This is a genomic window from Flavobacterium fructosi (assembly GCF_042787335.1).
Lineage (GTDB): Bacteria > Bacteroidota > Bacteroidia > Flavobacteriales > Flavobacteriaceae > Flavobacterium > Flavobacterium fructosi.
Genome location: NZ_JBHZQA010000006.1, coordinates 57,672 through 173,014, shown reverse-complemented (window position 1 = coordinate 173,014; position 115,343 = coordinate 57,672). Strand labels below are relative to the sequence as shown.

General features: G+C 33.2%; 106 protein-coding genes and 1 tRNA gene (1 of these 107 only partly in view). 67 read left to right on the top strand and 40 right to left on the bottom strand.

Annotated elements, in window-relative coordinates:
* The first annotated feature begins 218 nt into the window (after positions 1 to 218).
* The 4 genes from ACFX5D_RS11255 to ACFX5D_RS11240 all read left to right on the top strand — a co-directional run bounded on the left by ACFX5D_RS11255 (position 219) and on the right by ACFX5D_RS11240 (position 5,138).
* The gene (locus ACFX5D_RS11255; protein WP_379858286.1) at positions 219 to 1,373 is read left to right on the top strand and encodes a M14 family metallopeptidase; all 1,155 of its coding nucleotides are present in this window, start codon (positions 219 to 221) and stop codon (positions 1,371 to 1,373) included.
* A 77-nt stretch (positions 1,374 to 1,450) separates the two neighbouring features.
* A complete protein-coding gene (locus ACFX5D_RS11250) occupies positions 1,451 to 1,930 on the top strand; it encodes an Lrp/AsnC family transcriptional regulator (protein WP_066082003.1) in 480 nt (159 codons plus the stop codon).
* Between the two features lie 97 nt (positions 1,931 to 2,027).
* The gene (locus ACFX5D_RS11245) at positions 2,028 to 4,613 is read left to right on the top strand and encodes a phosphoenolpyruvate carboxylase (protein WP_379858285.1); all 2,586 of its coding nucleotides are present in this window, start codon (positions 2,028 to 2,030) and stop codon (positions 4,611 to 4,613) included.
* Positions 4,614 to 4,622: 9 nt separating this feature from the next.
* On the top strand, positions 4,623 to 5,138 hold the full coding sequence (locus ACFX5D_RS11240; protein ID WP_379858284.1) for a DinB family protein: 516 nt from the start codon (positions 4,623 to 4,625) through the stop codon (positions 5,136 to 5,138).
* Between the two features lies 1 nt (position 5,139).
* Here ACFX5D_RS11240 and ACFX5D_RS11235 read toward each other — a convergent pair whose 3' ends face one another.
* The 6 genes from ACFX5D_RS11235 to aroB all read right to left on the bottom strand — a co-directional run bounded on the left by ACFX5D_RS11235 (position 5,140) and on the right by aroB (position 12,059).
* Positions 5,140 to 5,616 carry a DNA-deoxyinosine glycosylase gene (locus tag ACFX5D_RS11235; RefSeq protein ID WP_379858283.1) on the bottom strand — a complete coding sequence of 159 codons (477 nt, stop codon included), beginning with the start codon at positions 5,614 to 5,616 and terminating at the stop codon, positions 5,140 to 5,142.
* Positions 5,617 to 5,625: 9 nt separating this feature from the next.
* On the bottom strand, positions 5,626 to 7,737 hold the full coding sequence (gene recQ, locus ACFX5D_RS11230) for a DNA helicase RecQ (RefSeq protein ID WP_379858282.1): 2,112 nt from the start codon (positions 7,735 to 7,737) through the stop codon (positions 5,626 to 5,628).
* A gap of 79 nt (positions 7,738 to 7,816) precedes the next feature.
* On the bottom strand, positions 7,817 to 8,218 hold the full coding sequence (locus tag ACFX5D_RS11225; RefSeq protein ID WP_379858281.1) for a DNA primase: 402 nt from the start codon (positions 8,216 to 8,218) through the stop codon (positions 7,817 to 7,819).
* A 9-nt stretch (positions 8,219 to 8,227) separates the two neighbouring features.
* Positions 8,228 to 9,199, bottom strand: a complete 972-nt coding sequence (locus tag ACFX5D_RS11220) for a deoxyhypusine synthase family protein (RefSeq protein WP_073208830.1) — start codon at positions 9,197 to 9,199, stop codon at positions 8,228 to 8,230.
* A 99-nt stretch (positions 9,200 to 9,298) separates the two neighbouring features.
* Positions 9,299 to 10,699 (bottom strand): type III PLP-dependent enzyme domain-containing protein, encoded by a 1,401-nt coding sequence (locus ACFX5D_RS11215; protein ID WP_379858280.1) that lies wholly within the window; start codon positions 10,697 to 10,699, stop codon positions 9,299 to 9,301.
* 292 nt (positions 10,700 to 10,991) lie between these two features.
* Positions 10,992 to 12,059, bottom strand: a complete 1,068-nt coding sequence (gene aroB, locus ACFX5D_RS11210; protein ID WP_379858308.1) for a 3-dehydroquinate synthase — start codon at positions 12,057 to 12,059, stop codon at positions 10,992 to 10,994.
* Positions 12,060 to 12,413: 354 nt separating this feature from the next.
* On the opposite strand from aroB, the gene ACFX5D_RS11205 reads away from it, so the two are divergent.
* Positions 12,414 to 13,583, top strand: coding sequence for a proline dehydrogenase family protein (locus tag ACFX5D_RS11205; RefSeq protein WP_379858279.1), 1,170 nt, complete (start codon positions 12,414 to 12,416; stop codon positions 13,581 to 13,583).
* 106 nt (positions 13,584 to 13,689) lie between these two features.
* Here ACFX5D_RS11205 and ACFX5D_RS11200 read toward each other — a convergent pair whose 3' ends face one another.
* Positions 13,690 to 15,477 (bottom strand): ABC transporter ATP-binding protein, encoded by a 1,788-nt coding sequence (locus tag ACFX5D_RS11200; RefSeq protein ID WP_379858278.1) that lies wholly within the window; start codon positions 15,475 to 15,477, stop codon positions 13,690 to 13,692.
* A 212-nt stretch (positions 15,478 to 15,689) separates the two neighbouring features.
* On the opposite strand from ACFX5D_RS11200, the gene ACFX5D_RS11195 reads away from it, so the two are divergent.
* Together ACFX5D_RS11195 and ACFX5D_RS11190 are read left to right on the top strand one after the other, a co-directional pair.
* Positions 15,690 to 15,764, top strand: a tRNA-Val gene (locus ACFX5D_RS11195).
* A gap of 196 nt (positions 15,765 to 15,960) precedes the next feature.
* A complete protein-coding gene (locus tag ACFX5D_RS11190) occupies positions 15,961 to 16,965 on the top strand; it encodes an LLM class flavin-dependent oxidoreductase (RefSeq protein WP_379858277.1) in 1,005 nt (334 codons plus the stop codon).
* On the opposite strand, the gene ACFX5D_RS11185 is transcribed toward ACFX5D_RS11190, so the two are convergent.
* The 7 genes from ACFX5D_RS11185 to ACFX5D_RS11155 all read right to left on the bottom strand — a co-directional run bounded on the left by ACFX5D_RS11185 (position 16,962) and on the right by ACFX5D_RS11155 (position 23,078).
* On the bottom strand, positions 16,962 to 17,894 hold the full coding sequence (locus tag ACFX5D_RS11185) for a transglutaminase (RefSeq protein ID WP_379858276.1): 933 nt from the start codon (positions 17,892 to 17,894) through the stop codon (positions 16,962 to 16,964). The genes ACFX5D_RS11190 and ACFX5D_RS11185 overlap by 4 nt on opposite strands.
* A 21-nt stretch (positions 17,895 to 17,915) precedes the next feature.
* Entirely contained in the window at positions 17,916 to 18,782 is an 867-nt protein-coding gene (locus ACFX5D_RS11180; protein WP_379858275.1) for a substrate-binding domain-containing protein, read from the bottom strand.
* Entirely contained in the window at positions 18,782 to 19,309 is a 528-nt protein-coding gene (locus ACFX5D_RS11175; RefSeq protein WP_379858274.1) for a GNAT family N-acetyltransferase, read from the bottom strand. The genes ACFX5D_RS11180 and ACFX5D_RS11175 overlap by 1 nt, the downstream gene beginning before the upstream one ends.
* Before the next feature lie 184 nt (positions 19,310 to 19,493).
* Complete coding sequence (locus ACFX5D_RS11170) at positions 19,494 to 20,618, bottom strand: SDR family oxidoreductase (RefSeq protein ID WP_379858273.1); 1,125 nt, start codon at positions 20,616 to 20,618, stop codon at positions 19,494 to 19,496.
* Between the two features lie 94 nt (positions 20,619 to 20,712).
* Positions 20,713 to 21,582 (bottom strand): nucleoside phosphorylase, encoded by an 870-nt coding sequence (locus ACFX5D_RS11165; protein WP_379858272.1) that lies wholly within the window; start codon positions 21,580 to 21,582, stop codon positions 20,713 to 20,715.
* 73 nt (positions 21,583 to 21,655) lie between these two features.
* Positions 21,656 to 21,985 (bottom strand): translation initiation factor, encoded by a 330-nt coding sequence (locus tag ACFX5D_RS11160; protein ID WP_379858271.1) that lies wholly within the window; start codon positions 21,983 to 21,985, stop codon positions 21,656 to 21,658.
* A gap of 142 nt (positions 21,986 to 22,127) precedes the next feature.
* Positions 22,128 to 23,078, bottom strand: a complete 951-nt coding sequence (locus ACFX5D_RS11155; protein WP_379858270.1) for an isopenicillin N synthase family dioxygenase — start codon at positions 23,076 to 23,078, stop codon at positions 22,128 to 22,130.
* 171 nt (positions 23,079 to 23,249) lie between these two features.
* On the opposite strand from ACFX5D_RS11155, the gene ACFX5D_RS11150 reads away from it, so the two are divergent.
* Positions 23,250 to 25,226 (top strand): alpha-ketoacid dehydrogenase subunit alpha/beta, encoded by a 1,977-nt coding sequence (locus tag ACFX5D_RS11150; RefSeq protein ID WP_379858269.1) that lies wholly within the window; start codon positions 23,250 to 23,252, stop codon positions 25,224 to 25,226.
* 361 nt (positions 25,227 to 25,587) lie between these two features.
* Here the strand turns inward: ACFX5D_RS11150 and ACFX5D_RS11145 are convergent, their stop codons facing one another.
* On the bottom strand, positions 25,588 to 27,132 hold the full coding sequence (locus ACFX5D_RS11145) for a hypothetical protein (RefSeq protein WP_379858268.1): 1,545 nt from the start codon (positions 27,130 to 27,132) through the stop codon (positions 25,588 to 25,590).
* A 154-nt stretch (positions 27,133 to 27,286) separates the two neighbouring features.
* Here ACFX5D_RS11145 and ACFX5D_RS11140 point away from each other — a divergent pair, with 154 nt between their 5' ends.
* From ACFX5D_RS11140 to ACFX5D_RS11075, 14 genes are all read left to right on the top strand, one after another.
* Positions 27,287 to 28,462: a 2-isopropylmalate synthase gene (locus tag ACFX5D_RS11140; RefSeq protein WP_379858267.1), complete on the top strand. Its 1,176-nt coding sequence runs from the start codon at positions 27,287 to 27,289 to the stop codon at positions 28,460 to 28,462.
* A 50-nt stretch (positions 28,463 to 28,512) separates the two neighbouring features.
* The gene (gene leuB / locus ACFX5D_RS11135; protein ID WP_379858266.1) at positions 28,513 to 29,628 is read left to right on the top strand and encodes a 3-isopropylmalate dehydrogenase; all 1,116 of its coding nucleotides are present in this window, start codon (positions 28,513 to 28,515) and stop codon (positions 29,626 to 29,628) included.
* A 56-nt stretch (positions 29,629 to 29,684) separates the two neighbouring features.
* Positions 29,685 to 31,358 (top strand): dihydroxy-acid dehydratase, encoded by a 1,674-nt coding sequence (ilvD, locus tag ACFX5D_RS11130; protein WP_379858265.1) that lies wholly within the window; start codon positions 29,685 to 29,687, stop codon positions 31,356 to 31,358.
* A gap of 139 nt (positions 31,359 to 31,497) precedes the next feature.
* The gene (gene ilvB / locus ACFX5D_RS11125) at positions 31,498 to 33,192 is read left to right on the top strand and encodes a biosynthetic-type acetolactate synthase large subunit (RefSeq protein WP_379858264.1); all 1,695 of its coding nucleotides are present in this window, start codon (positions 31,498 to 31,500) and stop codon (positions 33,190 to 33,192) included.
* 4 nt (positions 33,193 to 33,196) lie between these two features.
* Positions 33,197 to 33,718, top strand: a complete 522-nt coding sequence (gene ilvN, locus ACFX5D_RS11120; RefSeq protein WP_379858263.1) for an acetolactate synthase small subunit — start codon at positions 33,197 to 33,199, stop codon at positions 33,716 to 33,718.
* Positions 33,719 to 33,803: 85 nt separating this feature from the next.
* Entirely contained in the window at positions 33,804 to 35,273 is a 1,470-nt protein-coding gene (gene ilvC / locus ACFX5D_RS11115; RefSeq protein ID WP_379858262.1) for a ketol-acid reductoisomerase, read from the top strand.
* A gap of 527 nt (positions 35,274 to 35,800) precedes the next feature.
* Positions 35,801 to 37,708, top strand: coding sequence for an acetate--CoA ligase (gene acs, locus ACFX5D_RS11110; protein WP_379858261.1), 1,908 nt, complete (start codon positions 35,801 to 35,803; stop codon positions 37,706 to 37,708).
* 146 nt (positions 37,709 to 37,854) lie between these two features.
* Entirely contained in the window at positions 37,855 to 38,985 is a 1,131-nt protein-coding gene (locus ACFX5D_RS11105; protein WP_379858260.1) for an NAD(P)/FAD-dependent oxidoreductase, read from the top strand.
* Entirely contained in the window at positions 38,986 to 39,699 is a 714-nt protein-coding gene (locus ACFX5D_RS11100; RefSeq protein WP_379858259.1) for a methyltransferase domain-containing protein, read from the top strand. It abuts the gene before it with no gap.
* Complete coding sequence (locus ACFX5D_RS11095; protein ID WP_379858307.1) at positions 39,696 to 40,748, top strand: type III polyketide synthase; 1,053 nt, start codon at positions 39,696 to 39,698, stop codon at positions 40,746 to 40,748. The genes ACFX5D_RS11100 and ACFX5D_RS11095 overlap by 4 nt, the downstream gene beginning before the upstream one ends.
* An 8-nt stretch (positions 40,749 to 40,756) precedes the next feature.
* Positions 40,757 to 41,191 carry a 3-hydroxyacyl-ACP dehydratase FabZ family protein gene (locus ACFX5D_RS11090; protein ID WP_379858258.1) on the top strand — a complete coding sequence of 145 codons (435 nt, stop codon included), beginning with the start codon at positions 40,757 to 40,759 and terminating at the stop codon, positions 41,189 to 41,191.
* Positions 41,192 to 42,466 carry a beta-ketoacyl-[acyl-carrier-protein] synthase family protein gene (locus ACFX5D_RS11085; RefSeq protein WP_379858257.1) on the top strand — a complete coding sequence of 425 codons (1,275 nt, stop codon included), beginning with the start codon at positions 41,192 to 41,194 and terminating at the stop codon, positions 42,464 to 42,466.
* A 108-nt stretch (positions 42,467 to 42,574) separates the two neighbouring features.
* Complete coding sequence (locus ACFX5D_RS11080) at positions 42,575 to 42,832, top strand: acyl carrier protein (protein WP_379858256.1); 258 nt, start codon at positions 42,575 to 42,577, stop codon at positions 42,830 to 42,832.
* Positions 42,833 to 42,858: 26 nt separating this feature from the next.
* Positions 42,859 to 43,344 (top strand): 4'-phosphopantetheinyl transferase family protein, encoded by a 486-nt coding sequence (locus ACFX5D_RS11075; RefSeq protein ID WP_379858255.1) that lies wholly within the window; start codon positions 42,859 to 42,861, stop codon positions 43,342 to 43,344.
* Positions 43,345 to 43,361: 17 nt separating this feature from the next.
* Here the strand turns inward: ACFX5D_RS11075 and ACFX5D_RS11070 are convergent, their stop codons facing one another.
* Both ACFX5D_RS11070 and ACFX5D_RS11065 read right to left on the bottom strand, forming a co-directional pair.
* Positions 43,362 to 43,958, bottom strand: a complete 597-nt coding sequence (locus ACFX5D_RS11070) for a 3'-5' exonuclease (protein WP_379858254.1) — start codon at positions 43,956 to 43,958, stop codon at positions 43,362 to 43,364.
* 3 nt (positions 43,959 to 43,961) lie between these two features.
* Positions 43,962 to 45,878: a DUF294 nucleotidyltransferase-like domain-containing protein gene (locus ACFX5D_RS11065; RefSeq protein WP_379858253.1), complete on the bottom strand. Its 1,917-nt coding sequence runs from the start codon at positions 45,876 to 45,878 to the stop codon at positions 43,962 to 43,964.
* 184 nt (positions 45,879 to 46,062) lie between these two features.
* Between ACFX5D_RS11065 and ACFX5D_RS11060 the strand changes: the two genes are divergently transcribed.
* Positions 46,063 to 46,566 (top strand): DUF2911 domain-containing protein, encoded by a 504-nt coding sequence (locus ACFX5D_RS11060; RefSeq protein ID WP_379858252.1) that lies wholly within the window; start codon positions 46,063 to 46,065, stop codon positions 46,564 to 46,566.
* A gap of 510 nt (positions 46,567 to 47,076) precedes the next feature.
* Here the strand turns inward: ACFX5D_RS11060 and ACFX5D_RS11055 are convergent.
* Together ACFX5D_RS11055 and ACFX5D_RS11050 are read right to left on the bottom strand one after the other, a co-directional pair.
* Complete coding sequence (locus tag ACFX5D_RS11055; protein ID WP_379858251.1) at positions 47,077 to 48,579, bottom strand: aldehyde dehydrogenase family protein; 1,503 nt, start codon at positions 48,577 to 48,579, stop codon at positions 47,077 to 47,079.
* Between the two features lie 212 nt (positions 48,580 to 48,791).
* Positions 48,792 to 49,628 carry a helix-turn-helix domain-containing protein gene (locus tag ACFX5D_RS11050; RefSeq protein WP_379858250.1) on the bottom strand — a complete coding sequence of 279 codons (837 nt, stop codon included), beginning with the start codon at positions 49,626 to 49,628 and terminating at the stop codon, positions 48,792 to 48,794.
* 198 nt (positions 49,629 to 49,826) lie between these two features.
* Between ACFX5D_RS11050 and ACFX5D_RS11045 the strand changes: the two genes are divergently transcribed.
* Positions 49,827 to 51,056 (top strand): multidrug effflux MFS transporter, encoded by a 1,230-nt coding sequence (locus ACFX5D_RS11045; protein WP_379858306.1) that lies wholly within the window; start codon positions 49,827 to 49,829, stop codon positions 51,054 to 51,056.
* Positions 51,057 to 51,086: 30 nt separating this feature from the next.
* Here ACFX5D_RS11045 and ACFX5D_RS11040 read toward each other — a convergent pair whose 3' ends face one another.
* From ACFX5D_RS11040 to ACFX5D_RS11025, 4 genes are all read right to left on the bottom strand, one after another.
* Positions 51,087 to 52,349: an NAD(P)/FAD-dependent oxidoreductase gene (locus tag ACFX5D_RS11040; protein WP_379858249.1), complete on the bottom strand. Its 1,263-nt coding sequence runs from the start codon at positions 52,347 to 52,349 to the stop codon at positions 51,087 to 51,089.
* Positions 52,350 to 52,444: 95 nt separating this feature from the next.
* Positions 52,445 to 53,782, bottom strand: coding sequence for a DEAD/DEAH box helicase (locus ACFX5D_RS11035; RefSeq protein WP_379858248.1), 1,338 nt, complete (start codon positions 53,780 to 53,782; stop codon positions 52,445 to 52,447).
* Between the two features lie 144 nt (positions 53,783 to 53,926).
* Positions 53,927 to 55,471 carry a DEAD/DEAH box helicase gene (locus ACFX5D_RS11030; RefSeq protein WP_379858247.1) on the bottom strand — a complete coding sequence of 515 codons (1,545 nt, stop codon included), beginning with the start codon at positions 55,469 to 55,471 and terminating at the stop codon, positions 53,927 to 53,929.
* 107 nt (positions 55,472 to 55,578) lie between these two features.
* The gene (locus ACFX5D_RS11025; RefSeq protein WP_379858246.1) at positions 55,579 to 56,106 is read right to left on the bottom strand and encodes a DUF6155 family protein; all 528 of its coding nucleotides are present in this window, start codon (positions 56,104 to 56,106) and stop codon (positions 55,579 to 55,581) included.
* A 103-nt stretch (positions 56,107 to 56,209) separates the two neighbouring features.
* Between ACFX5D_RS11025 and ACFX5D_RS11020 the strand changes: the two genes are divergently transcribed.
* Positions 56,210 to 56,494, top strand: coding sequence for a DUF3817 domain-containing protein (locus ACFX5D_RS11020; protein ID WP_379858245.1), 285 nt, complete (start codon positions 56,210 to 56,212; stop codon positions 56,492 to 56,494).
* Positions 56,487 to 57,746 carry a mechanosensitive ion channel family protein gene (locus ACFX5D_RS11015; protein ID WP_379858244.1) on the top strand — a complete coding sequence of 420 codons (1,260 nt, stop codon included), beginning with the start codon at positions 56,487 to 56,489 and terminating at the stop codon, positions 57,744 to 57,746. Before ACFX5D_RS11020 ends, ACFX5D_RS11015 begins: the two co-directional genes overlap by 8 nt.
* A 116-nt stretch (positions 57,747 to 57,862) precedes the next feature.
* Here the strand turns inward: ACFX5D_RS11015 and ACFX5D_RS11010 are convergent, their stop codons facing one another.
* Complete coding sequence (locus tag ACFX5D_RS11010; protein ID WP_379858243.1) at positions 57,863 to 58,246, bottom strand: acyl-CoA thioesterase; 384 nt, start codon at positions 58,244 to 58,246, stop codon at positions 57,863 to 57,865.
* 69 nt (positions 58,247 to 58,315) lie between these two features.
* Between ACFX5D_RS11010 and ACFX5D_RS11005 the strand changes: the two genes are divergently transcribed.
* From ACFX5D_RS11005 to ACFX5D_RS10930, 16 genes are all read left to right on the top strand, one after another.
* On the top strand, positions 58,316 to 58,720 hold the full coding sequence (locus ACFX5D_RS11005; RefSeq protein ID WP_379858242.1) for a glyoxalase: 405 nt from the start codon (positions 58,316 to 58,318) through the stop codon (positions 58,718 to 58,720).
* 296 nt (positions 58,721 to 59,016) lie between these two features.
* Positions 59,017 to 59,730 (top strand): esterase family protein, encoded by a 714-nt coding sequence (locus ACFX5D_RS11000; protein WP_379858241.1) that lies wholly within the window; start codon positions 59,017 to 59,019, stop codon positions 59,728 to 59,730.
* A gap of 49 nt (positions 59,731 to 59,779) precedes the next feature.
* The gene (locus tag ACFX5D_RS10995; protein ID WP_379858240.1) at positions 59,780 to 60,727 is read left to right on the top strand and encodes an ATP-grasp domain-containing protein; all 948 of its coding nucleotides are present in this window, start codon (positions 59,780 to 59,782) and stop codon (positions 60,725 to 60,727) included.
* 122 nt (positions 60,728 to 60,849) lie between these two features.
* Complete coding sequence (locus tag ACFX5D_RS10990) at positions 60,850 to 61,956, top strand: carboxylate-amine ligase (RefSeq protein WP_379858239.1); 1,107 nt, start codon at positions 60,850 to 60,852, stop codon at positions 61,954 to 61,956.
* Positions 61,957 to 61,998: 42 nt separating this feature from the next.
* A complete protein-coding gene (locus tag ACFX5D_RS10985; RefSeq protein WP_379858238.1) occupies positions 61,999 to 62,829 on the top strand; it encodes a type 1 glutamine amidotransferase in 831 nt (276 codons plus the stop codon).
* A gap of 15 nt (positions 62,830 to 62,844) precedes the next feature.
* The gene (locus ACFX5D_RS10980) at positions 62,845 to 64,035 is read left to right on the top strand and encodes an ATP-grasp domain-containing protein (RefSeq protein ID WP_379858237.1); all 1,191 of its coding nucleotides are present in this window, start codon (positions 62,845 to 62,847) and stop codon (positions 64,033 to 64,035) included.
* 502 nt (positions 64,036 to 64,537) lie between these two features.
* Complete coding sequence (locus tag ACFX5D_RS10975; RefSeq protein WP_379858236.1) at positions 64,538 to 65,101, top strand: gluconate 2-dehydrogenase subunit 3 family protein; 564 nt, start codon at positions 64,538 to 64,540, stop codon at positions 65,099 to 65,101.
* Positions 65,102 to 65,158: 57 nt separating this feature from the next.
* Positions 65,159 to 66,862 carry a GMC oxidoreductase gene (locus ACFX5D_RS10970; RefSeq protein WP_379858235.1) on the top strand — a complete coding sequence of 568 codons (1,704 nt, stop codon included), beginning with the start codon at positions 65,159 to 65,161 and terminating at the stop codon, positions 66,860 to 66,862.
* A 10-nt stretch (positions 66,863 to 66,872) separates the two neighbouring features.
* A complete protein-coding gene (locus ACFX5D_RS10965) occupies positions 66,873 to 68,036 on the top strand; it encodes a Gfo/Idh/MocA family protein (protein ID WP_379858234.1) in 1,164 nt (387 codons plus the stop codon).
* Positions 68,037 to 68,074: 38 nt separating this feature from the next.
* Positions 68,075 to 69,127 (top strand): sugar phosphate isomerase/epimerase family protein, encoded by a 1,053-nt coding sequence (locus ACFX5D_RS10960; RefSeq protein WP_379858233.1) that lies wholly within the window; start codon positions 68,075 to 68,077, stop codon positions 69,125 to 69,127.
* An 18-nt stretch (positions 69,128 to 69,145) separates the two neighbouring features.
* Positions 69,146 to 69,520 carry a c-type cytochrome gene (locus ACFX5D_RS10955; protein WP_379858232.1) on the top strand — a complete coding sequence of 125 codons (375 nt, stop codon included), beginning with the start codon at positions 69,146 to 69,148 and terminating at the stop codon, positions 69,518 to 69,520.
* A 79-nt stretch (positions 69,521 to 69,599) separates the two neighbouring features.
* Entirely contained in the window at positions 69,600 to 71,057 is a 1,458-nt protein-coding gene (locus tag ACFX5D_RS10950; protein WP_379858231.1) for a Gfo/Idh/MocA family protein, read from the top strand.
* A 37-nt stretch (positions 71,058 to 71,094) separates the two neighbouring features.
* Positions 71,095 to 71,826: a 3-keto-disaccharide hydrolase gene (locus tag ACFX5D_RS10945; RefSeq protein WP_379852012.1), complete on the top strand. Its 732-nt coding sequence runs from the start codon at positions 71,095 to 71,097 to the stop codon at positions 71,824 to 71,826.
* 47 nt (positions 71,827 to 71,873) lie between these two features.
* Positions 71,874 to 73,112 (top strand): nucleoside permease, encoded by a 1,239-nt coding sequence (locus tag ACFX5D_RS10940; protein ID WP_379858230.1) that lies wholly within the window; start codon positions 71,874 to 71,876, stop codon positions 73,110 to 73,112.
* An 8-nt stretch (positions 73,113 to 73,120) separates the two neighbouring features.
* Positions 73,121 to 74,014 carry a hydroxypyruvate isomerase family protein gene (locus ACFX5D_RS10935; protein ID WP_379858229.1) on the top strand — a complete coding sequence of 298 codons (894 nt, stop codon included), beginning with the start codon at positions 73,121 to 73,123 and terminating at the stop codon, positions 74,012 to 74,014.
* A 20-nt stretch (positions 74,015 to 74,034) separates the two neighbouring features.
* A complete protein-coding gene (locus tag ACFX5D_RS10930; RefSeq protein ID WP_379858228.1) occupies positions 74,035 to 74,910 on the top strand; it encodes a sugar phosphate isomerase/epimerase family protein in 876 nt (291 codons plus the stop codon).
* A gap of 781 nt (positions 74,911 to 75,691) precedes the next feature.
* Here the strand turns inward: ACFX5D_RS10930 and ACFX5D_RS10925 are convergent.
* Positions 75,692 to 76,735 carry an NAD(P)-dependent alcohol dehydrogenase gene (locus ACFX5D_RS10925; protein WP_379858227.1) on the bottom strand — a complete coding sequence of 348 codons (1,044 nt, stop codon included), beginning with the start codon at positions 76,733 to 76,735 and terminating at the stop codon, positions 75,692 to 75,694.
* 232 nt (positions 76,736 to 76,967) lie between these two features.
* Here ACFX5D_RS10925 and ACFX5D_RS10920 point away from each other — a divergent pair, with 232 nt between their 5' ends.
* The gene (locus ACFX5D_RS10920; RefSeq protein ID WP_379858226.1) at positions 76,968 to 77,402 is read left to right on the top strand and encodes a DUF6526 family protein; all 435 of its coding nucleotides are present in this window, start codon (positions 76,968 to 76,970) and stop codon (positions 77,400 to 77,402) included.
* Positions 77,403 to 77,504: 102 nt separating this feature from the next.
* Positions 77,505 to 78,074 (top strand): pentapeptide repeat-containing protein, encoded by a 570-nt coding sequence (locus ACFX5D_RS10915; protein ID WP_379858225.1) that lies wholly within the window; start codon positions 77,505 to 77,507, stop codon positions 78,072 to 78,074.
* Between the two features lie 2 nt (positions 78,075 to 78,076).
* Here the strand turns inward: ACFX5D_RS10915 and ACFX5D_RS10910 are convergent, their stop codons facing one another.
* The 9 genes from ACFX5D_RS10910 to glyA all read right to left on the bottom strand — a co-directional run bounded on the left by ACFX5D_RS10910 (position 78,077) and on the right by glyA (position 86,829).
* On the bottom strand, positions 78,077 to 78,757 hold the full coding sequence (locus tag ACFX5D_RS10910; protein WP_379858224.1) for an ABC transporter ATP-binding protein: 681 nt from the start codon (positions 78,755 to 78,757) through the stop codon (positions 78,077 to 78,079).
* A 2-nt stretch (positions 78,758 to 78,759) separates the two neighbouring features.
* Entirely contained in the window at positions 78,760 to 80,016 is a 1,257-nt protein-coding gene (locus tag ACFX5D_RS10905) for an ABC transporter permease (RefSeq protein WP_379858223.1), read from the bottom strand.
* A gap of 2 nt (positions 80,017 to 80,018) precedes the next feature.
* Entirely contained in the window at positions 80,019 to 81,110 is a 1,092-nt protein-coding gene (locus ACFX5D_RS10900; RefSeq protein ID WP_379858222.1) for an efflux RND transporter periplasmic adaptor subunit, read from the bottom strand.
* A 137-nt stretch (positions 81,111 to 81,247) separates the two neighbouring features.
* Positions 81,248 to 81,745: a GNAT family N-acetyltransferase gene (locus tag ACFX5D_RS10895; protein WP_379858221.1), complete on the bottom strand. Its 498-nt coding sequence runs from the start codon at positions 81,743 to 81,745 to the stop codon at positions 81,248 to 81,250.
* Between the two features lie 19 nt (positions 81,746 to 81,764).
* Positions 81,765 to 83,561 carry an ATP-binding protein gene (locus tag ACFX5D_RS10890; RefSeq protein ID WP_379858220.1) on the bottom strand — a complete coding sequence of 599 codons (1,797 nt, stop codon included), beginning with the start codon at positions 83,559 to 83,561 and terminating at the stop codon, positions 81,765 to 81,767.
* An 11-nt stretch (positions 83,562 to 83,572) separates the two neighbouring features.
* Positions 83,573 to 84,025 (bottom strand): response regulator, encoded by a 453-nt coding sequence (locus ACFX5D_RS10885; protein ID WP_379858219.1) that lies wholly within the window; start codon positions 84,023 to 84,025, stop codon positions 83,573 to 83,575.
* 43 nt (positions 84,026 to 84,068) lie between these two features.
* A complete protein-coding gene (locus ACFX5D_RS10880; protein ID WP_379858218.1) occupies positions 84,069 to 84,629 on the bottom strand; it encodes a helix-turn-helix domain-containing protein in 561 nt (186 codons plus the stop codon).
* A 199-nt stretch (positions 84,630 to 84,828) separates the two neighbouring features.
* Positions 84,829 to 85,422: a MiaE family protein gene (locus ACFX5D_RS10875; protein WP_379858217.1), complete on the bottom strand. Its 594-nt coding sequence runs from the start codon at positions 85,420 to 85,422 to the stop codon at positions 84,829 to 84,831.
* 132 nt (positions 85,423 to 85,554) lie between these two features.
* On the bottom strand, positions 85,555 to 86,829 hold the full coding sequence (gene glyA / locus ACFX5D_RS10870) for a serine hydroxymethyltransferase (protein WP_379858216.1): 1,275 nt from the start codon (positions 86,827 to 86,829) through the stop codon (positions 85,555 to 85,557).
* A 108-nt stretch (positions 86,830 to 86,937) separates the two neighbouring features.
* Here glyA and fahA point away from each other — a divergent pair, with 108 nt between their 5' ends.
* From fahA to argH, 12 genes are all read left to right on the top strand, one after another.
* A complete protein-coding gene (gene fahA / locus ACFX5D_RS10865; RefSeq protein ID WP_379858215.1) occupies positions 86,938 to 88,221 on the top strand; it encodes a fumarylacetoacetase in 1,284 nt (427 codons plus the stop codon).
* Positions 88,222 to 88,354: 133 nt separating this feature from the next.
* Positions 88,355 to 89,539, top strand: coding sequence for a hypothetical protein (locus ACFX5D_RS10860; protein ID WP_379858214.1), 1,185 nt, complete (start codon positions 88,355 to 88,357; stop codon positions 89,537 to 89,539).
* Between the two features lie 470 nt (positions 89,540 to 90,009).
* Positions 90,010 to 90,627: a GNAT family N-acetyltransferase gene (locus ACFX5D_RS10855; protein WP_379858213.1), complete on the top strand. Its 618-nt coding sequence runs from the start codon at positions 90,010 to 90,012 to the stop codon at positions 90,625 to 90,627.
* A gap of 4 nt (positions 90,628 to 90,631) precedes the next feature.
* Positions 90,632 to 91,825, top strand: a complete 1,194-nt coding sequence (locus tag ACFX5D_RS10850) for an argininosuccinate synthase (protein WP_379858212.1) — start codon at positions 90,632 to 90,634, stop codon at positions 91,823 to 91,825.
* On the top strand, positions 91,818 to 92,795 hold the full coding sequence (gene argC / locus ACFX5D_RS10845) for an N-acetyl-gamma-glutamyl-phosphate reductase (RefSeq protein ID WP_379858211.1): 978 nt from the start codon (positions 91,818 to 91,820) through the stop codon (positions 92,793 to 92,795). The genes ACFX5D_RS10850 and argC overlap by 8 nt, the downstream gene beginning before the upstream one ends.
* A 113-nt stretch (positions 92,796 to 92,908) precedes the next feature.
* On the top strand, positions 92,909 to 94,045 hold the full coding sequence (locus ACFX5D_RS10840) for an aspartate aminotransferase family protein (protein WP_379858210.1): 1,137 nt from the start codon (positions 92,909 to 92,911) through the stop codon (positions 94,043 to 94,045).
* A gap of 87 nt (positions 94,046 to 94,132) precedes the next feature.
* Complete coding sequence (locus tag ACFX5D_RS10835; RefSeq protein ID WP_379858209.1) at positions 94,133 to 95,329, top strand: glutamate-5-semialdehyde dehydrogenase; 1,197 nt, start codon at positions 94,133 to 94,135, stop codon at positions 95,327 to 95,329.
* Complete coding sequence (gene proB / locus ACFX5D_RS10830; RefSeq protein WP_379858208.1) at positions 95,313 to 96,083, top strand: glutamate 5-kinase; 771 nt, start codon at positions 95,313 to 95,315, stop codon at positions 96,081 to 96,083. Before ACFX5D_RS10835 ends, proB begins: the two co-directional genes overlap by 17 nt.
* A gap of 73 nt (positions 96,084 to 96,156) precedes the next feature.
* A complete protein-coding gene (locus ACFX5D_RS10825) occupies positions 96,157 to 97,104 on the top strand; it encodes an N-acetylornithine carbamoyltransferase (protein WP_379858207.1) in 948 nt (315 codons plus the stop codon).
* The gene (gene argB / locus ACFX5D_RS10820; RefSeq protein ID WP_379858206.1) at positions 97,094 to 97,879 is read left to right on the top strand and encodes an acetylglutamate kinase; all 786 of its coding nucleotides are present in this window, start codon (positions 97,094 to 97,096) and stop codon (positions 97,877 to 97,879) included. The genes ACFX5D_RS10825 and argB overlap by 11 nt, the downstream gene beginning before the upstream one ends.
* Positions 97,876 to 98,946, top strand: coding sequence for a M20 family metallo-hydrolase (locus ACFX5D_RS10815; protein WP_379858205.1), 1,071 nt, complete (start codon positions 97,876 to 97,878; stop codon positions 98,944 to 98,946). Before argB ends, ACFX5D_RS10815 begins: the two co-directional genes overlap by 4 nt.
* A 139-nt stretch (positions 98,947 to 99,085) precedes the next feature.
* Entirely contained in the window at positions 99,086 to 100,366 is a 1,281-nt protein-coding gene (argH, locus tag ACFX5D_RS10810; RefSeq protein WP_379858204.1) for an argininosuccinate lyase, read from the top strand.
* Between the two features lie 187 nt (positions 100,367 to 100,553).
* On the opposite strand, the gene ACFX5D_RS10805 is transcribed toward argH, so the two are convergent.
* The gene (locus ACFX5D_RS10805; protein ID WP_379858203.1) at positions 100,554 to 100,814 is read right to left on the bottom strand and encodes a hypothetical protein; all 261 of its coding nucleotides are present in this window, start codon (positions 100,812 to 100,814) and stop codon (positions 100,554 to 100,556) included.
* A 480-nt stretch (positions 100,815 to 101,294) separates the two neighbouring features.
* On the opposite strand from ACFX5D_RS10805, the gene porX reads away from it, so the two are divergent.
* The 5 genes from porX to ACFX5D_RS10780 all read left to right on the top strand — a co-directional run bounded on the left by porX (position 101,295) and on the right by ACFX5D_RS10780 (position 105,521).
* Complete coding sequence (gene porX / locus ACFX5D_RS10800; protein WP_379858305.1) at positions 101,295 to 102,848, top strand: T9SS response regulator signal transducer PorX; 1,554 nt, start codon at positions 101,295 to 101,297, stop codon at positions 102,846 to 102,848.
* Positions 102,849 to 102,929: 81 nt separating this feature from the next.
* Positions 102,930 to 103,337, top strand: coding sequence for a tRNA (adenosine(37)-N6)-threonylcarbamoyltransferase complex ATPase subunit type 1 TsaE (tsaE, locus tag ACFX5D_RS10795; protein ID WP_379852049.1), 408 nt, complete (start codon positions 102,930 to 102,932; stop codon positions 103,335 to 103,337).
* 8 nt (positions 103,338 to 103,345) lie between these two features.
* Positions 103,346 to 103,819, top strand: a complete 474-nt coding sequence (locus ACFX5D_RS10790) for a GNAT family N-acetyltransferase (RefSeq protein WP_379858202.1) — start codon at positions 103,346 to 103,348, stop codon at positions 103,817 to 103,819.
* Positions 103,820 to 103,910: 91 nt separating this feature from the next.
* Entirely contained in the window at positions 103,911 to 105,110 is a 1,200-nt protein-coding gene (locus ACFX5D_RS10785; protein WP_379851963.1) for an alanine dehydrogenase, read from the top strand.
* A gap of 36 nt (positions 105,111 to 105,146) precedes the next feature.
* Positions 105,147 to 105,521, top strand: a complete 375-nt coding sequence (locus ACFX5D_RS10780; protein WP_379858201.1) for a DUF4258 domain-containing protein — start codon at positions 105,147 to 105,149, stop codon at positions 105,519 to 105,521.
* Between the two features lie 178 nt (positions 105,522 to 105,699).
* Here the strand turns inward: ACFX5D_RS10780 and ung are convergent, their stop codons facing one another.
* Positions 105,700 to 106,386, bottom strand: a complete 687-nt coding sequence (gene ung / locus ACFX5D_RS10775) for a uracil-DNA glycosylase (RefSeq protein ID WP_379858200.1) — start codon at positions 106,384 to 106,386, stop codon at positions 105,700 to 105,702.
* Between the two features lie 145 nt (positions 106,387 to 106,531).
* Here ung and ACFX5D_RS10770 point away from each other — a divergent pair, with 145 nt between their 5' ends.
* From ACFX5D_RS10770 to ACFX5D_RS10760, 3 genes are all read left to right on the top strand, one after another.
* On the top strand, positions 106,532 to 108,697 hold the full coding sequence (locus ACFX5D_RS10770) for an endonuclease MutS2 (protein ID WP_379858199.1): 2,166 nt from the start codon (positions 106,532 to 106,534) through the stop codon (positions 108,695 to 108,697).
* A 135-nt stretch (positions 108,698 to 108,832) separates the two neighbouring features.
* Positions 108,833 to 109,249, top strand: coding sequence for a thiol-disulfide oxidoreductase DCC family protein (locus ACFX5D_RS10765; protein WP_379858198.1), 417 nt, complete (start codon positions 108,833 to 108,835; stop codon positions 109,247 to 109,249).
* 76 nt (positions 109,250 to 109,325) lie between these two features.
* Entirely contained in the window at positions 109,326 to 109,454 is a 129-nt protein-coding gene (locus ACFX5D_RS10760) for a hypothetical protein (RefSeq protein ID WP_379851958.1), read from the top strand.
* A 67-nt stretch (positions 109,455 to 109,521) separates the two neighbouring features.
* Here ACFX5D_RS10760 and ettA read toward each other — a convergent pair whose 3' ends face one another.
* The 3 genes from ettA to holA form a co-directional block, all read right to left on the bottom strand.
* The gene (gene ettA / locus ACFX5D_RS10755; RefSeq protein WP_379851957.1) at positions 109,522 to 111,216 is read right to left on the bottom strand and encodes an energy-dependent translational throttle protein EttA; all 1,695 of its coding nucleotides are present in this window, start codon (positions 111,214 to 111,216) and stop codon (positions 109,522 to 109,524) included.
* A gap of 75 nt (positions 111,217 to 111,291) precedes the next feature.
* Positions 111,292 to 111,474 (bottom strand): CAL67264 family membrane protein, encoded by a 183-nt coding sequence (locus ACFX5D_RS10750; protein ID WP_039108177.1) that lies wholly within the window; start codon positions 111,472 to 111,474, stop codon positions 111,292 to 111,294.
* Positions 111,475 to 111,551: 77 nt separating this feature from the next.
* Positions 111,552 to 112,556, bottom strand: a complete 1,005-nt coding sequence (gene holA, locus ACFX5D_RS10745; protein ID WP_379858197.1) for a DNA polymerase III subunit delta — start codon at positions 112,554 to 112,556, stop codon at positions 111,552 to 111,554.
* A gap of 91 nt (positions 112,557 to 112,647) precedes the next feature.
* Between holA and ACFX5D_RS10740 the strand changes: the two genes are divergently transcribed.
* The 3 genes from ACFX5D_RS10740 to ACFX5D_RS10730 all read left to right on the top strand — a co-directional run bounded on the left by ACFX5D_RS10740 (position 112,648) and on the right by ACFX5D_RS10730 (position 115,044).
* Positions 112,648 to 113,094, top strand: coding sequence for a type I restriction enzyme HsdR N-terminal domain-containing protein (locus ACFX5D_RS10740; protein WP_379858196.1), 447 nt, complete (start codon positions 112,648 to 112,650; stop codon positions 113,092 to 113,094).
* Between the two features lie 65 nt (positions 113,095 to 113,159).
* Positions 113,160 to 114,158: a glycosyltransferase family 2 protein gene (locus tag ACFX5D_RS10735; RefSeq protein ID WP_379858195.1), complete on the top strand. Its 999-nt coding sequence runs from the start codon at positions 113,160 to 113,162 to the stop codon at positions 114,156 to 114,158.
* A gap of 52 nt (positions 114,159 to 114,210) precedes the next feature.
* Positions 114,211 to 115,044 carry an OmpA/MotB family protein gene (locus ACFX5D_RS10730; protein ID WP_379858194.1) on the top strand — a complete coding sequence of 278 codons (834 nt, stop codon included), beginning with the start codon at positions 114,211 to 114,213 and terminating at the stop codon, positions 115,042 to 115,044.
* A gap of 152 nt (positions 115,045 to 115,196) precedes the next feature.
* Here the strand turns inward: ACFX5D_RS10730 and ACFX5D_RS10725 are convergent, their stop codons facing one another.
* Positions 115,197 to 115,343 carry the final stretch of an L-threonylcarbamoyladenylate synthase gene (locus ACFX5D_RS10725; protein WP_379858193.1) on the bottom strand. 474 nt of this gene lie beyond the right edge of the window, so the window shows 147 of its 621 coding nt (coding positions 475-621); its start codon lies beyond the right edge, outside the window — the gene reads right to left on this strand; its stop codon occupies positions 115,197 to 115,199.

Sequence of the window (115,343 nt, the reverse complement as noted above, 5' to 3'; positions counted from 1 at the left end):
CTAAACATAAAGTTATAACGCAAATAGCGTTACTTAACCGGCTGATAAATAACTATTAACGGTATAAAAATAAAAAAGATAACAATTGTCATTTGTAAAGGACTTGAATACGCTTTGCAAGCCATCAAAAGTGTTTACATATTTAAAATAAAACAAAAAATAATTGTTTACAAATGTAAATACAAAGATGTTTACTTTTGTAAATCAAATAATACGGTATGAATTTAGAAGAATTATTTATAGAATTTAAAGAAGAATCTATACAAGGTCGTTACATTACTTTAGATTCAATTGAGCCTTTATTGCAGAAATTAAACACCAACAATCAGCTTAAAATTGTTGGTGAATCAGTGCTTGAAAAACCAATTTACACTTATCAAATTGGAGATGGAAAAATCAAAATTTTCCTTTGGTCACAAATGCATGGAAACGAAGGCACAACAACTAAAGCACTTTTTGATTTTTTAAATATACTAAACAGCGATTCTGAATTATCGAAAAAATTACTGCAAGCATTCACTTTTTGCTGTATTCCAATCTTGAATCCTGATGGGGCGTCTTTATATACGCGTGAAAATGCGAACAAAGTCGATTTGAATAGAGATTCTCAAAATCTATCTCAACCCGAAAGCAAGGTTTTAAGAGCTGTTTTCGAAGATTTCGCTCCTCATTATTGTTTTAACCTTCATGATCAGCGTACTATCTTTGGAGTAAGTCATACGGGTAAACCGGCGACCTTATCTTTTTTAGCGCCTTCTTACAATGAAGAACGTGAAATAAATGAATCCAGATTAAAAGCAATTAACTTGATTGCAGGAATAAATGAGGTTTTGCAACAATATTTGCCGGGTCAGATCGGGCGTTTTGATGATTCTTTTAATATTAATTGTATTGGCGATACGTTTCAATTTTTAGGCGTCCCTACTTTATTGTTTGAAGCGGGTCATTTTCAAGGTGATTATCAAAGGGAAGAGACACGAAAATATCTTTTTATGGCATTAGTTACTAGTTTTGCGATACTTAGCGAAAACGATATAGTTAGCAATGGAATTGATAAATATTTGAATATTCCTCAAAATAAAGTCGTTTTTTATGATTTTATATATAAAAATATCAAGATAAATTATGATGGTATCGAAATAATCACCAATTTTGCATCACAATACAAAGAGGAATTAATTGAAAATCAGATTTATTTTAATGCCTATATAATACAAGTAGGTGAATTAGAAAATTATTTTGGTCATTGTGAATTTGATGCTAAAGATGCAGTATACAAAGATGACGATCGTGGATTTCCGAAATTAAATCAAAAAGCTGATTTTTATTTAGATAATGACATTAAATTTGTTAACGGAATGATAGAAATATAATTTTAATGTCGTTTTGTTGTTTTTTATGTATATTTTTATACTTTGTAAGGGTTATTAGTAATAAAAATTAAAGAATTATGAGTAAGTTTCGTTTAGATGAAGTAGATCACCAGATTTTAGATATGTTAATAGATAACACGAGAGTTCCATTCACGGATATCGCAAAAAAATTGCTTATTTCAGCTGGAACTGTGCATGTCAGAGTTAAAAAAATGGAAGATGCAGGAATTATAATGGGATCTTCTTTAGTTCTTGATTATGATAAGTTAGGGTATTCTTTTATTGCTTACGTTGGTGTTTTCCTTAATAATACATCGCAAACGAAGTTTGTTTTAGAAAGAATTAATGAGATTCCTTACGTGACTGTTGCTTCTGTAACAACAGGTAAATTTAATATTTTCTGTAAAATTAGAGCTAAAGATACAAAACATGCTAAAGATGTAATCTTTATGATTGATGATATTGATGGTGTTTACAGAACTGAAACTATGATTTCTCTTGAAGAGAGTATTAATGATAAGAAGCGGTTAATGCATACTATTTTTAAAAATATGTAATTAATCTTGAATGCTATATTTAAAAATATAACCTCAAGTTAATTCTTGAGGTTTTTTTTATAACAAATTTTCCTATTAAACCAACCACAACTAAATTATGTACACACTACCAAAAATCGAACGTTTCAATCAAGACGTTCTTTCAAAATACCACATTTATAATAGTGTTTTTATAACATTGCCTTTTGACTCCATTGATAATACAGGTGTATTACTTCCGTTATTTACAGATGTTTGCGATACTGGTTTTAAAAAACAAGAGACCCCTAAAGAAATTGTAAATTTTTTTGCTAAAAGATACTTGCATAACGCTTCCGAAACGGACAAAATTGATTTAATGTTTCGTTTTATTCAATACATTGAACGTCAAATAGTTTTGTTTGATGCTATTGAAGATGCAGCATTTCCGGCCGTTAATAATATGGAAGGAAGAGGGTCTTTGAGGGATATTAAAGAGAAATCAGAGGCTAAAGATAAGGAAGAGGAACTGATTGAGTTTTTAGAAAACTTTAATGTAAGAACCGTTTTGACTGCACATCCTACGCAGTTTTATCCCGGAGCTGTTCTAGGGATTATTAATGATTTGACGGATGCAATCCGAAAAAACAACTTACTGGAAATTAAACAGTTACTGGCTCAATTAGGAAAAACTCCTTTTATTCAAAATGAAAAGCCAAATCCTTTTGATGAAGCGGTCAGCTTGATTTGGTATCTAGAAAATGTATTTTATGAAACTTCCGGCGAAATGGTGCAATACCTTCAGAAGAATATTTTTCATGGAAAGTCAATTAATAACCCATTAATTCAACTGGGTTTTTGGCCAGGTGGAGATCGCGATGGTAACCCATTTGTAACTACAGAAATTACTTTGAAAGTTGCAGAACGTTTGAGAACGTCAATATTAAAATGCTATTACATTGAAATTAGAAATTTAAAAAGAAAGCTAACCTTTTCAGGCGTAGATATTTTAGTATCTGAACTTGAATATAAACTTTACAGATCTGTTTTCTATTCTAAAGGTGAAATTTTTATCACTTTGAATGAGTTCAAATCTCAATTAAATAAAATAAAGCAAATTATTATAGATCAACATCAATCTTTATATTTAGACGAAGTTGATGCTCTTCTTGTTAAAGTGAATTTATTTGGTTTCCATTTTGCTTCTTTAGACATACGTCAAAATAGTAAAATACACGATGCTGTGTTTAATGATGTCGTAAAATATTATTTGAATTATGATTCTTCCGTTTTTCCTGAAAACTATTTTCAATTAACAGAAGAGGAAAAGTTTGCAGTGGTTTCTGGTATTAGCGGTAATCTTGATGCGAAGGTGTTCGACAATGAAATGACACGCTCTACTATCGAGTCCATCCAGGCCATAAAAACGATACAGGAAAAGAATGGGGAATTTGGTGCAAACCGTTATATTATCAGCAACAATGAAAGTGCGCTTAATGTTATGGAAACCTTTGCTCTTTTTAAATTAAGCAACTGGGAAAACCCATCGGTTGATATCGTTCCTCTTTTTGAATCTGTTGATGATTTACAGAATGCGCATGCAATAATGGAAAAATTATATACCAATCCTGCTTATGCTGTTCACCTTAAAAACAGAAATAACAAGCAAACCATAATGCTTGGTTTTTCTGATGGTACGAAAGACGGTGGTTATTTAATGGCAAACTGGAGTATTTACAGAGCTAAAGAAGAGCTTACACAGATTTCAAGAAAATATGGCATAAAAGCTATTTTCTTTGATGGTCGTGGTGGCCCGCCCGCTCGTGGTGGTGGAAAAACACATAAATTTTATGCTTCATTAGGCCCAAATATTGAAAATAATGAAATTCAAGTTACGGTACAAGGACAGACGATAAGTTCAAATTTTGGTACTTTAGATTCTTGTCGTTATAATCTGGAAAACTTATTAAGTGCAGGTGTTACTAATCAGGTTTTCAATAAAGGTCAAAATGTGTTAACTACAGATGAGAAAGATATTTTAGATCAACTAGCAGAAACGGGTTATGAGAAATATTTGAGTTTCAAGAATCATCCTAAATTTATTCCTTATTTGGAACAAATGAGTACTTTGAAATATTATGCTAAAACAAATATTGGAAGTCGACCTTCAAAAAGAAGTAAATCAGAGCAGTTAGATTTTGCGGATTTACGTGCTATTCCTTTTGTGGGATCTTGGAGTCAATTAAAGCAAAATGTCCCTGGATTTTTTGGAGTAGGTACAGCCTTGAAACATTTTGAAGATAATAATCAGTGGGATAAGGTGCAAAGTGTTTATGATAATTCCTTATTCTTTAAAACGCTTTTGGAAAACAGTATGATGTCATTGGCTAAATCATTTTTTCCATTAACAGCCTACATGAAAAAAGATCCCGAATTTGGAGAATTTTGGCAAATTATTTATGATGAATTTTTAGAAACGAAAAGATTATTGCTAAAAATAGCAGGTCATAAAACACTTATGGAAAATTATCCTGATGGTAAAGCTTCTATTGACATTAGGGAGCATATTGTATTGCCATTGTTGACGATACAACAATATGCTTTATTGAGAATTAATGAAATTAATAAAGAGGAAAAACCAGATGTAGAATTGATTAAAGTGTATGAAAAAATTGTAACACGTTCTCTTTTTGGAAATACAAATGCGAGTAGAAATTCAGCTTAATTAAAAAAAATGAAAACAGATCAATTGCCTGTAAATGAATATTCTGATTTTAACGCAACTTATATCGAAGCTGCGGGGAATGTTGAAATGATTGAAGAATTGGAAATTTGTCTCCACGATTTTATTCGTTTTGTACAAAACATTCCTATGGATAAATTTGATTATAGATATGCCGAAGGCAAGTGGACAATCAAAGATATTATTCAGCACATTATTGATACGGAACGTATTTTTGCCTATCGCGCTTTAAGAATTTCTAGAAATGACAAAACGCTTTTACCAGGTTTTGAACAAAATTACTATGTCGATAACACTAATGCTAATGATCGAAATATTCAGGACTTGCTAACAGAGTTTTCTGCTGTTAGGCAATCTACTTTGTTGCTTTTCAAGAGCTTCTCAGAAAAGCAGTTAAAAAGAATGGGGACTGCTTCTAATGCGGCTATTTCAGTTCGTGCCATTGGTTTTATTATCATTGGTCATCAAAAACACCATCAAAAGGTTTTTCAAGAAAGGTATTTGTAACTTAATCTAAAAATGCTGACCAAATTTTTAATTTATTTTCAAAAGACATTGTATTAGCAGGACTGGTTGAAGGCATCACATAATACATGATGCCTTTTATTTGTCCGAATTTTTTCAGAAAGTACTTATGACTTTCTTTTCCGTTAAAGACAATTTTAGTTATTGCTGGAAATTCTTTAAATAACGATTCAAAATCATTTTCTTTATGATTTTTGATGTGAATGTCCAAACTCCCTTTCCTTTCGCAATTTTCCAATACATCCCACAATCCAATTTTGTTGGTTTGCAGTAGTTGTATTTTTTCTTCAAAAATTTCTGAAATTGGTAAACTTTCCAACAGCGTATACATTATTTTCCAAAAATGATTCCTTTTGTGGGCGTAATATTCCTGCTTTTCCAGAGAAGCGATACCAGGCATAGTTCCCAAAATCAGAATTTCAGTTTGAGAATTTACAAAAGGAGAAAATGAATTTATCATGCTTATTTTTTAAAGTACTGCGTTTTCTTTTTCTAGTATAGCCAATGCCAATCGGATTTTTCCGTAATCTATTTTTTCTTCAAAATAATCAAAATATGGTTTTAATGCATTGGGCGATTCTAGTTTTATTTGTGCTTCGGCAATTTGAGATACTTCCTTTTTAGAAATAAACGGATTTAAATCAATAGCAGCTCCGTCAACATATAATTTGGCTAAATGTGACATAATCGTACTCAAACCTAATTTTCGCTTTTGAGAAATTTCTTCTACTGATAATCCGTTTTGGTATAATTCTAATGTTTCTTTATAAGTGGTTGCCTCTTTCTTTTTTTTGACAACTTTGGATTTTTGAAAATCAATGATGGCTTTTATAAAAGCATCGCCATATTTTTCGAGTTTTGCTTTTCCAACTCCATCAATTGCTATTAGTTCGTCGTCGCTCATTGGTCTTTCGGTTTCCATTTGGCGTAAAGCGGCGTCGCTAAAAATGACATAGGCAGGAACGTTTTCTTCTTTTGAAATTTCGTAGCGTAATTTTCTAAGAGTTTCAAAAAGAGAATTGGAAACAGCTTTGCTTTTAACTTCCTGGATTTCGGATTTATCAATATTGATTTTCTGAACAGTTGTCAATTGTACTTTTTCTCCCTCAAATAGGACTTCAGCGGCTAAGGCGGTAAGTCGGATTTTATTTTGTTGGTGGAACGCGATTTCGCAAATCCCTTGATTTATTAACTGGATGATGTATTGATTCCAGTCGTGCCAAGAGATATCGCTACCCACAGCATAAGTTTTCAGATTATGATATTCTTTTTCGAAAATATAAGCGTTTTTGGAGCCTCTTAGAAAATCGACAATTACAGGCAGAGATTCATTTTCCTTTAAACGAATTATTGCTGATAATGCCTTTTGGGCAATAATGGTTCCGTCAAAAAAGGCAGGCGGATTTTTGCAAATATCACAATTACCGCAATTTTCGGTAACCAATTCCCCGAAATAAGAAAGCAATATTTTCCTTCTGCAACTTAAAGCGTCAGCATATTGTCTCATTCTTTCCAGTTTTGCCAATTGTACCTCGGCATTTAGTCCCTGTGAGGCAAATTTTTGAAGTTGAATTACATCGCCATAACTTTCGAACAAAACCGTTTCTGAAGGTAGTCCATCCCGACCGGCTCGTCCAATTTCCTGATAATATCCTTCTATGTTTTTTGGTAAATTATAATGAATAACCCAACGCACGTTTGATTTGTCAATTCCCATTCCAAAAGCAATGGTTGCACAAACTACTTGGCAGTCGTCATTAATGAATTCATCTTGGGTTTTTGAACGGATTTTATTATCCAAACCAGCATGATATGCTTTTGCATTAATACCAATTTTCTCTAGTTTCTCGGCGAGTTCTTCTGTCGTTTTACGGCTGAGACAATAAATGATACCGGACTCATTTGGTTTTTCTTTTATAAAATCTATAATTTGTTTGACTCTGTCTAAAGCCGGACGCACTTCTAAACTTAAATTTTTTCTATCAAAAGAAGCTAAAAAAGTTTTAGGATTTACTAAGTTTAATTGATCGCTAATATCCTTACGTGTAGCTTTGTCTGCAGTTGCAGTTAAAGCTAAAATTGGAGTAGAAGGGAAGCGTTTTTTTAAGTAACCTAAATTAGTATAGGCAGGCCTAAAATCATGTCCCCAAGACGAGATGCAATGTGCTTCGTCAATAGCAATAAGGCTTATGGTTAGACTATTAAAAATATTGTCCAGATAAGACAAACTTTCTGGTGCAATGTAGACTAATTTTATTATGTTTGATTTTAAGTTTTCAATATAAAACTGGCGTTCATCTTCCGTTTGGCTACTATTGATAAAACAGGCGGCAACACCATTGGCTTTAAGACTATCAACCTGGTCTTTCATTAAAGCAATTAAGGGAGAAATTACTATTGTAATTCCGGGTAATATCAACGCAGGCAGTTGAAAACAGATTGATTTTCCTCCACCAGTTGGCATAATTGCTAACGTATCATAACCAGCGAGAATACAATTTATAATGTCTTCCTGATTGGGTCTGAACTTTTCAAAACCAAAATTTTCTTTAAGGGTGGCATGTAAAATTGAAGTTGTCATTTTGGCTTGTAATTTAATTCTCAATTAAAAAAAAAGGAACTCATTGAGAGTTCCTTTTATGTGTTTTTCGAAAGGTTTTTTAATCCTCGTCTTCGTCGTCAAATTCATCTGATAATACTTTTTCATCATCATCGTCATCACCGTCTTCAGAGTCTGTATCTGGTTTGTCTAGATTTTCATCCTCATCCTCATCCTCTTCAATTGCATCATCGTCATCAAGTTCAATTCCACTAATTGGCTCTACAACATTATCAATTTCATCATCTTCATCATAATTTTCAATTCTGTCAGCAAGTTTTGTACTTACTTTTACTAAGTAAATAGTATCTTCAGTTCGTACTTCTACTGCTTCAATTAATTCGTTTTTAGCATTTCTAAAACGTACAATGTTCGAATCATCATAACCATCAGGAAACTTTTCAACCAAAAGGTTTAAAATTTCATTGGTAAGTTTTGCGTAATCTACAATTACTCTTTTCATAAAGTTATTCTATAAATCTAATAAATAAGCGAAAATTAAAGGTGCTACAATTGTAGCATCGGACTCAATAATAAACTTTGGAGTTTTTATATCTAATTTACCCCAAGTAATTTTTTCATTCGGTACCGCTCCAGAATACGAACCGTAACTGGTTGTTGAATCTGAAATCTGACAAAAGTAACTCCAAAACGGAATGTCATGCATTTCCATATCTTGGTACAACATTGGAACAACGCATATTGGAAAATCTCCAGCAATTCCTCCGCCAATTTGGAAGAAACCAACACCATTTGTACTGTTTTTTGGATACCAATCTGATAAGAAAACCATGTATTCAATACCTGACTTCATTGTAGATGCTTTCAAATCACCTTTGATTACATATGATGCAAAAATATTTCCCATTGTACTGTCTTCCCATCCTGGTACAATAATAGGCAAGTTTTTCTCAGCGGCTGCATACATCCAACTGTCTTTCAAGTCAATTTCGTAATATTCCTCAAGAACTCCAGAAAGTAACATTTTGTACATAAATTCATGTGGAAAATATCTTTCCCCTTTATCATCGGCATCTTTCCATATTTTGTAAATATGTTTTTGCAAACGACGGAAAGCCTCATGTTCTGGAATACAAGTATCTGTAACTCTGTTTAATCCTCTTTCTAATAAATCCCACTCATCTTGAGGCGTCAGATCTCTGTAATTCGGTACTCTTTCGTAATGTGAATGAGCTACTAGATTCATGATGTCTTCTTCAAGATTTGCACCTGTACAAGAAATAATATGAACTTTATCCTGACGAATTATTTCAGAAAATATCTTTCCAATTTCGGCTGTACTCATTGCACCAGCCATACTCACCATCATTTTGGCACCATTTGCTAATTGTTGTTCGTATGCTTTTGCAGCATCAACTAAAGATGCAGAATTGAAATGCAAATAATGCTTTTCAATAAACTGACTGATAGGACCTTTACTCATTTTATTGGATTTAAATATTTAAAAGTTCATTATATTTGAATCTATGCGTATATTCAAATATAATGAATTTTTAAATTGACTAATTGTGTATTTAATTATTTATTTTTTATCGTAACCTAAAATTTTTAGGACATCTTCGGATGTTTGTTGTTCTGAAAACACTTCAGTTGCCAAAATCCCATTTTCATCGCGATCAATTAAAATATGTTTGGGCTGAGGAATAAGACAGTGGTGTAAACCTCCATATCCACCTATAGTTTCCTGATAGGCTCCTGTGTTGAAAAAACCGATATATAATGGTTTTTCCTTGTTGTATTTTGGTAAATAAATGGCATTCATATTTTGTTCTGAATTGTAATAATCATCACTATCACAAGTCATTCCGCCCAACAGTACTCTTTCGTATGTTTCATTCCAGCGGTTGACAGCCAACATAATGAAACGCTTGTTAATTGCCCAAGTATCTGGTAAAGTTGTAATAAAAGAGGAATCAATCATGTTCCATTTCTCTCTGTCATTTTGTTGTTTTTGATACAATATCTGATAAATAGCACCGCCACTTTCTCCTACTGTAAAAGAACCAAACTCTGTAAAAATATTTGGAACATCAACTTCGGCTTCATCACAGGCAATTTTTATCTGATTGATAATTTCGTCAATCATATATTGATAATCATACTCAAATGCCAATGAATTTTTGATAGGAAAACCACCACCAATATTCAATCCATCAAGGGTAGGGCATTCTTTTTTTAATGCAATGTAAACTTTGATACATTTTACTAATTCGTTCCAATAGTAAGCATTATCATTGATGCCGGTATTGATAAAAAAATGTAACATTTTAAGTTCCAATTTTTTATTTTCCTGAATCTGTTTTTTGTAAAAATTCACGATGTTTTTATATCCAATTCCTAATCGTGAAGTGTAAAACTCAAATTTAGGTTCTTCCTCGGCAGCAATACGAATTCCAATTTTGAATTTTCCTTTTATTTGTTCTTGTAAGAGATCTAACTCTTCATAGTTGTCAATAATTGGAATTGCATTTTTATGACCATTATTGATTATTCGCGCTATATTTTCAATGTACTGGTCTCTTTTGAAACCATTACAAATTACATAAGTGCTTTTGTTGATTTTGCCATTTGCCAATAAATTTTCGACAATGTTAATATCAAAAGCAGAGGAAGTTTCAATGTGAATGTTATTTTTGAAAGCTTCATTCATTATAAATTCAAAATGCGAGCTTTTCGTGCAATAACAGTAATAATATTTTGCCTCATATTTATTTTTTTCCATCGATTTACGAAACCAGCTTTTGGCTTTGTTGATGTTATTGGAAATTTGAGGCAGATAGGTAAACTTTAATGGGGTACCGTATTTCTCAACAAGTTTCATCAAATCGATATTGTGAAACTGAAGATTATCTTTGTTTAGTGTAAACTCTTCTTGAGGGAAATAATAAGTTTGATTTATTAAATCAGAATATTTTGTATTCATTTAATATTTAATATTTTAGATTGATTGTAATGTAAAAATAAACTAATCTAAAATTCAAACCCTAATATTTGCATAAATAATTTGAAGCTTTTCGTTATCTGCTTTCAAATACTGAAAAATATCAAAACTAAAGTTTCCTTTGATGGAATAAAAACGTTTCAACATTCTTAAAAAAGACCTATTGTTTCTGTTTTTATTGGAACTATAATTTATTTTGTTTTGACTTTTTTTCATCGTGGCAAATGTAAAAAATATTATATACGTAATGCAATCCTTTTTATTAAAAATATAATTATGATTTATAATCCTGGAAGGCGTCAAGAATTAATTCATTTTCAACAGATTGATTAATTTTGATTTTTCCTATTCCTTCTATTAACGCAAACTGAATGTTGCCATACTCATTTTTTTTGTCATGAATCAGTAATTCTAGTATAGGTTTTATATCATTTTCATCAAAAAGGATGTCGTCATATATACTCTTAATGGCTGATTTTATTTGAATATATTCCTCTTGATTGATTAGTTTTTTATGCATTGAGATATAACTTTCCAATATCATTCCAACAGCTATCGCTTCTCCATGTAATAAAGTAGTCTTGTTATCATTCTCTAAAAAATAACTTTCGATAGCATGCCCCAGGGTGTGACCAAAATTCAACGACTTACGAATATTTTTTTCCGTTGGATCTTGTGATACAATTTCATTTTTTATTTCAACGGATCTATATATTAATTCGTCAAAATCAGCAAAATCGATTGCTTTTAAATCTAAAAATTTCTCCCAATAGCTTTTGTCATATATCAATCCGTGTTTTAGCATTTCGGCAAGTCCGGAGCGCATTTCATTTTGTGGTAAAGTATCTAAATATTGTGTGTCAATAAGAACCATTTTAGGAACATTAATAACTCCGATTTGGTTTTTTAAACTCCCTAAATCAACCCCGTTTTTTCCACCAACGGAAGCGTCAACCATTGATAGTAGGGTGGTAGGAATATGAATAAAATCAACTCCTCTCTTGAATGTTGAAGCGACAAAACCACCTAGATCAGTAACAACACCGCCACCTAAATTAATGACGAGGCTTTTTCTATCGGCACCAAGTTCAGTTAATACATTCCAAATTTGGACACAAGTTTCGATATTTTTATTTTGTTCTCCTGCTTCAAATTCAATAATTTCAATAGTTAGATCCGTTTCCAGATAAGGAAGAAAATTAGGTAAACACAATTCATTGGTATTACTATCTACAATAATAAATAGATTTGAATATTTGGTTTCTTTTAAATGAAGGTTTAATGCTTCATATCCTTTTTCGTTGAAATAGATTGGGTAATTATTGGCTTGGATTGTTTGCATCATTTTTGATTAATTGAAAGCGCAAAATAAGGGAATTTTTGCTAATTATCAGTAAAAACAAACTCAATAATTAGATAAAAATATCACAAATAGAGACGAAAATATTTTATAAATCGTGAAACTGCCTTATTGTAAATAAGCTTTTATATGTTTTTACTAATTCTACAATGAAAATTAATACTCAAAAAACTAATTATAAAAAGTAAAATTAGTAACTTAAATCTGTTGATTATTTCGACTTAAAATATAAGAGGTTCTGAAAAATAATTTGAAATACATCTTTCATTATTTAACTATGATTTTTTAAAATATTTTTTAAAGTCTGGCTATATTTGTACCAAAAAACCATAGAAAATGGAAAAAATATTTGATAATACACAAATTGCCTTTGCATTAAAAAGTGATACTGAACTTGATAGAGCTTATTTTCTTTTTAAAATGATTGATAATCAGCCTTTAGTTCGAATAGGAACCGCTGTAACAAATTTTGCTTTAAAAGCGAATCTTCCGGTTGAAGGTTTGATTCGTGCTACTGTTTTTGATCATTTTTGCGGAGGAGTAAACGAAGTGGACTGTCTTTCTGTAGTGGATAAAATGTATACTAAAGGTGTTTCTTCAGTATTAGATTATTCTGTGGAAGGAAAAGAAGAAGAAGAACAGTTTGATGCTGCGCTTGAAATGACTTTGAAAACGATAGAATTTGCCAAAGAGCGTCAAGCGATTCCTTTTGCGGTGTTTAAACCAACAGGTTTTGGTCGTTTTGAGCTATATGAGAAATTGGGAGAAAAGCAAACCTTAACAATTGAAGAAGACGCAGAATGGAATAGAGTAGTAGCCCGTTTTGATTTGGTTTGTAAAGAAGCTCATTCGAAAGATGTAGCACTTCTTATTGATGGTGAAGAAAGTTGGATGCAAGATGCAGCCGATGATTTAGTTACTGATATGATGCGTAAGTACAACAAAGAAAAAGTCGTTGTTTTTAACACGTTGCAAATGTACCGTTGGGATCGTTTAGAGTATTTGAAAAAATTACATGAAGTTGCTAAAAAAGAGGGATTCTTCATAGGAATGAAATTGGTTCGTGGAGCTTACATGGAAAAAGAAATTGTAAGAGCTAATGAGAAAGGATATACATCTCCAATTTGTCCTTCGAAAGAAGATACTGATGAAAATTACGATGCAACAGTTAGTTATATGATTGTACATATAGAAACTATGGCTGTTTTTGCAGGAACTCATAATGAATTAAGCACTTACAAACTGATGGAATTGATGCAAGAAAAAGGCATAAAAACCAACGATGACAGAATTTGGTTTGGTCAGCTATATGGTATGAGTGACAATATCAGTTATAATTTAGCAGCTCACGGCTATAATGTTGCTAAATATTTGCCATTTGGTCCAGTAAAAGATGTTATGCCTTATTTGATTCGTCGAGCCGAGGAAAATACCTCCGTAGCGGGACAAACAAGTCGCGAATTATCGATGATTAAGACAGAACGCAACAGAAGAAAAGGGAAATAAAATAAAGGTCTCAATGATTGCTTTTTAGTATTCAGTAGTATTTATTGTCATAAAAAAAAACTCCATTACAGAATGGAGTTTTTTTAGGTCAAAATATTATTAAAATTTAAGAATTACTAAATTGCAAATTGCTTAAGTTTTTATATCTACCGTTCTCTAAGGCGATTAATTCTTGGTGCGTACCCTGCTCCGTTATTTTTCCATTATCAAGAACTAAAATTTGATCGGCGCTACGAATAGTTGAAAGACGGTGTGCAATAATAATACTAGTTCTTCCTTCCATTAAAATTTCTAAAGCTTCTTGAACCAGTTTTTCACTTTCACTGTCTAATGATGATGTGGCTTCGTCAAGAATTAAAATACTTGGGTTTTTCAGTAATGCTCTCGCAATTGCAATACGCTGTCTTTGCCCACCTGAAAGTTTTATCCCTCTTTCGCCTACAACAGTTTCAAATTTTTCCGGGAAACTTTCAATAAAATTATATGCATTAGCCTGCTTTGCGGCTATAAGAATTTCTTCTTCGGTTGCATTTGGTTTTCCGTAAGCTATATTTTCTTTGATTGTTCCACCAAATAAAATTACATCTTGCGGAACAATACTCATGTTTCCGCGAAGATTCTCTAGATCATAATCGTAAATATTTTTCCCATCGACCAATATTTCTCCTTCGTCAATATTATAAAAACGCAATAATAGCGAAGCGATCGTGGATTTTCCTGTTCCACTAGGCCCGACGATGGCAATTTTTTGACCATAATTAGCGGTGAAACTTACATCCTTCAATACTTTAATCTCCTTTCTCGAATGGTAACTAAAAGCTACATTCTTAAAAGTAACATTACCTTTTATTTTAGATGTTTGCGGTGCATTTTGCATTGAATTAATTTTCTCGGGAGTTTCATCCAATAATTCAAAAACACGTTCTGTTGCACCAATTGCTTTTTGGATTTGGGCATAAAGTTCCGCGATTCCACCAAAGGAAGCACCCACAAACGTGGAGTACAATACAAACGAAATTAGTTGCCCTACGCTCATTTCTCCGCTAATACTCAAACGGACGCCAAACCAAACTACGGCAACAATGGCTCCAAAAAGACAGAAAATAATAAATGAAGCAAAGTATCCTCTGTATTTTCCTCCTTTAATGGCTATTTTAACCACTTCTTTTATTTTACCATTGTAACGAGCGATTTCGTACCATTCATTGGCAAAAGCCTTAACAATAGTAATTCCCTGCATGGTTTCTTCAACAATAACCTGACTTTCTGCAACTTTATCTTGAACGTTTTTGGAATATTTTCTGATAAATCGGCCAAAAATAACAGCAGCTATCGCCACAAGAGGAACAACAGACAACATCAATAGTGTTAATTTAATACTTTCATTAGCCAACAAAAGAACCCCACCTATAATTAAAATAAATTGTCTTAAAAACTCTGCAATCGTGGAAGTTAAAGTGTCTTGTATTTGGGTTATATCAGAACTTATACGGCTATTTAATTCACCTACGCGTTTTTGTGAAAAGAAAGACATAGGTAACTTAACCAAATTACTGTACAACGCTAACCTAAGATTAGCTAAAGTATGTTCTGTAAAATTAACAAATAACGACAATCTGAAAAACGAAAAAATAGATTGAAAAAACAAAATAACAATTAATCCCAAAGCAATAAAATTAGCCTGCGAATTATCTTTGTTTTTTACACAATCGATAAGCATTCCCATTAATTTAGGAAAAGCCAGCGCGGTTGCACCTGTTAACAATAAAAATATTAAACCAACATAAAATTTCCAACGATGATTTCCTGCATATTGAAATATTAGAGTTGCTTTAGTAAGTGAACTTGCAGTAATTTTTGATTTTGGTAAATCATTTTCTTTAAACCTTGCCATTATGTATAATTTATGTCACAAATGTAAGACTATAACAACTCAATACAAAAAAATAGTATGGTTTCATCCTGTATATAAAGTGCTATTAGAGAGAGTAAAAGAAAATTATTGTTGTTTTTTATTTTATTTTTTTAATATTTCATTTGCAAATACGATTTCTAGACGTATATTTGCACTCGCAATGAGGAAATGAAAATTACCAAATTGTATTAGGGCGATTAGCTCAGCTGGTTCAGAGCACCTCGTTTACACCGAGGGGGTCGGGGGTTCGAACCCCTCATCGCCCACAAGATAAACTCCATTAGAAATAATGGAGTTTTTTTGTAGCTACTTTTAAAATAAACTTATTAAATTTTGAATCTTTTAAGGCTAACTAACTAAACATCAAAGGTGATTGCTATTTTAACTTCTTATTAATAGTTGGTTGTACCAAAACCAAAATTACTATCCTTATTTTTGCTATTAAATTACAACTGATTCCTAATGAATAAAAATAGTCTTTTACAAACAAAAATATCCGTTCTTGATCTTGCAATAGTTAGAGATGGAGGTACTGCATCACATACTTTTAAAAATAGTTTAGATCTCGCTCAACATGTGGAGAAATGGGGTTATAATCGATTTTGGTTGGCTGAACATCATAATATGGAGGGAATAGCTAGCAGCGCAACTTCTATTTTGATTGGACATATTGCTTCAGGAACGACCACTTTAAGAGTTGGTTCCGGTGGGATTATGTTACCCAATCATGCACCATTAATAATCGCCGAACAATTTGGGACACTGGCTACGCTTTTTCCAAATCGTATTGATTTAGGATTAGGTCGCGCTCCGGGAACGGACCAATTTACCGCAGCGGCCTTGCGCCGAGATGACCACGCTGCCATGGAATTTCCAAAAAATGTTCAGGAATTACAAATGTATTTGTCTGAATCCAATAAAAATGGTCGTGTTCGTTCTATTCCGGGAGAAGGATTAAATATTCCTATTTGGATTTTGGGTTCCAGTACTGATAGTGCTTATTTAGCTGCAGCATCAGGATTGCCTTATGCTTTTGCCAGTCATTTTGCACCGGCACAATTAAATACTGCCATCGCTATTTATCGTAATAATTTTCAACCTTCTGAATATCTTAAAGAACCTTATGTAATCGCTTGCGTTAACGTGATTGCAGCTGATTCTGATGAAGAAGCAGTACGTTTAGCAACTTCCTTCAAAAAATTATTCCTTGGAATCATCACAGGAAATAGACAACAATTAAAACCTCCCGTTACCCCTGATGAAGATTTTATGGATCCTATGGAGGAAGCTGCATTGCAACAAATGATTGCCTATACCTTTATTGGCGGACCAGAAAAAGTAAAAATAGAACTACAACAATTCCTTGAAAAAACAAAAGTAGATGAATTGATGATTGCATCGGCTGTGTATGAACATGCGGCAAGACTTCGGTCTTATGAAATCGTTGGAAATTTAAAAAATAATTAATCTAAGGTCAAAGCACCTAAAATTTCTTCGGACATAAAAGGTCCGCCGGGATATTTAGCTGTATAATCCAGATTCATCCAGATTTGGCCACGCTCATCAACGTGATAATGAAGTTTTTGTTCATTACTTTCATTGACGAATAACACATTCTTAATTAGAAAATTGACTTTTTCTAAATCAGTTAGAGAGCCTATCAGTATTTCGGGATAAATATGTCCGGTCGTATGGATTAACCGGGGAGTCCCACCTATAGCTTTTACACTTGCTGCCATTAATATCGAATGATCATCACAATCACCTGAAAAATAGAGCAGAGATTCCGTAGCTGTAGCGATATAATCACGTGCTTTTGGATCGCTTACATAGTTCCATCTGCTATTTATTTCCTTAAAAACTGCAAAGCATTGTATAATAGTTCTGTAATCAGAATAGCCTTTTATGTCTTTAAAATGTTTTGAAGTGGCCATAATCGCAAAATTCCGAATCTTAGGATTTTGATATTCGATGGCATTGATGATTTTTGATTTATTGGGAAAGGGAAGCAATTTTGCAATGATAATATCTTGTGGATATGGATTGTCAGACATCGTGTACATAATTGAATTATAATCTTCAAAAACGCTGTTAAATCCATAGTTTCCAATAGTTGAACCGTAAATTAAAATCAATAAATATAGAATGATACAAAAAAGAATAATCGTTCTTAAGTATCTAAGAATGATTTGAATAATGACAATCATCATCAGAAATAAAACTACTCTATCAATATTAAGGGGCCAATTTGGATTGATTAAGTTCTGATGCAAAATGATAAAAACCGGAATAGCAATTAATATGTTCAGGATAAAAATGATAACGTCATCCCAAGGTTTTTTGACCTGAAATCGCTGTTTTATTCCCTTAAAATTAATTTCTTTTATTTTTATCATAGTCAAAATAAAAACAGTAATCTAGACTGTTTTTACAATATCCTCAAAAGTACCTTTTTTATCGATAATTTTGAGTTGAAAAAGTTGATTTTGAACTTTGTTTAACATTTTTGCTGATAATGGTTTTTGTGACCATTTTGTTAACGATAACCATTCTTGAATATCTTCAATTTTTTGATGGTAATTTGAAGCCAACGTTTTGTCAATACTCGGAATTTCTTTGAAATCTTCTGTAGTTTGATTAATGATTGCCATAATTTTTGAAATAAGGACTGGATTGTTTTCTAAAACTTCTTCACGAACCGCAATTACAAAACAAGGCCAAGGCGTAGGGCAATCCGCAATTCTACGAAAAATACCTTTGTCAACTAATGGTTTGGTCATGAAACGTTCCCACATAAAATAATCTGCAGTTCCGTTTGTCAAGGCTTCGACAGCTCCATCGATAGTATTTACAATTTCAAACTGAAGAGTATCCGTTTTCCATCCCGAGTGAAGTCGGGATTGATGATCCGCATTGACATACGCCATTAATTGTGAGCCGGAACCCAATCTGGATATGGCAACTTTGGTGTTTTCTAAGTCTGCTACTGTCTTATAATTGGAGTTTGCAGCTACGTGAATTCCCCAAATTAATGGACTTTCCACATACAGCTGCACTATTTTACTTGGGTTTCCGGCAACAATATCTTTTACAATTCCTTCGGTTAGGATAACAGCGATATCCGTTTCGCCATCACGAAGCATTTGACACATTTTTCCGGTTCCTTCGGGAACGTCTGTCCATTGCAAATCGATGTTTTCTTTTTCGAAATCTCCGTTTTCTATTGCCAAATGCCAAGGAAGATTGAAATGTTCCGGAACTCCGGCTATTTTTATTGTTTTCATTATAGGTTAGGATTTTTTAATTCGTACCAATTCCAAGAAACGCCGTCTTCCAGATATTGTTCGGTCATTTTCAGCCCAATTTTTTGTAATATTTTGTTTGAGGCAATATTATCCGTCTGTGCTGCTGCTTCCAAAATTTCTATTTTTATTTCATTAAAACCATAATCCAGCCAAGCAAAACTGGCTTCACTGGAGTATCCTTTGCCCCAGAATTTTTCGTTTAACCGATAGCCAATATCGTAGAAATGAATTTTGTTATTTATCATTTCTGTGTTGTATTTTAATCCGGCCCACCCCATTAATTTATTGGTTTCTTTCAAAACAACCACAAATCGTCCAATGTTATTTTGGATATATTGTTCTCTAATAAGCTGTATATACGAATGTACTTCGCTTATATCCGTCGAAGGCTTCTTCCAAAGATATTGATGAACCTTAGGATTGCTGTCCATTTCAAATAATGCTTCGGCATCTGAAACTAGCATTTCTCTTAAAATTAATCGGTCGGTTTCTAAAATAAGGTTCATGTTTTACTAAAAATTTGATGGTTCCCGATTTAGCCATGATGGCAATGTAAATCCTATTGTGCCGGGGTTCGGCGTAATAGATTATTTCACTATACTTTTATTTTAATTGGAGTCAATGAACTTCGTTTGTAGTGTACAGCAGGACACGAGCACAGCGAATTGAAGAGGTAATTAGCTCCTAAAATTACACATTAATATCTTTAAAATTATTTAATCTCGCATACCGAATCATATTAGTGAACGCCTCCTGATCCAGTTTTGGTATTTCAAGAATAGAATTTAATAAAGTGGTATCGTATTCGTTGGCAGCTGTTGTAAAATAAGGGTTTAAATGTTTGCCAATACTTTCATAATACAATTTTTCGATTGTATTTTTGTATTCGAAGTCAAACGAATTTTGTATCAAAGTGAAATTGGTATAACCAACTTCCTTCATAATTAACTGCAATCCATTTACCATATTGAAACTTTTATGATGTACAATATTAAGTTGCTCAATATCGTCTCTTTCAAATGTATTTACAATCACTTTAGCTACATAATCAACAGGGATAATGTTCAAAACGGTGTCTTCATTGACAATAAAACGCACATTTTCTTGCTCTCCTTTTCGTTGGGAAGTGAAATGAAAGAATTTTGCCAAAAGATAAAAAACCATATATTTTGAAATAAAATACTGGTTTTCAATTCCTAACATTTTACCACCAATCACACTTGGACGCAGAATTTGAAAAGGCAAACCAATTTTTTTACATTCTTGTGCTATAAAATTTTCCGAGTGAAATTTAGCATTTTCATACGCATTGCGATGCTCTGGTTTGAATCCTAAACTATGAAAATCATTATCAATTAATCCTTTTCGGTTTCCGGAAGAAAAAGCAGTTCCGATGTAGATAAACTTTTTTATAAAAGGATGAAATAGATTGAAAAGGGATTTTGTGATTTTGGTATTCTCTTCAAAAATTCTTTCCCGTTGTTCTTCATCGGTAGATAAATTCACGAATCCAGCCGAATGGATAAAATAAGCATCTTTTATTTGACTTGAAAAAGTATCTTGAATTACTGCCAAATCAGTATCGATGATTTCAATGTATTCGTGTAGTTTTGTGATGCCTTTGTCTTTTATGACTTTAGGCGTATAACTGCTGGATAAAAGTTCGTTTATTCGATCTACAGCGGAGTTTTTACCTTTATTTCGTGCAATAATAAAGAGTTTTCCATCAATTTTAGTGTTGATGAAAAGCTCCAGAATTTCATACATAATATGAGATCCCAGAACTCCTGTTGCGCCTGTAAGTATTATTTTCATTATCGTTTTGTTCTAAAAACAAATGTAGTTTTAAAAAAATTAAACAGCACTTTTTTAAAACTACAATTGGAGAAGATTTTGAAAATTAATTTCTCTATCCTAAAGCAATTTTTTCTAATGTATATGCAATTAATTCATCAACGGCTTTGTATGGATCTTTGCTAAATGTTCCTGAAGCACGATTGGCAATGATGGCGTTTAATGATAATGCATTATGTCCTAAAAGCACCGAAAGTCCATAAATAGCTGCAGTTTCCATTTCTAAATTTGTGATTTGGTTGTCACCAAATGTAAAATTATCCATCTTAGAATTTAATGCTTCATCTTGAATATTTAAACGCAATACACGTCCTTGTGGACCGTAAAAACCACCTGCAGTTGCGGTAATTCCTTTGTGCATTGTGTAGCTCTCTATCATTTTTTCTAATTTTTCAGAACAAGCGATTACGTATGGTTTTCCTTTTTTTAAATCCCAATTGGTGTGTTTCACAAAGGCGTCTTCCATTTCAAGATTCGAAACTTCGTCAATCAAATAGGAGCGGAGCATATTGTCTAAGCCTAATCCAAATTTTGACATCACAAAACTATCCACAGGAATATCAGCTTGCAAAGAGCCTGAAGTTCCAATACGGATGATGTTCAATGAAGTCAGCTTTTCTTTTGGTTGACGGGTTTTGAAATCAATATTAACTAAAGCATCCAGTTCGTTAATGACGATATCAATGTTGTCAGGACCAATTCCTGTGGACATTACCGTAATTCGTTTGTCTTTGAAAATCCCGGTTTGGGTTTTAAATTCTCTTTTTTGCGTCGAAAATTCGATGCTGTCAAAAAACTGTGTGATTTTTTCCACGCGATTTTGATCTCCTACAAAAATAATATCGTGTGCAATATGTTCTGGTTTTAAATTCAAATGGTACACGCTACCGTCTGGATTTAATATTAATTCGGATGATTGTATCATTATTTTTTTGTTTGATGTTTAAGGTTTCAATTTGCTCAACTAAATACTAATAACTAAACACTGACCACTTTTTCTATCCTCCAACACGTTTTACTTTAAATCCTTTTTCTTTTAAAATAGTCATTATTTTATCGCGATAATCACCTTGAATAATAATAGAATCATCTTTAAAAGTTCCTCCAACACTCAATTTGGTTTTAATTTCCTTGGCAAGAATTTTAAAATCGGCGTCAGTACCTTCATAGCCTTCAATTATGGTAGTCGCTTTTCCTTTTCGTTTTTCGAATTTGCAGATCATGGGTTCTTTTTGAACGTATAATTCGTGTGCCACTTCTTCAATTGAATCTTCAGGAGATGGTTCGTGATCTGGAAAAAGATTTTTTAATTGGTCTTGTAAGTCCATTTTTTAAAATTAATTGATTATTAAACCTTTGAGAAGTTAAGAAAATTAAGTTTCACAGCTCTTAATGAACCTTAATTTCTTAATGGTAAAAAAAAAAGACATCAAGCGAACTCGATGTCTTCCTTGAACTATAAATTAAGAATTATTTTTTGATTAACCCCAAATCTACTAAACGCTCGTATAAATAGGCTCCTGCGGTAATATCTTCGAATTTTTTTGGATGTTCGGCATCAATACAGTTTTCCAAACAATCCAATTTCATGTCGCTCACCGGATGCATAAAAAACGGAATAGAATAACGGGATGTTCCCCACAACTCTCTTGGTGGGTTTACCACTTGATGAATGGTCGATTTCAATTTGTTATTAGTATGACGCGATAACATATCACCCACATTTATAACTAATTCATCCGATTCAGCAATAGCATCAATCCATTCTCCATCGTGATTTTGTACTTGTAACCCTTTTCCTTGCGCACCCATCAACAAAGTAATCAAGTTGATATCACCGTGAGCAGCAGCACGAATAGCGTTTGCTGGCTCAGATGTAATAGGTGGATAGTGAATAGGTCTTAAAATTGAATTTCCATCTTTGGCATATTGGTCAAAATAAAATTCATCCAAACCAAGGTGAATTGCCAAAGCTCTTAAAACGTAAACACCCGTTTTCTCCAGCATTTGATAGGCCTCCTTACCGGCTACATTAAAACGAGGCAATTCTTTTACTTCTACATTTTCAGGATACTCAGAGGCATATTTTGAATCTTCAGACACATATTGTCCAAAGTGCCAAAACTCTTTCAAATCACCTTCTTTTCTGCCTTTTGCATGTTCTGTTCCAAAAGAAACATAACCTCTTTGTCCACCAATTCCGGGGATTTCATAACTGTGTTTTGTTTCTAAAGGCAAAGCGAAAAAATTTCTGATTTCACCATACAATTCATCAACCAACTGGTCGTTTAAAAAATGCCCTTTGAGTGCTACGAAGCCAATATCTTCAAATGCACTTCCGATTTCATTTACAAATTTTTGTTTACGTTTCGGGTCGTCCGAAAGGAAATCACGCAAGTCAACACTAGGAATGTTTTGCATACTTTTAAATATTTTTTAATAACTTGAAGATTAAAAACCTTGCAAATACAAATGTAAAGAATAATTTTATATCTGAATTTTAAAACTTATAAACAATGTAAAAAAATATAACAAAATAATATCAAGCTGTTATATTTTTTTATCTTTGAACCATACAATAAAACCGAGAAAATGACTTTTGACAGAAAAAATATTACTGACGATCAATTATTAGATTTATACAAAAGAATACTGAAACCAAGACTAATTGAGGAGAAAATGTTAATTCTTATTCGTCAGGGAAAGGTATCAAAATGGTTCTCTGGAATTGGTCAAGAGGCAATTTCTGTGGGTGTTACAGCAGTTTTAGATTCAGATGAGTATATTTTGCCAATGCATAGAAATTTGGGGGTTTTCACTGGAAGAGACATTCCATTGTATCGCCTTTTTTCACAATGGCAAGGCAAGGCCAATGGTTTTACCAAAGGTCGTGATCGTAGTTTTCACTTTGGAACCCAACAATATAAGATTATAGGAATGATTTCCCATTTAGGACCTCAATTAGGCGTTGCTGACGGAATCGCTTTAGCTAATAAACTAAAGAAAAACGGAAAAGTCACCGCAGTTTTTACTGGAGAAGGCGCAACGAGTGAAGGCGATTTTCATGAAGCGTTAAACATTGCTGCTGTATGGGAATTACCGGTGCTGTTTGTGATTGAGAATAATGGGTATGGGCTTTCGACACCTACAAATGAACAATACCGTTGCGAAAACTTGGCTGATAAAGGAAAAGGATACGGAATGGAAAGCCATATTGTTGATGGAAATAATATCCTTGAAGTGTTTAATTTGTTATCCGAATTGAAAGCTTCGATGAAAGAAAATCCACGTCCTGTTTTATTAGAATTTAAAACCTTCCGGATGCGCGGGCATGAAGAGGCGAGTGGAACCAAATACGTTCCGCAAGAGTTAATGGACCTGTGGGCGATTAAAGATCCGGTAGAAAATTATAGAAAATACTTAACTGAAAACGGGGTTCTTTCCGTAGATTTTGATGCGGCTTTACATGCTGAAATAAAGAAGGATATTGATGAAAGTCTGGCTATTGCCAATGCGGAACCGGAAATTGAGGCTACTTTAAGCGAAGAACTAAATGATATTTATAAACCGTATGTATTTGAACAAGTTAACCGTTCAGAAGAAAAAGAAAATATTCGTTTTATAGATGCTATTTCTACCAGTTTGAGACAATCAATGGAACGCCATGAAAACTCAGTAATCATGGGTCAGGATATCGCTGAATATGGTGGTGCTTTCAAAATTACAGATGGTTTTGTAGCGCAGTTTGGTAAAGAGCGGGTCATCAATACGCCAATTTGTGAAAGTGCTGTGGTTTCTGCAGGAATGGGTTTGTCTATAAATGGATACAAAACGATTGTGGAAATGCAGTTTGCCGATTTTGTTTCGACAGGATTTAATCCAATTGTGAATTTATTAGCCAAATCACATTACCGTTGGTTAGAAAAAGCTGATGTTGTAGTGCGAATGCCTTGTGGCGGTGGAACACAAGCAGGACCTTTTCACTCCCAAACTAATGAAGCTTGGTTTACCAAAACACCAGGATTAAAAGTAGTTTATCCGGCATTTCCGTATGATGCCAAAGGACTTTTGAATACTTCCATAAACGACCCGAATCCGGTTTTGTTCTTTGAGCACAAACAATTGTATCGAAGCGTTTACCAAGAGGTTCCTACTGATTATTATACCATTCCATTAGGAAAAGCAGCTTTACTGAAAGAAGGAAATCAGGTTACCATTATTTCGTTTGGTGCAGCAGTGCATTGGGCTTTGGATGCTTTAACTAAAAATCCAGAAATTTCGGCTGATTTGTTGGATTTAAGAACCTTACAACCTTTGGATACTGAAGCTATTTTCGCATCGGTAAAGAAAACAGGACGAGTAATCATTTATCAGGAAGATTCCATGTTTGGTGGAATAGCAAGCGATATTTCGGCAATGATAATGGAAAATTGTTTCAAATATCTAGATGCGCCTGTTAAACGTGTTGCGAGTTTAGACACACCAATTCCGTTTACAAAAGCATTGGAAGATCAATATTTGCCGAAGGGCAGATTCGTAATTGATTTGAAACAACTTTTGGAATATTAATAGTGGATTTTTAATTAGGTTATTTTTAGAATTTTCATTTTAAAAATAACCTAATATCCAATAGATAATTATAAATAGTATAATTGTTCCAAAACAGCCACAGCCCATTTTTTTAGCGCCGTAACCTGCTAGTATTGTTTTAAATAAACCATTCATAAGATTGAATTTAAGTGTCTCATAAATTTATAACTTTTATTTTTTGAATAACAAGTTTTAATTTAATTCCACGAATATTTTTTTTCATCAAGGCTATTTCTTCCAGATACATTGTTTTTTTCTGGTGGCGAAATGAAGCTTTTTATAGTGCTTCTTTGAAGTTTTTTTAGGCTTTTCAAGTTTAGTTAATGCTTCAATGATGAAATTACCTATTACTCAATTTTGCTTTTTCTTTGATAATATCACTGATTTTTCGGTTTTCAATTTTGCTTTCTAACCAGGAGATAATATCGAGATAAAGAAATGCTCTTTTTTCATAGGTATTTTTTTCTAATTCGATGAATCGCTCTCTCATTTTAATAAACTCCTTCTTAATATCGCCAGGGAAAATGGAGTTTAAGTTTTTCAAAAACTTAATGATTTCTTTTTGCACCTCATGCAAATCATTCATTTTTAATAAAAATTTATAGGTGTTTTTCAACTGATTTTCTAAATAATAATCATTACCCAATTCATAATGAGCGATTAAACTCAGTAGTCGGGCAAAACACATTAAATCTTCGCGCATGGAAAGATTCTTATTATTTATAATTTTCTCTAGATAGAATATCGATTCAACATATTTTTCATTTCCAAAATAGATACTGGCAATTTTATAGAAAAACATCATTTCGTGATGTTCATCAAGATGCTCGCTATGCAACTTTAATTTATTTAAAATTTCTGGAATCAGATATTCGCTTTCCGCAAAAGTGCCTTCCAGAATATGATAATTTAATTTGTTGTTATACAAATACAAGAACGATAACGACGCAATATTATCATTTACTGGAAAACGAGGATCATTGATCGTTTCTTCCAGAAGAACCAAATATTTTTTAAATTTCGATTTGTATTTTAACATAAATAGCGACTCCAGTAAATAATGATTCCCTTTTAAGAAAAAGACGGGATTCAGATATATCATAGTGGGATTATCATAAAAAAGAGTGACCCATTTATATGAATATTTATAACTGGATAAAAAGTCTTGCACTAAAAAACTACGCCAAAGATTAGCATTATAAAACCAATATTTTTCCCTAAATCCAAATTTTTTCTCATCTAATTTGGCAATATGTTTGTTGAAGTAATCATCAATATATTTATATTCTTCATCACTTTTTACATATCCGGTTTTAAGCATTATTCCATACAACTGCAGTGATAAATTGGATAATTTACTGGAAATAGTGTTCCTGTAATTTAATTCTTTTGCTTGTACAACTAGTTCATCTGCTCGCCCTTGAATACTTCGAGTTATGTATTGGGATTCAATAAGTTTTTCAAATTCGACAATTTCATAGGCCATGAGTTTTTCGTCATTTTCTAGAGCTGCAATTTTTGTTTTATCCAAGATTTTCAAACTTTGCTTATACAAACCTTTGTTGTATAATATTGCTGCAAAATCAATTTGTTCTCTTAATTGATAACGAATGTTTTGGCTAGGAATATTCAACCGGATACTGACTAATATTTGTTTATATAAATAGGACTTTAGGTTTGATAATTGTACTTTTTTTATAACACCACTTTTCAAGATAAGCTTCTCATCGTACACGTCGGACTTGTCCAGAATGTTGAATAATTCGATAAATTTTGTATTAGAACTTGTTTCCAATCTACTTGCAAAAATCTTAAATTGTCTCTTTTCGGACTTTGAAAGGGATTTTATTAAAACAAATAAAAAATCTTTTTGATGGTTAGCCATTGTAAAATATAGAAGTGTAATATACTGTAAATAAAGAAGTTAAGCCTTTATTGGGTGCTTTATAAGCAGTATATTTGGTTAAAATGAATTTTATATTTAAGTATTGAAATCTATTTTTGTTATGAAGATGTGAAATTACATTAAATAAATGAAAATGAATAGAGAGAAAGTTCAAATTTTTGATACCACTTTAAGAGATGGAGAACAGGTCCCAGGATGCAAACTAGATACCAAACAAAAACTTGTTATAGCAAATCGCTTAGATGAGATGGGAGTTGACATTATTGAAGCTGGCTTTCCTGTTTCTAGTCCAGGTGATTTTTTATCTGTCACAGAAATAAGCAAGATTGTTAAAAATGCCACAGTTTGTGGTTTAACCAGAGCAGTAAAAAATGATATCGATGTTGCTGCAGCCGCTTTAAAATATGCAAAAAAACCTCGTATTCATACTGGTATTGGAACCTCAAATTCTCATATAATACACAAACTTAATACTACAAGAGAAGATGTTATAGCTAGAGCAAAATTTGCTGTTTCGCACGCTAAATCGTATGTAGAAGATGTAGAGTTTTATGCTGAAGATGCTGGTAGAACTGATAATGATTTCTTAGCAAAAGTATGTGAAGAAGCAATAAAATCAGGCGCTACTGTACTTAATATACCGGATACCACAGGCTATTGTTTGCCGGAGGAATATGGAGCGAAAATTAAATATCTTAGAGAAAATGTAAAAGGAATTGAAAATGTAATTCTTTCTTGTCATTGTCATAATGATCTTGGTATGGCTACTGCCAATTCTATTGCGGGTGCTGTAAATGGAGCTCGACAAATTGAATGTACTATTAATGGGATTGGTGAAAGAGCAGGAAATACGGCACTTGAAGAAGTAGTTATGATTTTTAAACAACATCCTTATTTGAACTTATATACTGATATAGACTCTAAACAATTGAATGAAATGAGTCGATTGGTTTCAGAAAGCATGGGAATGATTGTGCAACCTAATAAAGCTATTGTGGGTGCTAATGCATTTGCACACAGCTCAGGAATTCATCAGGATGGAGTTATAAAAAATAGATCAACTTATGAAATCATGGATCCATTGGATGTTGGTGTAAATGAATCTTCGATAGTTCTTACCGCCAGAAGCGGTAGAGCTGCATTAGCTTACAGAGCCAAAAAAGTAGGTTACGAACTTACCAAAGTTCAACTTGATATTGTCTATATTGAGTTTTTGAGATTTGCAGATATCAAAAAAGAAGTGTTAGATGAGGACATTCATCAAATTATTGAAGTATGCAAAATACAAAGTGAATTAATTAGAAGCTAATACAAATAGTTAGATAAAAGGTTTAGAACACAATTTTAAAAAACAACATCATGAACTTAAAAATAGCAGCATTAGCAGGAGACGGAATAGGACCAGAGGTAATCTTACAAGCTAAGAAAGCGTTAAATGCTGTTGGATTAATTTTTGACCATGAATTTGTTTTTGAAGATGCCTTTGTTGGAGCCATTGCCATTGATAAAACGGGAAATCCTCTTCCAGAGCAAACATTGAATCTTTGTTTAAATACAGATGCCGTTTTATTTGGAGCTATTGGAGATCCAAAATACGATAATAACCCGGATGCCAAAGTGCGTCCAGAACAAGGTTTATTAAAACTACGAAAATCATTGGGTTTATTTGCTAATATTAGACCTATAAAACCATATGCTTCTTTATTAAATGCGTCTCCTTTAAAAAAAGAAATAATCCAAGGTGCTGATTTTATCATTTTCAGGGAGTTGACTGGCGGTGTTTATTTTGGTGAAAAGAAATTAAATGAGACTGGAACAATAGCTTCGGATTTATGTGAATATTCAGAAGAAGAAATTACCAGAATTTCCCATTTAGCATTTAAAAGTGCGCAAAATAGAAGAAAAAAAGTGACTATGGTTGATAAGGCCAACGTCCTTGAAACATCCAGATTATGGAGAAGAGTAGTAAAAAAAGTAAGTGAAGATTACCCTGATATAGCTTTGGATTTCCTTTTTGTCGATAATGCCGCAATGCAAATTATTCTTAATCCAAGACAATTTGATGTGATATTGACTGAAAATTTATTTGGTGATATCTTATCTGATGAAGCTAGTGTAATCACAGGTTCTATCGGATTATTAGCATCGGCATCATTAGGGAAAACAAATGCTCTTTTTGAACCTATTCATGGTTCTTATCCCCAGGCTACCGGAAAAAATATAGCGAATCCAATTGCTTCGATTTTATCTGCAGCTATGTTGTTAGAACATTTTGGACTCCATAAAGAAGCTACAAAAGTATATGAGGCGGTAGAAAAAGCCATCGAGTATAATGTAGTTACAGTAGACTTAAATAAAGATTCAAAATTTGGAACCAATGAAGTAGGTGATTTTATTTCAAACGTCATTTTAAGCAAAGATGACTTATATTTTAAAATTGATAATATCAAAATAGGACAATCAACAATCGTTTAATGGTAAGGTAATTTCTTAGTCCTAAAACATAAAACACATACACAAATTAACAAATAATGGAATTAAATAAATACAGCAAAATAATCACCCAAGATGAAACACAACCAGCTTCTCAAGCCATGTTGTACGGAATTGGATTAACTGAAGAAGATCTTAAAAAAGCGCAGGTAGGAATAGTGAGCATGGGTTATGATGGAAACCCTTGTAATATGCACTTAAACGATTTGGCTAAAGATATTAAGACTGGCGTCTGGAAAGAAGATTTAGTTGGTTTGATTTTTAATACTATTGGTGTTAGTGATGGTATTTCAAATGGTAATGATGGAATGCGTTTTTCTTTAGTTTCTCGTGATGTAATTGCAGATTCTATTGAAACTGTTATGGGAGCACAATGGTATGATGGTATGATCGCTGTTCCAGGTTGTGATAAAAATATGCCAGGAGCTTTGATGGCTATGGGTAGAGTAAATCGACCTTCTATTATGGTATATGGAGGTTCTATTCATCCTGGAAAATGGAAAGGGGAGGATTTGAATATTGTTTCTGCTTTTGAAGCATTAGGAAAAAAATTCAATAACACTATTACACCTGAAGATTTCAAAGGTGTGATTCAAAATGCTTGTCCAGGAGCAGGTGCTTGTGGTGGTATGTATACTGCTAACACAATGTCATCAGCGATTGAAGCTTTAGGGATGAGTTTACCTTACAGTTCTTCTAATCCTGCTTTGAGTCCAGAAAAAAAACAAGAATGTGCAGATGCTGGTAAAGCAATCAGAATATTACTGGAAAAAGATATTAAGCCTAGAGATATTATGACTCGTAAAGCATTTGAAAATGCGATTACAATAGTGGCTGTCTTAGGAGGTTCAACAAATGCGGTTATGCACTTAATTGCAATGGCACATGCAGTAGGAGTTGATCTTACATTAAAAGATTTCCAAGATATTAGTGATAAAACACCATTGCTTGCTGACTTGAAACCAAGTGGTAAATACTTAATGGAAGACTTACATAATGTAGGTGGCGTTCCGGGAGTAATGAAATATTTATTGAAAGAAGGACTTTTACACGGTGAATGTTTAACGGTAACGGGAAAAACAATTGCCGAAAACTTAGCTTCAGTTCCTGATTTGAATGATGGACAAGACGTGATTCATCAAATCCAAAAAGCGTTAAAAGCTACTGGAAATATTCAGATTTTATACGGAAACATAGCTTCAGAAGGTTGTGTGGCTAAAATTAGTGGTAAAGAAGGAGAATTTTTTGAAGGTACAGCAGTCGTTTATGAAAACGAACACGATGTAATTAAAGGAATTAGAGGAGGCGAAGTAAAACCAGGAAATGTGGTTATTATTCGGTACTGTGGTCCAAAAGGAGGTCCAGGTATGCCGGAAATGCTTAAACCAACATCTGCAATTATGGGAGCTGGCTTAGGAAGTACTGTCGCTTTAATTACTGACGGACGATTTTCTGGAGGGTCTCACGGATTCGTAGTAGGACATGTTACTCCGGAAGCCTATGAAGGTGGAGGAATTGCTTTAATACAAAACGGTGATGTGATTTCAATTGATGCTGTGAAAAATACGATAAATATGAAAATATCTGACGAAGAATTTGCAAAACGTAAAGCCAGCTGGATTCAACCTGTATCACCAATTAAACAAGGAGTTTTACTTAAATATATGCGTTCGGTCTCCAGTGCTTCTGAAGGATGTGTTACCGATAAATAAAAACCAATAGCAATTTCAAAAGTTAATATCAATATCAAAAAAAATAATTTGATTGTTATTACCAGTGAATTTTGAAATTGCCATTGAAATTGCTATTGCCAGTTAATTTTAAAAAAGGTAGTTGCTAAAAAAATAAAAAATGGAAAATACTAAAATTTCCGGCGCAGAAGCCGTTATTAGATGCTTATTAGAAGAAGGAGTAGACTTGGTTTATGGCTATCCTGGAGGTGCCATAATGCCTGTTTACGACGAATTATATAAATTTCAAGATCAATTGCAGCATGTTTTAGTACGCCACGAACAAGGCGCTACTCACGCCGCTCAGGGATATGCAAGAGCAACAGGAAAAGTTGGAGTTGCCATTGCGACTTCAGGCCCTGGAGCAACAAATCTTGTAACCGGAATTGCTGATGCTCAAATTGATTCAACTCCAATGGTTTGTATTACTGGTCAAGTAGGAAAGCATTTATTAGGTTCAGATGCATTTCAGGAAACAGATATTATCGGAATTTCGACTCCGGTTACCAAATGGAATTATCAAATTACCGAAGCACATGAAATACCAGAAATCATTGCGAAAGCCTTTTTTATTGCAAAATCAGGTCGTCCGGGTCCAGTATTGATTGATATTACAAAAAATGCGCAATTTGACGAAATTGAATTTAGTTATAAAAAATGTACCAGCATTAGAAGTTACAACCCAAAACCCACTTTAGATATTGAAAAAGTTAAAGAGGCTGCGGAACTAATCAACAATGCAAAAAAACCATATATCGTTTTTGGTCAGGGAATTATCCTTGGCGAAGCCGAAGAACAATTAAAAGCATTAGTTGAAAAATCAGGAATTCCTGCTGCTTGGACTATTTTAGGACTTTCGGCATTGCCAACAGATCACCCTTTGAATGTAGGAATGTTAGGGATGCACGGAAATTATGGTCCTAATTTGTTGACTAATGAATGTGATGTTTTGATAGCACTTGGAATGCGTTTTGATGATCGTGTTACAGGAAATTTAGCTACTTATGCGAAACAAGCCAAAGTAATTCACTTTGAAATTGATCCATCAGAGATAGATAAAAATGTAAAAACGACTGTCGCTGTTTTAGCTGATGTTAAAGAATCGCTTACGACTTTACTTCCTTTTATCAAAAGTAATACACATGAATCTTGGCACAACGAATTCAAGGAGATGTATAAAATTGAATTGGAAGCCGTTATCAATGAGGAGTTAAAACCTAAGAAAGAAGGAATTTCTATGGGTGAAACTATCGAAATGATCAATAAGCACTCAAAAGGGGATGCGATTATGGTTTCGGATGTGGGACAACACCAAATGTTTGCTTGTCGTTATGCCAAATTCAATTCTACAAAAAGTAATGTTACTTCTGGAGGATTAGGAACTATGGGATTTGCGTTACCGGCTGCGATTGGTGCCAAAATGGGAATGCCAGAACGTGAAGTAGTAGCTATTATTGGTGATGGTGGTTTTCAAATGACCATTCAGGAATTAGGAACTATTTTTCAAACCAAGGTTCCTGTAAAAATTGTAGTATTGAACAACGAATTTTTAGGAATGGTGCGTCAGTGGCAACAATTGTTTTTTGACAAAAGATATGCTTCTACAGAAATGACCAACCCTAACTTTATAGCGATTGCTGAAGGCTATTATATTAAAGCCAAAAAAGTAACCAAAAGAGAAGATTTAGATGCTGCTGTTGCCGAAATGATGGCTTCAAAAGAATCGTACTTTCTGGAAGTTATGGTAGAAAAAGAAAATAATGTATTCCCAATGATTCCAACAGGAGCATCAGTTTCGGAGATGAGATTAAGTTAATATTATGGAAAATAAAACATTCACCATTTCTGTTTATTCAGAAAACAACGTTGGCTTATTAAACAGAATATCAGGAATATTCTTGAAACGCCATATCAATATTTTAAGTTTAAATGTATCCGAATCAGAAATTGAAAACGTTTCCAGATTCATCATTGTAGTGGACACAACTGAAAAGTGGGTGCAAAATATTGTAGGCCAAATCGAAAAACAAATCGAAGTAATTAAAGCCTTTTATCATGTTGATGAAGAAACTATTTTCTTGGAAAGCGCTTTGTTCAAAATAAATTCGAGTTTGTTATTTGACGAAAGACAAATACAAAATATCATTAAAGAGAGTCATTCAGAAATTGTTACCGTATCAAGAGACTTTTTTGTGATTTCAAAATCAGGGAGACGCTCTGAGATTGAAGAACTATACGAGAAATTAAAACCTTTCGGAATCATGCAATTTGTGCGTTCAGGAAGAATATCTGTTTCCAAAGAAAAAATGGAAATATCAACGTTATTAGAAGAGCTTAAATAGAATTCATTGCAGTAACACTAGATTAATGTTAGTGCAGCAATCAAAATTTCAATTATTAAATTTTAAAATCATTAAATAAAAAAAGATGGCAAATTATTTCAATTCATTACCACTTAGATTACAATTAGAACAATTAGGCGTTTGCGAATTCATGGATCAATCAGAATTTGCCAATGGTATAACAGCATTAGCAGGAAAAAAAGTAGTTATTGTAGGTTGTGGAGCTCAAGGTTTAAACCAAGGTTTGAACATGAGAGATTCAGGTTTAGATATATCTTACGCATTGCGTGCAGAAGCAATTGCACAAAAAAGAGCTTCTTATATGAATGCTGCTGATAATGGTTTCAAAGTGGGAACTTATGAAGAATTAATTCCAACTGCTGATTTGGTTTGTAACCTAACACCAGATAAGCAACATACCGCTGTAGTAACAGCAATCATGCCTTTGATGAAAAATGGTTCAACATTAGCTTATTCTCATGGTTTTAATATCGTAGAGGAAGGAATGCAAATCCGTAAAGACATCACCGTTATTATGTGTGCTCCAAAATGTCCAGGATCTGAGGTTCGTGAAGAATACAAAAGAGGTTTTGGTGTACCAACTTTAATCGCAGTTCACCCTGAAAACGATCCAAATAATGAAGGTTTCGAACAAGCAAAAGCGTATGCAGTTGCCACTGGAGGTAACAAAGCAGGAGTTTTGAACTCTTCCTTTGTAGCGGAAGTAAAATCAGATTTAATGGGAGAGCAAACAATTCTTTGTGGAATGTTACAAACAGGTTCTATCTTATGTTTCGACAAAATGGTTGAAAAGGGAATCGAGCCAGCTTATGCTTCAAAATTAATTCAATACGGTTGGGAAACTGTAACTGAAGCTTTGAAACATGGTGGAATTACAAACATGATGGATCGTCTTTCTAATCCTGCAAAAATCGAAGCTTACGAATTAGCAGACGAATTAAAGGATATCATGCGTCCTTTATTTCAAAAACATATGGATGATATTATCTCTGGTGAATTTTCAAAAAATATGATGATTGATTGGGCTAATGATGATATCAATTTGTTGACTTGGAGAGCTGCTACTGCAGAAACAAATTTCGAAAAAACCGCGCCAACAGCAGCACATATTTCAGAACAAGAATATTTTGACAATGGTGTTTTGATGATTGCCATGGTAAAAGCCGGAGTAGAATTAGCTTTTGAAACCATGACACAATCAGGTATCATTGAAGAATCTGCTTACTATGAATCTTTGCATGAGCTGCCTTTAATTGCTAATACTGTGGCAAGAAAAAAATTATATGAAATGAACAGAATCATTTCTGATACAGCTGAATACGGTTGTTATCTTTTTGACCATGCTTGTAAGCCTTTATTGACAGAGTTTATGAAAACTGTAGACACAAACATTATTGGAAAACCATTCTCAACTTCAAACGGAGTAGATAATGCGGTACTTATTGCAGTAAATAAAAGTATTCGTCAACATCCTATTGAAGAAGTCGGAGAGTGGTTGAGAGAATCTATGACTGCGATGAAAAAAATAGGATAATAAAAATTAGGAATTACCACACATGAGGGTGTGTTGGGATTTGCATTATATCATTTGAATTCATAGTATTTTGAATTAGTCACTTATTAAGAGAAAAAGGATATCGATGCAAAATACATTCACTTAACTCCAAACGAGCTGAGAGTTAAGTGAAGTAATTCCTTTATTTTAAAATAGAATTGTAAAAACTATTTTGATTTAAAATAAATAAATGATTTTATTATGCAAGGTTTTAGTAATATCTATTTTGTTATAAGTCTAAATTATTTTGGTTAGTATATTTAGAAATTAGGGTTTATGATTACTAAATTATTTGTTGTTAATTTTTGTTGAGACAAAGAGCGGGGTAGAGAAAATCTATCTCGCTTTTTTTTGTATCAAATATTTTTATCTAAACAGCAAAAAACCAACAAATCTTCAGTCGATAGCTTTTTTTTTTACGTGATAATGATTTTTTTATAGAAATTAATATTTTAAATAATTTTAAGAATAGCGAGAGATTTGATACTTTTATAAAAAATTAAAACATGAGCTATTATAAAATTGAAAATTTAGAACAATATTTTAAACATTATAACAAATCAGTTCGTGAACCAAGAAAATTTTGGGGAAAAATAGCAGAAGAAAACTTTACATGGTACCAACAGTGGGATAAAGTGGTTGACTTTAATATGGCCGAAGCAGAAGTAAAATGGTTTACCGAAGCTAAAGTAAACATTACAAAAAATTGTATTGACAGACATCTAAATAAAAGAGGAGATAAAACGGCAATAATTTTTGAGCCCAATGATCCCAGTGAAAAAGCATTACACATTTCCTATAATGAATTGCATCAGCAAGTTTGTAAAATGGCAAATGTATTGCGTGAACAAGGAATAAAAAAAGGAGATCGCGTTTGTATCTATTTACCAATGATTCCTGAATTAGCCATTACTACTTTGGCTTGTGCAAGAATCGGAGCGATACATTCGGTTGTTTTTGCGGGATTCTCATCCTCTGCAGTAGCAACAAGAATAAATGATAGTGATTGCAAGCTCGTTATCACTTCAGATGGTGGATATAGAGGGAATAAAACTATTGATTTAAAGGGAATAATTGACGAGGCATTGACACACTGTCCTGGAGTAGAAAAAGTACTTGTTGTTAAGAGAACAAATACAACAGTTAATATGAAAATGGGACGCGACCAATGGCTCCAACCTCTTTTACACGAAGCATCAGACAACAATATAGCTGAAATAATGGACGCCGAAGATCCATTATTTATTCTTTATACTTCCGGTTCCACTGGAAAACCAAAAGGGATGGTGCATACTACTGCAGGATATATGGTCTATACAGCCTATACCTTTAAAAACGTTTTTAATCATGAAGAAAATGACATTTTTTGGTGTACTGCTGATATCGGTTGGATTACCGGACACTCTTATACTTTATATGGTCCGTTACTGAATGGAGGTACAACTGTTATTTTTGAAGGAGTCCCTTCTTATCCTGATTTTAGTCGTTTTTGGGAAATTATCGAAAAACATAAAGTCACCCAATTTTACACGGCTCCAACAGCTATTCGTGCTTTAGCTAAAGAAAGCCTCGATTATGTTCAAAAATATCCTTTAAAATCTTTAAAGGTTATTGGATCCGTAGGAGAACCCATAAATGAAGAAGCATGGCACTGGTACAATGATCATGTAGGAGATAAAAGGTGTCCCGTGGTAGATACATGGTGGCAAACGGAAACTGGAGGAATTATGATTTCGCCAATTGCATTTGTTACTCCAACTAAACCAACTTACGCTACTTTGCCATTACCGGGAATTCAACCCGTTTTGATGGATGAAAAACGAAATGAAATAGAAGGTAATCAAGTGGTAGGAAGTTTATGTATCAAGTTTCCATGGCCAGGAATTGCCCGAACCATTTGGGGTGACCATCAGCGCTATAAAGATACCTATTTCTCTACCTTTCCTGGAAAATATTTCACTGGTGACGGAGCTTTACGTGATGAAGTGGGTTATTATAGAATTACTGGTAGAGTAGATGATGTAGTTATTGTCTCAGGACATAATCTAGGAACTGCTCCTATTGAGGATGCTATTAATGAGCATCCGGCCGTTGCTGAATCAGCTATTGTAGGTTTTGAACATGATATTAAAGGAAACGCGTTATACGGTTTTGTAACGCTAAAAGAAACCGGTGAAACTAGAAATAAAGAAAATCTGATCAAAGAAATTAATCAACACATAGCGGATCATATTGGGCCAATTGCTAAGTTAGATAAAATTCAATTTGTTTCAGGTTTACCAAAAACTCGTTCCGGAAAAATCATGCGTCGAATTCTGCGAAAAATCGCGGAGGGTGACTATTCAAACTTTGGAGATACATCGACCTTATTAAATCCAGAAGTTATCGATGAAATAAAGGAAGGAAAATTGTAAATAAAATTAAAAGCTGTTTGTAAATCAAGCGGCTTTTTTTAGACTTAATTACTTTTCAGATGTTAAAAATAATTATGTTAATTATTTAAGTTTTATATTCAATTATATAGCGACATTCGCTTACAAATCCATAAATTTACTTCTATATGAAAAACAAGGAAGTTTTAATTATTGGTGGTGGTTTAGCAGGTTTGACTGCAGCTATTCATTTATCCAAAATTGGATTTCAAGTTACCGTTGTTGAAAAAAATAAATTTCCAAAACACAAAGTTTGCGGAGAATACATATCGAATGAAGTTTTGCCGTACCTCAAATGGCTTAATTTAGATATTGAAGATTTGCATCCAACACAGATTACTCATATTGAATTTTCAACGGTTTCCGGAAAAACAATTAAAGACAGTTTGCCTCTTGGAGGATTCGGAATTAGTCGCTACACTCTTGATGAATATTTATATAAAAAAGCAATTGTAAATGGCTGTAAAATAATTAAAGACACGGTAGAATCGATTGTTTTTAATAATGATGAATTTACAGTAACCACTTTGGATAGCACCATTTTTAAATCAAAGATTGTAATTGGTGCTTTTGGAAAACGGTCAAATATTGATCAAAAATTAAATCGTAATTTCATTCAGAAAAAGTCTCCATGGTTGGCGGTAAAGGCGCATTATTCTGGAGATTTCCCAAATCAATTGGTGGGTTTATACAACTTTAATGGAGGTTATTGCGGGGTTTCAAAAGTAGAAAATAACATTGTAAATATTTGCTATTTAGCGGATTATGAAACCTTTAAAAAATTTAAAAATACGGATGACTACCAAGAAAAAGTGGTTTCTGCTAATCCACTTTTAAAAACAATTTTTGAAAAGTGTAATCTCATTTTTGAAAAACCTTTAACGATTAGCCAAATTTGTTTTGAGAAAAAGCTAGTTGTTGAAAACCATATTTTAATGATTGGCGATACTGCTGGTATGATTCATCCGCTTTGCGGAAACGGAATGGCTATGGCCATACATAGTGCTAAAATTGTTGCAGAACTAATTGATAGCTATATCAGTGACAAAATAAAATCCAGGACTGAATTAGAAGAAAAATACATTAAGGAATGGAATTTTTATTTTAAACGCAGGTTAGCGATGGGAAGAATTTTATCGAATCTTTTGCAAAAGCAAAAACTATCTGTTGTATTGATGCGTATATTAATTACATTTCCGTTTTTATTGGCAATAATTATAAAAAAGACACACGGGAAACCGATAATTTTAAACTTATAAATGCTTATAAACACCAAATATAGGACGGATGAACCTGAAACGATGGACGATTTTGCCATGAAAGGAGAAATCTTACGGGACGCATTAGATAAAATAGCCAAAATTAACCAGCTTTTAGGAGGAAACCAACTAACTTTACTAGGGGTTCAGGAATTGATAAAAAACATTCCAAAAACAACAACAATTAAAATAGTTGATGTAGGTTGTGGTAATGGAGATATGTTGCGAACCTTGGCTGATTATGGGTTGAAAGCTAAATTAGATTTTCAATTGATTGGAATTGATGCAAATAATTTTACAGTTAATCATGCAAAACAGTTATCTGAAAATTATCCGAATATAAGCTACCAATGTGAGGATATTTTTGATAAACATTTTGAAGAATTAAAATACGATATTGTTCTGTGTACATTGACGTTACATCATTTTAAAGACAACGAAATTGTTAATTTACTGAACGTATTTAATGCTAATTCAACAATGGGGATCGTTGTTAATGACCTGCAAAGGAGTGCAATAGCGTACCGTCTTTTTCAGGTGATATGTTTTGTTTTTAGATTAAATAAAATGTCACGTGATGATGGATTAATTTCAATATTAAGAGGATTTAAAAAAGTAGAATTAGTCAATTTTTCAAAAGAAATAAACTTTAACAACTATAAAATCCAATGGAAATGGGCTTTTCGCTACCAATGGATAATTTCAAAAATATGAGTGTAAAAATAAAAACGATAAGCAAACAATTACCAAAATATTCAAGAAATACGGACGAAATTATTCCTTTTTTGGATGCTTGGCTAGAGGGTCAGGAGGAACGTTTTATTAGAAAGGTAAAAAAAATTTTTGAAGGTGCTGCAGTCGATAAGCGCTATTCTATTATGGATCCCATTGAAGTTTTTACGAAAACATCCTTTGAAGAAAGAAATGATATTTATGTACGTGAAGTAATTGAATTAGGTGAAAAAGTACTCGAAAAAGCATTGAAAAAAGCCAATTGGAATCCTAAAGATTTGGACTATATCATTACCGTAAGTTGCACTGGAATTATGATTCCTTCTTTAGATGCCTATTTAATTAATAAATTAAAATTGCGTCAGGATATTGTTCGGCTTCCAGTCACTGAAATGGGCTGTGCAGCAGGCATTTCTGGAATTATTTATGCTAAAAATTTCTTGCAGGCCAATCCTGGAAAACGTGCTGCCGTAATTGCTGTCGAAAGTCCTACAGCAACGTTTCAATTAGATGATTTTTCGATGGCAAACATTGTAAGCGCGGCAATTTTTGGTGATGGAGCCGCTTGTGTTTTGCTTTCTTCCCATGAAGATGATGAAGGGCCAGAAATTCTAGCTGAAGAAATGTATCATTTTTATGATAACATTCATATGATGGGCTTTAAGCTCACCAATTCCGGTTTGCAAATGGTTTTGGATATTGAAGTTCCGGAAACGATAGCTTCTCATTTTCCGGATATCATTCATCCTTTTTTAGAAAGAAATACTCTAAAAATGAAAGATATCGACCATTTAATTTTTCATCCAGGAGGAAAGAAAATTGTACAAACGGTTGAAGCTTTATTTTCTGATTTAGGAAAAAATATAAACGATACCAAAGAAGTATTACGATTGTATGGGAATATGTCGAGCGCTACTGTTTTATATGTTCTGGAAAGAATTATGGATGCTAATCCGGAAAAAGGGTCAAAAGGATTGATGCTGAGTTTTGGACCAGGATTTTCAGCACAACGAGTATTACTGCAGTTTTAAACAATAAAATGAATAGCCAAGATATCATAGCACAATTGCCCTATTCAAAGCCTTTTCTATTTGTGGACGAAATAACCCATATTGATGAGAACGGAGTGGAGGGCAGTTACACTTTTGATGAAAATCTAGATTTTTACAAAGGCCATTTTAAGGATTTTCCAGTTACTCCAGGTGTTATTTTAATGGAAGTTATGGCTCAAATTGGGTTGGTTTGTCTGGGTATATTTTTACTAAGTAATACATTTAGTAAAAGTACTTCAATTGCTTTAACATCAACGGATATTGAATTTTTAAAACCAGTTTTTCCTGCTGAAAAAGTAATTGTGATTTCTGAAAAAATATATTTTAGATTTGGAAAATTAAAATGTAAAGTAATCTTGAAAAATGAAAATGAAGAAGTTGTTTGCACAGGAATAATTGCAGGAATGGTAATGCGTAAATAAATGAAAAAAAGAGTTGTAATAACGGGACTAGGTGTAGTTGCTCCAAATGGAGTAGGGCTTGATGCGTTTACTCATGCAATCAAAAAGGGTGTTTCAGGCATTAAAAAAGACCCGGAATTAGAACGATTACAATTTTCCTGTCAGATTTCCGGAAAGCCTGAAATTTCTACTGAATTGTCATTGCAATATTTTTCTGAACTAGAATTGCGAAATTTTAACTCAACGGGTATTTTATATGGCGTAATTGCAGGAATAGATGCGTGGAAAGACGCAGGATTAACAATGGAAATCAATGAGGAGCCAGATTGGGATAGCGGGACCATTTTTGGCACTGGAACTTCTGGAATAGATAAATTTCGGGAAAGTATTTATAAAATTGATGATTTTCAAACTAGAAGGTTAGGAAGTACTGCCGTGGCACAAACTATGAATAGCGGTGTGAGCGCTTATTTAGGAGGGAAATTAGGTTTAGGAAATCAGGTTACTACAAATTCTTCTGCTTGTACTACTGGAACCGAAAGTATTCTCATGGCTTACGAACGTATAAAACTGGGTCAGGCAAAACGTATTTTAGCAGGAAGCACGAGTGATTCCGGTCCTTATATTTGGGGAGGTTTCGATGCAATGCGCGTTTGTACTTTTAAACATAATGATTCCCCAGAACAAGGTTCAAAGCCAATGAGTATAAGTGCTTCTGGGTTTGTCCCTGCGAGCGGAGCAGGAGCTTTGGTTTTAGAAGATCTAGAAACTGCGGTAGCTCGCGGGGCAAAAATTTATGCCGAAGTCTTGGGAGGAAATGTAAATTCCGGTGGACAACGCGGATTAGGAACTATGACGGCTCCAAATCCTGTTGCAGTTCAGAAATGCATTAAAAATGCTATTGAAAATGCGGGAATTCATCAAAAGGATATAGATGCGATTAATGGACACTTGACAGCCACATCAAAAGATAGTTTAGAAATCCAGAATTGGAGTGAAGCTTTAGGAAGAAAAGGAATTGATTTTCCGTATATAAATTCGTTGAAATCAATGGTGGGTCATTGTTTGTCAGGAGCGGGAAGTATTGAAAGCGTGGCTTCGGTATTGCAATTGCATCAGGCATTTGTTTTTCCAAATATTAATTGTGAAGATATAAATCCTGAGATTACTGCGCTTATTGCAGAGTCCCGAATTCCTAAAAAATTAATTGAAACAGAATTAAATATCATAGCAAAAGCGAGTTTTGGTTTTGGAGATGTCAATGGTTGTGTAATTTTTAAGAAATTTAAATCCTAGTATAATTCAGTGTTAATTGGGAAAAAGCAGAATCAAAAAATAGGCATCTAATTAGAACTAATAAATAAACGTCACATCTTATCGCCTTTATTGGCTAAAAAATTAAATATGAATAAAGAACAAACAATTGAAGAATTAAAAAGTATTGTTAAACCGTACATTGCTAATCAAGAAGCATTTGATAGATTGACTGAAGAAACTGATTTCATCAATGACTTGAAAATTAACTCTGCTAATTTAGTTGATGTTATTTTAGATATTGAGGAAAAATACAATATTGTAATTGATAATGAATCGATGGAACGAATGATCAACGTAAAATCAGCAATGGAAATTATTGAAGCTAAATTATCAGAAAAATTGTAAGTGATGTTCAAAATAGATAAATAAAAGTGATTGGAAACGATATAGTAGATTTGGCTTTAGCTAAAAAAGAAAGCAACTGGCAGCGGAAAGGTTTTTTGGATAAAATTTTTACGCAACAGGAACAGCTACTTATTACTAGTGCGATCAGTTCGGAAGTAATGGTTTGGAACTTATGGACCAGAAAAGAAGCTGCTTATAAAATCTATAATCGGCAGACGAATATTCGAAGGTATTTCCCTTTGCAACTAGTATGTTTTTACGAAAGTGAAACTTCAGGAATGGTACTATGTAATGGTGAACTTTATTTTACAAAAACCAACATTTCAGATGATAATATTTATACAATTGCGGTTACGGAAGAAGATTATTTTATTCAAATAAAAGACATAAAAGCGGACGATAAAATCTGTAAAACAAACGGAATTCCATATATAATTGACGATTTGAGTGAAATAAAAAAGCCCGTTTCGATTTCTCATCACGGGCATTTTTGGAAAGGTATTACCCTTTGATTTCATAAATGAAATTGTTATTTAATTCCCAATCTGGACTTTAATTTTAAGAATAATAATGCAATTTTGTAGGCGTCCTCGGAGGAAGAATTACGATCACTTTTGGGTAAGTTGTATATGGTACTTAGTTCGTCTAATGAAAATTGCCTGTTGTTGATATCTTGAAGTTTACGATACATTACATCAATATCCAAAGCTTCATTTTTTAGGCGCCCGCAATCTAGTCTTTCTAGTGCGGCATTAATCATTTCTACATCAAAATCAATATGATGTCCTACCAATACAGCATTTCCAAGGAATTCAATCAGTGATTTAATAGCCTCAAGTTCACCTAATTTTTTCATTTTACTCTCTACGATAAATTCGTTTGAAAGTCCATTATCGTGAAGAAATTTATATTGTAACAAAACCGCTTCAAAACTATCCCCAATAACAACACTATTATCGATTACCGCAAATGAGCCAATAGATAGAATTACGTCTTTTATCGGATTTAAACCAGAAGTTTCAGTCGATAAAATTACGAATCGTTTTGATTTTTTATCAAATTTAGAAAGATACTCCTTCCAAAATTCGGGATGCTCTTTATTTATATTTTTAAGCCAATCGATCATACTTTATGAAAATTGCGTAAGTTGAAATTTACTTTTTATTAATTCCTCTAATTCTTTCATTGGAGCTAGCGCACTTTTTAATTTTTCTTTATCAATTTTTGATAATTCATTCAAATTTATAAATTGACCGGAATCATCATTCTTCAAGCCTTCTATTGTTCTAAATTTTGACAAAACCAAAAAGGCTTCGGCACAATTAAGATAAATTTCTGAATTTTTGACATCGGTAATTGCTAATTGTTTGAATCTTTGGTAAGTATTATTGATTCCTCTGATGTTGTAATTTAAAGCAAACAAACGGGCGCCATCTATTAATGGCATTAAAGCACGTGTTTTTATATCAAATTTATTTTTGTTTGGTCCTTCTTCTTCCACATTGAAATTTTTGAAAAAAGTCAAAGGGGCATTTTTTCTTAGGGCATCATTTCCTAAAAAGTCAAAAAACAAAGTATTGTTTTTCGCATTTTTGAAAACGGTATTAGTTATGGCTTCTTCAATTTTTTGTTCTCCAAACGCAATTTCATAATCAAAGAATATACTGCTCAAATCATTACTATTTTCACCCGGAGTATTCATCCAACTGTTGTACTGTTTTGTCCAGTCTGTCAGTGATTTACACCAAAGCATATTACTTCCCATGTGCCCATTTGGACATAGTTCATAACCTATTTTCTCTAAGGTTGCAGTTGTTCTCTTTCCTAATTTTAGAAAATAGTCTTTTACGTCTCTATATTTATCAGGTGATACATCTTCAAAAATTAAAATACTATCTTGATCCGTTTGTAGTAATTGTTCTTTTCGTCCTTGACTACCGATACTTAACCACGCAAAACGAGCAGGAGGAGAGCCTAATTCTAAAATTGATAATTCGACTGAACGTTTAATAAGTGCCATATTAATTTCACTGGCAATATTATTTATATGAGAAAGAGGAATATTTTTATGAATCGAATTTTGAATAAGATCAGCTAGTCGCTCTCGTATTTGTTTTAGATCTTTTGGAGTTTGGGAACGTTTAATTTCTTTTATTAATACACCCGGATTACTGGCTTGAGCAATGATTAAATCTCTTTCTGAAATTATTCCTTTTACAGCAGATTTATTTGTACCGTCCTGAGTCACACACAAATGAGTCATATTGTGTTTTATCATAAGCAATTGCGCTTCTGCCAAGGAAACATTCTCTTGCACCGTTATCACCGGAGATGACATTATTTTATCAATAGATGCAATAAGAGGAAACCTACCGGTTGCAATTTTTGAACGCATATCACTATCGGTAACAATACCAATAGGCATATCATTATCACAAACAACAACATTATTCATTATCGTTTCGGTCATAAGTTGTGCAACTTCTATAACTGTTCTTGTGATTGTTGTCTTTAAAGGAGAATTATTATAATTTAGAGATTGAAAATACTGCATTTCAGACTGTTTATCTGAATAATAGACATTATCTGAAATTAATTTACCTCTTAAATTTTCTTTATCTTTTGGATTAGGGGTATTTGTTGCAAAGCTCTCCAGTAAAAAATTTAAAACTTCTGAATTATTAGCCACAAAAGGACGAAAAGTGGCAATTGGAATGGCGTAAACAATGCTTTCTTCTCTAGCCTTGGCAGTCATCATGTAATTGTTTTTAGCAAAAAACGGACGTAAACCAAAAATATCGCCATCATGACATTTGTTTAATAATGTCTCTTCAGCATCAGCTATAACTGATAAATTGATAACGCCAGAAGCCACAACATAAAAACTATCGTGCAAAGCATCATTAATTTGAAATAATATTTTGTGCTTTTCTAAATTTACAACGCGAATGCTAATAGCAATTTCAGATAATTCTTGAAAAGTCAAATGATTAAACGGTGGGTATTCCTTTAAGAAATCAGCAATGTGTTCAGCAATTGAATTCATAGTTCGACAAATAAATAAAGTATTGATTGTAAAAATAACAAATTAAATAATTACTATAAGATCAATTTTATAGTAAAAATAATAATTTATATAATCCTTATTTTTTTCTTAAAATTAGTAAGAATTTTTTATAAATTTAATAAAGTTATTTAAGTTTGCATTTATAACTAAAACATTTTAAATCATGGGATTACTTAGAAAAATATCATTTTTAGCATTGGCTTTATTGTTTGTGAATTTCATAAATGCTCAAGAGAAAGCTAGTCCTGCAACCGTTGCGACAGGAAAAATTAATGGAGCGATTATCAGTATAAATTACAGTAGTCCATCTGTTAAGGGAAGACAAATCTGGGGTACTTTAGTCCCATACAATGAAGTTTGGCGTGCTGGGGCTAATGAAGCTACCACATTTGAAACAGATAAAGAGCTAATAATCGAAGGATCAAAATTACCTGCAGGAAAATATTCTTTTTTTGTTATTCCAAACGAAAAGGAATGTGTTATCATTTTTAATAAAGAACCTAAACAATGGGGCGCTTATAAATATAATCCTAAACAAGATCAGTTGAGAGTTACAGTAAAACAAAAAGGTACTGCTACTATGACTGAAAAATTAGTTTACATAATAAATAATGATAACATTGTTTTAAGTTGGGAAAAATGGAACATCCCATTTTCAGTTAAATAATTTATGGTAAAGTATTATAATTTTGAAAGCATTACTGTGAAGTAGTGCTTTTTTATTTTAGTTAGCTTTAATGATTTATATAATCTGTATTGTTCTATTTTACATAATATAAATTATAGTTCAATAAACTACATTGAAATATAGGACTGTTTATCTTTATTCAAAGAAACAAACATTTTCATAACTCCAATTTTAAAAAAATTTGTTTTAATTATTGGTCTATTTGCTCTAATTGTAGTTTTAGGAAAAAATAATGATTTATAAAAAAGCCTTGTTTGTTATTTTGTTCGTTATAAAGTATAAAACGCAATCTACGTTATACCTTTTTTACATAGTGCATTTATAATTAAATGCTGTTCTTTAAAAAATATTATATTGGTCCGCTTTAAATATCTGCAATCATGTTATTACTAAATAAAATAGCAATTATGTAAAATTAGCATCTAGTTTTAAAGCAACAAACCCCGGACAAGTCCGGGGTCTATCTACAAATTATAATCTAAATATTGATTAAAAGAAACCAACTGGTTCTTTATCGTAAGAAATCAACATGTTTTTTACCTGACGGTAATGGTCTAATGCCAATTTGTGATTTTCACGACCAAAACCTGATTTTTTAACTCCACCAAACGGTGCGTGAGCAGGATAAGTATTGTATTGGTTTACCCAAACTCTACCCGCTTGAATTGCTTTTGGTACTTGAAATAATTCATGAGCATCTCTACTCCAAACTCCGGCACCTAAACCATAAATGGTATCATTTGCAATTTCAATCGCTTCTTCAGTAGAACTAAAAGTAGTCAAAGCTACCACTGGTCCGAAGATTTCTTCTTGAAAAACACGCATTTTGTTATTTCCCTTCAAGATCGTCGGTTGAATGTAATATCCATTAGCGATATCGCCTTCATGATTTCCGGCAGCACCACCTGATAACACTTCTGCTCCTTCTTCTTTCCCTATATTGATGTATCCAAGGATTTTATCCATTTGACCTTTAGAAACTTGAGAGCCAATCATCGTTTCAGGATCCAATGGATTTCCTACTTTGATTTTTTTGATTCGTTCCAACATTCTTTCGATAAATTTATCAGCAATACTTTCATGCACTAAAATTCGTGATGGAGTAGTACAAATTTCACCTTGATTCAAGGCAAACATAAGGGCACCTTCGATTGCTTTACTGAAGAAAGCATCATCATGATCCGCCACTGATGGGAAGAAAATATTTGGAGATTTACCACCTAATTCCATTGTTACGGGAATTATATTTTCGGCAGCATTGTGGTATACTTTACGTCCGGTTTCCGTAGATCCTGTAAAGGATAATTTAGCAATACGATCTGAAGTTGCTAATGCGGTTCCTGCTTCATTACCAAATCCGGTAACAATGTTTAATACACCTTCTGGCAAAATATCACCTATCAGTTCCATTAAACACATAACACTCGTTGGTGTTTGTTCTGCTGGTTTAACCACCACTGTATTTCCTGCTGCTAAAGCCGGAGCAATTTTCCATGCTAACATTAATAATGGAAAATTCCAAGGAATTATTTCACCTACAACGCCTACTGGTTCATGTAAAACAATACTTACTGTGTTTTTATCATGTTCAGAAATACTACCTTCATCAGCACGAATTACACCTGCAAAATAGCGGAAATGATCGACACAATAAGGAATATCAGCTGCGCGGGCTTCACGAATTGGTTTTCCATTGTCGATGGTTTCCAATGTTGCCAAATATTCTAAATTGTCTTCCATTACTTGTGCAATTTTCAACAACATATTACTTCTTTGTGTTGCAGAAGTTTTGCTCCAAGAAGGAAAAGCTTCGTGTGCAGCATCTAACGCAAGATTAATATCTTCTTGAGTAGAACGTGCTGCTTGAGTAAATACTTTTCCATCAACTGGTGACACGTTGTCAAAATATTGACCTTTAACAGGTGCTACAAATTTACCTCCAATAAAATTACCATATTTTTCTTTAAAAACTGGTTTTGTTACATTAGCCATAATTATTTTTTTAAATTAAACAATTGTAATTTAAGACCTAAAACAGGTATTAAACTATGTTGCAAATTTAAGGAGAGAGTAGTTGCATAGAGTTACCGATACAGTTCAAATACTTATTAAAAAAGTTCAAATATATTTTATCACCTTACTAAAATTATTAATATTAAGCATTAAACTATTGAAATATAGTTAGTTAATCTAAATAAAATCTGTTATTTAATTTCTTTTGGACTTATTCCAAATTTATTTTTAAAAGCAATGCTGAAATTGGAAAGATTGTTGTACCCACAATCTAAATAAATATCTGATGGTTTTAAAGTTCCTTCCTGCAATGTCTTTTTTGCGTTTTGTAAGCGCTTATCCTGTAGCCATTTACCGGGAGACATGCTATACTCATTTATAAAATGGCGTTTAAAAGTAGAAAGACTCATATTACATAAAAAGGCAATTTCCTCAATCTTTAAATTTGAATTTATATTGCTCTCCACTATATTTTTAAATGAATAAGATTCTTTTGAAATTAAGGAATGCAGATATAATTCAAATTTAGATCCGTATTTATGAATAAGATAAAGCATTATTTCTTCAAATTTCACAGCCAGTAAATTTTCCATATAAATAGTATCTGAACCGCTTATTTCAGATAACGAATTCAAATAAGACAAAATATAAGTGTCATTTTCAATAACAAAATAAGGGATTTCTTCCTTGTTTGAGGCTGTGTTACTCGTGTGTTTAATTAAAAATTCAATGAGTTTATTTTCAGAAAAAAACAAAAGCTTACAATAATAAATATCATTCTTATCCAATAATTCGGTCCAAAGGCTGTTTCCCTTTTTAAGTAACAACGATTGTTCTTTGTTTACGGCTATTGATGTGTCGGCAAAATGAACTTGTTTTTTACCAACTTGTAGAAAACTAAACATATTCATACTTAAATTGACCTTGCTTTTAACAACATTATTAGTCATCTTAAAATCATATACAAATAAATCTTTTTTTGATTTATTTGTATTCAAATATATTTCAGGTATGTTTTCTATGGCCATTTTAAAATTTTAAAGGCCATAAATGTACTTCATATTTATGGTTACAATTACAATTGTACCTGCTATTTATTTTATTTTATTTCAAATCGATTCATTGCAATACTTAATATTAGTAACGATTGTTGTTTGATTCGATTCATTAATATTTACCTTTGCAAAAAAAATTAAAAAAGTTCAATTTTCATGACTGATATTGCAATCACAAAGACAAAATATATAAAATTAATATTAATTTTAGGTTCATTAACAGCACTTGGTCCATTTTCAATTGATATGTATTTACCCGGTTTTGCAGGAATTGCTGCCGATTTAAATACTTCGGTTGCAAATGTCTCTATGACTTTGTCTAGCTATTTTATTGGAATTTCCGCTGGACAATTACTTTATGGTCCATTGTTAGACCGTTTTGGTAGAAAAAAACCGTTATTTCTGGGATTGTTAGTTTATATTTTAGCCTCTTTAGGTTGTGTCTTTGTCAAGGATATTGATACTTTTATTGGTTTACGATTTATTCAGGCTGTTGGCAGTTGTGCTGCGACTGTAGCTTCTGTATCTATGGTTCGGGATTTATTTCCTCTTAAAGATATTCCAAAAGTATTCTCCTTATTGATGCTTGTTGTTGGGCTTTCGCCAATGTTAGCGCCTACAATTGGCGGTTACATAACAGCTGATTATGGTTGGCATACGGTCTTTTTTATATTAATGTGCTTGGGAATTTTGATTCTTTTGGCTGCCCAAATTGGTTTGCCAAATACTTATAAACCGGACATTTCGATTTCCTTAAAACCGAAACCGATTATTACAAATTTTATCAGCATTGTAAAAGAACCTCAGTTTTATACCTATGCTTTTACAGGAGCAGTAGCTTTTTCCGGATTGTTTACTTATGTAGCGGCTTCTCCTATTATATTTATGGATATTTTTAAAGTGGACGCAAAAGTTTATGGTTGGATATTTGCTTTTATGTCGTTGAGTTTTATCAGTGCCAGCCAGCTGAATTCTGTTTTGTTAAATAGATTCAAAAGTGAACAAATGATTTTTGGTGCTTTAATTATGCAATCTGTCATTGTAATTTTATTTCTTTTACTGTCCATAAATAGTGTGTTAAATTTGTACGGAACAATTACTATGTTGTTTCTATTTCTGGCCTGTTTAGGAATATCAAATCCTAATACAGCAGGACTTACCCTTGCCCCTTTTTCAAGAAATGCAGGAAGTGCCTCTGCTTTGATGGGTGCTATTCAGTTAGGGCTGGGCGCTTTGGCATCTTTTGCAGTTGGTGTTTTTGTAAAAGATACTATTTTGCCTATGGTTGTGATTATGACCTTTACAACACTTTTGGCATTATTGATTTTAATTCTTGGAAAACGAAACATAAAAAAAACTATTACAACTTCGCATGATGAGGGTGTTGCAATACTTCATTAATATTGAATCTAATTTAGTCTTATTTTAATTCTATTTTATTTTTTTATCGGGTCTGATGATCATGCGCAAAGACTGATCTTTTGCGAAATAAGCAATCATCCAATTAAAAAATGTTTTTACCCTGTTGCGATACGTTATTAATGAAATTAGGTGAATAAATAACCAAATTATCCAAGCAAAAAATCCATTAAAATGCATTTTTGGTTTGGGTAAATCAACTACAGCCTTATTTTTTCCAATAATAGCCATAGATCCTTTGTCATTGTATTTAAAAGGTTTTAATGGCTTGTTTTGGTTCATTAATTTAAAGTTATTAGCCAAATTTAGACCTTGTTGAATCGCAACTTGTGCTACTTGCGGATGACCATTTTGGAAATATGTATCTGTAAGTTGGATGCAAGTATCGCCTATTGCAAAGATATTTTTAGTGTCGTTAACTTTATTAAAGGCATCAGTAGTCATTCTTTTTCCTCGACCATAACTTTCAGAAGGAATTCCTTCGAAAACTTTTGCAGAAACTCCAGCAGCCCAAATTAAATTTTTTGTTTGAATTGTTTCTCCATTTCCAAAATATACAGTATCGTCAATATAATCAACAACTGTCGTATTTAATTTTACTACAACACCTAATTTTGTCAGGGCTTCCAATGTGTCTTCCTGCGAGGCTTTACTCATTGGGGACAATAAAGCATTGGCTCCGTCAACCAGATAAATATTACTTGCAGTAGTACTTAATTCCTGATATTCCTTCAGTAAAATATTTTTTCTCATCTCTGCAAGCATACCCGAAACTTCTACACCTGTTGGACCACCACCGGCAACAACAATAGTTAATAATTTTCTGCGTTCGCGAATGTCTTTACAAATCGTTGCTTTTTCTAAGTTTTTAAGCAATGTATTGCGCATTACTATTGCGTCATTCAACGTTTTCATTGGAATAGCATTTTTCTTTACGTTTTCCATTCCAAAATAACTCGTTTCGGCTCCAGTGGCAAAAACTAAGTAATCATATTGTAATTCACCATTACTGAGAATGATTTTATTTTCGGAAGGATTTACTTTTAGTAAGTTACCCAGGCGGAATTGTAGATTTTTTTTACCGGCAAAAAACTTTCTAAAGGGATAGCTGATGCTTGAAGGTTCTAAAAAAGCAGTAGCTACTTGATATATAAGAGGCGCAAAGAAATTATAATTGTTTTTATCAACTAATGTAACGTGAATTCCTTTTTGATTTAAAAGTTCTTTAGCAAGATTTAATCCTGCAAATCCACCTCCAATTATTACAATTTCCATATAGTGTTATGTATTATTCATAAAAAAAGCATCTATAAATATACTCTATTTATAGATGCAATTAAATATAATAAGTATTAAAAAACGTATAAAATTTAATTCATTTTTTGTCTTTTAACTGGTTTTTCTGATGGTTCATTTTTGTGTTGTAACAAATAATTAGCCAATAATTTTTCTATTAATTCATCTTTTGTCAAATGATGAAAAACGGTTTTAATTTTATTTTTAAGTTCCGAATCAATATCGTGATTAGGTTTCGTTTTAAAGATTTGCTTTGCCCATAAAAGGGTATTGTTTTCGTCGATACTGGCAACAGTTGGCTTTTTGAATTGAGTGAATTTGATTCCTAACTCTTTTTCGAAATCTGCAATTTCAGAAACTTCTTCTTCTTGTAAAACCGTCAAGGAAAGCCCCTTTGCTCCTGCTCTGGCTGTTCTTCCGCTACGATGAACATAAGTTTCATAAACGTCCGGTAGATGGTAATTGACTACATATGAGATTTCCTTTACGTCTATTCCTCTCGCGGCAAGATCAGTGGCTACTAATATATTGATATGGCCTTCACGAAATTGTTCCATAATTCTATCCCGAATTCCTTGCGATAAACTGCCATGCAATGCTCCAGATGAAAAACGGTTGATTGCCAAATTTTTAGCTAATTTATTGACCGCTGCTTTCGTTTTACAAAAAATAATACCGCGTTCACCTTCTTTTGAATTTAGAAAATGCATCAAAACATCGAGTTTCTCAATAGGATTAACTACAATATATTCGTGATCAATTCCTTGATTTCCTACAGTTTCCATGTTAGCACTAACTTGCACCACATTTTTATTTAGGTAATTTTGAATTAGTTGCTTAATGGTTCCAGGCATGGTTGCTGAAAACAAAAAGGTTTTGTGGGATATAGGTAATTCGGCAATTATTTCATCTAAACCTTCTTTCAAAATGGTAACCATTTCATCGGCTTCATCAAGAACTAGGAATTTGGTTTCTTTTAAGTTTATCGCTTTACGCTGAATCAAATCTATTAAACGTCCAGGTGTAGCCACCACAATATGTGTAGGTACAGAAAGTCTTTCTATTTGTGGCTTGATTGGTATTCCTCCGCAAGTTGCTACAATTGAAACTTCAGGCAGGAATTTAGCAAACGATTCTAAATTCTTAAATATTTGTTGCCCCAATTCTCTTGTAGGTACAAGAATTACTGCCTGTATAGTAGATAAATTGGTATCTATTAATTGTAAAATGGGTAATCCAAATGCCGCTGTTTTTCCAGTTCCAGTTTTGGCAAGACCCACTAAATCAGTTGTGTTTGATAATAGTAACGGAATTGTTTTTTGCTGAATTTCTGTTGGTACAACAATATTCAAATCAGAAATTGCATTCAATATGGGAGTAGAAATTCCTAAATCAGAGAATTGTTTTGACATTTTTTTGGATTTTATAATTTTATAAAAATAGTTGTTTTGTAAACGTGATTTTTAGCCCCGATAGCCGTGTAAATCCTTTTATTTTTTCTTTAAAAAATAAAAGATTGTAACAAATAGCGGGATTAGCTCCTTAAAAAAGAAATATTAATCTTCATCAGGTTCATTCATTATCTTTTCACGATATTTTTTACCAGTTAACAATACTAACTTTAATTTGTAATCGTCAACAAGCCACTCGCGGTAATTTTTACTGCACTGACTTAAACATTTTGAATAGCGCTTGATACGACAATCGATATCATCATCTAACATTTTGCCTAATGCTTTGGCTTCTTGTAAGGTCTCCGAATTGTCAACACACATGGCAGCGTGCTGTTCCAATGATTTTTCCAGCACTTCTTTTGAGCGTAAATTTAATGCAATGATTAACTTATGTTCCTCATCAACATCAAAAGTTACTACTTCTGTTTTACTAAATTTAGCGCGTAATTCTGGGGGCATTGAATATTTGAAATACAATTCGATTTCCGTATCATCACGTAAATTTTCTAGATAAAACTCAGGTGATTTAAAAATATGTTGCCAGTTTACCGGTTCGCTCCACAACCCAAATCGGGCAGCATTATTTCCTAAATCGATAACATTAAATATATCTTTATTGGGCAGTTTTCTAGAACCACGACCAATCATTTGATAGTAAAGTGTTAAAGATTTTGTCGCTCGGTTCAAAATAATAGTTTCTACTGTAGGTTCATCGAAACCTGTGGTAAGAATTCCAACGGATGTTAAAATAGCGTCCGGAGTATTCTTAAACCAGTGTAAAATATCTTTTCGTTCTTCGTTATTGCTGGTGTTGTCAAGATGGCGAATTTCATAACCGGCTTCTCTAAAAGTTTCATATACATACAAAGAGGTATTGATACCATTATTGAAAATCAGGGTTTTCTTTCCCAAAGATTTCTCGGTATAGGCATGCAATAATTTTTCCTGCATGGCCATGTTGGTATATAAATCATCCGATGATTTTACGGTGTAATCTCCATTTATCCCTACTTTCAACGAGGTCAATCCCACGTCATAACTATAGGTAATTGCTTTTGCCAAAAAGCCTTTATCAATTAGTGAACTAATAGTATCTCCTACAATTAATTCATCATAACTTTCATGCATTGGCAATTTAATATTCGAACTCAACGGTGTTGCTGTTACTCCTAATATGAAAGCATTTTTAAAAGAGCTTAGTAATTTTCTGAAGGAGTTGTAATGTGCTTCATCAATAATTACAAGACCAATATTGTCTAAATGTAATTTTTCATCATTGATTCGGTTTTTTAATGTCTCTACCATGGCCACAAAACAAGAATAATCGTTTTGGTCTGGAAGTTCTTTTACTTTGCTGTTGATGATTTTGTTTTTGACATCAAAACCCTTCAACATTTTTGAAGTTTGTTTGCAAAGCTCTATTCTGTGTGTTAAAACAACTACTTTTTTGTCATGTTTTGACAAATAACGTCGCACGATTTCAGAAAAAACGACTGTCTTTCCTCCACCAGTGGGCAGTTGGTATAACAAATGATGTTGACGAGGTCCATTGTCGATACGTTCAAAGATAGCATCTATGTCTCCTTTTTGGTAGGCATAAAGTTCTTTTTTGTCTTCGATTTCGATTTCTAAAGTGTTTTGGGACATTGCTTCTTGTTGGATTTTTGCAAAAATACGCCTAAAAAACAGTTTTATTGTCAATTTTAATTAAAAAAAAAGAGGAGTCATTAAATAAAATAGAATTATACAACACCTTAGTAATCCAATCGCTCTATTATCGCATTAAACTCGGTTTCATTGTGCCATTTTTGTTTAATGGATTGATTATGAATAGATAAAATTCTTGTCTTAAAATCATTTATAATTCCATTAGCAATCAAAAATATTACTGCTTGTTCAAAGGAATTGAACATACTTTTGAAAAATAATTCTGGCTTTACGATATTTTCTGAAGAGAAAGTTTGTGCAATTTCAATATTGTAGAGCATTACATCGGCAATTATAAAAGGATCTACCCCCAAAAGAATAAAATGTTTGATGTATTTTTGAGCAACGGATCGTCTCATTTTTGGTTTACTTCGTCTTCCTGTTTTTTTTACTGGATAATATTCATTTGAGATTTTCAGTTTGCATTCCTGCAAAAGGGTTTCTTCCTTTGGATTGAAAACAAAATTATAGTACACTTTGACGGGGCTGAATTTCTCGTACAATTCGATAATTTGTTCTTCGAGTTGTTCTTTATTGAGTTCTGTCAAATATTTTTTTAAATCGCGCTTGCTCATTATCAAAGTTTAAGAATACAAAAGTAAATTACTTTAGGATTCAATAGATTAAAAATCAATGATAATACTTATTTTTGTACATTATCAATCAAAAATATAGTAAATGCTCAAGATTTTCAAGATTACAGCAATTCTGGAAGGAATATCTTATCTAGTTTTATTTTCGAATATGCTTTTTATCAAGCCTACAAATTTAGCACTTTACAAAACGTTGCTTTATCCTATAGGAATGAGTCACGGAATACTATTTATAGGATATATTATATTGGCTTTTTTATTGAAAAAATCTCAAAAATGGGATATTAAAAACTTTACAATTATTCTAATAGCCTCTTTAATTCCGTTGGGCACTTTTTACGTAGATAAAAAATACCTGAAAAATGTATAAATTCATAGAGAAATTATTCACTTTTTTATATCCAATATTTAAAAAATGGGGATTAGGAAGCAATTTTGCCTCTTATCTGAGTTTACTTCTAAATATTGCCATTCTCTGCTTATTGGCATATGCCATTTATCTAGTATTCAGACTTGTATTAGTAACGGTCATGATGGTAATAGCTCAGAAAACCAAAACTAAATTTGACGATTTACTAGTAACTAATAAAACGGCAAAGTACATTGCCCATTTAATCCCGTTATTATTCATTTATAAATCAGTTCCTATTATATTAGATCGATATGAATATTGGGAAGGGGTTTTTGGTAAATTGGTGGGGATTTATATTGTTATTTTGGTTTTATGGATTATTCGAACCATCTTTAACGCTTTAAGAGATTATTTAAAACTAAAGCCCAGATACAGTGATAAACCCATTGACAGCTTTATTCAGGTGGTTATGATTGCTCTTTGGATGGTCGGAATTACATTAATTATCTCCAAATTATTTGATATTGACCAAAAAGAGCTTTTAACCATTTTAGGAGCCGTATCTGCGGTGATAATTTTGATTTTCAGAGATACAATTTTAGGTTTTGTATCTAGCGTTCAAGTCTCTATAAATGACATGGTTCGCATTGGCGATTGGATTACAATGGACAAATTTGGTGCAGACGGAGATGTGATTGAAATCAATTTGGCAACGGTAAAAGTTCGAAATTTTGACAATACCACTACTACAATTCCAACGTATAGTTTGAGTTCTGATTCTTTTCAAAACTGGCGCGGAATGCTAAATTCAGATGGGAGACGTATAAAAAGACATATCCTTATTAAAACAAGTAGCATTCGATTTTTGGAAGAAGATGAATTAAACAAACTAAAAAAAATTCAGCTGATCTCAGAGTACATTGATTCTAGAAAATTAGAAATTGATAATTTTAATTCCGGTCATAAAATTGATAAGACAATTGCTATTAATGGTCGTAATCTCACTAATCTTGGATTATTTAGAAAATATATCACGGAATATCTTCATCAATATCCCGGATTAAATAAAGATATGTTGATGCTTTGTCGTCAATTGCAATCTACTTCACACGGAGTTCCTCTTGAGGTTTATGCATTTTCTCATGACAAACGATTTGAAAATTACGAGTATATCATGTCCGATATTTTTGATCATATAATTGCATCTATTCCTTATTTTGATTTGGAAATCTTTGAATTACCTTCTCATAATAAATTTATAGCGGAGTAATTTCTTAAGTTTTTATAGGAAAAATATACAATGTGATCCTATTTATGTAGACAAAAAAGGAATTGATTATTGCAATGCTTAATTGATTTTTTAAATTAAATCTTTATCTCGCCTAACTACAAACGATCTTTTATAAATTCGATTTCGGTTTTTCCGTGTGCTTTTGGTTTTCCATCAGCGCCTAAACTAACCATTGTAATATGATCAATTGAGATGATTGTTTCTCGAGTCATCATATTTCTGGCTTCGCATTTTAGCGTAAGCGACGTATTTCCAAATTTTACAACATCAATACCTATTTCTATAATATCGCCTTGTTTTGCGGAACTTCTAAAGTTAATTTCCGACATGTGTTTGGTTACAATTCTTGTGTTTTCTAATTGAATAATGGTATATAAAGCTAATTCTTCATCAATCCAAGCTAGTAATTTGCCGCCAAATAAAGTACCATTTGGGTTCAAGTCTTCGGGTTTTACCCATTTTCTGGTGTGAAATCTCATATTAATAATTTATAAGAGCAAAAATAGCATTTTCATATTCTATTTTTTTTTATTTTTAAAGAAAAAACTATGAACGATCGCGATACTTTTTTAAAAAATTTTAGGGGACAAACAATTGGTAGTGTCAATGCTCAATCTTCATCAGACGAATCTTTTCAAAATGAAGTGCTTAGACCTATTTTAAAGTTGCAAAACGATTTGTTTACAGCTTCCTTTATTAATTATATTGAAAAGAATAAAACTGATTTTTATTCCCAAACGACTGAAAAAAAAATGTCTATAATAGAAAATGCAATCCAAAAAGACATCAAATTCAGAAATGTCTTAAAAGGAATGATTATCGGATTATTCACTACCGATGAGTACGCAGAATATAAAAAAAATTCTTCCAGTCTCAATAAAAGAATGATGAGTATGCTTATCGAAAGATTAAAAAGTCAAGTGAAAATAATGGAGACAAATGTTAATTCATAAACTTTAGTTGTAATGATTGTTAAAAGCTTCATTTGGCTATTTTATTATATTAAGAACATATTTGGCATTAAATTTTAGTTTTTTACTCTCTTTTAAACATTGTATTTAAAAAATCAATGTATAAGGTCTCATTTTATTTTGCGTAAAGTTTAAAAAAGGAGTCCTAATTTATATAAGAATTATAATTTCATTACCATTTAATACTATTTTTTGCTTTATCTAATAATTATTAGTTAGGCTCAATCTTTTATGATTTTTACTCGATTTTTATTATTATAATTGTTAAAATTAAAATTATGAAGGAAGAATATTTCAAATGGTATTCCCCACATCTAAGTAGAGATATCGAAATGTTGGTTTTTGGGCATGCGGGATATCCCATAATTCTATTTCCCACATCTATGGGGAGTTTTCATGAAAATAAGGATATGGGGTTGATTGATTCCGCAAAATGGTTCATTGAGCGAGGTTTAATCCAAATATTTTGTCCCGACAGTATTGACAAAGACAGTTTTTACAATAAAAATATTCATCCTGAACATCGCATAGAAAATCATGTTAAATATGATAAAATGATTTGTCACGAAATTGTCGAGAAAGTAAAAAATAACACTTCATCAGGAAAAGTGGTTATGGCCGGTTGCAGTTTTGGAGGATATCATGCGGCAAATTTTGCTTTTCGTCATCCAGGATATGTCAGCCATCTGTTTTCTATGAGTGGTGCTTTTACTATTGAGAGCTTTATGGATGGTTTTCACAATGATGATGTGTTTTATAACAGTCCCGAAGATTATTTATTTGGATTAAACGATAAGGAATTATGGAATATGGATATCGTTTTGGGAACTTCTAATTGGGATATTTGTTTTGATGCTAATCTAAAATTAAGCAAGGTTTTAAGTGAAAGAAACATTCACCAGTGGCTCGATATTCGTCAAGATAAAAATCATGACTGGCCAATCTGGAAAGAAATGTTTCCTCTTTATATATCAAGGATTAAATTTTTTTAAAATTATAAAGTTGCGAGAATTAAGTATTATGTAATTAAAAAATTAGGGGATGAAAAAAATTGGAATTTTATTTGGAATGGAAGATACCTTCCCACAAGCATTTATTGACCGCGTAAACTCAAAAAATGAAAAAGGAATTATTGCTGAAGCGGTTGCTATTGATAAAGTAGTTCAAAATATAGATGGCGTATACGCTGTGATTATCGATAGAATTTCACAAGATGTCCCTTTTTATCGCGCCTATTTAAAAAACGCCGCTTTAACAGGAACAAACGTTATTAATAATCCTTTCTGGTGGAGCGCAGATGATAAATTTTTCAATAATTCATTAGCTGATACGCTTGGAGTTCCATTGCCCAAAACCGTAATTCTCCCCTCAGCGGAACATCCTACGGATACGACTGGAAAATCTTTCCGAAACTTGAAATATCCTATGGATTGGCAAGGGATTTTTGATTACTTAGGCTTTCCTGCTTATATGAAACCGTATGCCGGAGGCGGTTGGAAAAATGTATATCGTTTAGAAAGTAAAGAAGAATTTTGGGAAAAGCATCAGGAAACAGGACAATTAGTGATGATGTTACAAGAAGAAATCGTTTTTACAGAATATTTCAGAGTATATTGTTTGGGTTGTAAAGCCGTGCGAATAATGCAATATGAACCAAGAAATCCTCATCATTTGCGCTATGTAATCGATGGACCACCAACAAATAAAAAATTATTAGCAACTATAAAAGACTATACTTTACGACTTTGCAAAGGATTGGGATATGATTTTAATACGGTTGAATTTGCGGTACGAGATGGAATTCCTTATGCAATAGATTTTGGAAATCCTGCTCCTGACGCCGAATTGACATCGGTTGGTGCCGAGAACTTTGAATGGGTGGTTGAAGAAGCTGCAAAAATGGCAATTGCTGCCGCAAAAAAGCAAAAACCGGGTAAAATGAATCTCACTTGGGGAACTTTTATAAAAGATGCTGTTGCTGGGAAATGAAATTTTATAAATTACGAAATGCCCTAGCCCCGATTAAAGTGGTAATCCTTTGTGGGCCTAATTTTTAAGGCCTACAAAGATTGTAACGGAAAGCGGGAATTAGCTCCTAAAAAAATAAAATAATGAAAAAATTACCAGTTTTTACACTAGGTGTTGAAGAAGAATATCAAATTATAGACCCTGATACAAGAGACTTGCGCTCCCATTTATCTAAAATTGTGGATGGTGCCAAAATAATATTAAACGAGCAAGTCAAGGCAGAAATGCATCAATCTGTTGTAGAAGTTGGAACCAATATTTGTAAAAGTGTTGCGGAAGCCAAATGTGAAATTAAATTTTTACGTTCTAAAATCGTTGAATTAGCCGATAAACAGGATCTAATCGTTGGCGGTGCCGGAACACATCCCTTTTCTAAATGGCAAGACCAACCCATAACTGATGATCCCAGATATCATGATATTGTGAATGAATTGCAAGATGCAGCCCGTTCTAATTTAATTTTTGGGATGCATTGTCATGTGGGTATTGAAAATCGGGAAATTGGATTGCAATTGATGAATCAGGCGACCTACTTTTTGCCTCATATTTTTGCTCTTTCGACAAATTCTCCATTTTGGGAAGGTCGAAAAACGGGATACAAATCATTTAGAACCAAAGTTTTTGATAAATTCCCTAGAACAGGATTACCTGAATATTTTGATTCTGTTGCAGCATACCAAAATTATTTAGACACCTTAATCAAAACCAATTGTATTGACAATCCTAAAAAAATATGGTGGGATTTACGTTTGCATCCGTTTTACAATACTATTGAATTTAGAATCTGTGATATGTGTTTAACCGTAGATGAAACAATTTGTATCGTTGCAATTATTCAGGGAATTGTAGCCAAATTGTACAAACTTAACATGAATAACACTAGTTTTAATATCTACAGATTAGCCTTGATCAAAGAAAATAAATTTCGTGCAGCCCGATACGGAATTGATAACAATATGATTGATTTTGGATTGCAAAAAGAGGTAGAAACTAAGATGCTGATTTTGGAATTGCTTGATTTTATTGATGATGTTGTAGATGAATTAGGAAGTCGAGAAGACATTAATTATGTCCATGAAATTTTAAAAACCGGAACTGGAGCCGATAAACAGTTGGCCGTTTTTGAAGAAACTGGCAATCTTTCCAAGGTGGTTGATTTTATTACCGGGGAATTTATCAAAGGGTTGTAAAATAAAAATTACCTTTGCAGATTGATTTTTTAATGTAGAAGTATGTCCAATAAAATTGTAAAAATAGCACTATTAGATATGTACAATGGAGTTCCAAATCAGGGAATGCGTTGTATTATTGATATTATCAGCAGATTTAATTCTGTTGTGAGTTTCGAAATATTTGAGGTCAGAGTTAAATGTGAATTACCCGAAATTAAAAAATTCGACATTTATATTTCAACCGGAGGCCCAGGAAATCCATTACTAGGTGATGGAGAATGGGATAAGAAATATTATGAATTTATTGACTCTTTGAGTAAGTGGAATGCAGAAAATAGTGTAAAAAAACATGTTTTGTTTATTTGTCATTCTTTTCAAATGGCTTGTCTACATTTTGGTTTGGCTACTGTCACAAAAAGAAACGACACTTCTTTTGGGGTAATGACCATACATAAAACCAAAGAAGGATTGACTGACCCCTTATTGGAAGGATTAGCAGATCCTTTTTATGGAATCGATTCCAGGGATTATCAAGTTGTACAACCTAAGTTGAGTGTTTTTGCTAAAAAAGGAGCCAAAATTATTTCTTTAGAAAAAATAAGAGATAATGTACAATATGAACGCGCGATTATGGCGGTTCGATTCACGGACTATTTTGTAGGTACGCAATTTCACCCGGAAGCTGATCCGATAAGCTTCGTTTCACACTTGAGAAATAAAGAAGCGAAAGAAAAGATCAAAAATATGAAAGGCAAAAAGAAGTTTAGAAATATGCTTGAAGATTTAATGGATGATGATAAAATATACAGAACCAACGAAACTTTAATTCCTAACTTTCTTAAAATGGCCATAAATGATTTGATGAAAACAAAGAAAATGTTATCTAATTAATAAATATAATACTGTATGATTTCAAAATATCGAGAGTTATTTAATACTCAATTTACAGATGAAAAATATCAAGAATTTAAAGATGATATTGCTTCTGATTTTAATTATTTACCGACTTTTCGATTAGCCGAAACGCCTTTTTTTATTTCAAATGAATTAAAAGCACAATTGGTTGAAGGATGCAATGAAGTTATAGCTTTAATTAAACAAGATAACTTTAAGAATCTTACTAATAAAGCATTAGAGTTAAATCATAAAGTTCCAAACGAAGATGAACACACTTCCTTTTTAGCTATTGATTTTGGAATTTGTGAAGAATATGGTGTAGTTATTCCTAAATTAATTGAAGTACAAGGCTTCCCATCTTTATATAATTATCAGTTTAATTTATATGAAAAATTCAAAAATCATTATCCTTTTCTTAGTGAATTTACGCCATTCTTTAACGGAATTGAACCACAGGAATATTTCAATATTCTGGAAGAAGTTATTTGTAACAAGCATCCTAAAGAAAATGTTATTCTGCTTGAAATTGAACCGGAAAAGCAAAACACAAAAATTGACTTTTATTACTGCGAAAGAGATATTGGCATTCCAATAGTTTGCGTCACCGAAATAATAAAAAAAGAAAAAAAGCTATTCTATAAAAATGAAAATGGTGTTGAAATTCTGGTAAAACGAATTTATAATCGCGTTATTTTTGATGAATTAGATTTGAGAACTGATTTGAAACTAAACTTTCATTTTTCAGATGATTTAGATGTAGAATGGGCAGGGCATCCTAATTGGTTTTTCAGAATCAGTAAGTTTATTTTACCTTTCTTAAAAGGAAAATATTTCATAGAAACCACTTTGTTAAGTGATTTGAAAGAAATCCCGGAGGATTTAGAAAATTATGTACTTAAACCTTTATTCTCATTTTCAGGAACAGGCGTGATTTTTCACGTAAAAAAAGAAGATATCGAAGCGGTGGTCGAAAAAGAGCTTTATATTCTCCAGAAAAAAGTAAACTATATTCCAATTGTTCAATCTCTCGAAGGAAAAGTAAAAGCCGAAGTTCGTGTACTTTGTGTTTGGAAAAAAGAGGATACTACTCCTACTCTACTTAGTAATTTAGTGCGATTAAGTAGGGGGGAAATGATAGGTGTTAAATTCAATAAGGACAAAGATTGGGTTGGTGGTACTATAGGATTGTTAGAGCGATAAAGGTATTTTTCTATTTAATATCACTGGCATTTTGTATTAGTAATACCATTTTTTATATTTTCTAAACATTCTATTTTTTTTAATATTTTCGTTTCTTGTTAAATATTTTTTATCTAAAATTTTAATGGTTTTTTATTGCACTACTTTTTTAAGGTAAAACACTATTCTTATTGTTTCTTTTTTAAGCAATGAAATCAAATTTATTGATTTTAAAATTTAATTAACAAGAAAATATATATAATTTATTAATTACTAGACCTTTTTTTATGGTAATAATAATTAAAGTATTTTTTTTTAGTTGCATAAATAGCAATATAAAATTGTATCCAATCAAAAATTATAAACATATAGATTAAATTATCAAAAAATAATAATTATTTGATAATAATTCCATACTTCCATATAAAAATTTACGATTATAGTAGTAAATTTAGTAATATTGAAAGGTTGTAATAATTACATATTTACTTTAAAATAATAGACATATCTAACAATTTGATAAATGAATAGAAGAGAAGCACTTAAAAATGTTGCGTTTTTGATGGGAAGCGCAATTTCAGTAACCTCGATGGGCGTTTTATTTGAAAGTTTTACTTTACCTGAAATCGAAAAGAATCATGTTTCATTTTCGGCCACAGATGAAGAGTTGCTCGCTGAATTTGCCGATATCATTATACCTACTACAGCTTCATCACCTGGAGCAAAAGCAGCGGGAGTCGGGACTTTTATTCCTATGATGATTAGAGATTGCTATCCAGCAAAAATGCAAGAAATTTTTGCTATTGGGATGAAAGACATGCAGGCAAAATGTTTGAAAAACTTTAATAAAGATTTCTTGGCGATGTCAATTGAAGAGCGTCAGAAAATAATGACTGACTTAAAAAATGAGACTATCGCCAATGATAAGGCTCCTTCTTTCTTTTTGATTGCGCGTGATTTAACTATCCTAGGTTATTTTTCATCAGAAATAGGTTGTACGCAAGCACGAGAGTACCTTCCTGTTCCTGGCAGATATGATGGAAGTGCGGAATATACACCAGGACAGAAAGCATGGGCTACAAACTAATTTCATATTGATATCGGCTATCATAAAATATTTTAAAAATTAAAAAAAATACTACAAGTGAATATAAATACTGATTTAAAAAAACAAAATACATATGATGCTATTGTTGTAGGATCCGGTATTAGTGGTGGCTGGGCTGCAAAAGAGCTTACCGAAAAAGGATTAAGAGTTTTGATGTTGGAACGCGGAATGAACATCGAGCATGTTAAGGATTATGAATCTGCAATGAAGGATCCATGGGAATTTCAGCATGCAGGTAAACTTACAGAGGAGCAAAAGGCAACGCATCCGGTTCAAACAAGAGATTATCCTTACAATGAAGCTACTGAAAAATGGTGGGTAAATGATATTGAATGTCCTTATACTGAAGACAAGCGTTTTGACTGGTACAGAGGATTTCACGTCGGTGGAAAATCTTTAATGTGGGGTCGTCAAAGTTATCGTTTTAGTGATCATAATTTTGAAGATAACGCAAAAGATGGTCATGGTAATGACTGGCCTATCCGTTATAAAGATATTTCTCCATGGTATGATTACGCAGAGAAATTTGCCGGTATTAGCGGTCAAAATGAAAATTGGCCTTTATTGCCAGATGGTCATTTTCTGCCGCCAATGGATATGAACTGTGTCGAAAAATCAGTAAAAGAAAGAATTGAGAAACACTACAATAAGTCAAGAATTATGACGATTGGGCGTACAGCAAACTTAACCGTACCTCATAATGGTCGTGGTAGTTGCCAATATAGAAATTTATGCAGTCGCGGCTGTCCGTTTGGCGCATATTTCAGCACACAATCAGCTACATTGCCAGCGGCGATGGCTACCAAAAGATTAACGGTAAGACCCTACTCTATTGTAAATCATATAATTTATGATAAAGATACCAAAAAGGCAAAAGGTGTAATGGTAATTGATGCAGAAACAAATGAAACAATGGAGTTTTATGCCAAAATTGTTTTTGTAAATGGTTCAACTTTGGGATCAACTTTCATTTTGCTAAATTCAACTTCAGATGCTCATCCTAATGGAATGGGAAATGCGAGCGGACAATTAGGACATAATTTGATGGACCACCATTTCCGTTGTGGAGCAGAGGGAACAGCGGAAGGATTTGAAGATAAATACACGTATGGTAGGAGAGCTAACGGAATTTATATTCCAAGATACCAAAACGTAGGAAATGATAAAAGAGATTATTTAAGAGGTTTTGGATATCAAGGTGGAGCAAGTAGAGGATTATGGCATAAAGAAGTTGCCGAATTAGCTTTTGGAGGTGATTTCAAAGATAGTATGTCACTTCCTGCTGATTCCTGGAATATGGGCTTAGGTGGTTTTGGCGAAATGTTACCGTATTACGAAAATAAAGTATATATCGATCACAACAAAAAAGATAAATGGGGACAACCTGTTTTAGCAATCGATTGTGAATATAAGGAGAACGAAGCAAAAATGCGTGAAGATATGATGAATGATGCAGCCGAAATGCTTGAAGCATCTGGAATCAAAAATGTAAAAACTTACGATAATGATTGCTACCCTGGAATGGCTATACACGAAATGGGTACTGCCAGAATGGGTAATGATCCTAAAAATTCAGTATTAAATAAATGGAATCAAATGCACGAAGTAAGTAATGTATTTGTTACCGATGGTTCTTGCATGCCTTCTATAGCTTGTCAAAATCCATCACTTACATTTATGGCATTGACGGCGCGAGCGTGCGATTATGCTGTAAAAGAATTAAAAAAAGGCAATATTTAGTAAACAAAAGATGAATAGAAAATTAAAAATGGGTATGGTTGGTGGTGGCCAAGATGCATTTATAGGCGCCATTCACCGCTTAGCCGCTAATATGGATGGCCTTATAGAAATAACTTGTGGTGCGTTAAGTATTAATCCGGTAACTGCGGTAGCATCTGGTAAAGCCTTATTTCTGGCCGAATCACGAACCTATCTAAATTATGAAGAAATGTTTAAAGCCGAGGCTGCACTACCAGCTAATGAACGGATGGATTTTGTGACCATTGTTACACCAAATTTTGCACACTTTGCGCCAGCGATGATGGCTTTGGATTATGGATTTAATGTAGTGATAGAAAAACCAATTACTTTTTCACTTGAAGAAGCAAAATTATTAAAACAAAAAGTTGAAGAAACAGGTTTGATACTGTGTTTGACACACACCTACTCTGGCTACCCAATGGTGAAACAGGCAAAAGCTATGGTAAGAGAAGGAAAATTAGGAAACATAAGAAAAGTTTGGGTAGAATACCCTCAAGGATGGTTAAGTAAATTATCCGAAAGGGAAGGAAATGCACAAGCTGCTTGGAGAACGGATCCAACAAAGGCGGGAAAAAGTTCTGTAATGGGAGATATTGGAACGCATGCAGCTCATTTAGCAGAATATATTACAGGATCTAAGATTACAGATGTATGTGCAGAATTAAATACACTGGTTGAAGGACGTGTAATGGATGATGATGGTGCTGTAATGCTGAAATTTGACAATGGTTCCAAAGGAGTTTTAATGGCATCACAAGTTGCTGCTGGTGAAGAAAACGCTTTGAGAATAAGAGTTTATGGTGAAAAAGGGGGCATCGAATGGTTACAACACGATCCCAATACTCTGATCGTAAAGTGGCTGGATGAACCGACACAGATTTTAAGAGCAGGATCTAATTATGCACATCTATCCTCCTTTGCAACTCATAATTGTCGTACTCCAGGAGGGCATCCCGAAGGCTATTTAGAAGCTTTTGCTAATATCTACCGTAATTTTGCATTAACACTTGGGTGCAAATTAGATGGCATAGAGCCTACTGCTCAGATGTTAGATTTCCCTTCCGTTGAAGACGGATTAAGAGGAATGGCATTTATAGATAACGTAGTAACATCTTCACAATCTGATAAAAAATGGACTCCCTATATTCTGTAATAAAATAGGAATCCATAAAAGTTTTAGAAAAAAATAATATGACAACAATACAAGGCCCCGCGGTATTTTTAGCTCAGTTTATTGGTAATGAAGCTCCTTTCAATTCCTTAGATGGGATTTGCAAATGGGCTGCCGATTTAGGTTTTAAAGGTATACAAATGCCAACATTAGACACACGATTCATCGATTTACAAAAAGCAGCAGAAAGCAAAACTTATGCTGATGAACTAAAAGGTAAAATTGCTTCTTACGGTTTAGAAATAACCGAATTATCCACACATTTACAAGGTCAGTTGGTGGCAGTTCATCCTGCTTACGATGATTTTTTTGATGCATTTGCTCCAAAAAATGTACATGGGAATTCTAAAGCACGACAGGAATGGGCAGTTCGGCAATTGAAATTTGCTGCCAAAGCATCTCAAAATTTAGGATTGAATGCACATGCAACATTTAGCGGTTCTTTACTTTGGCAATATTTTCACCCTTGGCCTCAAAGACCTCCGGGTTTGGTCGAAGACGGTTTTGCTGAATTAGCTAAACGATGGTTACCCATCTTAAATGAGTTTGATCAAAATGGTGTTGACCTTTGTTACGAAATTCACCCAGGAGAAGATTTATTTGACGGAGAAACCTACGAAATGTTCTTGAAAGCTGTAAATAATCACTCGAGAGCTTGTATTTTATACGATCCATCACATTTTGTATTACAGCAGTTGGACTATATACAATACATCGATTTTTATCACGAACGAATAAAAGCCTTTCATGTAAAGGATGCCGAATTTAATCCAACTGGAAAGCAAGGAACTTTTGGAGGGTATCAAAGTTGGGAAAACCGTGCGGGAAGATATCGCTCTCCTGGAGATGGCCAAATTGATTTTAAAACGATTTTTAGCAAATTGGCACAATATGATTATAAAGGCTGGGCAGTGATGGAATGGGAATGTTGCCTTAAAAATCAAGAAGATGGAGCCCGAGAGGGTGCTGAATTTATTAAGAAACACATTATAAAAGTTACAGATAAAGCATTCGATGATTTTGCAGCTGTCGAAACGAATCGCGCATTTAACAGAAAAAACTTGGGATTATAAAATTTAAATAGAATAAAAATGAAATTAAAATATATCTTTTTTGGAATAGCTTTAGTAAGCCTGACCTCGTTTTCTAATGGTAATTTAGATACAAAATATAGTAAAGCGACGAGAATATCTAACACAATCTTTCAAACATCAGGTGGCGAAAAATTAATTGCTACATCTGATTGTGTTGGTTGTCATAAATTAGATAAGAAACTTATAGGTCCCTCCTATTTAGACATTGCAAAAAAATATGCCGCTACTGAAAAAAATATCAATTATTTGTCTGGCAAAATAATTAAAGGTGGCGCTGGAGTATGGGGAACTATCCCGATGGCAGCTCATGCATCACTAAAGAAGGTTGATGCTAAAACAATGGCTACTTATATTTTATCTCTAAAAAAGTAGTTTTAAAAATTAATTACATTAAAGCATCCAGGCGTTTATCAGATCACTTTATTACCACCAAATAACCGTATTAAATTAAATGAAAGAAAAAGAAGAAGTAAATCAAATCACGAACAACCGTCGTGATTTTATTAAAACAACAGCCATTGCAGCAGCAGCATTTATGATCGTACCTCGCCATGTTTTGGGTCGAGGATTTGTTGCACCAAGCGATCGCTTGTCTATTGCTAGTATAGGTGTTGGCGGACAAGGAAAATATGATGTTACAATGTTTGCCAAAAGCGGAAAGGCCGATATTTCATTTTTATGTGATGTTGATACCAGAAGAGCCGCGGGAAGCGTCACTGCATTTCCAAAAGCCAAATTTTACAAAGATTGGCGTGAAATGTTAGATAAGGAACACAAAAATTTCGATGCCGTTTCTGTATCGACTCCTGATCATAACCATGCAATTCAAGCACTGGCAGCCATGCAATTAGGAAAACATGTGTATGTGCAAAAACCGATGGCGCATGATATTTACGAAGCTCGTATTTTGACACAAGCAGCTAAAAAATATAAAGTGGTTACACAAATGGGGAATCATGGTTCTTCAAATGATGGTACCCGTATCATGAAAGAATGGTATGAAGCAGGTTTAATAGGCGATGTTCATACTATTCACGCTTGGACAGACCGTCCAGTTTGGCCTCAAGGTATTCCTTGGTCAGCAAATAAAGCAGATATTCCTAAAGAATTAGATTGGGATTTGTGGTTGGGAACAGCTCCTTATAAAGAATATGTAAATAAATTGGTGCCTTTCAACTGGCGCGGATGGTGGGATTACGGAACAGGTGCTTTAGGAGATATGGGTTGTCACCTATTGGAAGCTCCATTTAGTGTGTTAAACCTTAAATATGCTAAAGATGTTCAGTGTAGTGTTGGTTCGGTGTACGTAGACGAATTTCAAAGAGGCTATTTTTCGGAGAGTTGCCCACCTTCAAGCCACGTAACGTTGACATTTCCAAAAACAGAAAAAACAAATGGTGATATAGCAGTACACTGGATGGATGGAGGAATCCAACCAGAAAGGCCTTCTGAATTAGGACCAAATGAAATTTTTGGAGACGGTGGAAATGGAACACTGTTCACAGGTACAAAAGGGAAAATGATGTGCGATACGTATGGTTTAAATCCTCGTCTACTTCCTCTTAGCAAAAATGAAAATATCAATATTGCTCAAAAATACGCCCGAGTAAAAGATGGAGCAGATGGACATTACAAGCAATGGATTGAAGCCTCGATAGCTGGTTATGGAAAACAAGAACTTAGCTCTCCTTTTGAAATTGCAGGCCCTTTAACAGAAGCATTACTAATGGCAAATTTAGCAATTAGAGGATATGATATTAAGCGCGATGAGCTTGGTGAAGAGGTTTATCCAGGACGTTCTGCAAAATTATTGTGGGATAATGACAATATGAAAATTACAAATTTTGATGAAGTGAATCGATTTGTGAAACGCGAGTATCGTCAGGGTTGGAAAGCGTTAACGTTATAACCCAACAGTCAATTAATAAATATAAAAAAATGGAAAAATGATTAAAAATATTTGTACTTCATTAATACTTTTTATAATGATTCAAACAACAAACGCTCAAGCGATACCTAAAGGTTTTAAATCGATATTTGATGGTAAAACCACTACAGGATGGCATTCTTATGGAAAAGCTGTTGCAGGTTCCGCATGGAAAGTAGAAGAAGGTGTGTTGCATTTTGATCCTACAGCATCAAAAGAGGGTCAAGGTGGGGATTTAGTAACCGATTTAGAATACACAAATTTTCATTTGAAATTAGAATGGAAAGTTGCCGCAAAATCAAACAGCGGAGTTATTTTCTTTGTAAACGAGGATCTAACAAAATTCAAAAATACTTATGAAACCGGTTTAGAAATGCAAGTATTGGATAATGAAGGTCACCCTGACGGAAAAATAACAAAACATCGTGCAGGTGACTTATATGATTTAATCAAAAGTTATTCAGAGCCGGTGAAACCAGTAGGCGAATGGAATTCTGTTGACATTGTATGTAAATTCGGAAAACTGACAATGTTATTGAATGGCGTAAAAGTAGTTGAAACTACACTTTGGGATGCTAATTTTAAAACATTGGTAGCAGGAAGTAAATTTGCTTCTTGGCCTGGTTTCGCTGCATTCAAAAAAGGTAAAATTGCATTACAAGATCACGGAGATCATGTGTGGTTTAGAAACATTCAGATAAAAGAATGGAATACGATGAAAATTACAACCGGATGTGAGGCCGGAATGTAAGCTGTTGTTTAACATTAAAAAATAACCAAAACCAAAACTAAAAACAAATGAATCGCACCATTCGAATTAAATTATCCATAATGATGTTCCTAGAATTTTTTATCTGGGGAGCATGGTTTGTAACCCTTGGTACGTTTCTGGGGAATAATCTAAAAGCATCGGGATCAGAAACTGCCGCAATTTTTTCTACACAATCATGGGGTGCTATTGTTGCTCCTTTTATCGTTGGTTTAATTGCAGATCGTTACTTTAATGCGGAGAAAATATTAGGAATACTACATTTAGTCGGTGCTTTTTTAATGTATCAAATGTATCAGTCAGAAGAAGTCGGGATGTTTTATACCTACGTTTTGAGTTATATGATTTTATACATGCCAACATTAGCATTAGTAAATTCAGTAGCTTTTAACCAAATGAAAGATCCGGAGAAAGAATTTGCAAATATTAGAGTTTGGGGAACAATTGGCTGGATTTTAGCTGGTTTGTCTATTAGTTTTATTTTCCATTGGGATACTGCAGAAGCAATTTCTGAAGGTTTTCTTAAAAACACGTTCCTTTTAGCAGGAATAGCCGCTTTAATTTTAGGTCTATTCAGTTTTTCTTTACCAAAAACACCACCAAAAGTTAGTGACGAAAAAATAAAAATAGGAGATATTATAGGTCTTGATGCTTTAAAGTTACTGAAAGATAAAAACTTCGCCATCTTTTTTATCTCATCAATCCTTATCTGCATTCCGTTAGCCTTTTATTATCAAAATGCACATCCATTTTTGACAGAATCAGGCGTTGAAAATCCGACGGGAAAAATGGCAATTGGACAGATATCTGAAGCCTTATTCTTATTATTGATTCCGGTATTTTTCACTCGTTTTGGTTTCAAAAAAACGATTTTAATCGGGATGTTAGCATGGGCAATTCGTTACGTTTTATTTGCTTATGGCAATGGTGGAGAATTAAGTTTCATGTTAATTATAGGTATTGCGCTGCACGGTATTTGTTATGATTTCTTTTTTGTTTCTGGTCAAATTTACACCAATTCAAAAGCGGGAGAAAAATATAAAAGTGCTGCTCAAGGCTTAATTACATTAGCGACTTATGGAGTTGGAATGTTAATCGGTTTTGCCGTTGCTGGTTGGATAACGGATAATTATAAAACGTTAGAAGGCACAATCAATTGGGAAATGGTATGGATTATTCCCGCTGGAATTGCTTTTGCTGTATTTGTACTTTTTGCACTTTTATTTAATGAAAAAAACAAAGGAGAAGCAACTACTTCTGCTGTATAAAATTAAAGATGGATACTAATTTAAATAGAAGGTCTGCTATAAAAGGAATTCTTGCCGGAACAGCCGCAATGACACTTCCTACTGGTTTTTCTGCTTTGGCTATGCCAAAAGTTGAAACCGATATAACTTCTAATTTTTTGAAGGGAAATATAAATCATTCCGTGGCTCGGTGGTGTTTCAACGACTTTGATATAGAAAATCTTTGTATCGAAGTAAAAAAAATAGGAATTACTGGTATTGATCTAGTTGGACCTAAAGATTGGCCTATACTAAAGAAATATGATTTAGTTTCCACAATGTGTAATGGAGCAGAAATTAATTTAGTTGATGGATTCAATGATATCAAATTCCACGAGATCCTCATTAAGAATTATACAGAAATGATCCCGCTTGTAGCAAAAGCAGGATACAAAAATCTAATTTGCTTTAGCGGAAGCCGACGAGGAAAAACGGATGAAGAAGGTTGGACCAACTGTGTATTAGGTTTACAAAAGCTGATTCCATTGGCAGAAAAATATAATGTAACGCTGGTAATGGAACTTTTAAACAGTAAAATTGACCATAAAGATTATCAATGTGATAAAACGTACTGGGGAGTAGAATTAGCTAAACGTTTGAATTCTGAAAATTTCAAATTGCTCTTTGATATTTACCATATGCAGATTGATGAAGGTGATGTAATCAGAAACATAAATGAAAATCATCATTATATTGCACATTTTCATACTGCGGGAGTTCCGGGTAGAAATGAAATAGACGAAACACAGGAATTAAATTACCCTGCAATTATGAAAGCGATTGCCAAAACAGGTTACAAAGGTTTTGTAGGTCAGGAATTTATTCCTAAAAATCCGAACAAATTGATTTCATTGAAGCAGGCTATTGCAATTTGTGATATCTAAACTAATTTAAAAAATAACCCATGATAAAAAGAAGAGAATTTTTAATTAATGCTGGTTTGGCATTAGGCGCATTAGCCATTGCTCCTTCATTTGCTTTTGACTCAAAAAAGAGAGCCATCGGAATTCAATTATGGACCCTGCGAGATACTTTACCAAAAGATGTCAAAGGTGTTTTAGCACAAGTTGGAAAAGCGGGTTTCTCAGAAGTAGAAACTTTTGGTTATTCAGTAGACAAAGGCTTTTTTGGAACTTCAGTTAAGGATTTTAAATCAATGCTAAATGATAACGGTTTGAAAGCTACAAGCAATCATTTCGATTTTAACTCTATGATTAAAGATGGCACAACTGATCTTGTAAAATCCTATATCGAAACAGCCAATCATTTAGGAAGTGAATATGTAACAGTTCCCTATATAATTTCAGAATTGCGTGGAAAAAGTGGGGATGATTACAAAAAACTAGCCTTACAAATAAATAAGGTCGGAGCGCTTTGTAAAGCGGAAGGTTTGAAATTAGCCTACCACAATCACGATTTTGAATTCACAAAATTTGGATCAACAAATGGTTATGAGATTTTATTAAATGAAACGGATAAAAACTTAGTTGATTTTGAAATGGATTTGTACTGGGTTGTTCGTTCTGGAAATGATCCGTTACAATTATTCAAAAAATATCCAGGACGTTTCAAAATGTGGCATGTGAAAGATATGGATAAAATAAATCCTGACTTTAATGCCGAAATTGGAACAGGCTCGATAGATTTTAAAGCTATTTTTGATGAGGCTAAACTTTCTGGAATGAAACGATTCTTTTTGGAACACGAATCTAATTACAAACCTAATCCAATAGAATCAGCTATAAAAAGTTTTGACTATATTAAGAAAAACCTAATCTAAACATTTTGAGAAATAATAAAAAAAGGATACTTAAATGAGGTCGCTGAAAAACATCGCCTCTTTTGATTAAAATTCTTTTTTAGTCGATAAAAAACGCTTGTAACAGGATTTTAAAATATCCGTTATAAGCGTTTTTATTTTTACACCTGTTTTTTATTGTAGGTTATATCACTCGATTTTTGACTTGTATAGTTTTATTTCGAATAATGTGTGTTTAGGTTTGGTGTATGTCTGATTTTATCGATACACAATACGTTTTTGTCTGGGTTCCCTCTTTATAACAACTATCTTTTAAGGACCATGATTCGCATTTTTCAAAATCAAAATAGTATGTAGCTACTTGATTCTTTCTATTAGAATAGGCTCAAATTGTAGTGGAAAAAATTTTATCTTAAAGTATTTTTTTTGAATATATTATCAAATTATAGAGAAAATAAATTCTTTTTGATTATTCATACTAAATCGATTAGTAAATATAAAAAACAATATAATTGAAAATATAAAAACTCCGCTTGATTTAAAGCTCTAAAGTTTTCTAATGTTTTAATATGAAGTCTTTTCATATGTTATTTTAATTATCCACGAAAAATAAAATATCAATCTTGATTGTATACGGTTTGATTTCAATCACTAACTAAGATTATTGTTTATGCATTCGAATCGGCGGCCTGAAAAACGGTAACTAAAAAAACCCTAATCACTTTAAAATGTTTAGGGTTTTGTCTTTTTATAAAGTTTTTTATTTGAAGATTACTTATCTATTTTTCTTCCAAAAATATTTTTATAATGTAGCCATGTCAATTACGAAACGGTACCGTACATCACCTTTAATCATTCGGTCGTAAGCGTCATTTATGTTTTTGATGTCAATCATTTCGATTTCAGAAACAATACCGTGTTCTGCACAGTAATCAAGCATTTCCTGAGTTTCTGGCAATCCACCAATCAAAGAACCCGCTAAGCTTTTTCTGCCACCTATCAAGCTGAAAGCACGAACCTCATAAGGTGTTGGCGGTACTCCCACACAAATATGCACTCCGTTTACTCTTAACAATGACAAATACAGATTCAAATCATGTGGAGCAGAAACAGTATCAAGAATAAAATCGAAATATCCAGTTACACTTTTTAGTTGCTCTGCATCTTTAGTCACAATAAATTTGTGAGCACCTAATTTTTTAGCATCGGCTTCCTTCGATGGGGATGTACTTAATACAGTAACCTCTGCACCAAAAGCGACACCAAATTTAACAGCCATATGACCCAAACCTCCTAAACCTAAAACAGCTAACTTGTGTCCTTTCCCTACTTTCCAATGTTTTAATGGAGAATAAGTAGTAATTCCAGCACAAAGCAATGGAGCAACTGCAGCTAAATCTAATTTATCAGAAACATGCAAAACAAAATCTTCATGAACCACTATAGTATTGGAATATCCACCATAGGTAGGCGTTTTCTTATCTTGCCCTAACGCATTATATGTTTCAGTACTTCCGTTCAAACAAAATTGCTCTAAACCTTCCTGACAGTTCTCACAAGTTCTACAAGAATCTACCAGACATCCTGTACCCGCTAAATCTCCTACTTTAAACTTTTTGACATGGCTTCCTACTTTAATCACTTTCCCTACAATCTCATGTCCCGGAACCATTGGAAAAATTGCTCCACCCCAATCATCTTTTATTTGGTGCAGATCACTATGACAAACGCCACAAAATTGAATGTCGAATTGTACATCATGTGGCCCAACTTCTCGTCTTTCAAAATTCCAAGGGGCTAAATCTGTTTTTGAATCCTGTACTGCGTATCCTTTCGTAGGTATCATATTTTTAATTTTTTATAAAATTATGGAATTAATTCCGGTTGGAAGTGATTTAAATTCCGAAGGTTTTCCCAAAATTTGACTCTCGCCTTTATACTAAAAATAAAAAATAGTCATTAAAATTTTTAAAGTCAGTGCACAAATTTATATTGTTTTGACTTTCTGACAATTAAAAATTTATACTGACTTCAAAATAGACTGTTTTAACTATCTTTAAGAAAAATTAAAAATAGTGATGAAAACACAATCCTATAAAAACCATATTCGCTTTTATACACCACATCATTTTATCTTTTATCCAATTATAATGACATTATTGAGCATTAGTGTGTATTTTAGTTTTACAACTGCTGATCAATTAATTTGGGTTTTTATTAGTATTCTCTTTATAGCACTATTTTGCTTAGCATTTATGTTACGCCAACATTATGCCTTAACTTTACAAAACCGCATTGTACATTTAGAGCTGCGCTACCGCTATTTTACTATTACAGGAAAAAGATTGGAAGATTTTGAAAACCAATTAAATGACGATCAAATATTTGCCTTACGTTTTGCGCCAGATGAAGAGCTACCAATGCTAACTGAAAAAACACTAAATGAAAACCTTTCCGGAAAAGCAATCAAAAAAGCGATTATCAATTGGAAAGGTGATTTTGAAAGAGTTTAAAAATTTAAAAAATATTACTTCTTTTTCAAACTTATCGTTATTAAGAATTTCGTTTCTTTGTTGTGTTAAACTTTGCACTTAACCCGAATTTAAAACCCCTAAATGCCAGAATATTTTCTCGATGTCGAATACGATAGCATTGCTTATAACGAAGAAGAAGTTAATTTTAAGGAATTTGAATGTTGCATTTTTACGAACTGTAATTTCTCAAAATGCATATTTCTTGCGGTTACTTTTATTGACTGTATTTTCAATGATTGTACTTTTAGCGGTGCCAAGATCAATTACGTAGCCTTTAGAACCGTAACTTTCAATCGTTGCGAAATCAAAGACGTTAATTTTTCTATGTGTGATAAATTGATTTTCGAAATTGCCTTTACGGGCTGTATTTTGGATTTTTCCAAATTTTATACGCTAAAAATTAAAGGTACATCTTTTACCAACTGCAGTTTAATTGCAGTAGATTTTATGGCTACAGATTTGACCGAAGTTCTTTTTGAAAATTGTGATTTATACCGTTCTGAATTTGCAAAAGCAATCGCTAACAAAGCTAATTTCAAAACAAGCTATAACTACACTATTGATCCAACCAAAACCAAAATTAAAAAAGCTATTTTTTCTCTGAAAGGACTTGAAGGATTACTTTACAAACACGAGATTTTAGTTAGATAATTTTACGAAATGATACTTCCATCCTCCATGGTAATGATTCTATTAGTCCGTTCCGCAAAATCAGTATCGTGAGTAACGACCAACAAGGTTTGATTTTGTTCCTGTGTCAATTTTTTAAAAATATCAAAAACCAAATCGCTATTTTTTTTGTCCAAATTTCCTGTAGGCTCATCCCCCATTATAATCAACGGATCGTTTATCAAAGCGCGAGCGATAGCCACACGCTGTTTTTGTCCTCCACTTAATTGATTTGGCATTTTCAGGGCTTGGTCTTGCATGTCCAATGTTTTCAAATGTTCCATCGCTCGATGTTCGAGTTCTTGATTGGTGAATTTACCTAATTTCATTCCCGGAAGCATCACATTTTTTAGTACATTATACTCGGTAAGTAAATAATGAAACTGAAATACAAAACCAATCTTTTCATTTCTAATCAAGGCTAATTCTTTGTCAGTTTTTCCTGTTACATGTTTGTTGTGAATAAATATTTCACCGTCATAATCCGTATCCATCGTGGAAAGTAAATACAACAAAGTCGATTTACCACAACCTGATTTTCCTACAATAGAAACAAACTCGCCGTGATTGATGCTCATGCTAATTTCCTTCAACACCTGAAATTTTACAGGATCGTAAAAATATTTGCTTAATCCAACAGCCTCTAAAACTTTATTATTTTCCATCTTTATTTTCCTCTGATAATTTCTACGGGATCAATTTTACTGGCTTTCAGAGCAGGAAAAAGTCCAGCAATTGTGGTTGTAAATAATGCAAAAGTGATTCCAATGATGTAATATAACGGATTGTAGTTGATAGGATAGGTTTTTACCGTGGGTAGTGAAGCCGTTTCAAACGGAATAATATCTATAATAGAGGAAAAAATATATCCAAACAACAAGCCAAATAATCCGCCTGCAAGACCTATAATTATGGAGAGCGAAACAAAAATCCATTTGACATCATTACCTGAAAAACCAGTGGCTTTTAGAATCGCGATGCTATCCATTTTTTCATAAATCATCATATTCAAAATGTTGTAAATTCCAAAACCAGCTACAATTAGTAAAACCATCCCTACTGCATAGGAAATAATATTTCTAATGGTACTTCCGGTTTCAAATTGGGAATTAGCCGTTTGATAATCTATAGTATCAAGATTGAATTTATTATGAAACTCTTTTGCGACAGCGGGAGCAGAAGTCATTTGATACAACTTGATTTGTATATCAGTAATATAATTGGTGGGTTCTCCTAATATTTTTTGTGCTGTCGATAATGACGTATAACTCATAGTATTATCGATTTCAGCAATTCCAATTTGTGAAATACCAACAATTTTTAAAGAAGCCAAATTCCCTTTGGAAGAAGTAATTCTTATAATATCTCCTTTTATTAGTAGCATTTTGTCCGCTAGTCCTTTACCTATTATTATACTGTTGTTTTGCGATAAATCGGCAATACTTCCTTCAATTATATAATCGCTGAATTTAAATAATTTTTCTTCGGCTTGAATATCAATTCCATTGATCTGCCCTGATATTTCAATAGTTCCTGAATTAAAGAAAACGGGTGTACTAATTTTTGGTGCAACATCTAAAATACGAGGATCTTTTTTTAAATAACTGATAATCGATTTGCCGTTGTAAATTGATTTTCCAATATCTTTCGGTTTTATTGAATGAATAAAATTAGCATTATCCTTATAGCTCTCGGATAAGATTATTGGCTGATTTGCTGATGGTTTTATTTCATTGTACAAAAGAACGTGTGGAGTTCTATTCAGCATTAGTCCGTCCAACAAATCATTTAAACCATTCATGAAACTTATTAAAGAAATAAACATTGCAATACCAAAGGTCACACCCACAGCCGCAACGACAGTTTGCTTAAGTCTGGCTTGGAGTAGGTGAAGCGCAATATTTAAAATAAGTTTAAAATTCATCGCTAAGGTTTGTAGATCGTTTCTTCTGCTTTTAAACCTTCTAAAATTTCTACTTTTTGATAATCACTTAATCCTATCTTTACATTGCGTTTTTCGTCTTTGTTTACCAAAACATATCGATCCTGAATTAAATAACTTTTAGGAATAGTCATTGCATTTTTTTTAGTTTTAATGACAATATTAGCTTCAGTGGTAAGATTGGGATACATTTTTTTTGGTGGATTTACAAAGTGGGCTTCAATTTTAAAAGTACGGGAACGCTGCTGCATAATAGGGTAAATTTTATCAATAGTTGCTTCAAAAACCTGCCCCCTATAACTATCCATAGTCACTAAAGCCTGTTGCCCTATATTGACGCGAACCATATCATTTTCATCAACTTCCAGTTCTAATAAAAAGGAATCCGCTTTACCAATAATCGCCAAAGGAACTTGAGTAGTAATTAGCGCCCCTTCTTTGACTAAGACATCAAATAATTCTCCTGACAAAGCACTTTTTATAGTAAAATCATTTTGTGACTTCTGACTGATTTTAAGATTTATGTTATTTCGATTTTGATCATTTTTTAATTGTATCTTGAGCTGCGCCAATTGTTTTTTAGTGGCTTCATAATTGACTTTGGAACTTTTGAATGCCAATTCTACTCGTTCAAAATCCACTTCTGAGATTCCACCTTGATTTTTGATGACTGTATTCCTATTGTAAATGGATTCATCTAAGGTCAGTTTATCTCGTGCTGATTGGACTTTCATTTCCATTTCAGCAATTTTATCCTGGATAAAACTGTTACTTTGCTGACTTAGTTGATAAGCCAACCGTGCGTTTTCAGTATTTAGATCCGCTTTTTCACTTTCTAGTTCGAATAGTGATTGTCCTTTATGTATCGATTCTCCCGAAGTCACATTTATTTTTTGCAGCGTTCCATTTACAGTTGAAAAAACAGTGTATTGACCTTCCGCTTTTATGACTCCCGACGCATAAACGCTTTCCGTTACATTACCCAGAGTGGGTTTTGTTTCTTGATTCTCTTTTTTTGAACAGGATAGAATGGCAATTAGCAATAAATAAAATAATGATATTGATTTAAAACTCATTTAATTTTTTATTTAACATTATACGTTACTATAAATTCTTCTATCAAATGTACAATAATATACATTTTAATATTAAATTACAGGTACTTAATTATGTAATTAAAAAGCGTTTTTGTAAGAGAAAATCCAGCAATAAATTATAAGTCTTTTTGCATAATATAATCTTCCATCAAATAGTCATTGCCAATTTCAGTATCATACTCCTCTACGATTTCAAAACCTATTTTTTGATAAAAGGTAAATGCTTTATTAAATTTATTTACATTTAAGGAAATAGCAACGGAATGATTTTTTTTTGCCAAATTTTCGATGGTATCAATCAATAATTTCCCTGCTCCTTTACCCTGTGCTTCAGGAAGTAAATAAATTTTGTGCAGACGGGTTACATTTTTGTTCAAGTAATTGTGTTCGTATGAAGCAAATCCAAGGCAGACAGTTCCATCAAAAGCTAATAAAAAGAAATGTCCTTTATTAGTCAAGTTATCAATCAAAACATCTGACGTGTACCATAAATTAAGCATGAAATCGATTTGCTCCTGCGAAAGTATTTTGCCATAAGTGTCAGGCCAAGATATATAAGCAATCTCTTGAATTGTATTTATATCAGATATTGTAGCTTCTTTTATTGTAATCATTGTAGTTTATTTATTGAAATTAAAGCAAATCCCCTTTAGGAATAAAAACATAGAATTTAGCTCCTACTCCAGGTTCCCCTTTTACTTTTATGAAACCTTTGTGCTTCTCGACAATTCTATAGCAAATAGCCAGACCAAGTCCAGTTCCTGAGTATTTAGGATCGGATTCTAATCGTTTAAACAAAAGAAATATCTTTTCGGAATATTCCTGTTTGAAACCTATTCCGTTATCTTCTACGACAATTTTATAATAATCCGCTGCATTCGCAATTTTATTATCTACTACTTCTTTTTCAGTAATCTCTTTAGAAGCGATACTTATTTGAGGCGGTACATCATCTTTACTATATTTAAGAGAATTAGAAATTAAGTTTATAAAAAGTTGTTTCATTTGAAACGGTATTACTTTGATTGTTGGCAAATTTCCAACTAAAATGGTTGCTTTTTTCTCTTCAATATTTAAAGATAAATCTTGAAGTGTTTCGTCAACCACTTTGTTTAAATCTGTTTCTATAAAAACCTTATCTCCTTTTATTGTTCTGGAATAATTGACTAAATCTATTAATAAAGTCTGCATTCTGTTGGCCGCAACACGAATTTTAGAAAAATAGTCTTTTCCTAGTTGGGTAAGTAAATCCAATTCTTTTTCTTCTAATCTGGAAATAAACATTTGAATCTTACGAAGCGGTTCCTGCAAATCATGACTAACTATATTGTTAAACGCTTCGAGTTCTTTATTGATATATTTAAGCTCTTTGTTATTTTCCTCTAATTCAAGTGTTTTTTTGTATTGGTTTGTAATATCACAATTCACACCTATTTTAATTAAATTTCCATTTCCATCATTAGTGAAACTTCCTACACCTAAAATGTATTTCACTTCTCCTTTTGGAGTTAAAAATCTAAATACCATCGAAGTGGACTGGTGATTTATTAAAGAATCTTTATGCACTTTCGTTACATAAGCTAAATCATCAGGATGAAAATATTTGATTGTATTCTCTAGCTTAGGTTCAAATGCGTTGGGCTCAACTCCCATAAGTCGATATAAATTATCTGAAAAAGTATAGGTGTTTGTTTCTAAATTAACCATCCAGTGCCCAAAACCAGCCGTTTTTTCGGCGGTGTTAAACGATTCATTCAGCAACTTTAATTTATCGTTTGCCTCTTTAAGGGCCGCAATGTCAATATTGGTTTTGTTAAATGAAAGCAACAAAATTAAAAGTGACAGAATAATTAGTAAAAAAGCGGTCATTAACGAATCCTGAAGCTCAAATTGATGATTTGAATTTTGAAATTTAGCTTTCAATCTTTCTGAATTAATGACTTTGTACACGAACAATTTCATCATTTCAGTGTAATCATTACTTCGCTTCAACTTCAATTTAAGCCCTAATTGATCTACATTATTACTTTTAGCGGCAATTAATGTTTCTCTAAATAATTTGAACCTGTAATTAATGAGTTTTTCAAGTGTTAGAATATCTTTTTTTCGTGAAGGATCGTTAACAGTTAAGACCTTTAATTTTTTTATACCCTCTTCAATAATTCCTCGATTCAAAAAACGATTTTGTAAATAGGACTCGTCTTTCGTAATTATATAATTTCGTAAACTGTAGTCATAACTGTTTATTATGGATAAAAGCTTTTCTAATTCCAGTTGAGTATCATTGGATTTTGCAATTAGCTCTAGTGTTGAAGTAAGTTTTTGCATTTGCGAAAAAAACTTTGATCCAAAATAACAAACAACAAGAATAGCAAGACCCAAGGCTAATTTAAACACTTGAGAATTTTTAAATAATTTTAAAAATTTCATTAGTTTTTTTATTAAATGCTAAAGAAAAACGTTTCTATATTTAACCCTGACGTATGAAATTGCCAATTCATATTTATTACTTCTTTAATTACTTTTTTCAGTGCAGAAAAGTCATTTGGTTTTTTTATATAAATATTTGCCCCTTCTATAAAGGTATCTTCAATGTCTTTTTCTGACGACGATGTAGAATATATGGCAACAGAAACATCTTTAAAACGAGTATTTGCCCTAATTTCTCTCAAACATTCTATCCCTGTTTTCCCTGACATATTTAAATCTAAAAATAAAATATGAGGCAACTTGATATCCGGTAGCACTAAATAATCCATCAAGCCATTACCATTTGTAAATACGGTCAGCTTATTATCCATCTTAAGTTCCATAATAGCTTCGCTAAAAAAAACACGATCATCTTCGTCATCGTCAGCTAAAAGGATATGCATTGGATCTTTATGTGCAATCATACTGTATCTGGTGTATTATATATTTAATTTATTTGTGTTTAATTTATTCTGCATTTGATAATTTCCTTCTTTTGTCTATGACTCTTTTAAACATGGAAGGAGTTAATCCCGTCACTTTCTTAAATTGCGTTGACAAATACGCTACACTGCTATAATTTAGTTCATAAGAAATCTCTGTTAAACTTAATTTTTCTTCTATAATAAGCTTTTTCGCTCTTTCGATTTTCTGTATAATAATAAAATTCTCTATTGATGTATAGGTATATTCAGAATAAAGATTTGTTATATAACCATATCTATAGTTCAATTTATCTGACAAATATTGAGAAATCGTTGTGTTAGGAAATTTTTCTTTATTGTAAACAATTTCAATTATTGCATCTTTTATTTTCTGTATTAATTGAGCTTTTGGGTTATCGATAATATGAATAGCAAATCTTTTGAGCGAAGTTTGAAGTTCGTCAAAACTTTCCTCAGAAATATCATCACTAATTTCAATTTGACCTAAATCCAGTAATTGATAGCTTATATTTAATTTTTCTAACTGATCCTGTAATATTGTTCTGCAAGCAATATTTCCATCATAATTATAATTGAGCTTCATTGCAGGTACTAATTATTAGAGTTGAATTCAAAAATATAAATGTATATTAAAAATTATAAATTGGTGCCAAATTACTACTATTAATACCCAGTGTTGTACTATTTAAAACCAAAATCAACTATAAATATTTGATTTACAATAGCTTTAAAGCATTTAAAAAAAAATTCAATTCTTAATATTAATAAAAAAATTAGGAGTTTTAGCCGTGTATGGTTTCGTTTTTTCCGTAATTTTCAATGATAGATGCCTCATATTCAATCCATTCTCTCCATCGTTTTTCAACATCTACTCCTACTCCATACTTTCTAGCATACGTTATAAATGTTGTATAATGTCCCGCCTCACTTTCCATTAAATCCCTGTAAAAAATAGCTAATTCTTCATCTTGGATATTTTCTGAAAGTACTTTGAAACGTTCACAACTTCTAGCTTCAATCATAGCGGAAAACAATAACCGTTCCACCAAACTGGAAACTCGGCTACCATTTCCACTTTTTTTCATATACAAATACAATTCATTCACATAATCATCTTTTCTTTCACGCCCCAACCTTAATCCTCGTTTGATAATGATATTATGCACTTGTTCAAAATGATCTATTTCTTCTTTGGCCAAAGCCAATAAATCCTGAACTAAATCCTGGTGCTCTGAGTTATTAGTGATAATTGTAATGGCATTTGTGGCGGCTTTTTGTTCACACCAAGCATGATCGGTCAAGATTTCTTCGATGTTTTTTTTTACAATATTCACCCATCGCGGATCGGTAGGTAATTTTAATCTTAGTACAGACATTTTTTTAGTCTTAAAGTTAGAAAGTCATAAAGTAATAAAGTCATAAAGTCGAAAGCCAAAAACTAAGACAGAATATTAAATTCTATTCAAAGACTTTCGACTTTCGACTTTAAAAACTTTAAGACGTATTTTTTAGTATACGAAGATAGCTCTTTCGCTCATCATTTCGTTTACTTCATTAGCCACTTCTTCGATAATATCTTCATTAGTGTGGTTCATTAATACTCTATCAATAAGTTCCACAATAGTTTCCATATCTTCTTCAACCAGACCACGAGTGGTAATAGCTGGAGTTCCTACACGGATACCTGAAGTTACAAATGGTGATTTATCATCAAATGGAACCATGTTTTTATTAACGGTAATTTCTGCTCTTACTAATGCGTTTTCAGCATCTTTTCCCGATATGTTTTTGTTTCTTAAGTCAATTAACATCATATGATTGTCCGTTCCGCCAGAAATAATTTCATATCCTCTTTTTACAAAAGCATCAGCCATAGCATTAGCATTTTTCTGTAATTGTAGTGCATACGTGAAAAATTCGTCTTTCAGTGCTTCACCAAAAGCTACTGCTTTGGCAGCAATGATGTGCATTAATGGACCCCCTTGATTTCCGGGAAAAACAGCTAAGTCTAATAATGAAGACATCATTCTGACTTCGCCTTTTGGAGTAGTTAAACCAAATGGATTTTCAAAATCTTTACCCATTAAAATTAATCCTCCACGAGGACCACGCAAAGTTTTATGTGTTGTCGTCGTTACAATATGGCAATGAGGCAATGGATCGTTCATCAATCCTTTGGCAATAAGACCTGCAGGATGAGAAATATCAGCCAATAATATAGCGCCAACACTATCAGCAATTACTCTGAAACGCTCAAAATCCATATCACGAGAATAAGCCGAAGCTCCAGCAATAATTAATTTTGGCTGCTCTCTAGTAGCTATTTCTTGAATTTTATCATAATCTAATCTTCCAGTTTCCTTATCTACGCCATAAAATGAAGGTGTGTATAAACGTCCGGAAAAGTTTACAGGAGAGCCATGAGTTAAGTGTCCACCATGTGACAAATCAAAACCTAAAATTTTATCTCCCGGTTTAATACAAGCATGATAAACTGCTGTATTCGCTTGGGAACCTGAGTGTGGTTGTACATTTGCATAAGCAGCACCAAATAATTCTTTGGCTCTATCAATAGCAATTTGTTCAATAACATCAACTACTTCGCAACCGCCGTAGTATCTTTTGCCAGGATATCCCTCTGCATATTTATTAGTTAAAACTGAACCGGCTGCTTCCATTACTTCGTCACTTACGAAGTTTTCTGAAGCTATAAGTTCTAATCCGTGAATTTGTCTTTCTTGTTCTTCTAGAATAAGGTCAAAAATTTGTTCGTCGCGTTGCATTTCTTTGATTTTCGTTAAATATGATGCAAAAATACAAAAAAACGTTTGGTAAATAGTTAGATTATAATATATTTGATGAGTAATTTTCAACAAAATAATTAACACATCATGCCTATAACAGCTAACGATACTAACAGAAAATCATGGCTGGAAGTCATAGAGAACAATGACTTTCCCATCCAAAACATTCCTTTCGGGGTCTTTCTCACTAAGGAAAATGTCGTCACTGTGGGGACACGAATAGGTAATTTCGCAATCGATTTGGGTGCTTTACAACAATTAAATTATTTTGAAGGTATTGAGCTGACGGATGATATGTTCATGCAAGACACTTTGAATGATTTTATTTCGGATGGCAAAAAAACATGGCGATTGGTTCGAAATCGTATTGCCGAAATTTTTGACGAAAAAAATCCAACATTAAGAGATAATATAAAAGATCGAGATATTGTGATCTTCAAAATGGAAGATGTAGAAATGCAATTACCGGTACTAATAGGTGATTATACAGACTTCTATTCCAGCAAAGAGCACGCAACTAATATAGGAAAAATGTTCCGTGATCCAGAAAACGCGTTATTACCCAACTGGCTTCACATCCCTGTAGGGTATCATGGAAGAAGTTCCTCTATTGTTCCTTCGGGAATTCCAGTACACAGACCCATGGGACAAACATTGCCAAATGGCGAAACTACACCCGTTTTTGGCCCTTCTCGTTCCGTCGATTTTGAATTGGAAACTGCTTTTATAACAACTGATGTCAATATTATGGGAGAAAATATTCCCGTAACGGAAGCTGAAGATTATATTTTCGGAATGGTCTTGTTGAATGACTGGAGTGCTCGTGACATTCAAAAATGGGAATATGTTCCGCTGGGACCCTTTTTATCAAAAAACTTTGCGACTTCAATTTCACCATGGATTGTAACAATGGATGCTTTAGAACCCTTTAGAACAAAAGGACCAAAACAAGAACCAACCCCACTTCCCTATCTGCAACAAAAAGGGAAACATTCTTTTGATATTAATTTAGAAGTGGCGATTCAACCTGAAAATAGTGAAGAAACTGTTATTTCTCAGTCAAATTTTAAATATTTATACTGGTCAATGTGCCAACAACTAGCGCATCATACCTCTAATGGTTGTCGCGTAAATTCTGGCGACATGATGGGCTCAGGCACCATTTCAGGACCTACTCCTGAAAGTTTTGGTTCGATGTTAGAATTAACTTGGGGCGGAAAAAATCCTATCAAGCTAAAAGACGGATCTGAACGTAAATTCATCAATGATAATGATACCGTAACTATGAAAGGATTCTGTCAAAACGGACAGGTTCGTATTGGTTTTGGTGAAGTTTCCAGTAAATTACTCCCACCTTTTGTGAGAAAATAAAAATAAAAAATACACATTCTAAAACCTAACATTTATTCTATTTTTGTTAGGTTTTTTTATGACAATTTTTAAAAAATTTCAATCAAAAAATAGAATACAGCTTCAAATAATCATTTACTAATTTTTTATCCTTATGAAAAAAATTACTCTTTTATTATCCTTCTTTATCCTTGTTTGGTCTTGTGGTGTCAAACAAACCCAAAATTTATTGAGTACAGGAAATTATGATCAGGCAATTGATAATGCTGTTTCAAATTTGCGAACCAACAAAGATAAAAAAGGCAAACAAGATTATGTTTACTTACTGGAAGAGGCTTTCACTAAAGCAAAAGAACGCGATCTAAATACCCTGAATTTATTGACAAAGGATGCAAATCCCGCACAATTGGAAAAAATATACAACACCTATTTACAATTGAATATTCGGCAGGAAAAAATCAAACCTTTGCTTCCTTTAAGATTAATCAAAGAAGATAGAAATGGCATTTTTCCCTTTGACAACTATAACAATCAAATCATAGAAAGTAAAAATGTTGTGTCCGCTTATTTATATGCTAATGCAAAAAAATTAATGACAACTACTGACAAGATGAATTACCGAAAGGCGTATGATGATTTAGATTATTTAAATCAAATAAATCCCAATTACAAAGATGTTTTGCAATTGATGGACGATGCAAAATTCAAAGGTTCCGATTATGTTTTTGTGAATACCAAAAACGAAACTAACATGATTATTCCTATTGGTTTACGAAATGATTTACTGGATTTTAGTACATATGGTTTAAACGATAAATGGACGGTTTACCACAATAGCAAACTAAGAGAAATTGATTATGATTACGAAATGAAAATTAATTTCAGACAGATTTATATTTCACCGGAACAAATCAAAGAAAGAGAATTTGTAAAAGAACGTGTGATAAAAGATGGCGTTAAAAAACTTATTGATACCAATGGAAAAGAAGTAGTTGATGAAAAAGGTAAAGTTGTAATGGTGGATAATCTTAAAACTGTAAATGCTCGTATCTACGAATTTAGACAATTTAAGTCTTGCCAGATTACTGCTAAAATAGATTATGTAAATTTCAGAAACAATCAACTTTTACAATCTTTCCCAATAACCAGCGAGTTTATATTTGAAAATATTTATTCCACCTATAAAGGCGACAGACGCGCCTCTGACGATAATTATTATTCAAATTTTGATAAAAAAGCCGTTGCTTTCCCTAGCTACGAACAAATGGTTTATGATACTAGCAAAGATTTGAAATCCAAAATAAAAGAAGTTATTTCTAGAAACCCATTTATAAACTAATCACAGAATAATCTATTTATAAACCGTGTTGAAAATCAATTTCTCACGGAGGTTTTTTATTTTAAAAAATACAACAATACCTTAATTTTTTGTTAGAAAATGTAAAACCAGTATTGTGTTATAAAAATTAGTGTACTTTTGCAGTAATGAATAATACAATTATAAATATAACTCCTATCTCACGGACAAACAAACCGACTACTTCTCCCGAAGTACGGATGCTATTAGTATAGTTTCCAAAAGTCTTTTGTTTTATTTTTATTCATTTTTCATTTTACCGTTTTGAAATCACATTTATTTCCCATTGGAGTAGTACATCCAAAAATCAACATTCATTTTTCATTAATATCTTGCTCTTCAATTTATTGGACTATAAATTTGTATTTTAGTTTTTTAATTCAGTGCGAGAGAGAAAGTATTTCAGAACAAAATTGCAACTTATTTTATAAATCTAAAATTCAACTCTTGAAATGAATATATCAATAATTACAACTCAGGAAGAACATTATAAATATTCACAAGAAATATGTGAAACCATTGAATTATCAGCTTTATTGAGAGGTACTGGTATTGCAAAAAGAACTCCTGAATACATTCAAAAAAAGATGGAAAGCAAAGATGCCGTCATCGCATTAGACAACGGAAAATTTGCTGGTTTTTGTTATATCGAAAGTTGGGAACACGGTAAATATGTGGCACATTCAGGATTGATAGTTCATCCTGATTACAGAAATTTAGGATTGGCAAAACAAATAAAATCGAAAGTATTTGACTATTCATTGGAGAAATACCCAGATGCCAAAATATTCGGAATTACAACTGGATTAGCAGTAATGAAAATCAATTCTGAATTAGGTTATAAACCAGTTCCATTTTCAGAATTGACGACAGATCCATCTTTTTGGGCCGGTTGTAAAACCTGTACTAATTTTGAGATTTTACAAAGCAAAGACAACAAAATGTGTTTGTGTACTGGAATGTTGTTTGACCCAAAAGAAAAACCAAAAGATCCGCCAAAACATCCATTTAACATAAGAGTTCTCAATAGATTAAAATCAATTAAACAAGCGCTTTTCTTAAAAAAATAATAGTATGAAAAAAGTTGTATTAGCTTATAGCGGAGGATTAGATACCTCCTATTGCCTAAAATATTTAAAAAACGAAAAAGGATATGAAGTTCATACCGTTCTTATAAATACAGGCGGATTTGATGAAGAGGAACTAGCCGCCATTGAAGAAAGAGCCTACGAATTAGGAAGTGCGCAACATGCAAATCTTACCATTGTAGATAAATATTACGATAAAGCCATTAAATATTTGATTTATGGAAATGTATTAAAAAACAATACCTATCCATTATCAGTAAGTGCAGAGCGTGTTTTTCAAGCTATCGAAGCGATTAAATATGCGAAATCTGTAGGTGCCGAAGCGATTGCTCACGGAAGTACTGGTGCAGGAAATGACCAAATTCGTTTTGATTTAATTTTCCAAACCATTGCTCCCGAAATTGAAATCATAACTCCGATCAGGGATTTAAAATTATCAAGACAGGAAGAAGTGGATTACTTGGCTCAAAATGGAGTTCATTATTCTTGGGAAAAAGCACAATATTCCATCAACAAAGGTTTATGGGGAACAAGCGTAGGTGGTAAAGAAACATTGACCTCAAATCAAACTTTACCAAGTGAAGCGTATCCTTCTCAATTGCAAAAAACTGGAGAAGAGAAAGTGACACTACAATTTGAAAAAGGACAATTAGTAGGCATCAACGGGACATTAGACACCCCAACAAAAAACATCGTTGCATTAGAAAAACTGGCAAACGCATATGCTATAGGTAGAGACACGCACGTGGGTGACACCATTATCGGAATTAAAGGAAGAGTTGGTTTTGAAGCCGCTGCACCTTTAATCATTATCAAAGCACACCATTTATTAGAGAAACATACGCTGGGTAAATGGCAACAATACTGGAAAGAACAACTAGGAAACTGGTACGGCATGTTGTTTCATGAAGGACAATTCTTAGACCCTGTGATGAGAAACATCGAGGCTTTCCTTGAAGACACTCAAACGACTGTAAACGGAACCGTTATCGTTTCTCTAAAACCATATCACTTCACATTGGACGGAATTGAATCTGAAAATGACTTAATGAATACCTCTTTTGGTCAATACGGTGAAATGAACAACGCATGGACATCGGACGACGCCAAAGGATTTATCAAAATTCTTGGAAATGCCCAAAACATATTTTCATCTGTAAATAAACTGACCCATGATTAATATTGGAATAATTGGTGGTTCTGGTTACACAGCGGGGGAACTCATCAGAATATTGATGTTTCATCCCAACGCTACACTTGATTTTGTTTACAGCACAACAAACGCCGGAAAACCACTTTCGGTTGCGCATCACGATTTGATGGGCGATATCGAAATGAATTTTACCGATACTGTAAATCCAAATGTGAATGTTGTTTTCTTGTGTTTAGGACACGGTAAATCAAAATTGTTTTTAGAGCACAATCAATTTGCAAGTCATACCAAAATCATCGATTTAGGAAATGATTTCAGATTGACGAAAGACAAAGACTTCGATAATAAATCTTTCGTATACGGTTTACCCGAATTGAATAAATCGGTGATCAAAAACGCTCAGTTTATTGCAAATCCAGGTTGTTTTGCAACAGCGATTCAATTGGCATTATTGCCATTGGCCAAAAACGAAATGCTTACGACTGATGTTCACATCAATGCCACAACAGGAAGCACGGGAGCTGGAGTTTCACCTTCGGAAACGACGCATTTTAGTTGGAGATCAAATAATATGTCACATTACAAAGCTTTTGAGCACCAACATTTGGGTGAAATAAACCAAAGTGTCAACCAATTGCAGGCGGATTATACCAACGAATTGATTTTTGTACCCAACAGAGGGGATTTTGCGAGAGGGATTTTTGCAACATTATACACAACAATCGAAGAAAATCTAGAAGATATAGTGGCGAAATATGAGGCTTTTTACAAAGACCAGCCTTTTGTCACGGTTACTACCACTGGAATCAATATGAAACAAGTAGTTCAAACGAACAAGTGTATTATTAGTTTAATGAAAAAAGGAAACCGGCTACTGATTACTTCAGTAATTGATAATTTGACAAAAGGAGCCTCAGGACAAGCCATTCAAAACATGAATTTAATGTTTGGATTGGATGAAACCACAGGATTGCATTTGAAACCAAGCGGATTCTAGAAATAATTAAAAGATTGAAGGATTTAATGATTGAAAAATTATTAAGATTCTAAACACAACGATTTAAAAAAGGCTTAAATCTTTCAATTTTTAAATCTTTAAATAATTAAAACATGAACTTATTTGACGTTTACCCATTATACAACATCACTCCTGTAAAAGCATTAGATTGTACTATTACAGATGAAAAAGGAGTGGAATATTTAGATTTATATGGTGGTCATGGAGTAATTTCCATTGGACACACACAACCGGATTATGTTGCCAAATTAAAAAATCAATTGGATAATATTGGCTTTTATTCGAATGCGATTCAGAATCCATTGCAAGTAGAATTAGCAGCGAAATTAGGAAAACTTTCCGGATTGGAAGACTATACTTTATTCTTGTGCAGTTCTGGAGCTGAAGCCAATGAAAACGCCTTGAAATTAGCCTCTTTTCACAACAATAAATCTCGTGTAATTGCTTTTGATAATTCCTTTCATGGAAGAACTTCGGCAGCAGTTGCGGTTACAGATAACAAAAAAATTGTTGCGCCAATCAATGCGCAACAAATCGTTACTTTTTTACCCTTGAATAACATCGAGTTGGTAGAAAATGAATTAAAAAAAGGAGATGTTTCTTCTGTAATTATTGAAGGAATCCAAGGAGTTGGCGGTTTAGACCAAGGTACAACTGAATTTTTTCAGGCATTAGAAAATATATGCGCAGCATATGATGCCGTTTTGATTTTAGACGAAGTGCAATCAGGATACGGAAGAAGCGGAAAGTTTTTTGCACACCAACATCATAACATCAAAGCAGATATTATTTGTCTGGCGAAAGGAATGGGTAACGGATTTCCTATTGGAGGAATCTTGATTTCTCCAAAATTCGCAGCAAGTTATGGATTATTGGGAACTACTTTCGGTGGAAACCATTTGGCTTGCGCCGCTGGAATAGCAGTTTTGGATGTGATTGAAAGCCAAAAATTAATGGATAACGTAAATGACGTTTACACCTATTTTTTAGAAGCAATCCAACAAGTTCCTGAAGTAATTCAAGTAAAAGGAAGAGGATTAATGCTAGGTGTAGAATTTGATTTTGACGTAAGTACACTTCGTAAAAAAATGATTATGGACAAACATATTTTTACGGGAAATGCTAATAATAAAAACTTATTAAGAATCCTTCCTCCATTGACAATCAAAAAGGAAGCAATCGACACCTTTATTATAGCTTTAAAAGAAACATTGGCAGAATTGAAATGATTTTTTAAACATATAAGTCATCTAAGCTCCTAAACTTATGTGACTTATATGTTTAGATTTTTTTCTAAAATAGTAAACCAAAAACTAATGAACCACGTATTACCAATAGAAAAACGAAATTCAGTTTTAAGCCTCATGGCCGAACTTCTTGAACAAGAAAGAGCTACCCTTATAACGGTGAATCAACAGGATATCAATAATTATTCTGGGGATGATTTAGCGATGGAAAAACGTTTACTGGTGGATGATGCCAAAATTGACGGCATGATTTTATCCATGCAACAATTAGCCAGTCAAGAAGATCCTATTGGCGCAGAACGTTTTAATTTCGACCATGAAAACGGAATGAAAATAATCAATAAAACAGCGGCTTTTGGAACCGTAATGATTATTTATGAATCCAGACCCGATGTTACTGTTGAAGCTGGCGGAATCGCTTTCAAATCCGGAAATAAAATTCTATTGAAAGGCGGAAAAGAATCCTTACAATCCAACTTGAAAATTGTAGAATTGTGGCATCAAGCTTTAACAGCTAACAATGTGGCTACAGAATGGGTGGAATACTTGAATTACAATCGGGAAGAAACGCAGGCATTTTTAGAGAAACCAACACAAAAAGTGGACTTAATCGTTCCTCGTGGTGGGGAGAAATTAATCGCTTTTGTAAAAAAACACGCCACATGTCCAGTGATTATAAGTGGACGAGGAAATAATTTTGTGTACGTAAACGCAGAAGCTGATTTAAACCAAGCACTTTCCATAATAATAAATGGAAAGACCTCAAACATATCTGTTTGCAATGCTTTAGATAAAGTTTTAATTGATACCAATATTGAAAATTGGGAAGCTTTTGCTACCAATATCGTTCAGGAATTACAACAAAGAAACGTTACTGTTTTGGGAGATGGAAGTATTTCAAAAGTAACAAACGTTCCTCAGATTGAATCGGATTTAATTTGGCATGAAGAGTTTTTAGATTATAAAATTGTTATTGGAACAACTAATTCGGATCAAGAAGCGATTGCCAAAATAAATAAATATTGTGGCGGTCATTCCGCTTCGATAATCACAAAAAATGATGCAATTGCCCAGGAATTCATGGAAAATGTAGATACTGCAGCCGTATATCAAAACGCCTCTACCCGATTCACTGATGGAGGACAATTTGGTTTAGGAGGCGAATTAGCCATAAGCACAGACAAATTACACCAACGTGGACCAATTGGATTGCAACATTTAGTTACTAATAAGTGGTATATTTACGGAAATGGACAAATCAGGTAAAAAAAGAATTTTATTAAAGTTAGGAAGCAATACCTTAACCAAAGAAACCAATCACATTTCGAGAGGAAAGATTGAAGATATTGGAATGCAAATAGCGGCGCTGAAAGATGATTATGAATTTGTAATTGTCAGTTCTGGTGCGATTGCTGCTGCCAAACAATTTGTTAAACTGGAAAGTCAAGACAAAGATGTTTTTGTAAAACAGGCGTTGGCTTCAATTGGCCAGCCACATTTAATGCGGATTTATCATGAAAATTTTAGTGATTTAGGATTGCTAATTTCGCAATGTTTGCTTTCTTATTCTGATTTCGAAAAAGAACAATCCAAAGTAAATATCGTGAACACCATCAATGTGTTAGTCAAAAACAATTACATTCCGATTATCAATGAAAATGACACCGTAGCAACGGATGAGATTCGGTTTGGTGATAACGATAAATTAGCCGCTTTAACCGCTGTTTTATTAAATGTTGACATTTTAATCATTGCTACCAATACGAACGGGATTTACACCAAATCATCCATTCATGACGCAGTTCCTGAAACCATTTCTTTGGTAACCGATTTAAAATTATTAGAAAAAGAGATTGGCGATTCTAAATCTTCGCACGGAACCGGTGGAATGCAATCTAAAATAGAAGCATCGGCAATTGCCAAAGCCGCTAATATCGAAACCTGGATTGTCAATGGCTTGGAAGACAATTTTATTTTGAAAGCTTTAAAAAACGAAATACCATTTACTAAAATAATTTAATTCGAATATTGGATTTTTAGATTGTTAGATTTTTGGACAATTCATAATTCATAATTCATAATTCACAACTACAATGAACTACATCTCCATACAAAACATAGATTCGCTCAACAAATGGGTGAAAGAAGCATTAAAAATCAAGAAAAAACCCCTTAAAAACAAAAAACTGGGTAAGAACAAAACCTTAGGAATGTTGTTTTTTAATTCCAGTTTAAGAACGCGTTTGAGTACACAAAAAGCAGCTTTGAATTTAGGAATGAACGTGATGGTAATGAATTTTACCAGCGAAGGTTGGACATTAGAATTTGAAGATGGAGCCATCATGAACTCCGGTGCTTCGGAACATATTAAAGAAGCGGCAGCAGTTGTTTCTCAATATTGCGATATTATTGCCATCAGGGCCTTTGCCGGATTGGTAGACAAAGAAAAAGATAATGCCGAAACCGTTCTTATGGGTTTCTTAAAATATGCCACTGTGCCAATCGTTAATATGGAAAGTGCTACAGGGCATCCATTACAATCGCTAGCCGATGCAATAACTATGGCCGAACACAAAACAGAATACCGTCCAAAAGTAGTTTTGACTTGGGCTCCACATCCTAAAGCTTTACCTCAAGCGGTACCCAATTCCTTCGTGCAAATGATGCAGTTACAAGACGCAGACTTTGTCATTACACATCCTGAAGGCTACGAATTGAATCCTGAAATCACGAAAGACTCCAAGATTGAATACGACCAAGACAAAGCTTTCGAAAACGCCGATTTTATTTATGCCAAAAACTGGAGCAATTATAACGAATATGGTCAGATTACAAATTCCGACCCAAATTGGACTGTAACTGCAGATAAAATGAAACTGACCAACAATGCGAAATTCATGCACTGTTTGCCAGTAAGACGTAATGTAATTGTAACGGATGAAGTGATTGACAGTGAAAATTCAATTGTTATCGAACAAGCCAACAATAGAACCTATGCTGCACAATTAGTGTTGCAAAAAATATTGGAAAATGGAAAATAAAAAACCGGTAACGCTAATAAAAATTGGAGGAAACATTATTGACAACCCAACGGAATTAAAACAATTTTTATCTGATTTTTCTCAGATTGAAGGCTATAAAGTACTCGTTCACGGCGGTGGAAAATCAGCTACTAAAATGGCGGAAAGTATTGGTTTAGTTCCTCAAATGATTGATGGAAGACGCATTACCGATGCCGCTATGCTTGATGTAGTTGTGATGATTTATGCAGGTCAAATCAACAAAAATATCGTTGCTCAATTACAAGCTAATTCCACCAATGCGATGGGGTTTTCTGGTGCTGATGGGAATTTAATTCTATCGGATAAAAGAAACCATCCTACAATCAATTATGGTTTTGTGGGCGATGTAAAAAAAGTGAATACAAACTTATTACAAACGTTACTTTCTAGTGGAATAGTTCCTGTATTTTGCGCGATAACACACGATGGAAAAGGACAATTATTAAACACGAATGCCGATACCATTGCTAGCGAATTAGCGATTGCTTTATCAGAAATTTTTGATGTCACTTTGAATTATTGCTTCGAAAAACCCGGCGTTTTATATAATGCCGAAGATGATGCATCCGTAATTGAGAACATAAATCAAGAATTATATTCCAATTTAAAAGCTGAAGGCGCCATACATTCTGGTATGATTCCTAAATTAGACAACTGTTTCAATAGTTTATCCAAAGGAGTTCAAAAAATAAAAATTGGTCATCACAGGATGTTGCAAGATAAAACGGCGTTGTACACTACAATTACACTATGAAGAGTATAGAAATCCTTACACAAGAAGCCATTTCGTTATTAAAAGCACTGATTGAAACGCCTTCATTTTCAAGTGAAGAAGACCAAACAGCACTTTTAATCGAAAATTGGTTTAGACAAAATAATATCCCTTTCGAAAGAGAGAATAATAATATTTGGGCTTTCAATAAGAATTTTGATAAAACCAAGCCAACACTTTTACTCAATTCGCACCACGATACCGTAAAACCAAACCAAGGTTATACTAATGATCCATTTGAAGCCATCGTAAAAGACGGCAAATTATTTGGATTGGGGAGCAATGATGCGGGAGGTTGTCTGGTTTCACTTTTAGCCACTTTTGTACATTTTTATTCGAATGAAAATCTGCCTTACAATATTGTGATGGTCGCTTCAGCCGAGGAAGAAAGCAGCGGGAAAAATGGATTAAACAGCGTACTAAAACATTTACCGGAATTGGAATGTGCCATTGTGGGAGAACCTACTTTGATGCAATTGGCCGTAGCCGAAAAGGGGTTATTAGTACTCGATGTTATCGTAAAAGGTACCGCTAGTCATGCAGCACACAACAATCCTGACAATCCTATTTACAATGCGATACCCGTTATCGAATGGTTTAACAGTTATCAATTCGAAAAAATATCGGAGGTTTTAGGTCCTGTAAAAATGACCGTAACACAAGTCACTGCAGGTAAACAACACAACGTAGTTCCCGCAGAATGTCATTTGGTTGTCGATATCCGAGTGAATGATTGCTATAACAATCAAGAAATTTTAGATATTGTAAAAAAACATTTGACTGCCGAAGTCAATCCGCGTTCGATGCATTTGAATGCGTCATCAATTCCTGTTGCACACGAATTAGTACAAGCCGGAATCGCACTGGGAAGAACCACTTACGGGTCGCCTACCCTCTCGGATCAATCGGTTTTGAGTTGTCAATCCTTGAAATTAGGACCTGGTGAAACCCTACGGTCACATTCGGCTGACGAATTTATATTTATAAACGAAATAGAAGAAGGAATTCAATTGTATATCAAAATACTAACTGATTTTTTCAAACAATAAAAGTCATCCTGAGCGCAGTCGAAGGAGGAGCTAATCCCGCTATTCGTTGCAATCTTTTATTTTTTTAAAGAAAAAAAATAAAAGGATTTCCACTGCTATCGGGGCTAATCTAACAGTCTAAAAATCTAATTATCCATATATGAAACTTTGGGAAAAAGGAATACCAACAGATAAACAAATAGAACATTTCACCGTTGGTAACGACAGAGAACTAGATTTAGTTCTTGCCAAATACGATGCTTTAGGCTCTATTGCTCATGCCAAAATGTTGCACCAAATCGGGCTTTTGACAACTTCCGAAACGGAATCTTTAGTTCTAGCTTTAGAAGATATTGTCATTGATGCAGAAAAAGGGCATTTCGAAATCGAAGATAGTTTTGAAGATGTACATTCTAAAATCGAGTATCTTTTAACGCTAAAATTAGGTGATGCCGGAAAAAAAATTCATACTGCCCGTTCTCGTAACGACCAAGTTTTAGTAGACGTTAATTTGTATCTAAAAGACGTGGTTAAAGAACTAAAGGAACAAGTAAAGAGTCTTTTTGATTTGTTAATGGAATCGGCTGAAAAACATCAAAATGTTTTATTGCCAGGATATACTCACCTTCAAATTGCGATGCCTTCTTCTTTTGGAATGTGGTTTTCTGCTTACGCCGAAACCTTAATTGATGATATGACGATGCTAAATGCTGCTTTGAAAATTGTAGACCAAAATCCATTAGGTTCAGCTGCAGGTTATGGAAGTTCCTTCCCAATTAACAGAACATTCACGACAAAGGAATTAGGGTTTAAAACTTTAAAATTCAATTCTGTAGCGGCACAAATGAGCCGTGGAAAATCAGAAAAAACGGTTGCTTTTGCAATGAGTAGTGTTGCTGCTACTTTGGCAAAATTTTCTATGGACGTTTGTTTGTATATGAGTCAGAATTTTGATTTTATCAGTTTGCCTGCCCATCTTACAACAGGTTCCAGCATTATGCCACACAAGAAAAACCCGGATGTTTTTGAATTGATCCGTGGAAAATGCAACAAAATTCAAGCCTTGCCGTATGAAATTACTTTAATTACCAACAACTTGCCAAGCGGTTATCACAGGGATTTACAATTGTTGAAAGAAGGACTATTTCCAGCGATTCAAAACCTGAAAGCGTGTTTGGATATCGCTATTTTTGCTATAAAAGATATCAAAGTAAAAGAACACATTTTAGACGATAAAAAATACGATTATTTGTTTACGGTAGATTCCTTAAACGAAATGGTTGTTGCCGGAATGCCTTTTAGAGATGCCTATAAAGTAGTTGCAGAACAACTGGAAAATGGCACTTTCAAATCACCAAAAGAAACCAAACATACGCACGAAGGAAGTATTAACAATTTGTGTTTAAAGGAAATAAAAAGGAAGATGAGAGATTCTTATTAATTCAAAACAAAAATAATGGTTATAATAAAATCCATTCGCTACAAAAACGAATGGATTTTATTATATTAAAAAAAAGATATTGAGGTATTAGAACACCCTCATCAAAATAGCCCTAAGAGTATCGTTAGAAAACGCAGTCAATGTATAGTTTTATCGCATCAAAGACATAAGTTTAAAGACATGGCTTCTACTTTTTCCCAATATCTTCAAAACTTCCTTTAGTTTTGTCTTCTTTAATTTCGAGTAAGATTATTCCTCCGTTGGCATTTCCAAATGATAAAATATCTTTAGAAAAGTTTCGCATAAAAATTTCTGTTGCATCGTTCAAGCCAAAAAAATTCAATTCCATTTTATAATCATAATGATTATTTTCTTTTGGAAATTTACCATGATCTTTTAAATTATCAATTACAATCGTAACTTGTTTCTTGAGTTCTTTTAAATTCATGAGGTTTAGAATAATGTTGAATAATATTGCTGGTAACTTGTCGACAGGTGAAACTAATCTCCGTAAATACACCCAAATATGGGTGATTAACGAAAGTTTGTTTCGTTTTATGTTCGTTCAAATATATTTATTTTTTCATACAAATCAGTAAATGCACAATTTATTTTATGAAAACTTTTCTTACTTAAATAGTGATGTAAAAAACCAATAATTCTCGCAACCGCGTGAGGGATGGGAGCGGCATCCTTTCCTTTTTCTTTAAAAAGGAAAGATACAGCGTAAAGCCCGACCCGGACGGAGTTTACGCAGGATGGGTCACGCCCAAAAAACAAGTTTAAACAAAATAAAATTCTTATCTTAGTTTAGCAATACAAGCGGCTATTGTACTAAAAATTATCATAATATTAGCAAAGAACCGTTGCAAAAATCAGTAAATTGGCCCTTTCAATTAGTACTTTAGAATACTTGTTAATACGACTTATGGAGAAAATAAAAATACTTTGGGTGGATGATGAAATCGACCTTTTGAAACCACATATATTATTTCTTGAAAAGAAAAATTACGAGGTAACCACCTGTAATAACGGTCGGGATGCGATTGATATTTTTGAGGAAAACAATTTTGATATTGTTTTTCTAGATGAGAATATGCCCGGAATGAGTGGTCTGGAAACGTTGTCGGAGATGAAAGAGAAAAAATCTTCGGTTCCCATGATTATGATTACCAAAAGTGAGGAGGAATACATCATGGAGGAAGCGATTGGCTCAAAAATTGCCGATTATTTGATCAAACCCGTGAATCCGAATCAGATTTTATTGAGTTTGAAGAAAAATCTGGATCATTCCCGATTGATTTCGCAAAAAACAACGTTGGATTATCAGAAGGAATTTAGAAAAATAACCATGGAAATGGCGATGGTGAATTCCTATGAAGACTGGATAGAATTGTACAAGAAATTGATTTTTTGGGAACTGGAATTGGAAAATATCGACGATCAAAGTATGGTTGAGATTCTCGAATCTCAAAAAACCGAAGCTAATTCCCAATTTGGAAAATTCATAGAGCGCAATTATGAAGACTGGTTTGCGCCAAAAGCGGATAAACCAATTCAGTCGCATACATTATTCAGAGAATTAGTAGTGCCGGAAATCGTAAAAAAAGACAAACCAATTCTATTTGTTGTGATTGATAATTTGCGTTACGATCAATGGAAAACCTTTGAAAGCGTGGTGGCCAATTATTATAAACTGGAAAAAGAAGTTCCGTATTACGCCATTTTGCCTACAGCCACGCAATATGCCAGAAACGCAATTTTCTCTGGTTTAACGCCTCTTGAAATGGAAAAACAGTTTCCTCAATATTGGAAAAATGATCCGGAAGAAGGCGGGAAAAATTTATATGAAGCGGAGTTCTTGACGGCACAATTGAAACGTTTGGGATTAAACATTAAGCAAGATTATTATAAAATTACCAATTTAGCTGGTGGCAAAAAACTAGTTGAAAACTTTAAATCTTTAAAAGACAATGATTTGGTTACGGTAGTTTACAACTTTGTAGATATGCTTTCTCACGCCAAGACTGAGATGGACGTGGTAAAAGAACTCGCCTCCGATGACAAAGCCTATCGCTCGCTGACATTAAGTTGGTTTAAGAATTCACCTTTGTTGGAAATTATTCAACAGGCTCAAAAATTAGGTTTCAAATTGATTTTGACGACAGATCACGGAACTATAAACGTGAAAAATCCATCGAAAGTGGTGGGTGATAAAAACACCAGTTTGAATTTGCGTTACAAAACAGGACGCAGTCTGACCTACGAACACAAAGACGTTTATGCGGTGAAAGAACCAAAAAATATTGGTTTGCCTACCATAAATATGAGCAGTTCTTATATTTTTGCAAAAAATGATTTGTTTCTGGCCTATGTCAATAATTACAATCATTATGTGAGTTATTACAAAAACACCTATCAGCACGGCGGAATATCATTGGAAGAAATGATTATTCCTTTCTTAGTTTTTAACCCGAAATAAAAAAAGAGTCGGTTCACAAACAAGATATTTTTAACCGTTTTGATGGAACTTTTAACCTTAAACTTTAAACAAAAAAGAAGAATGAATGTTACTTTTTCTTTAGATCAACTCGAGGAAGTTGCGCAAAAAATCATAGCCGAAAAGCCAAATAAAGTAATTCTTTTTCATGGAGAAATGGGTGTTGGCAAAACTACTTTGATCAAACAACTGTGCAAAACAGTGGGTGTTACGGATGCCACAAGCAGTCCAACTTTCTCTTTAGTTAATGAGTATCAAACTATTAAAAATCAAACTGTTTACCATTTTGATTTTTACAGGTTAAACAGCGAAACGGAAGCTATGGATATGGGAATTGATGATTACCTCTATTCTGGGAATTTGTGTTTCATAGAATGGGCCGAAAAAATTCCAAATCTAATTCCTGAAGCACATTCTGTAATTACTATTGAATTGCTTGCCGATGGAAAACGTTCTTTAGAATTAAGTTAAATAAAATTATGAGTTTAGAAAATACCGTAGAAATCATTCCTTTTTCAACAGACTTAAAGGAACATATTAAAATACTTAATTTAGAATGGCTGAAGAAATATTTCAAAGTGGAACCGAAAGACGAAATCGTACTTTCGAATCCGCAAAGCGAAATTATTGATAAAGGTGGAATGATATTTTATGCGAAATACAATAATCAAATCATAGGCACCGTTTCCCTGATAAAAATAGATGATTTTACTTTTGAATTGAGTAAAATGGCGGTTACAAATACGATTCAAGGTTTAGGAATTGGTAAAAAAATAATGGAACATTGTATGGCTGTTGCCAAAAAGGAAGGTATTTATAAACTTATCTTGTACTCCAATAGAAGTTTACTGCCCGCTATCCATTTGTATGAAAAATATGGTTTTGTAGAAATAGCATTAGAAGATGGAGTTTATGAAAGAGCCGATATAAAAATGGAAAGAATCATCCGTTAAATTTTAAAATAACGATTACTATACTTATCATCGTTACAATTGCATTTTTCTAAAACTTTTGCGTAAATTGTACCACAAATTAACAATTATAATGTCAATTACTATAACTCCATTCACAAAGCAACAGCTATTACCTCAAGAAGAAAAATTGGAAATAGCAAGACAAAAAAGCGAACTTTTTATTGGTATCCCAAAAGAAACCAGCTATCAGGAACGCCGCATTTGTCTTACTCCCGATGCAGTAAATTCACTGACTTATCATGGACACCGAGTAATGATTGAAGCTGGTGCAGGACAAAGTTCCAGTTATTCTGATAAGGAATATTGTGATGCCGGTGCAGAAGTTACAAATGACACCAAAAAAGTATTTAGCTGTCCAATGATTTTAAAAGTAGAACCAGCTACGACAGCCGAAATTCAAATGATGAATCCGGAATCAATCTTGATTTCCGCGATACAATTAAAAACAAGAAAGAAATCTTATTTTGAAGCTTTGGCTAAAAAAAAAATTACAGCTCTTGCTTTTGAATACATAAAAGATGAAGACGGCACTTACCCGGCCGTAAAATCATTAAGCGAGATAGCCGGTACCGCTTCTATACTAATTGCAGCCGAGTTGATGATTACCAATGAATTTGGAAAAGGATTGTTATTTGGCAATATAACCGGAGTTCCCCCTACCGATGTGGTTATTCTGGGAGCTGGAACTGTGGGTGAATTTGCCGCTAAAACCGCAATCGGTTTAGGCGCCAATGTGAAAGTATTTGACAATTCTATTACAAAATTACGTCGTTTGCAAAACAATTTAAACCAACGAATTTTTACTTCTACCATTCAGCCAAAATCTTTGTTAAAAGCTTTGAGACGTTGCGATGTGGCGATTGGAGCCATGAGGGGAAAAGAACGTTGCCCTGTCGTTGTTACCGAAACAATGGTCGAACACATGAAAAATGGTGCTGTAATTGTGGATGTAAGTATTGACACCGGTGGTTGTTTTGAAACCTCGGAGGTGACCTCACATGAGAAACCTACATTTATTAAAAACAATGTGTTGCATTATTGTGTACCCAATATTCCTTCTCGATATTCAAAAACTGCCTCTCTTTCCATTAGCAACATCATTACCCCTTATTTAATGCAAATCGCGGCAGATGGCGGTATTGAGACTGCAATTCGTTGTGATAAAGGACTTAAAAACGGAGTGTATTTGTATCACGGAATTCTTACCAACAAAGCCATTGGCGACTGGTTTGATTTACCGGATAAGGATATCAATTTAATTGTTTTTTAAGTAAACTTTCTTTTACCTTTGCCAAAAATTTGATTCATGAAATTTGTACACCGTTTTGCATATTATTTAGTTGGTTTAATTATGGGATTGTTCTTTGTAGCTGCTATCTTTAGTGGGAAAGACACCCGTTGTAATTATTTTCCAAATGCCAGGGTTTTGAATGATTTGAGAAACAAACCGTTCTACTATTCCGATAAAGCCTCCCAAATATTAGCTGAAAAATGGATAGACACCACCGATATTAAAAACACATTAAAATTTGGCGATGTTGATTTCGACAAAAGTAATGTGGAACTTAAAAAAGGTAAACTTTACATAATCGAAGGTCAAACTGTAAAAAAACAAGAAGTCATTCTTAAAGTGATTAATTACAACGATAAAGCGGTATTAGACGATATTGAAAAAAAATAAACAGTCTAAAAAGTATTATTTATAGTAATAACATGATTTCAATTTGGGCGTGACCCTTCGTAAAAACTTCGGGTCGTGCTGTACGTTCCTGCTTTTTTTTGAGTGGCTGAAACGCCTCACAAAAAAAGAGCTCCACTGCCATCACTCACGCGGAGCAATCTAAAAATCAAGTTAACCTTTAGGATACATCCTCTGAAATCCAGTCGATGGCCTCTATTCCATTTTGTTTTAAATAGTCGTTTGTTTTGCTGAAATGTTTGTTGCCAAACCACTTTCCTTGATTAGCACTCATAGGGGACGGATGTCCCGATTCTAAAACCAAATGTTTATTGCGGTCAATTTTTACTCCTTTTTTGTGCGCAAAATTTCCCCAAAGTAAAAACACCACATGCTCTTTTTCGTGTGAAATTTTTTGAATTACAGCGTCAGTAAAAAGATTCCATTTTAAATGTCTATGACTGTTCGGATTATCTTCTCTTACCGTTAAAGAAGCGTTCAAAAGCAAAACGCCTTGTTTTGCCCAAAAATCTAAATTGCCGGATGTGGGCATAAAAATAGTTCCCAAATCATCATTCAGTTCCCGAAATATGTTCCGCAAAGAAGGTGGAATTCGAACCTCTTCATTTACAGAGAAACACAAACCATTGGCCTCGCCTTTTCCATGATACGGATCTTGACCAATAATAACCACTTTTACATCGTTGAAACTGCAATAGTTAAAGGCCGAAAAAATCAATTCCTTGGGAGGATAACAGGTGTGATCCTTGTATTCATCATCGACAAATCCCAATAAATCTGAAAAATAAGGTTTCTGGATTTCGTTTGATAAAATGGATTGCCATTCCGCTTTAAGACTGATTTGCATAATTATGTATTAGAAAGCAAAGATACAGCGGGATTTTTTTTTTAAATCAAAAAAAGGATACTAAACATTCTTTAATTCTTTGTGAAAGTCTGTTAAATTATCTTAACTATTAGCTATTTTTGTCTTGAAAAGAATTATACGATAAATGATATCCATCACCGAAAAAACATTACAAGATTTACAATTTCCTACTGTTCTCGAAACCATTTCAACCATTTGCAATACTGACATTGGAAAACAAAAAGCCTTGGAAATAACTCCATTTAAAGACAAGGAAACGTTGATGCAGGCATTAATGCAAACGTCAGAGTATGTGTCCTCTTTCCAAAATAATAATGCAATTCCCAATCATGGTTTTGATGCTATTACTCATGAAATCAGGTTTCTTGCCATAGAAGACAGTTTTCTTGAAGTAGGTAGTTTTAGAAAAATTGCTACTATTTCATCCACTTCTAATTTTTTGCTGAATTTCCTGAAAAAATTCGAGGATTATTATCCCAACCTAAACGCAAGGGCTTTAGAAGTCGAATTTACCAAAGAGATTATCACCATGGTCGATGAAGTAGTCGATAAATATGGCGAAATAAAAGACAATGCTTCACCGGATTTATTGAATATCCGTCGGAATATGAATACGGTTCGCGGTAAAGTCAATCAGAGTTTTGGTACGGCTTTAACGCAATACAACGCTTTGGGATATCTAGATGATATCAAAGAAAGTTTTGTTCAAAACAGACGTGTTTTGGCGGTTTTGGCCATGTACCGTCGTAAAGTAAAAGGATCAATCCTGGGCAGTTCTAAGACAGGAAGTATTGCCTATATCGAGCCCGAAGCTACCTTACAATATTCGCGCGAATTAAGTAATTTAGAATATGAGGAAAAAGAAGAAATCAACCGAATATTAAAACAGTTATCCAATTATATTCGTCCTTTTTTACCACTTTTAATCAAATACCAAGATTTTCTCAGTGATGTTGATGTCATTGGCGCAAAAGCAAAATATGCTAATAAGATAAATGGAATTTTACCCACAATTACCGAAAATCGCCGACTTTATTTTAGAGATGCTTATCATCCAGTTTTGTACTTAAATAATAAACAAAAAAACGAAATTACGCATCCGCAAACCATTGAATTAAGCCAGGAAAGCAGAATTATTGTAATTTCAGGACCTAATGCAGGTGGAAAAACCATTTCATTAAAAACCGTTGGATTACTCCAATTAATGTTGCAGTCTGGTATGCTCATCCCAGTTCATGAACGCAGTGAAACATTTTTATTCGATAGAATACTTACCGATATTGGAGATAATCAATCTATTGAAAATCATCTTAGTACCTATAGTTACCGATTAAAGAACATGAACTATTTTTTGAAGAAGTGTAATAAGAAAACCATGTTCTTGATTGATGAATTTGGTACTGGTTCTGATCCAGAATTAGGTGGAGCATTAGCAGAAATTTTCTTAGAGGAGTTCTATCATCGGGAGGCTTTTGGGATTATTACAACTCATTATTCCAATTTAAAAATTCTAGCAAATGAGTTACCTTATGCAACCAATGCAAACATGTTATTCGACGAAAAAACATTAGAACCTTTATACAAACTGGTTTTAGGACAAGCGGGAAGTTCTTTTACATTTGAAGTTGCCTTAAAAAACGGAATTCCATTTAGTTTAATCAATCGTGCAAAAAAGAAAATTGAAGTGGGAAAAGTACGTTTCGATAAAACGATTGCTACCCTTCAGAAAGAGCGTTCAAAAATGGAGAAGACTTCACAAACGTTAAAAGAAGAGGAAAAGAAAGCGCGAGAAGAGGGAAAGAAAATGGAAACTATCAATGTAAAAATTAAACAAAAACTAGAAAGCTACCAGGAATTGTACGACAGCAATCAGAAAACGATTTACATTGGACAAAAAATTGAAGACATAGCTGAGAAATATTTTAACAACAAAAGTAAAAAAGACCTACTTGGTGAGTTTTTAAAAATTATTGAAATTGAAAATTCAAAACGTAAAAAAGCGACACCCAAAGAAACTAAAGCGCTGATAGAACAGAAAAAAGTAGTTGTTGAAGAGGTTACTCTTCAGGTCGAAGAAATCAGAAAAGAAAAGAAAGAGAAGAAACTAAAAGTAGTGGTTGAAAAACCAAAACCTATTCTAAAAGTCGGCGATCGAGTCCGAATGTCCGATGGAAAAGCAGTGGGAAGTATTGATAAGATTGAGAAGAACAAAGCGGTCGTGAATTACGGTGTTTTTACCTCTAAAGTAAGCCTTGAATCACTGGAATTCGTTGAAGCGGGAAAAAAATAATAAGTATTCTGTTTATAGTCTCTTCACCGGTTTTGTATTTTTGATTAAGGAGAAATATCTTTTTATTTGAATGATTTTGAATATCTACGTGAGGATGAAAGAACGAATAAATGACTTAATTTTAAATTTTTAATTATGCTTGATATTCCTAAAAACAAAAAAATAATCCTCTTTGACGGAGTTTGTAATCTTTGTGATGCAGCGGTACAATTCGTCATTAAGCATGACAAAAAAGATATTTTTAGATTTGCATCTCTGCAATCTGATTTGGGTCAGGAAATCATTAAATATATAGGAATTAACAACAGCAATATAGATAGTATAATTTTATACCAATCAGGAATTGCCTATTATTATAAATCGGATGCGGTCTTGGAAATTGCAAAAAATTTAAGTGGATTTTTTTATTTTGTAACAATTTTTAAAATTTTACCTATCAAATTAAGAAACTATATTTACGATTATATTGCTAAAAATCGTTACAAATGGTATGGTAAGAAAGATACTTGTATGATTCCTACAAAGGAGTTAAAATCTAAGTTTTTAGAATAAAAAATACTGTTATGATAATTATCATAAATTATATTTTGAAGGAACTCTAAATTTGAATAACCTTAAAATTTAAATTATGAAAGACACATCACTTTTTTCTTGGGACAATGGATCGTTTATGATGATTGTCGTTTTTGGTTTAGTGGTAGTGGGAATAGTTGCTGCGGTGCTTATTATGATGTATTCCGATACCAAAAAAAAATAATGACACAAAAAAAGAGGATGCCTTTTCAGACATCCTCTCAATATTTAAAAAAAGTTCTTTTTAAATATTAACTTCGTATTAATTTTCTATATTTCAATCGTTTCGGGGTTAAATCACCACCCAAACGTTTTTTCTTATTCTCTTCATAATCAGTGAAACCACCTTCAAAATAATAAACTTCAGAGTTTCCTTCGAAAGCTAGAATATGAGTACAAATTCTGTCTAAGAACCATCTGTCGTGAGAAATCACTACTGCACAACCTGCAAAATTCTCCAACCCTTCTTCCAAAGCACGAAGTGTATTAATATCCAAATCATTTGTAGGCTCATCCAGCAAAAGCACGTTTCCTTCTTCTTTCAAAGTCATTGCAAGGTGCAAACGGTTTCTTTCACCACCGGAAAGCATCGAAACTTTCTTATTTTGTTCTCCACCACCAAAATTAAAACGTGACAAATAGGCTCTTGAATTCACTTGTTTTCCGCCCATCATAATTAATTCCTGACCATCAGCAAAGTTTTCCCAAATTGATTTTTCAGGATTTATATTTGAGTGTGCTTGATCTACATAAGCGATTTTTACAGTGTCCCCAATCAAGAACTCTCCCGAATCTGGCTTTTCCTCACCCATTATCATTTTAAAAATTGTAGATTTACCAGCACCATTGGGTCCTATAATACCTACAATTCCTGCCTGCGGTAAAGTGAAATTTAAATTATCATACAGCAATTTATCGCCAAAAGCTTTCGAAACATTTTTGGCTTCAATAACATTAGTCCCTAAACGTGGACCATTTGGAATATAAATTTCTAGATTCTCATCCAATTGCTTTTGATCTTCATTCAATAATTTATCGTAGTTCTGCAAACGCGCTTTTTGTTTCGTTTGACGCCCTTTTGCTCCTTGACGAACCCACTCCAACTCGCGTTCTAAATTTTTTCTACGTTTGGAAGCTACTTTTTCTTCCAGTGCCATACGGCTTGATTTTTGGTCTAACCAAGAGGAATAATTTCCTTTCCAAGGAATTCCTTCACCTCTGTCCAATTCCAAAATCCATCCGGCAACATTATCCAAAAAGTATCTATCGTGTGTTACGGCAATTACCGTTCCTGCGTACTGTGCTAAATGTTGTTCTAACCAAAGAACACTTTCTGCATCCAAATGGTTCGTAGGCTCATCTAATAGCAAAACGTCAGGTTGCTGCAATAGCAAACGACATAAAGCTACACGACGACGTTCACCTCCAGATAAATTTTTGATTGGTGTATCTCCTTCTGGCGTACGCAAGGCATCCATTGCAATTTCCAGTTTGGTATCAATTTCCCAAGCACCCAATGCATCAATTTTATCTTGTAAAAGCGCTTGACGATCCATCAATTGCTCCATTTTATCTGCATTTTCATAGACTTCAGGCAAACCAAAACTATCATTGATTTTGTTGAATTCATCTAAAACTGCCATAGTTTCTGCAACACCTTCTCTTACAATTTCGATAACCGTTTTACTATCATCTAGAATAGGCTCTTGTTCTAAATAACCAACAGTATAGCCTGGCGCAAAAACGACATCCCCTTGGTAGTTTTTATCAACTCCGGCAATAATCTTCAATAATGAAGATTTTCCTGAGCCATTTAAACCCAAAATACCAATTTTTGCTCCATAAAAGAAACTCAAATAAATATTTTTAAGCACTGGTTTATCTGCTCCTTGATAGGTTTTACTCAATTTTGACATTGAGAATATTACTTTCTTATCGTCTGCCATTTTCTTTTTTAATTTAAAATTTAAAATTAATTCGTTCTTCTCTTATTTGTGCTCAGCTAAACATTAATATAGACTTTAAAGCCTTCCTTTAAGTGAACTAAATACCCAAGCATTAGCTAAAAATCCAACACCAACGGCAGCAAATCCCCATCCTGAAACATCGCTGTAACGGAAAGCTCCTAATCCTATTAAGAGTAATCCCATCAGAATCATTATTAAAGTTGCCCAACCTAAAACAGTGTTTTTATTCATTCCCATAATTGTGGTATTTTATTTTTTTACCGCCGACTCTGAAACGTCGGAACCCAAATGCAAATATCGGGATTTTTTACACTTTAATTAAATATTTTATAAAGCATTTCTCTTAATAAATCCGATTGAGATAAGGCATTAGCCCCGACACCTTTACTTTTTACATCAATATCTCTCAAAGCTCCCACAATTTGACTTACTTTTTTCATTGGGTAATTTTTTAGAGCCACATCATATTCCTTTAAAAAAAAAGGATTAACGCCTAATACAGCCGCCACGTTTTTAGGATTTCTATCTCTTAATCCGTGGTATTTCAATAACTGAATAAAAAAACCAAAAACCAAACTCGTAGTTACCACCATGGGATTATCTTTAGGATTTTGTGCAAAATTTTCGGCAATGGTATAGGCTTTCAGTTGGTTGCGTTCTCCCAAAGCTTTTCGCAATTCAAAGACATTAAAATCTTTACTAAAACCTATATTTTCCTCAATATGCTTTGGAGTTATTGTACTTCCAATAGGTAGAATAATTTGTAATTTTTCGAGTTCGTTGTTTATCTTACTCAGATCTGTTCCAAGAAATTCTACTAACATGGCATTTGCTTTAGGTTCAATCAAATACTTTTTACCTGATAAAACACGTTTAATCCAGTCGCCAACTTGGTTTTCGTATAATTTTTTACTTTCGTAAACGACGCCATTTTTCGCCAATAGTTTAGTCAATTTTTTACGTTTATCCAATGTTTTGTATTTGTAACAAAAAACTAAAACTGTTGTTGACATTGGGTTTTCAGCATAACTTTCCAATTTGTCTATCGTCCGAATTAAATCTTGTGCTTCTTTTACTATAACCACTTGACGTTCTGCCATCATCGGATAGCGCTTGGCGGTAGAAATAATATCTTCTATCGAAACATCTCTTCCGTATAAAACGGTTTGATTAAAGCCTTTTTCTTCCTCGGTAAGTACTTTTTCTTCTATATAATCAGATAATTTATCAATATAGTAAGGTTCTTCTCCCATCAAAAAATAGATGGGTTTGATGTTGCCGCTTTTTATATCATTTACAATTTTTACAACCTCGTCCATTTCTTTTTGTTTAAGGTTTGAATTTTAAAGTTTACGGCTTCCAATGAAACTTTAAACCTTAAATTTTAAACTTATTTAATACTTTTGTTTTATGCAAAAACTAAATTTTCAACTTTATAACTTTCGGTTCAAAAATAGCGAAAATAAAGTCTCCATTTTTGATGAAATCAGGAAAAAATTTATCATTCTCACACCCGAAGAATGGGTTCGTCAGCACGTAGTTCAGTATTTATTGGATGAAAAAAAATATCCTAAATCATTAATAAATGTTGAAAAAGTTCTAAAAGTCAATGGCTTGCGTAAAAGATACGATATTGTTGTTTTCAATTCTGATGGTTCTATTTTTATTTTAATCGAATGCAAAGCACCCGAAATAAAAATTGCACAAGCTACATTCGACCAAATTGCCCGGTACAATATGACTATGAAGTCCCAATTTTTGATGGTGACCAATGGATTGAATCATTACTTTTGTCAAATGGATTATGAAAACGAGAAATATACTTTCCTGGAAAATCTACCAAATTATAATAGCTAGATTATTAAACTTATTAGATTTTAAGAATCTAAAATGTCGAAAAATCTATAAATCTAAAAGTCAAAATGAAAATAGCTGTTGTTATACTCAATTGGAACGGAGTACAATTATTAGAACAATTTATACCATCAGTGGTAGAATACTCGCTTGAAGCTACAATTTATCTTGCCGATAATGCTTCAACAGATGATTCCATTTCATTTGTAATGGCTAATTTTCCTTCGGTTAAAATAGTTAAAAATGATTCCAATTCAGGTTTCGCTGGCGGATACAATGAAGCATTAAAGCATATTGATGCCGAAGTTTATGCTTTGGTAAACTCAGATATCGAAGTTACCAAAAATTGGCTGCAACCCATTATTAAAGCATTCGAAAATGAATCTCAAACGGCTATAATTCAGCCTAAAATATTAGATTTTAAACGTAAAGAATATTTTGAATATGCTGGTGCTGCCGGCGGATTTATTGATAAATATGGTTATCCATATTGTCGAGGTCGCATTTTTAATACCTTAGAAAAAGACAACGGTCAATACAATGATAACTGCGAAATATTTTGGGCATCAGGCGCATGCTTTTTTATACGAAGTTCTGTTTATAAAGAATTGAAAGGTTTTGACGTTGACTTTTTTGCGCATCAGGAAGAAATTGATCTCTGTTGGCGTGCTTTCAATAAGGGACATCAAATAAAATACATTTCGGAATCAGTGGTTTTTCATGTTGGCGGAGCTACATTAAAACAGGGAAATCCAAAAAAAACATATCTGAATTTTAGAAATTCATTATTAATGTTGAGCAAAAATTTACCTAAAGATGAATTATATTGGATATTATTTTGTCGAATGGTATTGGATGCAATTGCAGGATTACAATTTCTTTTGCAAGGAAAATTTAATCATTTTGCTGCAATTTTAAAAGCACATAGTTCTTTTTACCGTCTTTTTTCCATTAATTATAAAAAAAGAGAAAAATTTCAATCGGAAAAATACTATAACCAGAAAAGCATCGTTTTTCTATACTTCGTCAAAAAGGTTAGAATATTTAAACATTTATTTAACGATTAACAAAATATTAAAAACTAAGTTTGTAATTCACGTATAATTAAACTAAACATTTATGAGAAAAATCGTAATCGCCTTATCCGTATTAGTACTTTTAACTTCTTGTGTTTCTAAAAAGAAATATACCGATCTAGAAGCAAGAAATAAAGAAACTCAAGATTTATTAAATTCTGCCACTGTAAAATTGAATTCTTGCTTGGAAGAAAAAGCGGGACTTTCAGCTACTGTAGCTGGGTTAAAAGAGCAAAATACAGGATTAATCAGTACTTCCAAAGACATGACTATATTGTCTACAAAAGGTGCTGAAAACATTGAGAAAGCTTTAGAATCTATTAAAGAAAAAGATTTAAAAATAAGCAGAATGCAAGATGCTTTAACTAAAAAAGACAGTGTAACGCTTGCTTTAGTAACAAGCTTAAAAAGCTCAGTTGGAATTTCTGATCCGGATATCGAAATAAATGTTGAAAAAGGAGTTGTATTTATATCCATTGCAGACAAATTATTATTCAAAACGGGAAGTTACGACGTAACAGACAGAGCAAAAAGCGTTTTAGCTAAAGTGGCTAAAGTGGTAAATGACAAACCTGATTTTGAATGTATGGTTGAAGGTCATACTGATAACGTGCCTTATAAAGGTAGTGGTGTATTGTTAGACAACTGGGATTTGAGTGTAAAACGTTCCACTTCAATAATTCGTGTATTAACAAATCAACTAGGTGTTAAACCAGAGCAATTAATTGCAGCAGGAAGAAGTTCATATATTCCGTTAGTAGCTAACGATTCAGCTGAAAACAGAGCTCGTAATAGAAGAACTCGTATTGTTGTATTGCCAAAGATCGATCAGTTTTATGATATGATCGAAAAAGAAATGAAAAAACAAAAACAATAAAACCGTGTTCAGTGGCTAACTTTTAGTGTTCCGTTTGCTTATTATAAGAAAAACGTCTCGGTGTATCGAGACGTTTTTTTATAGTTGCTACTGAACACTAATTTTGAAGCTGCGGCAACTGAAGACTATTTTTCTGAACACTGAACACTTCCTTATAGAATGTCCAAGCTCCCTTTCCCTTCCCTAACGACCATAGGCTCATCTCCCGATAAATCAATAATGGTGGAACCTATATTATCGCCATAACCCCCATCAATTACAATATCTACTAAGTTTTGCCATTTCTCAAAAATAAGCTC

Bases quoted from the DNA above. Each gene is read 5' to 3' on its own strand.
- ACFX5D_RS11255 (WP_379858286.1), top strand. From the start codon at position 219: ATGAATTTAGAAGAATTATTTATAGAATTTAAAGAAGAATCTATACAA.
- ACFX5D_RS11250 (WP_066082003.1), top strand. From the start codon at position 1,451: ATGAGTAAGTTTCGTTTAGATGAAGTAGATCACCAGATTTTAGATATG.
- ACFX5D_RS11245 (WP_379858285.1), top strand. From the start codon at position 2,028: ATGTACACACTACCAAAAATCGAACGTTTCAATCAAGACGTTCTTTCA.
- ACFX5D_RS11240 (WP_379858284.1), top strand. From the start codon at position 4,623: ATGAAAACAGATCAATTGCCTGTAAATGAATATTCTGATTTTAACGCA.
- ACFX5D_RS11235 (WP_379858283.1), bottom strand. From the start codon at position 5,616: ATGATAAATTCATTTTCTCCTTTTGTAAATTCTCAAACTGAAATTCTG.
- recQ (WP_379858282.1), bottom strand. From the start codon at position 7,737: ATGACAACTTCAATTTTACATGCCACCCTTAAAGAAAATTTTGGTTTT.
- ACFX5D_RS11225 (WP_379858281.1), bottom strand. From the start codon at position 8,218: ATGAAAAGAGTAATTGTAGATTACGCAAAACTTACCAATGAAATTTTA.
- ACFX5D_RS11220 (WP_073208830.1), bottom strand. From the start codon at position 9,199: ATGAGTAAAGGTCCTATCAGTCAGTTTATTGAAAAGCATTATTTGCAT.
- ACFX5D_RS11215 (WP_379858280.1), bottom strand. From the start codon at position 10,699: ATGAATACAAAATATTCTGATTTAATAAATCAAACTTATTATTTCCCT.
- aroB (WP_379858308.1), bottom strand. From the start codon at position 12,059: ATGCAAACAATCCAAGCCAATAATTACCCAATCTATTTCAACGAAAAA.
- ACFX5D_RS11205 (WP_379858279.1), top strand. From the start codon at position 12,414: ATGGAAAAAATATTTGATAATACACAAATTGCCTTTGCATTAAAAAGT.
- ACFX5D_RS11200 (WP_379858278.1), bottom strand. From the start codon at position 15,477: ATGGCAAGGTTTAAAGAAAATGATTTACCAAAATCAAAAATTACTGCA.
- ACFX5D_RS11190 (WP_379858277.1), top strand. From the start codon at position 15,961: ATGAATAAAAATAGTCTTTTACAAACAAAAATATCCGTTCTTGATCTT.
- ACFX5D_RS11185 (WP_379858276.1), bottom strand. From the start codon at position 17,894: ATGATAAAAATAAAAGAAATTAATTTTAAGGGAATAAAACAGCGATTT.
- ACFX5D_RS11180 (WP_379858275.1), bottom strand. From the start codon at position 18,782: ATGAAAACAATAAAAATAGCCGGAGTTCCGGAACATTTCAATCTTCCT.
- ACFX5D_RS11175 (WP_379858274.1), bottom strand. From the start codon at position 19,309: ATGAACCTTATTTTAGAAACCGACCGATTAATTTTAAGAGAAATGCTA.
- ACFX5D_RS11170 (WP_379858273.1), bottom strand. From the start codon at position 20,618: ATGAAAATAATACTTACAGGCGCAACAGGAGTTCTGGGATCTCATATT.
- ACFX5D_RS11165 (WP_379858272.1), bottom strand. From the start codon at position 21,582: ATGATACAATCATCCGAATTAATATTAAATCCAGACGGTAGCGTGTAC.
- ACFX5D_RS11160 (WP_379858271.1), bottom strand. From the start codon at position 21,985: ATGGACTTACAAGACCAATTAAAAAATCTTTTTCCAGATCACGAACCA.
- ACFX5D_RS11155 (WP_379858270.1), bottom strand. From the start codon at position 23,078: ATGCAAAACATTCCTAGTGTTGACTTGCGTGATTTCCTTTCGGACGAC.
- ACFX5D_RS11150 (WP_379858269.1), top strand. From the start codon at position 23,250: ATGACTTTTGACAGAAAAAATATTACTGACGATCAATTATTAGATTTA.
- ACFX5D_RS11145 (WP_379858268.1), bottom strand. From the start codon at position 27,132: ATGGCTAACCATCAAAAAGATTTTTTATTTGTTTTAATAAAATCCCTT.
- ACFX5D_RS11140 (WP_379858267.1), top strand. From the start codon at position 27,287: ATGAATAGAGAGAAAGTTCAAATTTTTGATACCACTTTAAGAGATGGA.
- leuB (WP_379858266.1), top strand. From the start codon at position 28,513: ATGAACTTAAAAATAGCAGCATTAGCAGGAGACGGAATAGGACCAGAG.
- ilvD (WP_379858265.1), top strand. From the start codon at position 29,685: ATGGAATTAAATAAATACAGCAAAATAATCACCCAAGATGAAACACAA.
- ilvB (WP_379858264.1), top strand. From the start codon at position 31,498: ATGGAAAATACTAAAATTTCCGGCGCAGAAGCCGTTATTAGATGCTTA.
- ilvN (WP_379858263.1), top strand. From the start codon at position 33,197: ATGGAAAATAAAACATTCACCATTTCTGTTTATTCAGAAAACAACGTT.
- ilvC (WP_379858262.1), top strand. From the start codon at position 33,804: ATGGCAAATTATTTCAATTCATTACCACTTAGATTACAATTAGAACAA.
- acs (WP_379858261.1), top strand. From the start codon at position 35,801: ATGAGCTATTATAAAATTGAAAATTTAGAACAATATTTTAAACATTAT.
- ACFX5D_RS11105 (WP_379858260.1), top strand. From the start codon at position 37,855: ATGAAAAACAAGGAAGTTTTAATTATTGGTGGTGGTTTAGCAGGTTTG.
- ACFX5D_RS11100 (WP_379858259.1), top strand. From the start codon at position 38,986: ATGCTTATAAACACCAAATATAGGACGGATGAACCTGAAACGATGGAC.
- ACFX5D_RS11095 (WP_379858307.1), top strand. From the start codon at position 39,696: ATGAGTGTAAAAATAAAAACGATAAGCAAACAATTACCAAAATATTCA.
- ACFX5D_RS11090 (WP_379858258.1), top strand. From the start codon at position 40,757: ATGAATAGCCAAGATATCATAGCACAATTGCCCTATTCAAAGCCTTTT.
- ACFX5D_RS11085 (WP_379858257.1), top strand. From the start codon at position 41,192: ATGAAAAAAAGAGTTGTAATAACGGGACTAGGTGTAGTTGCTCCAAAT.
- ACFX5D_RS11080 (WP_379858256.1), top strand. From the start codon at position 42,575: ATGAATAAAGAACAAACAATTGAAGAATTAAAAAGTATTGTTAAACCG.
- ACFX5D_RS11070 (WP_379858254.1), bottom strand. From the start codon at position 43,958: ATGATCGATTGGCTTAAAAATATAAATAAAGAGCATCCCGAATTTTGG.
- ACFX5D_RS11065 (WP_379858253.1), bottom strand. From the start codon at position 45,878: ATGAATTCAATTGCTGAACACATTGCTGATTTCTTAAAGGAATACCCA.
- ACFX5D_RS11060 (WP_379858252.1), top strand. From the start codon at position 46,063: ATGGGATTACTTAGAAAAATATCATTTTTAGCATTGGCTTTATTGTTT.
- ACFX5D_RS11055 (WP_379858251.1), bottom strand. From the start codon at position 48,579: ATGGCTAATGTAACAAAACCAGTTTTTAAAGAAAAATATGGTAATTTT.
- ACFX5D_RS11050 (WP_379858250.1), bottom strand. From the start codon at position 49,628: ATGGCCATAGAAAACATACCTGAAATATATTTGAATACAAATAAATCA.
- ACFX5D_RS11040 (WP_379858249.1), bottom strand. From the start codon at position 52,349: ATGGAAATTGTAATAATTGGAGGTGGATTTGCAGGATTAAATCTTGCT.
- ACFX5D_RS11035 (WP_379858248.1), bottom strand. From the start codon at position 53,782: ATGTCAAAACAATTCTCTGATTTAGGAATTTCTACTCCCATATTGAAT.
- ACFX5D_RS11030 (WP_379858247.1), bottom strand. From the start codon at position 55,471: ATGTCCCAAAACACTTTAGAAATCGAAATCGAAGACAAAAAAGAACTT.
- ACFX5D_RS11025 (WP_379858246.1), bottom strand. From the start codon at position 56,106: ATGAGCAAGCGCGATTTAAAAAAATATTTGACAGAACTCAATAAAGAA.
- ACFX5D_RS11020 (WP_379858245.1), top strand. From the start codon at position 56,210: ATGCTCAAGATTTTCAAGATTACAGCAATTCTGGAAGGAATATCTTAT.
- ACFX5D_RS11015 (WP_379858244.1), top strand. From the start codon at position 56,487: ATGTATAAATTCATAGAGAAATTATTCACTTTTTTATATCCAATATTT.
- ACFX5D_RS11010 (WP_379858243.1), bottom strand. From the start codon at position 58,246: ATGAGATTTCACACCAGAAAATGGGTAAAACCCGAAGACTTGAACCCA.
- ACFX5D_RS11005 (WP_379858242.1), top strand. From the start codon at position 58,316: ATGAACGATCGCGATACTTTTTTAAAAAATTTTAGGGGACAAACAATT.
- ACFX5D_RS11000 (WP_379858241.1), top strand. From the start codon at position 59,017: ATGAAGGAAGAATATTTCAAATGGTATTCCCCACATCTAAGTAGAGAT.
- ACFX5D_RS10995 (WP_379858240.1), top strand. From the start codon at position 59,780: ATGAAAAAAATTGGAATTTTATTTGGAATGGAAGATACCTTCCCACAA.
- ACFX5D_RS10990 (WP_379858239.1), top strand. From the start codon at position 60,850: ATGAAAAAATTACCAGTTTTTACACTAGGTGTTGAAGAAGAATATCAA.
- ACFX5D_RS10985 (WP_379858238.1), top strand. From the start codon at position 61,999: ATGTCCAATAAAATTGTAAAAATAGCACTATTAGATATGTACAATGGA.
- ACFX5D_RS10980 (WP_379858237.1), top strand. From the start codon at position 62,845: ATGATTTCAAAATATCGAGAGTTATTTAATACTCAATTTACAGATGAA.
- ACFX5D_RS10975 (WP_379858236.1), top strand. From the start codon at position 64,538: ATGAATAGAAGAGAAGCACTTAAAAATGTTGCGTTTTTGATGGGAAGC.
- ACFX5D_RS10965 (WP_379858234.1), top strand. From the start codon at position 66,873: ATGAATAGAAAATTAAAAATGGGTATGGTTGGTGGTGGCCAAGATGCA.
- ACFX5D_RS10960 (WP_379858233.1), top strand. From the start codon at position 68,075: ATGACAACAATACAAGGCCCCGCGGTATTTTTAGCTCAGTTTATTGGT.
- ACFX5D_RS10955 (WP_379858232.1), top strand. From the start codon at position 69,146: ATGAAATTAAAATATATCTTTTTTGGAATAGCTTTAGTAAGCCTGACC.
- ACFX5D_RS10950 (WP_379858231.1), top strand. From the start codon at position 69,600: ATGAAAGAAAAAGAAGAAGTAAATCAAATCACGAACAACCGTCGTGAT.
- ACFX5D_RS10945 (WP_379852012.1), top strand. From the start codon at position 71,095: ATGATTAAAAATATTTGTACTTCATTAATACTTTTTATAATGATTCAA.
- ACFX5D_RS10940 (WP_379858230.1), top strand. From the start codon at position 71,874: ATGAATCGCACCATTCGAATTAAATTATCCATAATGATGTTCCTAGAA.
- ACFX5D_RS10935 (WP_379858229.1), top strand. From the start codon at position 73,121: ATGGATACTAATTTAAATAGAAGGTCTGCTATAAAAGGAATTCTTGCC.
- ACFX5D_RS10930 (WP_379858228.1), top strand. From the start codon at position 74,035: ATGATAAAAAGAAGAGAATTTTTAATTAATGCTGGTTTGGCATTAGGC.
- ACFX5D_RS10925 (WP_379858227.1), bottom strand. From the start codon at position 76,735: ATGATACCTACGAAAGGATACGCAGTACAGGATTCAAAAACAGATTTA.
- ACFX5D_RS10920 (WP_379858226.1), top strand. From the start codon at position 76,968: ATGAAAACACAATCCTATAAAAACCATATTCGCTTTTATACACCACAT.
- ACFX5D_RS10915 (WP_379858225.1), top strand. From the start codon at position 77,505: ATGCCAGAATATTTTCTCGATGTCGAATACGATAGCATTGCTTATAAC.
- ACFX5D_RS10910 (WP_379858224.1), bottom strand. From the start codon at position 78,757: ATGGAAAATAATAAAGTTTTAGAGGCTGTTGGATTAAGCAAATATTTT.
- ACFX5D_RS10905 (WP_379858223.1), bottom strand. From the start codon at position 80,016: ATGAATTTTAAACTTATTTTAAATATTGCGCTTCACCTACTCCAAGCC.
- ACFX5D_RS10900 (WP_379858222.1), bottom strand. From the start codon at position 81,110: ATGAGTTTTAAATCAATATCATTATTTTATTTATTGCTAATTGCCATT.
- ACFX5D_RS10895 (WP_379858221.1), bottom strand. From the start codon at position 81,745: ATGATTACAATAAAAGAAGCTACAATATCTGATATAAATACAATTCAA.
- ACFX5D_RS10890 (WP_379858220.1), bottom strand. From the start codon at position 83,561: ATGAAATTTTTAAAATTATTTAAAAATTCTCAAGTGTTTAAATTAGCC.
- ACFX5D_RS10885 (WP_379858219.1), bottom strand. From the start codon at position 84,025: ATGATTGCACATAAAGATCCAATGCATATCCTTTTAGCTGACGATGAC.
- ACFX5D_RS10880 (WP_379858218.1), bottom strand. From the start codon at position 84,629: ATGAAGCTCAATTATAATTATGATGGAAATATTGCTTGCAGAACAATA.
- ACFX5D_RS10875 (WP_379858217.1), bottom strand. From the start codon at position 85,422: ATGTCTGTACTAAGATTAAAATTACCTACCGATCCGCGATGGGTGAAT.
- glyA (WP_379858216.1), bottom strand. From the start codon at position 86,829: ATGCAACGCGACGAACAAATTTTTGACCTTATTCTAGAAGAACAAGAA.
- fahA (WP_379858215.1), top strand. From the start codon at position 86,938: ATGCCTATAACAGCTAACGATACTAACAGAAAATCATGGCTGGAAGTC.
- ACFX5D_RS10860 (WP_379858214.1), top strand. From the start codon at position 88,355: ATGAAAAAAATTACTCTTTTATTATCCTTCTTTATCCTTGTTTGGTCT.
- ACFX5D_RS10855 (WP_379858213.1), top strand. From the start codon at position 90,010: ATGAATATATCAATAATTACAACTCAGGAAGAACATTATAAATATTCA.
- ACFX5D_RS10850 (WP_379858212.1), top strand. From the start codon at position 90,632: ATGAAAAAAGTTGTATTAGCTTATAGCGGAGGATTAGATACCTCCTAT.
- argC (WP_379858211.1), top strand. From the start codon at position 91,818: ATGATTAATATTGGAATAATTGGTGGTTCTGGTTACACAGCGGGGGAA.
- ACFX5D_RS10840 (WP_379858210.1), top strand. From the start codon at position 92,909: ATGAACTTATTTGACGTTTACCCATTATACAACATCACTCCTGTAAAA.
- ACFX5D_RS10835 (WP_379858209.1), top strand. From the start codon at position 94,133: ATGAACCACGTATTACCAATAGAAAAACGAAATTCAGTTTTAAGCCTC.
- proB (WP_379858208.1), top strand. From the start codon at position 95,313: ATGGACAAATCAGGTAAAAAAAGAATTTTATTAAAGTTAGGAAGCAAT.
- ACFX5D_RS10825 (WP_379858207.1), top strand. From the start codon at position 96,157: ATGAACTACATCTCCATACAAAACATAGATTCGCTCAACAAATGGGTG.
- argB (WP_379858206.1), top strand. From the start codon at position 97,094: ATGGAAAATAAAAAACCGGTAACGCTAATAAAAATTGGAGGAAACATT.
- ACFX5D_RS10815 (WP_379858205.1), top strand. From the start codon at position 97,876: ATGAAGAGTATAGAAATCCTTACACAAGAAGCCATTTCGTTATTAAAA.
- argH (WP_379858204.1), top strand. From the start codon at position 99,086: ATGAAACTTTGGGAAAAAGGAATACCAACAGATAAACAAATAGAACAT.
- ACFX5D_RS10805 (WP_379858203.1), bottom strand. From the start codon at position 100,814: ATGAATTTAAAAGAACTCAAGAAACAAGTTACGATTGTAATTGATAAT.
- porX (WP_379858305.1), top strand. From the start codon at position 101,295: ATGGAGAAAATAAAAATACTTTGGGTGGATGATGAAATCGACCTTTTG.
- tsaE (WP_379852049.1), top strand. From the start codon at position 102,930: ATGAATGTTACTTTTTCTTTAGATCAACTCGAGGAAGTTGCGCAAAAA.
- ACFX5D_RS10790 (WP_379858202.1), top strand. From the start codon at position 103,346: ATGAGTTTAGAAAATACCGTAGAAATCATTCCTTTTTCAACAGACTTA.
- ACFX5D_RS10785 (WP_379851963.1), top strand. From the start codon at position 103,911: ATGTCAATTACTATAACTCCATTCACAAAGCAACAGCTATTACCTCAA.
- ACFX5D_RS10780 (WP_379858201.1), top strand. From the start codon at position 105,147: ATGAAATTTGTACACCGTTTTGCATATTATTTAGTTGGTTTAATTATG.
- ung (WP_379858200.1), bottom strand. From the start codon at position 106,386: ATGCAAATCAGTCTTAAAGCGGAATGGCAATCCATTTTATCAAACGAA.
- ACFX5D_RS10770 (WP_379858199.1), top strand. From the start codon at position 106,532: ATGATATCCATCACCGAAAAAACATTACAAGATTTACAATTTCCTACT.
- ACFX5D_RS10765 (WP_379858198.1), top strand. From the start codon at position 108,833: ATGCTTGATATTCCTAAAAACAAAAAAATAATCCTCTTTGACGGAGTT.
- ACFX5D_RS10760 (WP_379851958.1), top strand. From the start codon at position 109,326: ATGAAAGACACATCACTTTTTTCTTGGGACAATGGATCGTTTATGATG.
- ettA (WP_379851957.1), bottom strand. From the start codon at position 111,216: ATGGCAGACGATAAGAAAGTAATATTCTCAATGTCAAAATTGAGTAAA.
- ACFX5D_RS10750 (WP_039108177.1), bottom strand. From the start codon at position 111,474: ATGGGAATGAATAAAAACACTGTTTTAGGTTGGGCAACTTTAATAATG.
- holA (WP_379858197.1), bottom strand. From the start codon at position 112,556: ATGGACGAGGTTGTAAAAATTGTAAATGATATAAAAAGCGGCAACATC.
- ACFX5D_RS10740 (WP_379858196.1), top strand. From the start codon at position 112,648: ATGCAAAAACTAAATTTTCAACTTTATAACTTTCGGTTCAAAAATAGC.
- ACFX5D_RS10735 (WP_379858195.1), top strand. From the start codon at position 113,160: ATGAAAATAGCTGTTGTTATACTCAATTGGAACGGAGTACAATTATTA.
- ACFX5D_RS10730 (WP_379858194.1), top strand. From the start codon at position 114,211: ATGAGAAAAATCGTAATCGCCTTATCCGTATTAGTACTTTTAACTTCT.